This is a genomic window from Prosthecobacter gellanilyticus (assembly GCF_007992435.1).
GTDB classification, from domain to species: Bacteria; Verrucomicrobiota; Verrucomicrobiia; order Verrucomicrobiales; family Verrucomicrobiaceae; genus Prosthecobacter; species Prosthecobacter gellanilyticus.
This window is the reverse complement of record NZ_BKAG01000012.1, coordinates 57,672-173,014: the sequence shown is the minus strand read 5'-3', so window position 1 is coordinate 173,014 and position 115,343 is coordinate 57,672. Positions and strand designations below refer to the sequence as shown.

The 115,343-nt window shown below is 60.0% G+C and carries 82 protein-coding genes and 1 tRNA gene (2 of these 83 cut by a window edge); 42 read left to right on the top strand and 41 right to left on the bottom strand.

Annotated features, from left to right (window positions below):
- Nucleotides 1-372, bottom strand: the beginning of a protein-coding gene (locus BGE01nite_RS10735; RefSeq protein ID WP_146850444.1) for an MFS transporter. It extends 951 nt beyond the left edge of the window; only the first 372 of its 1,323 coding nucleotides appear in the window; the start codon lies at nt 370-372; the stop codon falls past the left edge of the window.
- Between the two features lie 262 nt (nt 373-634).
- On the opposite strand from BGE01nite_RS10735, the gene BGE01nite_RS10730 reads away from it, so the two are divergent.
- Nucleotides 635-2,575, top strand: a complete 1,941-nt coding sequence (locus tag BGE01nite_RS10730; protein WP_343203737.1) for a DNA gyrase/topoisomerase IV subunit A — start codon at nt 635-637, stop codon at nt 2,573-2,575.
- Between the two features lie 137 nt (nt 2,576-2,712).
- Here BGE01nite_RS10730 and BGE01nite_RS10725 read toward each other — a convergent pair whose 3' ends face one another.
- The 6 genes from BGE01nite_RS10725 to BGE01nite_RS10700 all read right to left on the bottom strand — a co-directional run bounded on the left by BGE01nite_RS10725 (nt 2,713) and on the right by BGE01nite_RS10700 (nt 9,693).
- On the bottom strand, nt 2,713-3,531 hold the full coding sequence (locus tag BGE01nite_RS10725; protein ID WP_146850443.1) for an amidohydrolase family protein: 819 nt from the start codon (nt 3,529-3,531) through the stop codon (nt 2,713-2,715).
- A complete protein-coding gene (locus BGE01nite_RS10720) occupies nt 3,528-4,313 on the bottom strand; it encodes an amidohydrolase family protein (RefSeq protein WP_146850442.1) in 786 nt (261 codons plus the stop codon). The genes BGE01nite_RS10725 and BGE01nite_RS10720 overlap by 4 nt, the downstream gene beginning before the upstream one ends.
- Before the next feature lie 6 nt (nt 4,314-4,319).
- Nucleotides 4,320-4,904, bottom strand: a complete 585-nt coding sequence (locus BGE01nite_RS10715) for a hypothetical protein (protein ID WP_146850441.1) — start codon at nt 4,902-4,904, stop codon at nt 4,320-4,322.
- A gap of 64 nt (nt 4,905-4,968) precedes the next feature.
- Nucleotides 4,969-7,788, bottom strand: coding sequence for an AAA family ATPase (locus tag BGE01nite_RS10710; protein WP_146850440.1), 2,820 nt, complete (start codon nt 7,786-7,788; stop codon nt 4,969-4,971).
- 6 nt (nt 7,789-7,794) lie between these two features.
- A complete protein-coding gene (locus BGE01nite_RS10705) occupies nt 7,795-8,478 on the bottom strand; it encodes a hypothetical protein (RefSeq protein WP_146850439.1) in 684 nt (227 codons plus the stop codon).
- A gap of 9 nt (nt 8,479-8,487) precedes the next feature.
- Nucleotides 8,488-9,693 carry an exonuclease SbcCD subunit D C-terminal domain-containing protein gene (locus tag BGE01nite_RS10700; RefSeq protein ID WP_146850438.1) on the bottom strand — a complete coding sequence of 402 codons (1,206 nt, stop codon included), beginning with the start codon at nt 9,691-9,693 and terminating at the stop codon, nt 8,488-8,490.
- 91 nt (nt 9,694-9,784) lie between these two features.
- On the opposite strand from BGE01nite_RS10700, the gene BGE01nite_RS10695 reads away from it, so the two are divergent.
- Together BGE01nite_RS10695 and BGE01nite_RS10690 are read left to right on the top strand one after the other, a co-directional pair.
- Nucleotides 9,785-11,578, top strand: coding sequence for a glycoside hydrolase family protein (locus BGE01nite_RS10695; protein ID WP_146850437.1), 1,794 nt, complete (start codon nt 9,785-9,787; stop codon nt 11,576-11,578).
- Nucleotides 11,579-11,659: 81 nt separating this feature from the next.
- Nucleotides 11,660-12,583: an alpha/beta hydrolase gene (locus BGE01nite_RS10690; protein ID WP_146850436.1), complete on the top strand. Its 924-nt coding sequence runs from the start codon at nt 11,660-11,662 to the stop codon at nt 12,581-12,583.
- On the opposite strand, the gene BGE01nite_RS10685 is transcribed toward BGE01nite_RS10690, so the two are convergent.
- The 3 genes from BGE01nite_RS10685 to cysK are packed head-to-tail and all read right to left on the bottom strand — an operon-like array spanning nt 12,584 to nt 15,682.
- Nucleotides 12,584-13,498 (bottom strand): DUF58 domain-containing protein, encoded by a 915-nt coding sequence (locus BGE01nite_RS10685; RefSeq protein ID WP_146850435.1) that lies wholly within the window; start codon nt 13,496-13,498, stop codon nt 12,584-12,586.
- 46 nt (nt 13,499-13,544) lie between these two features.
- Nucleotides 13,545-14,642 carry a tetratricopeptide repeat protein gene (locus BGE01nite_RS29280; RefSeq protein ID WP_176601358.1) on the bottom strand — a complete coding sequence of 366 codons (1,098 nt, stop codon included), beginning with the start codon at nt 14,640-14,642 and terminating at the stop codon, nt 13,545-13,547.
- Between the two features lie 56 nt (nt 14,643-14,698).
- Nucleotides 14,699-15,682, bottom strand: coding sequence for a cysteine synthase A (cysK, locus tag BGE01nite_RS10675; RefSeq protein ID WP_146850434.1), 984 nt, complete (start codon nt 15,680-15,682; stop codon nt 14,699-14,701).
- A gap of 215 nt (nt 15,683-15,897) precedes the next feature.
- Between cysK and BGE01nite_RS10670 the strand changes: the two genes are divergently transcribed.
- The 10 genes from BGE01nite_RS10670 to BGE01nite_RS10625 all read left to right on the top strand — a co-directional run bounded on the left by BGE01nite_RS10670 (nt 15,898) and on the right by BGE01nite_RS10625 (nt 25,317).
- Nucleotides 15,898-16,797: a hypothetical protein gene (locus tag BGE01nite_RS10670; RefSeq protein ID WP_146850433.1), complete on the top strand. Its 900-nt coding sequence runs from the start codon at nt 15,898-15,900 to the stop codon at nt 16,795-16,797.
- A gap of 48 nt (nt 16,798-16,845) precedes the next feature.
- On the top strand, nt 16,846-17,373 hold the full coding sequence (locus tag BGE01nite_RS10665; RefSeq protein ID WP_146850432.1) for a hypothetical protein: 528 nt from the start codon (nt 16,846-16,848) through the stop codon (nt 17,371-17,373).
- Nucleotides 17,374-17,436: 63 nt separating this feature from the next.
- Nucleotides 17,437-18,264, top strand: coding sequence for a polysaccharide lyase family protein (locus BGE01nite_RS10660; RefSeq protein ID WP_146850431.1), 828 nt, complete (start codon nt 17,437-17,439; stop codon nt 18,262-18,264).
- 48 nt (nt 18,265-18,312) lie between these two features.
- Entirely contained in the window at nt 18,313-19,065 is a 753-nt protein-coding gene (locus tag BGE01nite_RS10655; RefSeq protein ID WP_146850430.1) for a hypothetical protein, read from the top strand.
- Nucleotides 19,066-19,143: 78 nt separating this feature from the next.
- A complete protein-coding gene (locus BGE01nite_RS10650) occupies nt 19,144-19,875 on the top strand; it encodes an RNA polymerase sigma factor (protein ID WP_218032954.1) in 732 nt (243 codons plus the stop codon).
- A gap of 70 nt (nt 19,876-19,945) precedes the next feature.
- Nucleotides 19,946-21,409, top strand: a complete 1,464-nt coding sequence (locus BGE01nite_RS10645; RefSeq protein ID WP_146850429.1) for a protein adenylyltransferase SelO — start codon at nt 19,946-19,948, stop codon at nt 21,407-21,409.
- A gap of 113 nt (nt 21,410-21,522) precedes the next feature.
- The gene (locus BGE01nite_RS10640; protein ID WP_146850428.1) at nt 21,523-22,329 is read left to right on the top strand and encodes a serine/threonine-protein kinase; all 807 of its coding nucleotides are present in this window, start codon (nt 21,523-21,525) and stop codon (nt 22,327-22,329) included.
- Nucleotides 22,230-23,603 (top strand): hypothetical protein, encoded by a 1,374-nt coding sequence (locus BGE01nite_RS10635; protein WP_170266721.1) that lies wholly within the window; start codon nt 22,230-22,232, stop codon nt 23,601-23,603. Before BGE01nite_RS10640 ends, BGE01nite_RS10635 begins: the two co-directional genes overlap by 100 nt.
- Nucleotides 23,604-23,686: 83 nt before the next feature.
- Nucleotides 23,687-24,394: a DNA alkylation repair protein gene (locus BGE01nite_RS10630; RefSeq protein ID WP_146850426.1), complete on the top strand. Its 708-nt coding sequence runs from the start codon at nt 23,687-23,689 to the stop codon at nt 24,392-24,394.
- A 41-nt stretch (nt 24,395-24,435) separates the two neighbouring features.
- Complete coding sequence (locus tag BGE01nite_RS10625; RefSeq protein WP_146850425.1) at nt 24,436-25,317, top strand: alpha/beta hydrolase; 882 nt, start codon at nt 24,436-24,438, stop codon at nt 25,315-25,317.
- 37 nt (nt 25,318-25,354) lie between these two features.
- Here BGE01nite_RS10625 and BGE01nite_RS10620 read toward each other — a convergent pair whose 3' ends face one another.
- The gene (locus BGE01nite_RS10620; RefSeq protein WP_146850424.1) at nt 25,355-26,413 is read right to left on the bottom strand and encodes a hypothetical protein; all 1,059 of its coding nucleotides are present in this window, start codon (nt 26,411-26,413) and stop codon (nt 25,355-25,357) included.
- A gap of 147 nt (nt 26,414-26,560) precedes the next feature.
- Between BGE01nite_RS10620 and BGE01nite_RS10615 the strand changes: the two genes are divergently transcribed.
- Entirely contained in the window at nt 26,561-27,883 is a 1,323-nt protein-coding gene (locus BGE01nite_RS10615) for a Gfo/Idh/MocA family protein (RefSeq protein WP_146850423.1), read from the top strand.
- Between the two features lie 167 nt (nt 27,884-28,050).
- Here BGE01nite_RS10615 and BGE01nite_RS10610 read toward each other — a convergent pair whose 3' ends face one another.
- Nucleotides 28,051-28,581, bottom strand: coding sequence for a hypothetical protein (locus tag BGE01nite_RS10610; protein ID WP_146850422.1), 531 nt, complete (start codon nt 28,579-28,581; stop codon nt 28,051-28,053).
- Nucleotides 28,582-28,668: 87 nt separating this feature from the next.
- On the opposite strand from BGE01nite_RS10610, the gene BGE01nite_RS10605 reads away from it, so the two are divergent.
- Nucleotides 28,669-29,076: an MmcQ/YjbR family DNA-binding protein gene (locus tag BGE01nite_RS10605; protein ID WP_246145701.1), complete on the top strand. Its 408-nt coding sequence runs from the start codon at nt 28,669-28,671 to the stop codon at nt 29,074-29,076.
- A gap of 53 nt (nt 29,077-29,129) precedes the next feature.
- Nucleotides 29,130-31,082 carry a DNA polymerase III subunit gamma/tau gene (gene dnaX, locus BGE01nite_RS10600; RefSeq protein WP_146850421.1) on the top strand — a complete coding sequence of 651 codons (1,953 nt, stop codon included), beginning with the start codon at nt 29,130-29,132 and terminating at the stop codon, nt 31,080-31,082.
- 213 nt (nt 31,083-31,295) lie between these two features.
- On the opposite strand, the gene BGE01nite_RS10595 is transcribed toward dnaX, so the two are convergent.
- From BGE01nite_RS10595 to BGE01nite_RS10580, 4 genes are all read right to left on the bottom strand, one after another.
- The gene (locus tag BGE01nite_RS10595; RefSeq protein ID WP_146850420.1) at nt 31,296-33,353 is read right to left on the bottom strand and encodes a carboxypeptidase regulatory-like domain-containing protein; all 2,058 of its coding nucleotides are present in this window, start codon (nt 33,351-33,353) and stop codon (nt 31,296-31,298) included.
- On the bottom strand, nt 33,350-36,085 hold the full coding sequence (locus tag BGE01nite_RS10590; RefSeq protein WP_146850419.1) for a hypothetical protein: 2,736 nt from the start codon (nt 36,083-36,085) through the stop codon (nt 33,350-33,352). The genes BGE01nite_RS10595 and BGE01nite_RS10590 overlap by 4 nt, the downstream gene beginning before the upstream one ends.
- 155 nt (nt 36,086-36,240) lie before the next feature.
- Nucleotides 36,241-37,635 carry a DUF1501 domain-containing protein gene (locus BGE01nite_RS10585; protein WP_146850418.1) on the bottom strand — a complete coding sequence of 465 codons (1,395 nt, stop codon included), beginning with the start codon at nt 37,633-37,635 and terminating at the stop codon, nt 36,241-36,243.
- Nucleotides 37,636-37,689: 54 nt separating this feature from the next.
- Nucleotides 37,690-41,934, bottom strand: a complete 4,245-nt coding sequence (locus tag BGE01nite_RS10580) for a PVC-type heme-binding CxxCH protein (protein WP_146850417.1) — start codon at nt 41,932-41,934, stop codon at nt 37,690-37,692.
- Between the two features lie 163 nt (nt 41,935-42,097).
- Here BGE01nite_RS10580 and BGE01nite_RS10575 point away from each other — a divergent pair, with 163 nt between their 5' ends.
- Entirely contained in the window at nt 42,098-43,537 is a 1,440-nt protein-coding gene (locus BGE01nite_RS10575) for a DUF1501 domain-containing protein (RefSeq protein ID WP_146850416.1), read from the top strand.
- A 41-nt stretch (nt 43,538-43,578) separates the two neighbouring features.
- A complete protein-coding gene (locus tag BGE01nite_RS10570; RefSeq protein ID WP_146850415.1) occupies nt 43,579-44,829 on the top strand; it encodes a competence/damage-inducible protein A in 1,251 nt (416 codons plus the stop codon).
- A gap of 200 nt (nt 44,830-45,029) precedes the next feature.
- Here BGE01nite_RS10570 and ispG read toward each other — a convergent pair whose 3' ends face one another.
- Together ispG and sucC are read right to left on the bottom strand one after the other, a co-directional pair.
- Nucleotides 45,030-46,835: a (E)-4-hydroxy-3-methylbut-2-enyl-diphosphate synthase gene (gene ispG, locus BGE01nite_RS10565; protein ID WP_146850414.1), complete on the bottom strand. Its 1,806-nt coding sequence runs from the start codon at nt 46,833-46,835 to the stop codon at nt 45,030-45,032.
- Between the two features lie 725 nt (nt 46,836-47,560).
- Nucleotides 47,561-48,748, bottom strand: coding sequence for an ADP-forming succinate--CoA ligase subunit beta (gene sucC / locus BGE01nite_RS10560; protein ID WP_146850413.1), 1,188 nt, complete (start codon nt 48,746-48,748; stop codon nt 47,561-47,563).
- A 289-nt stretch (nt 48,749-49,037) separates the two neighbouring features.
- Here sucC and BGE01nite_RS10555 point away from each other — a divergent pair, with 289 nt between their 5' ends.
- From BGE01nite_RS10555 to BGE01nite_RS10540, 4 genes are all read left to right on the top strand, one after another.
- Complete coding sequence (locus BGE01nite_RS10555) at nt 49,038-49,529, top strand: hypothetical protein (protein WP_218032953.1); 492 nt, start codon at nt 49,038-49,040, stop codon at nt 49,527-49,529.
- A 103-nt stretch (nt 49,530-49,632) separates the two neighbouring features.
- Complete coding sequence (locus tag BGE01nite_RS10550; protein WP_146850412.1) at nt 49,633-50,586, top strand: D-2-hydroxyacid dehydrogenase; 954 nt, start codon at nt 49,633-49,635, stop codon at nt 50,584-50,586.
- A 132-nt stretch (nt 50,587-50,718) separates the two neighbouring features.
- Nucleotides 50,719-52,026, top strand: a complete 1,308-nt coding sequence (locus tag BGE01nite_RS10545) for a putative DNA modification/repair radical SAM protein (RefSeq protein ID WP_146850462.1) — start codon at nt 50,719-50,721, stop codon at nt 52,024-52,026.
- Between the two features lie 7 nt (nt 52,027-52,033).
- Complete coding sequence (locus tag BGE01nite_RS10540; protein ID WP_146850411.1) at nt 52,034-52,900, top strand: TIGR03915 family putative DNA repair protein; 867 nt, start codon at nt 52,034-52,036, stop codon at nt 52,898-52,900.
- 14 nt (nt 52,901-52,914) lie between these two features.
- Here BGE01nite_RS10540 and BGE01nite_RS10535 read toward each other — a convergent pair whose 3' ends face one another.
- The 5 genes from BGE01nite_RS10535 to BGE01nite_RS10515 form a co-directional block, all read right to left on the bottom strand.
- Nucleotides 52,915-53,757, bottom strand: a complete 843-nt coding sequence (locus BGE01nite_RS10535) for an acyl-CoA desaturase (RefSeq protein ID WP_146850410.1) — start codon at nt 53,755-53,757, stop codon at nt 52,915-52,917.
- A 119-nt stretch (nt 53,758-53,876) separates the two neighbouring features.
- Nucleotides 53,877-55,301: a DUF1501 domain-containing protein gene (locus tag BGE01nite_RS10530; protein ID WP_146850409.1), complete on the bottom strand. Its 1,425-nt coding sequence runs from the start codon at nt 55,299-55,301 to the stop codon at nt 53,877-53,879.
- Between the two features lie 91 nt (nt 55,302-55,392).
- Nucleotides 55,393-55,803, bottom strand: coding sequence for a GxxExxY protein (locus BGE01nite_RS10525; protein ID WP_146850408.1), 411 nt, complete (start codon nt 55,801-55,803; stop codon nt 55,393-55,395).
- 117 nt (nt 55,804-55,920) lie between these two features.
- The gene (locus BGE01nite_RS10520) at nt 55,921-58,836 is read right to left on the bottom strand and encodes a DUF1553 domain-containing protein (protein WP_218032951.1); all 2,916 of its coding nucleotides are present in this window, start codon (nt 58,834-58,836) and stop codon (nt 55,921-55,923) included.
- Between the two features lie 119 nt (nt 58,837-58,955).
- Nucleotides 58,956-60,899: an adenylate/guanylate cyclase domain-containing protein gene (locus BGE01nite_RS10515; protein WP_146850407.1), complete on the bottom strand. Its 1,944-nt coding sequence runs from the start codon at nt 60,897-60,899 to the stop codon at nt 58,956-58,958.
- 163 nt (nt 60,900-61,062) lie between these two features.
- On the opposite strand from BGE01nite_RS10515, the gene BGE01nite_RS10510 reads away from it, so the two are divergent.
- Nucleotides 61,063-62,799, top strand: coding sequence for an acyl carrier protein (locus tag BGE01nite_RS10510; RefSeq protein ID WP_146850406.1), 1,737 nt, complete (start codon nt 61,063-61,065; stop codon nt 62,797-62,799).
- Nucleotides 62,800-62,934: 135 nt separating this feature from the next.
- Here BGE01nite_RS10510 and BGE01nite_RS10505 read toward each other — a convergent pair whose 3' ends face one another.
- Nucleotides 62,935-63,900 carry a 3-keto-disaccharide hydrolase gene (locus BGE01nite_RS10505; protein ID WP_146850405.1) on the bottom strand — a complete coding sequence of 322 codons (966 nt, stop codon included), beginning with the start codon at nt 63,898-63,900 and terminating at the stop codon, nt 62,935-62,937.
- A 142-nt stretch (nt 63,901-64,042) separates the two neighbouring features.
- Here BGE01nite_RS10505 and BGE01nite_RS10500 point away from each other — a divergent pair, with 142 nt between their 5' ends.
- Entirely contained in the window at nt 64,043-65,095 is a 1,053-nt protein-coding gene (locus BGE01nite_RS10500) for a type IV pilus twitching motility protein PilT (protein ID WP_170266719.1), read from the top strand.
- Nucleotides 65,096-65,262: 167 nt separating this feature from the next.
- On the opposite strand, the gene BGE01nite_RS10495 is transcribed toward BGE01nite_RS10500, so the two are convergent.
- The 6 genes from BGE01nite_RS10495 to BGE01nite_RS10470 form a co-directional block, all read right to left on the bottom strand.
- Nucleotides 65,263-65,856, bottom strand: a complete 594-nt coding sequence (locus tag BGE01nite_RS10495) for a hypothetical protein (RefSeq protein ID WP_146850403.1) — start codon at nt 65,854-65,856, stop codon at nt 65,263-65,265.
- A gap of 99 nt (nt 65,857-65,955) precedes the next feature.
- Nucleotides 65,956-66,546 carry a sulfocyanin-like copper-binding protein gene (locus tag BGE01nite_RS10490; RefSeq protein WP_146850402.1) on the bottom strand — a complete coding sequence of 197 codons (591 nt, stop codon included), beginning with the start codon at nt 66,544-66,546 and terminating at the stop codon, nt 65,956-65,958.
- A gap of 275 nt (nt 66,547-66,821) precedes the next feature.
- The gene (gene rsgA, locus BGE01nite_RS10485) at nt 66,822-67,940 is read right to left on the bottom strand and encodes a ribosome small subunit-dependent GTPase A (RefSeq protein ID WP_146850401.1); all 1,119 of its coding nucleotides are present in this window, start codon (nt 67,938-67,940) and stop codon (nt 66,822-66,824) included.
- A 24-nt stretch (nt 67,941-67,964) separates the two neighbouring features.
- A complete protein-coding gene (locus BGE01nite_RS10480; protein ID WP_146850400.1) occupies nt 67,965-69,950 on the bottom strand; it encodes an amidophosphoribosyltransferase in 1,986 nt (661 codons plus the stop codon).
- A 150-nt stretch (nt 69,951-70,100) separates the two neighbouring features.
- A complete protein-coding gene (locus tag BGE01nite_RS10475) occupies nt 70,101-71,627 on the bottom strand; it encodes a hypothetical protein (RefSeq protein WP_218032950.1) in 1,527 nt (508 codons plus the stop codon).
- 79 nt (nt 71,628-71,706) lie between these two features.
- The gene (locus BGE01nite_RS10470; RefSeq protein WP_146850399.1) at nt 71,707-74,133 is read right to left on the bottom strand and encodes a DUF1549 domain-containing protein; all 2,427 of its coding nucleotides are present in this window, start codon (nt 74,131-74,133) and stop codon (nt 71,707-71,709) included.
- 91 nt (nt 74,134-74,224) lie between these two features.
- On the opposite strand from BGE01nite_RS10470, the gene BGE01nite_RS10465 reads away from it, so the two are divergent.
- Nucleotides 74,225-74,602: a RidA family protein gene (locus BGE01nite_RS10465; RefSeq protein WP_146850398.1), complete on the top strand. Its 378-nt coding sequence runs from the start codon at nt 74,225-74,227 to the stop codon at nt 74,600-74,602.
- A 128-nt stretch (nt 74,603-74,730) separates the two neighbouring features.
- Here BGE01nite_RS10465 and BGE01nite_RS10460 read toward each other — a convergent pair whose 3' ends face one another.
- The 4 genes from BGE01nite_RS10460 to BGE01nite_RS10445 form a co-directional block, all read right to left on the bottom strand.
- Nucleotides 74,731-76,005, bottom strand: coding sequence for a hypothetical protein (locus BGE01nite_RS10460; RefSeq protein ID WP_146850397.1), 1,275 nt, complete (start codon nt 76,003-76,005; stop codon nt 74,731-74,733).
- A 210-nt stretch (nt 76,006-76,215) separates the two neighbouring features.
- Nucleotides 76,216-79,287, bottom strand: a complete 3,072-nt coding sequence (locus BGE01nite_RS10455; RefSeq protein WP_146850396.1) for a PSD1 and planctomycete cytochrome C domain-containing protein — start codon at nt 79,285-79,287, stop codon at nt 76,216-76,218.
- 54 nt (nt 79,288-79,341) lie between these two features.
- Nucleotides 79,342-80,397: an NAD(P)H-dependent glycerol-3-phosphate dehydrogenase gene (locus BGE01nite_RS10450; protein WP_246145700.1), complete on the bottom strand. Its 1,056-nt coding sequence runs from the start codon at nt 80,395-80,397 to the stop codon at nt 79,342-79,344.
- Nucleotides 80,398-80,432: 35 nt separating this feature from the next.
- Nucleotides 80,433-81,917, bottom strand: a complete 1,485-nt coding sequence (locus BGE01nite_RS10445; RefSeq protein WP_146850395.1) for a LysM peptidoglycan-binding domain-containing protein — start codon at nt 81,915-81,917, stop codon at nt 80,433-80,435.
- A gap of 83 nt (nt 81,918-82,000) precedes the next feature.
- Between BGE01nite_RS10445 and BGE01nite_RS10440 the strand changes: the two genes are divergently transcribed.
- Nucleotides 82,001-82,774, top strand: a complete 774-nt coding sequence (locus tag BGE01nite_RS10440; RefSeq protein ID WP_146850394.1) for an N-acetylmuramoyl-L-alanine amidase family protein — start codon at nt 82,001-82,003, stop codon at nt 82,772-82,774.
- A 69-nt stretch (nt 82,775-82,843) separates the two neighbouring features.
- Nucleotides 82,844-84,025: a formate-dependent phosphoribosylglycinamide formyltransferase gene (gene purT, locus BGE01nite_RS10435; protein WP_146850393.1), complete on the top strand. Its 1,182-nt coding sequence runs from the start codon at nt 82,844-82,846 to the stop codon at nt 84,023-84,025.
- A gap of 388 nt (nt 84,026-84,413) precedes the next feature.
- Here purT and BGE01nite_RS10430 read toward each other — a convergent pair.
- The 4 genes from BGE01nite_RS10430 to BGE01nite_RS10415 form a co-directional block, all read right to left on the bottom strand.
- Nucleotides 84,414-84,488 (bottom strand) — tRNA-Gly (locus tag BGE01nite_RS10430).
- Between the two features lie 54 nt (nt 84,489-84,542).
- Entirely contained in the window at nt 84,543-85,562 is a 1,020-nt protein-coding gene (locus tag BGE01nite_RS10425) for a PhoH family protein (protein ID WP_146850392.1), read from the bottom strand.
- A 266-nt stretch (nt 85,563-85,828) separates the two neighbouring features.
- Nucleotides 85,829-86,932 (bottom strand): dihydrolipoyllysine-residue succinyltransferase, encoded by a 1,104-nt coding sequence (sucB, locus tag BGE01nite_RS10420; RefSeq protein WP_170266718.1) that lies wholly within the window; start codon nt 86,930-86,932, stop codon nt 85,829-85,831.
- 66 nt (nt 86,933-86,998) lie between these two features.
- Nucleotides 86,999-89,773 (bottom strand): 2-oxoglutarate dehydrogenase E1 component, encoded by a 2,775-nt coding sequence (locus tag BGE01nite_RS10415; RefSeq protein WP_146850390.1) that lies wholly within the window; start codon nt 89,771-89,773, stop codon nt 86,999-87,001.
- Between the two features lie 152 nt (nt 89,774-89,925).
- On the opposite strand from BGE01nite_RS10415, the gene BGE01nite_RS10410 reads away from it, so the two are divergent.
- Nucleotides 89,926-90,978 carry a hypothetical protein gene (locus tag BGE01nite_RS10410; protein WP_146850389.1) on the top strand — a complete coding sequence of 351 codons (1,053 nt, stop codon included), beginning with the start codon at nt 89,926-89,928 and terminating at the stop codon, nt 90,976-90,978.
- A 444-nt stretch (nt 90,979-91,422) separates the two neighbouring features.
- On the opposite strand, the gene BGE01nite_RS10405 is transcribed toward BGE01nite_RS10410, so the two are convergent.
- On the bottom strand, nt 91,423-91,998 hold the full coding sequence (locus BGE01nite_RS10405; protein WP_146850388.1) for a c-type cytochrome domain-containing protein: 576 nt from the start codon (nt 91,996-91,998) through the stop codon (nt 91,423-91,425).
- A gap of 183 nt (nt 91,999-92,181) precedes the next feature.
- Here BGE01nite_RS10405 and BGE01nite_RS10400 point away from each other — a divergent pair, with 183 nt between their 5' ends.
- From BGE01nite_RS10400 to BGE01nite_RS28955, 3 genes are all read left to right on the top strand, one after another.
- On the top strand, nt 92,182-93,072 hold the full coding sequence (locus BGE01nite_RS10400) for a tyrosine recombinase XerC (RefSeq protein ID WP_146850387.1): 891 nt from the start codon (nt 92,182-92,184) through the stop codon (nt 93,070-93,072).
- Nucleotides 93,073-93,171: 99 nt separating this feature from the next.
- The gene (locus BGE01nite_RS10395) at nt 93,172-93,579 is read left to right on the top strand and encodes a hypothetical protein (RefSeq protein ID WP_146850386.1); all 408 of its coding nucleotides are present in this window, start codon (nt 93,172-93,174) and stop codon (nt 93,577-93,579) included.
- 186 nt (nt 93,580-93,765) lie between these two features.
- Nucleotides 93,766-93,933, top strand: a complete 168-nt coding sequence (locus BGE01nite_RS28955; protein ID WP_170266717.1) for a hypothetical protein — start codon at nt 93,766-93,768, stop codon at nt 93,931-93,933.
- Between the two features lie 92 nt (nt 93,934-94,025).
- Here BGE01nite_RS28955 and BGE01nite_RS10390 read toward each other — a convergent pair whose 3' ends face one another.
- Entirely contained in the window at nt 94,026-94,829 is an 804-nt protein-coding gene (locus tag BGE01nite_RS10390; protein ID WP_170266716.1) for a c-type cytochrome, read from the bottom strand.
- Nucleotides 94,830-95,004: 175 nt separating this feature from the next.
- On the opposite strand from BGE01nite_RS10390, the gene BGE01nite_RS10385 reads away from it, so the two are divergent.
- The 6 genes from BGE01nite_RS10385 (at nt 95,005) to coaD (ending at nt 105,225) form a co-directional block, all read left to right on the top strand.
- Nucleotides 95,005-95,334: a hypothetical protein gene (locus BGE01nite_RS10385; protein ID WP_146850384.1), complete on the top strand. Its 330-nt coding sequence runs from the start codon at nt 95,005-95,007 to the stop codon at nt 95,332-95,334.
- Between the two features lie 73 nt (nt 95,335-95,407).
- Nucleotides 95,408-97,801, top strand: a complete 2,394-nt coding sequence (locus BGE01nite_RS10380; RefSeq protein ID WP_146850383.1) for a fused MFS/spermidine synthase — start codon at nt 95,408-95,410, stop codon at nt 97,799-97,801.
- A 49-nt stretch (nt 97,802-97,850) separates the two neighbouring features.
- Nucleotides 97,851-99,272 (top strand): DUF1501 domain-containing protein, encoded by a 1,422-nt coding sequence (locus tag BGE01nite_RS10375; protein WP_146850382.1) that lies wholly within the window; start codon nt 97,851-97,853, stop codon nt 99,270-99,272.
- 209 nt (nt 99,273-99,481) lie between these two features.
- Complete coding sequence (locus BGE01nite_RS10370; protein ID WP_146850381.1) at nt 99,482-102,031, top strand: DNA gyrase subunit B; 2,550 nt, start codon at nt 99,482-99,484, stop codon at nt 102,029-102,031.
- 108 nt (nt 102,032-102,139) lie between these two features.
- A complete protein-coding gene (gyrA, locus tag BGE01nite_RS10365; protein ID WP_246145699.1) occupies nt 102,140-104,719 on the top strand; it encodes a DNA gyrase subunit A in 2,580 nt (859 codons plus the stop codon).
- A 23-nt stretch (nt 104,720-104,742) separates the two neighbouring features.
- Nucleotides 104,743-105,225 (top strand): pantetheine-phosphate adenylyltransferase, encoded by a 483-nt coding sequence (gene coaD / locus BGE01nite_RS10360; RefSeq protein WP_146850379.1) that lies wholly within the window; start codon nt 104,743-104,745, stop codon nt 105,223-105,225.
- A gap of 124 nt (nt 105,226-105,349) precedes the next feature.
- On the opposite strand, the gene BGE01nite_RS10355 is transcribed toward coaD, so the two are convergent.
- Complete coding sequence (locus BGE01nite_RS10355; protein WP_146850378.1) at nt 105,350-107,629, bottom strand: WD40 repeat domain-containing protein; 2,280 nt, start codon at nt 107,627-107,629, stop codon at nt 105,350-105,352.
- A gap of 124 nt (nt 107,630-107,753) precedes the next feature.
- Here BGE01nite_RS10355 and BGE01nite_RS10350 point away from each other — a divergent pair, with 124 nt between their 5' ends.
- The 5 genes from BGE01nite_RS10350 to BGE01nite_RS10330 form a co-directional block, all read left to right on the top strand.
- Entirely contained in the window at nt 107,754-109,469 is a 1,716-nt protein-coding gene (locus BGE01nite_RS10350) for a DUF4407 domain-containing protein (RefSeq protein WP_146850377.1), read from the top strand.
- A 161-nt stretch (nt 109,470-109,630) separates the two neighbouring features.
- Nucleotides 109,631-110,989, top strand: coding sequence for a cytochrome-c peroxidase (locus BGE01nite_RS10345; RefSeq protein WP_146850376.1), 1,359 nt, complete (start codon nt 109,631-109,633; stop codon nt 110,987-110,989).
- Between the two features lie 170 nt (nt 110,990-111,159).
- Nucleotides 111,160-113,994, top strand: a complete 2,835-nt coding sequence (gene gcvP / locus BGE01nite_RS10340; RefSeq protein WP_146850375.1) for an aminomethyl-transferring glycine dehydrogenase — start codon at nt 111,160-111,162, stop codon at nt 113,992-113,994.
- Nucleotides 113,995-114,046: 52 nt separating this feature from the next.
- Nucleotides 114,047-114,493, top strand: coding sequence for an IS200/IS605 family transposase (tnpA, locus tag BGE01nite_RS10335; RefSeq protein ID WP_146850374.1), 447 nt, complete (start codon nt 114,047-114,049; stop codon nt 114,491-114,493).
- Between the two features lie 487 nt (nt 114,494-114,980).
- Nucleotides 114,981-115,343: the 5' end (the start) of an FdhF/YdeP family oxidoreductase gene (locus BGE01nite_RS10330; RefSeq protein ID WP_146850373.1), read on the top strand. Its footprint extends 1,923 nt past the window's final position; 363 of the gene's 2,286 nt are visible here — the first part of the coding sequence; it begins with the start codon at nt 114,981-114,983; its stop codon lies beyond the right edge, outside the window.

The window sequence follows — 115,343 nt, the reverse complement described above, 5'->3', positions numbered from 1 at the left end:
GCCGAGCAGCAGGCGCATCACATAAAAGACTGTGTCACTCCACGCATGCATCATCGCCGCCGAAATGACGCCCCAGGTCACCATGATGCGCGCCAGCCAGCGCCGGGCACCCACCCGGTGCAGGATGAGATTACTCGGCACCTCCAGCAGCGCATACCCCACGAAGAACAGCCCGGCTCCAAAAGCATAAGCAGCCGCGCTGAGCCCGGTGTCCGCCATCATGGCCACCTTGGCGAAGCCCACATTCACCCGGTCCAGAAAGGCGAGGACATAAAGCAGCAGCAGGAAGGGAACGAGCCGACGGGTGGCCTTCTTCAAGGCGGAGTCCAGCGAGGCAGCTGCCTCTGAGGTCGGGAGGGTGGGCTCTGGCATGGTGGGGCAGGGAGGAGGCCTATTTTCAGGAGCTGGTGAGGAGGAAAAAGGAAGTTCGGCTCTCTGCCCATCTTTTTCTGCCTGGGGGATGACTGTTCAGCGTGTCTCCGGGCTTGACGGGGCCGTGAGTAGTGCGCAATGGAACACTCCCCTTTTCTAGAAATCGACCGCCCCTGACCTGCCTGTGGCCAAAAAAGCATCCTCCAAGCCCCAAGAGACCTCCCCGATCCTCGCTGATAGCGCCCCTATCGTCGAGAAGCCGGTGGACGAGCATTACAGCAACTGGTTCCTCGAATACGCCAGTTATGTGATCCTGGAGCGTGCCGTGCCGCACATCTATGACGGCCTGAAGCCGGTGCAGCGCCGCATTCTCCACTCGATGGACGAGCTGGAAGACGGTCGCTACAACAAGGTGGCGAACGTGGTGGGCAACACGATGAAATATCACCCGCATGGTGATGCCAGCATCGGCGATGCGATGATCCAGATCGGCCAGAAGGACCTGCTGATCGACACCCAGGGGAACTGGGGCAACACGCTGACGGGTGATAACGCCGCAGCTCCGCGATACATCGAAGCCCGCCTCTCCAAGTTCGCGCTGGATGTGGTCTACTCACCAAAGGTCACGGAGTGGGCCGCCAGCTATGACGGGCGTAACAAAGAGCCTGTCACCCTGCCGGTGAAGTTCCCGCTGCTGCTCGCACAGGGCGTGGAAGGTATCGCCGTCGGTCTGAGCTGCCGTATCCTGCCGCATAACTTCATCGAGCTCTGTGATGCCAGCATCGCCGCGCTGCGTGGTGAGGACGTGAATCTGGCGCCTGACTTTGCCACGGGCGGCATCATGGATGCCACGGACTACAATGGCGGCCTGCGAGGCGGCCGCGTGCGTGTGCGCGCTAAGATCGAGCTGGGGGACAAAAAGAACACCCTGCGCGTCACTGAGATCCCCTTTGGCACCACCACGGGCAGCATTCAGGACAGCATCGTGGCCGCGAACGACAAGGGGAAGATCAAGATCTCCCGAGTCGATGACAACACGGCGGAGAATGCCGAGATCGTCATCCAGCTTCCAGTGGGAGTCGATGTGGATCAGACCATCCAGGCGCTCTATGCCTTCACCGATTGCGAGGTTTCCCTGGCACCGAATGCGGTGGTGATTCAGAACGACAAGCCGCGCTTTGTGAACGTCAACGACCTGCTGAAGGAGTGCGCCGAGCACACGAAGAACATCCTTCGCAGTGAACTGGAGATCCAGCTTGGTGAGCTGGAGGAGAAATGGCACTTCAGCAGCCTGGAAAAGATCTTCATCGAAAACCGCATCTACCGCCGCATCGAAGAATGCGAGACCTGGGAAGCCGTGATCGAGGCCATCTGGAAAGGCCTGAAGCCGCACCTGAGCCTGCTGAAGCGCGAGGTCACGAATGAGGATGTGGCCCGCCTCACCGAGATCAAGATCAAGCGCATCTCGAAGTTCAACAGCTTCGAGGCAGATGAGGTCATCAAGAGCCTGGAGGAGGATATTTCGGACGTTCAGAAGAACCTGAAGCAGCTCACGCGTTACACCATCCTGCATTACGAGCGCATCAAGAAAACCTATGGTCCGGGCCGCGAGCGCCGCACCGAGATCAGCAGCTTTGACCGCGTGGCCGCAGCGGAAGTGATCCTGGCGAATGAGACGCTCTATCTCGACGCGAAGGAAGGCTTTGCTGGCACGGGCCTGAAGAAAGAGGGCGAGCCTCTCTGCAAGTGTTCAAACCTGGATGATGTGATCTTCTTCACGCGTGACGGCACCGTGACGATCACCAAGGTCGCCGCGAAGTTCCACGTCGGGAAGAACCCCGAATACATCAACCTCTTCAAGAAGGACGAGGAGGCGGTTTACACGCTGATCTACCGCGATGGCAAGAACGGCCCGGTCATGGCGAAACGCTTCCGCATCGGTGGTTATACCCGTGACAAGCAGTATGTGCTCACGCGCGGAACCCCGGGCAGCATGGTGCTCTTCTTCTCCCGTCATGAGACGGAGGAGGCCAGCAATGCGCAGAACCTCCTCGTGCATCTGAAGCCAGCTCTTTATCTGCGCCAGACGCAGCTCAAATTCCCTGTCGCCGCACTGCCGATCAAAGGCCGCGACAGCCAGGGCAACATCGTCACGAAGCACTCCGTGGACCGCGTGGTCAATGAGCGGAAGGGCGCTGAGTAAAGTAAGTTAGGCTGCAAGCCTGCGAGGGGAGCGTGGACACTCTTGTCCACCTCTCTGCGGCTCTCTCCTGAAATGGAAGGCAAGCCGGGGAGAGCGATGGTGAAGCGGACAAGAGTGTCCGCACTCCCTTCGATCGCTCAGCCGAGCAAGGCCCTGGCATTGCCCAAGCGAATCCCGTTTTGCTGATCCTCTGTCAGCACAGACTCCTGCATCTTCAACGCGGCAGACTCCCAGTAAAAGAATGGCGCATGACTGCCGAAGCAGAGTTTATCGGCAGGCCAGCTGGTGAGTAGGTTTTCAACACCAGCAACCCCTTCGATCATGGCGATGTCGAGCCAGACATTCGTGCATCCGCGCAGCGCTGTCGTGATCATGCTGGCGTTCGCATTCAGCACCATCACGCGTGACTCCGGCACCTTCTTCATGGCCTCGGCCAGCGGCTTGAGATCCACAGGAGGAACCTGCATCAAGGGGGATTGGGTGCGCTGGTCTTCGAGTTGAGCCACGATCTGCACGCGCAGTTTGAGCTTGGTAGCCTCAGTCAAAAGCTGCGCGAAGACATCATCCGCCACTGTGTAGCCGTGATGATTCGGATAGAGCCGGATCATCGGCATGCGATGCTTCTCCGCGCAAAGGCGGAGGTCGGTCTGCCAGGCGGGAAGACGAGGATTCACGCTGCCAACAGCACTAAGACGAGAGGATGCAGCGCAGCGCTTCACCAGGCGTTCGTTCACGGCTCCCATGTCTCGATGCAGCAAGGCCTCAAAGGAACCTGCCCAGGCTTCGGTGATGTCACGCTTGGCGAGGAAGGCTTCATCGATCTCGGGCAGAGCGCGTGTGGGGTGCGGGCCGAGGTGGAGATTGCAGTCGACGAGTCCGGATGGCTTGTCAGCGGCGGTTAGCAAAGGCGCGGCGGAGACGGCGGCGGCTTGGGTGAGGAAGAGTCTTCGGTTCATGCCTGGATTCCTTTCGCTTTGAGGATGGGGAGCATCATGTTTCGCAGGTTGTCACAGAAGATCTTCTGCTTGTCGGCATCGCTGATCTGCGCGCCGTGGACCTTGGCCAGCTGGCTCGCGAAGCTGCGCCCGCCGCTGTCGCTGCCATAGATGATGCGATCCGCGCCAAGCTCACGCACAGCCATCTCGGTGATGCCCCAGGTCGGGTCACTGCCGGCAAGATCCGCGAACAAATTTTTCTGCTCACGGATGGCGCGGATGCCGAGCTCCCAGGTGCCGCCGGTATGGCCGCAGATGATAGGCACTTCCGGGAAACGCTTCGCGAGGGCCACGAGATCATCCGGTGTGGATTCGCCTGCATAATTGGCCGTGGTCTTGAACCAGGTGTGCTGGAAAATGACGGCCTTCAGCTCGGCGGCGCGCTTGATGATGGGATCGATCATCGGGTCGTTGCAGCGCTGAGCCACCCAGAGCTTTACGCCGACCATAGGGCCGTTCGTCACGCAGCGCTCCAGCTCGCTGAGACTGCGCTCCACATGCTTGGCGCTGAGATAGACGAAGCCAAAGGCGCGGTCCTTGTGCTTCTCCAAAGCACGCAAGACATCGTCATTCTGCTTCCCCAGATCATCGGCGGAGGGATCCTGCGCCCACTTCATGCCCATGTAGACACACAGGCGCTCGATGCCGACACGGTCAGCATACTTGATTAGACTGCCGAGCCGTTCCTCCGGGGTAAGTCCGGCTACTCCGCTGAGGTGGCAATGAAGATCCCAGATGCGCATGGCATCTTAACGCAGGCTCACACTGATGTCCGTCATGGAGACTTTGGCGGCACGCAGTTTTTTGTTCGTGCTGGGGATCTGTTTGTCACCGTTGAGTGAATCATCGACGTCGCCTTCAGGGGAGAAGCGGATGGACACCTTGCCCTCCAGCTTGCCGCCTTCAAAGTTGGCCCAGCCACCGTAGTCCCAACCGAAGCCATTCACTTGATAAGGCTTGCCGTTGACCTTCTCGAGTTCGGCGATGCCCATCTTCTTGGTGAGGCCGTTCACAAACTTCCAGCCCTTGCCGATGATGCGGACATCCCAGATCTCTTTCTCATCGCCTTCAGGATTGAAGATGATCTCGATCTCACGGTCGGTGCCGCCGAAGAGGCGCACGCCATCGATCTCCTCGCCCTCGGCACCTGGAATTTTGACGGACTTCACCTTGCCGCCGCCGAACATGGTTTTGAGGCCAAACAAGGTCATGCCTTTCTCAATGGGGCCGACACGCTCGCCAACGATGATGGTGCTGTCATCGAGAGGGATCTCGGCATTCAGTGCGGAAGAAAGGCCCAGGGCCAACAGGCAGAGGAAGGTGGAGCGGCGCATAGTGAATGTTTGAGTAGACCTTACGATGAGGGGCGTCGTCAAGATACAACACAAGGCGAGTGCATCACGCCGCCACCTCAATGCGGCTTCTGCCGCCTGAGCTGCGAATGACCCGCACCTGAGTGGTCAGGCGTTCTTTGAGCAGATCCACATGCGAGATCAGGCCGATGGTCTTGCCACGTGAGCGGAGGTTTTCCAAAGCACTCAGGGCGATCTCAAGTGTGCCCGAGTCCAGGGTGCCGAAGCCTTCATCAATGAAGAGAGAGTCGATGGGATAGCGTCGGCTGGCTAGTTCACTGAGGCCAAGCGCGAGTGCGAGACTGGCGAGGAAGCTCTCCCCACCAGAAAGGCTTTCCATGGGACGATCCGCGTTGGCTTGATAGAGATCGACAATGCGCAGGTCGAGATCGCTGCCTTCCGCGGCGGTGAGGCGATAGCGTTCCGCAAGCACACAGAGGTGCTCGTTGGCGAGGCGGATCAACTGCCTCAGTGTCAGCGACTGCGCGAAGCGGGAGAACTTGGCTCCATCGGCCGAGCCGATGAGCTCTTTAAGTCGTCCCCAGCGCAGGGCCTCGGCTTCTGCTGCTTGAAGCTCAGCGCCTCCTGCCTCGCGACGTTTGCGCGCGGCATCGTCACTGCGAATCTGCTGCTCCATGGAGCCAACTTCCGTTCGCTGGGTGGCAAATTCGTCGTTCAGGCGCTTCGCTTTGGCTTCGAGTTCCTGCAAGGCCTCCAGGCCCAGCACGGGCTGGCCTTCATAGGGCTGCTGGCGCAGCTCGAGCTGTTCTAGCTTGGCTTTGAGCCCTGCGATTTGTGTTTGGAGGGTGTTGAGCTGGGCTTCGGCTTCGCGTGACGCTTTCTCGGTGGACGAAACTTGGGCTTCGTGCTGCTGACGATCCTCCTGAAGCAGTTTGCCGCCTAACAGAGTGTTGAGTGAAGCCTTGAGCTCGTCAGATTTGGTCCGCAGAGAGACCCCTTCGGCCTTCAATTCTTCCAGACGCTTGGTCTTGGCGATCTCCTCCTGCTTGGCGAGCTGGATGTCGGATTCGATCCTCTGTCTCTCGCCCTGCTTCTGGGTGGCTTCCTGCTGTTTCTTGGCAAAGGCGGCTGCGCGGCTTTGAAGCGCTTCGACCTCTTGCTCGGCGTGGTCTGGTTGGTGCGGCGGCTTGCCGGTTCGTGAGTGGGGCAGTAGTCCGGCATGCGCTTGAGAGCGTGTGGTGTGCTCGGCTTCTTCCAATGCGGGAACATCTGGCACCACCATCTCGGCGAGAGCTTTGCGGATCTCCTCGGTGCGCTTCATTTGAGCGTTGCTCTCTGCTTCCAGCTTCACGAGATCACGCTCCGAGGCATGGAGTTCGCGCTGAGTCTGGTCGTGCTGTTTCTCCAGCGAGGTCAGCAGCTTTTTGGCGGTCTGCAGCTGGGATTCAAAGTCTGCTTTGGCCTCGGCAAAGGGATGCTCCGTGGCACCGCAAAGAGGGCAGGGGGCGCCTGGTTGCAGATCGTGACGATGCTCGTCAAAGCCCGCGACCAGCTCCGCCTGCCGTTTCACCTCACGCTGCGCTTCGAGAGCCTTGGCGAGCTTCTCCAGTTCATTGCGGGCCTGGGCGGTCTTGGCAGTCTGATCGGATACTTTTTTTGTTAGGCTTGTGGTCTGGGCTTCGGATTCGGTGAGACGCTGATTCAGAGCCGAGGCTTCGGTCTGGCGCTTTTGGCCTTCGGCGAGCTTTTCAAAGGCGGTGCGCCATTCACGCACCGAAGCGCGCAATTTGGGCAGGCTGTCTGCGAGGCCTTCATCGGCTGCGTTTTGTTTTAGCCATACTTCAAGAGCTTGAGTGAGGTCCGCATGTGCGCTGAGAGCCTTCTCTGCTGCCTCACGACGAGATGAGGCTTCCTTCTGATCCTTGAGCCAGGTTTGGTAGGTGGCTCGGCTGTCGTTGAGTTGCTTCTCAAGCTGGGTGCTTTGAGCGGCCATGCCGGCGGCTTGCTCCCAGATGGGTTCGCGCTGCTGACGTTGGATTTTCGCTTGCTCGGCGATGCCTTGGGCCTCCGTGACCTTCTTCGCGGCTTCGGTCTGGCGATGGGCAAGCTGCTCGCTGGATTCATTCAGCCTAACCATCTCAGCCACGATGGCAGCGTGTTCGCGACCTGCATGAAGTTCGCGGGTGCTGCTTTGGCTCTCCGCGTTCAGGCGCTCGGCAGAGGCGCGAGACTCGATGAGCTTGGACTCCAGTTGTGTGCGAGCTTCATCATCCAGGATGATCACAGCACCGAGGTCGGCCTTGAGGCGCATCGCGGCTTCGTCCTTGGCCTTGTAGGTTTCAAAGGCGAGCACGGAGAGATCGCTATAGATCTCCGTGCCGGTGATCTTCTCGAGCAACTCGGCGCGCTCGGTAGGCTTGGCCTTCAAGAAGGCGGCGAACTGTCCCTGAGCGAGCAGGACGGAGCGCATGAAACGCTGAGCATCGAGCCCGGTCTTCTCTTCAATGAGCCGGTCGATCTCGCCCGCTTTCTCGGCGAGAATGTCTCCGGTGTCGACTTTCGCCAAGCGACGCTCCACGGGCTGCAGTTTGCCATCGGCCTTGCCGCGAGCACGGCGCATGCGCCAGATGGCGCGGAGCTTTTCGCCATTGGCTTCAAAGTCCACCTCGGCAAAACACTCGGCGGTGTGGCGGCTCATCATCTCCTCCGCCTTGTCATTCCCATAACGCGCGGCGCGTCCATAGAGCGCCAGCGTGATGGCATCGAGCAACGTCGATTTTCCTGCGCCTGTCGGACCTGCGATCAAGAACACTCCCGCCGAGTTCAGCGGCTCCACATCAAACCGCACCTCATGCGTGCCGCTGAGGGAGTTGAGGTTTTGGAGGCGAACGGCGAGTAGGCGCATGATGGGTCAGTTTTCGTCGATGAAGATATAAGCACCTTCGCCTAACGGGTAGTATCGTTCAAACGGGTTGAATCGTTCAAAATCGTGGGCTTCGTCATTATCGTCGCCGCCGTGGCTCGGATAGCCTTTGGATGGAATCTCCTCATTTGTAATGAGGAGGCCATGGTGTCCTATAAGTCCGCCGCCCCACGTGAGTGAAATCGTCAGAGGCTCCTCAGGTCCTTGGATGGTATAAGACACGTGACCAGGAAATCCCCAGGCCGAAGCTGCAACTTCACTTGGAAGATCCTCTGCACCCGGACTTCTCGGTTCACGTCTTTGCGCATTTTCAGGGATCTCGGCAAAAGCCCGCACTCTCTGCTTCACATCGGCAATCAGTTTCGGGGAGAACAAGCTTTTCACATGGTCTCTCAATCCCATCTCATAGTAGCCATCGTCCACAAAATTGGGGAGACTGATCACAAGGAAGGATAGCCCCGCGAAGAGACATCTTTTTACCCGCACTAGTGAGCGGGAGTCCTTGGAGAAAGACTTGATCACATAATAGCCGAGGAAGAGCAGGTAGATCAATCCTCCGACGAGGGCTGAGGGAAGAATTCTCAGCGGAAAAAAGAATCTGCCGTCGACGTAGGCAAGCAACGCAGTTGCTGCGACCAGGACGAATAGAACTATAGTGGAAGCTTGTTTCATTCGGAGAGCCTAATGAGTGACTTCCACCTCTCTGATCGCCAGCAGCTCATCAAACACCGCGCTGAGTTCTTCATCCTCGATCTGCTTTTCTTTGAGGAGTTCGCGGAAGACGTCGCGGGGTTGGAGTTCGCTGAGGGTGGGGGTGATGGGCTGCCAGGGGGTGAGTTCGGTGGCGGGGAGGTCGGCGAGGACCTTTAAGACATCGAAGCGTCCGGAGACGGCTTCGCGGACTTGGCGGTCGAGGTCGGGTTCGGGGGCGTCGAGTTTGACGGTGACTTCGGCCCAGGCATCGGCGGGGACGCTCGCGAGATCGGCGGCGAGGGTTTCGCGGTTGGCTTTGACGCGGACGAGAGCGCGTGTGACGGGAATGGGAAGAAGGGTTACACCGCAGAGATTAGAAGACCGCAGAGATGAGGTTGGGGGCTGGGAGTCTGGTGACTTATCAATGAGGTCTTGAGTGTCGATGATGACGACGGACTTGGTGTCGGCGGCTTCGGAGAAGCTGAGGGCGATGGGGGAGCCGCTGTAGCGCACGGTTTCCTGACCGCCGACTTTCTGCGGACGATGCAGATGGCCTAACGCGGTATAATCAAAACCTGCGAAGACATCGGCCCCGACAGCACCGAGATTGCCGATGTGAATGTCGCGCTCGCTGTCCGTGGTGGTGGCACCAAGGGCGGTGAGATGACCCATGGCGATGATGGGGCGAGCCTTGGCGATTTCTCGGCAGGCGCTGAGCTGGGCGGTGTAGTGATCGTGGATGGCTGCGCGGATCTGCTCATGGACAGTGATGAGAGACTCACCACTGCCGGCTTGGCGGAGATCGCGTTCGCGAAGGAAGGGGACGGCGGCGACAACGGCTCCGCCGAGATCGACAATGTTGTTTCCAGCATGACCAAAGACATGGACCTCGAAGCGGCGGAGGAGTTCGCGTGGGGCGTTGAGATGCGAGGCGGAGTCGTGATTGCCGCCGGTGATCACGGCCTTCACGGTCTTGAGGTCGGCGAGGCGCTTGAGGAAATCAAAGTAGAGCGCGACGGCATCCAGCGGCGGATTGGCGGCATCAAAGACATCGCCACTGATGAGGAGGGCATCGATCTTCTCGGTCTGCAGCGTCTCGATGATCCAGTCGGTGAAGCGCTCATGCTCGGACAGGCGGTCACGCTCGACGAGTCGAGCGCCGAGGTGCCAGTCAGCGGTGTGGAGGATGCGCATGTGAGGTCACTGGAAGCGTGGGGCTTTCGTCTGGCAAGCGAAGACCGAATGGTAAAAGCAACACTCAGACGAATGGCGGCGTTTTGTGCGGATGAGATCAGCTCTTCTCCTGACCACCCTTTGCCTTCTCAGCGGCAGCCTTTTCGCTGAGGAGTATTTCTCGACGGACTCGCGCAAGCTTTCTCAAGCGGGCAAAGCTGTGGTGGTGACTGACCTTTCGAAGATGGAGCCAGCGTCAGCGCTGATCACGGGCAAGCGGCAGAAAGGGAAGTGGAAGATGATCCCTTTCACCACGGCGGAGATGAAGGGCACGGCACTCTCCATTTATGGCGCGACGAATCCTCCGGTGATCAAGCTGCCTTTGGCGGAGAAGGGTTGGCATGGCGTGTATGTGGGGCTGGCGACCACCTCAGGTGGATTCAACATCGGCGGCAATGGCATCAAGGCGAAGCTGAGTGATGAGCCGGTGTATCGCCGCATGGCGAACAATCTGGCGCTGATGGAGAATCGGCGCGGGGTGATCCAAGAATGCTTTGTGACGGTGGCGGAGTTGAAGGGGCAGTCGCTGGAGATCGCGCCCATGCGGGGCCTGCCTGCGACAGTGTGCTACGTGAAGCTGGTGCCCATGACAGAGGCCGAGGTGAAGCGTAGCCAGGAGAAATCGAAGCACCGCACCTCCATCGCCACCTTTGACGGGCACAGCTGGATTTGGCCGTTCAATCCGACGACAGCGGAGGAACTGGCGGAGGAGTTTCGCGGCTATGAAAACACAGACATCGGCAAGTGGTGGTTCCAGGTGACGGGCAGTGATCTCGTCTGCTATCCGAGCAAGGTCGGCACCTATGCAGGCGAGGGCACGGTGGACTTCCCCACGGGGGCGTATTCGATCTACACGAAGTCACTCGAGAACATGTTCAAGAAGGGGATCAATCCGCTGAAGGTGGCGCGTGATGCGGCGAAGGCGCAGGGCACAGAGTTTCATGTGATGCTGCGGCCCGCAGGCTGGGTGGGATCCATACCGTATGAGGAGACGTTTAACAGCAAGTTCTACTACGCGCATCCGGAGTGGCGCTGCTATGACAAGGACGGCACGCCCACCTTCTTCATGAGTTATGCGGTGCCGGAAGTGCGGAAGCAATTGATCGAGGTCTTCCGTGAGACGCTGGAACTGCAGCCTGAAGGCGTGGGCTTTGTCTTCAATCGCGGGATGCCGCTGATGCTGTGGGAGGATGCTTTCTGCGAGCGCTTCAAGAAGATGCACAACGTGGATGCAAAGACCGTGGATGATGAGGACCCACGCATCCATGCCACACGTGCGGCGATCATGACGGACTTCATGCTGGAGGTGCGCGCGCTGCTGGATGAGACGGCGAAGAAGCAGGGGCGCACGGAGCGGTATAAGATCTCGCTCGGCACCTTTGCCAAAGAGCCGGACAATGTGCGCTGGGGCCTGGATCTGCCGAACTGGATTCAGAAGGGGCTGGTGGATGACATCGCGACGACCTGGTTTGCGTATCACACCTCGTTCACGAAGACCCCGGGCCAGATCGACATGGACTACTATCGCCGCATCACCAAGGACACGAACACGAAGGTGTATCCCATGGTCATCGCCTGGAAGACGGACAAGCCGAAGGAGCTATGCCAGAAGGCCGCAGGGTATCTGCTGAAGGGTGATGCCGGTGTCTCCATCTGGGATCCGCAGGTGATGAAGGGCTGGCCGGGAGGTGAGCCGGGGAATGTCTTTGATGTGCTGGGTAAGCTGGGCAGCAAGGACGACCTGCTGCGCTGGGCGAAGACCGGCACGCCGACACCGCTGACGATTCCGCTGACACGACTGGATGAGAACTATTTCAGTCGCTGGTTCCCTAACACTGGGTTTTGATGCGCTGAATTTTAACCGCAGATAACGCAGAGGGGCGCAGATGTCCGGAACCCAAACCTAGATGTCCTGAACTCAAACTTTATGAAGCTGACACTCTTTTTGTTTTCCTGCATGGCGATGCTTTCTCATGCGGATCCGCTCGTGCAGAGTCTTTGGCCTTCGGCACCTCCGGGGCCGGCTTCGCAGGTGCAGGGAGAGGAGCGGGATCTCACGAAGCCGGAGGACAAGCTCATTGCCGGGAAACGGATCATCAAACTGGGGCATGTGAGCACGCCGCAGATGCATGTGTATCTGCCTGCGAAGGAGAAGGCGAATGGTGCGGCGGTGCTGGTATGTCCGGGTGGTGGTTTCACCATCCTGGCCTGGGATCTGGAAGGCACGGAGGTGGCGGAGTGGCTGAACTCGCTGGGGTATGCGGCCATCGTGGTGAAGTATCGTGTGCCGACCGGGATGCTGGGAGATGAGCTGGATGAGTCCGGCATTTCGCCACGTCGTTCGTTAGGCCCGTTGATGGATGCCCAGAGGGCGATGAGCCTGACGCGTGCTCACGCGAAGGAGTGGAACCTGGACTCGAAGCGCATTGGCATCATGGGGTTTTCCGCTGGCGGTGCCACAGCAGGTCTGACGACGGTGCATGGCGAGAAGCGTGCTTATCCGAAGGTGGATGCCACGGACGAGGTATCATGCCGGCCTGATTTCGCGATGCTCATCTATCCGGCAGGTTTTGCGGACAAGACGACCGGGGCCTTGCGTCCTCATATCAAGGTCAGCAAAGACACACCGCCGGTGTTCTTTGTGATGGCAGAGGATGATCATGTGGACTGTGACAACTGCACAGTGCTCTTCACCGCGCTGAAGCATGCGAAGGTGCCTGCGGAGCTGCACATCTACACGCATGGCGGTCACGGCTATGGGCTGCGGCCAATGGACCTGCCAGTGACACGCTGGTCAGCCCGTGCGGCGGAGTGGCTGCAGGCGATGAAGTTTGACCAAAAGGGGCCGTGATCAGGCCCCAGCAAGTGCGGAGCCGCGATTGAGCAGATCTAGGAAGCGCTGCTCAAAAGGTTCCTCGGCACCGCACTGCATGAAGTCGATGCGGTGCGCGGCGCACTCACGGGAAAGCTCGTCACAGAAGGCATCGAAGGTATCGGTGTAGCGCTGGACATCGCGTCGCGTGAGCCAGAAGCGGCGTCGCTCGCCGGTTTCGACTTCATCAAGCTCGACCTCGCCTTCGAGAGTGGGCACGCGCTCCTCGGGATGGAGGATCTGCAGGAAGTGGCATTCGCCAGGCCAGGCAGCGGCGCGTTTGATGGATTCAGCCGCGGTGGAGACATCGCGACCGAAGAAGTCCGAGATCACGAAGATGACGCCGTAGCGCTGGCGTGTGGGATGGAACTCAGCGAAGCTGCGCTGGAGATCCGTGAAGCCGCCAAACTTCAGGCGTGAGGCGGTCTGGATGATCTTCTCGATGTTTCCCTGGCCACGCAGTGGAGGCAGCTCCTGGCGTATGGTGTCACTCATCGAATAGAGGCTGACACGCTGCTGACCGGCGAGGCCGAGATAGGCGAGGGCCACGGCAAAGCGGAGCGCCTGGGTTCGCTTGGTGCTGTAGGGCTCGGCCATGGAGCCGCTGGTATCCACCAGGAGATGCAGATTCAGCTCCTGGGTCTCCTCGTAAAGCCGAACAAAGAGTTTGTCCAAACGCGCATAGAGGCGCCAGTCGATGGCGCGGTAGTCCTCACGCGGCGTGTAGTGCCGGTAGTCCTTGAACTCACGGGTGAAACCCGTGGAGGGCGTGGACTGCGAACCGCGGCGGCTCAGGGCGCGACGCTTTCTCAGCCGCAGCGCCAGGGAGCGGAGGCGATCGAGAAAAGCTGCATCGAACAGCTCTTCCCGGGCGATGGCGGAGGAGTCTGGCACGGCGTGTTAAGATGGGGTGAGGCCGGCCGTGGGAAGATCCGGCTGATTACGAGCCAGGGGGCTTGGCTGGGGCTTCTGGTGTGGCAGGAGCAGGTGCCGGAGCGGGCGATGGTGCAGCAGCCGGGGCTGGTGCTTGAGCAGGTGCGGGCGTCGGTGCCGGGGTAGCTGGAGCCGCTGGGGCTGGGGCTGGAGCTTCATCACCGGTCTTCATCTCGATCTTCGGTGCCGGTGCTGGCGTAGGTGCAGCTGGGGCAGGGGATGGTGCTGGAGCCGGGGTCACCTGGATGGAGGGAGCGGCTGCAGGCGGAGGCGTTGGCAGCTTCGGTGCGCCAGCAGGTTGCAGGTTGATGACCGGAGCATTGGCATCGCCAGCTGCGGAGGGCATGATGGTCGGGGCGAGCGCACCACCGTTACCGGAGTTCAGCTTGATCTGAGGAGCGCCGGGAACCGGTGCGGCAGGGGCTTCGACCTTGGGCTTCGGCGGGCCGTCGACTTCCTTGGTGGGAAGCTTGGCGGAGATCCACTCAAGGCGGGCTTCGCCTTCCGGAAGGAAGGGATTGTCAGCGCTGATGGCGGCAAACTTGGTGGGGAGACCTTCGTAGATCTTCTTGGCCTCGTCTTCCTTGCCCTCTGCCCAGGCGATGTCACCGAGACGGAGTTCAGCGAGGGCGGCGAGCTCGGTCTTGCCGAACTCGTTGACCACGCGCTCGAAGACAGGCTTGGCTTCACCACGCTTGTCCAGAGCTTCCAGTTTCGTGCCGAGGCCCAGGAGAGCCTGACCGAGGAGCGGATGGCTCGTCTGGGTTTTCACGAAATCCTGCAGCACTTCCACGGAGGTGCTCTTCTTGTTGTCTTCCCAGAGCAGCTCAGCCTTTCTCAGCATGGCATTGCCAGCCGCGGAGCTGCCTTTGTGATTGGCGATGACCAAATCAAGGTCTTCCACCGTCTTGGCCGAGGCAAAGGCCGCGCCAGCTTTCTCCGCCGCAGCATTGCTGAAGTGACGGGTGAGGCCGTAGACGAAGATGACCACAATCGCAGCCAGGAAGATAAAGAGCAGTTTTTTGAAGTTCTTATCGAGAAACTGCTCCCAGGCTGGGAGGGCAGGGGCGGCGGGGACTGGCTGAGTGGGGGCTCCGTGAGACATGAAACGAGGGATCTATCTAAAAAGAAGTTAGGCCGGGTTGATCGGGAATGAGGGAATCAAGCGCCCACCTTGGCGCGAGCCTCATCTGCGAGAGCGGTGGAGAGGTAACGCTCACCTGTGGAGCAGGCGATGGTGACGATGAGCTTGCCAGCGTTTTCCGGGCGCTGGGCCACGCGGATGGCGGCGACGACGTTGGCACCAGTGCTGATGCCGACGAGGAGACCTTCCTCTTTGGCGAGGCGGCGGGCCATGGCGAAGGCCTCATCATTGCCGACCTTGACGCACTCCACGATCTGGGCGTTTCCGGCAGCATCCTTAAGGTGAAGGTTCTTCGGCACGAAGCCAGCGCCCGTGCCCTGGATCTTGTGCGGGCCGGGCTGCACAGGTTCACCGGCGAGGGTCTGATTGATAACCGGGGAAGCCTCAGGCTCCACCGCGATGGCTTCGAAGCTTGGCTTGCGAGGCTTCAGCGCTTCGCAGACACCGGTGATGGTGCCGCCGGTGCCGACAGCGGCCACAAGGATGTCCACGGCGCCGTTGGTATCTTCCCAGATCTCCTCGGCCGTTGTTTTCGAATGGATGGCCGGGTTGGCGGGGTTTTCAAACTGCTGGGGCATCCAGGCGTTCGGGGTCTCCTTCAGGATCTCCTCGGCCTTGGCGATGGCGCCTTTCATGCCCTGGGCTCCAGGGGTGAGCACGAGATCGGCTCCCAGAAGGGCCAGCAGAGTGCGGCGCTCCACGCTCATGGTTTCAGGCATGGTCAGGATCAGTTTGTAGCCTTTGGCCGCGGCCACGAAAGCGAGGGCGATGCCGGTGTTGCCGCTGGTTGGCTCGACAATGACGGTATCCTTGGTCAGGATGCCACGCTTCTCGGCGTCTTCGATCATGGCCATGCCGATACGGTCCTTGACGCTGCCGAGGGGGTTGAAGAACTCACATTTCAGAGCGACGGTGGCATTCAGCCCGGCGGTGACCTTGTTCAGCTTCACCAGGGGAGTGCGGCCCACGGTTTCGACGATGTTGTTGTAGATCTGGCCCATGATAAGGAGGTGCGGAGAGGTTGAAAAAAACGGGGGGATTCAGCACGCGCAGGTGATGCGCAGCGCGGGAGAGCGAGGTTATAGGAGGAAGCCCGGGGGCTTGCAAAGGAAAAATCCGGAGGCTACGTGTGGTTCAGGCAGCTTTCCGAGGCTGGCTCCGCGCTTCGTTTGCATTCGCTGGAAATCTGCGCGATGCCGACGTAATATCACTCACCATGCACCTTCCCGGCATCTTTCGCGCCCGCACCCTCCATGCGGCCCTGATCGGCACCTTCATGACGATGGCCACCCTTGCGCAGACTCCTGCACCCGTGCCACCGCCGCCCCCAGTCCCACCCAAGCCGGGTGAGGAGGCTGGAAAGGCCAAGATCCCTGAGGACCTGCTCGGTGACGAGCATATCCGCGAGGAGTTCGGCGTGAACCAGTTCACCACACCCAGCATTCGCAAGCTTTTCGAGATGCTGGATGGTCTGGGCAAGCTCTCCTACGATGCGCTGAAGCGCCCGATCACTCGCAAGACGCCTTCGGATCGCGTGCTCGTCTCTCTCGGACTGGGCAGCCTCATCGCGGATGGCTTTCTCATCGTGCAGTGTGAGAAGGTGGAAGCGATGGAAGATGTGGGCCGCGCCCTCATCAAATATGCCAAAGTGCTGGGCACGGGCCAGCGCATGAATCGTCACACCCAAAGTCTCTTTGAGCACAGCATCGAGGGCAAGTGGGACCAGCTCCGCAGCGAGCTGGCTCTGACCCAGGCCGATGTGGAGGCTGAGATGGTGACTCTTCGTGACGTCGACATCGCTCATCTCGTGAGCCTTGGCGGCTGGGTGCGTGCCTTTGAGATCGCCACCCGCAGTGTGGCAGACAACTACGCGCCGGAAAAAACGCAGCGTCTCATCCGTCCGGACATTGCCGAATACTATGCTGCCAGCCTCAGCAATCTCAGCCCGGCGCTGCAGGCCAATGAATCTCTGAAGGCGATTCAGGCAGGTCTCAGCGATCTGGTGCCGCTCATGGGCGGCCCGGAGGCGAAGAGCCTCACGGAAGAGCAGACTCAAAAGCTGGCGGACAAAGCCGCCGCCCTGGCAAAAATCGTCACTGAGCCGATGAAGGGCTGAGCCAGCAGGCTGCCTTCCCACGTATCTCGAAGTTAAAGGTCAAAGTTCATGTCGAATCTCACCCCGGAACAACTCGCCCAGGTCGAACAATGGGCCGCCGATGGCGCCACCCTCAATGATGTGCAGTCACGCTTGAAGAGCGAGCTTGGCATCGCCCTCACTTATCTCGAAGCCCGTCTGCTCATGGTGGAGGTGGGTGTGCGCATCAAGGACAAGCCGCGCGAACAGCCGAAGCCTGAGGCTGCGGCGCCAGCTGCCCCTGAGGAGACTCCTGGTGGCGAGGTTCCAGCGGAAGGGCCTGAGGAGTATGGTGATGGCTATGATGTCATGCCTGAGGGGGAAGCGGAAGCAGGGCCCGGTGGCATGGTGACGCTCATAGCGGACCAGATCACCGCTCCAGGTGCGCTGATCTCCGGCAAGGTGACCTTCAGCGATGGCCAGACGGCCAACTGGTCTCTGGATCAATTCGGACGCCTGGCCCTTGGCGGTGCTCCGCAGGGCTATCAACCGCCGAAGGGTGACATCCCGCAGTTCCAGCAGCAGCTGGACATGATCATGCAGCGGGCCGGTTTCTAAGATGGTGCGCTGAAAGAAGGTTGGTGTTTCATCGTTGGTTAGGTTTGAATTGGGGATTTTCCGATGATCAAGCCTCTTCATGTCCTTTTCTTGCTGGCGAGCTGTCTTGTTTTACAGGCAGCCGAGGACTCATCCGCGCTCTTTCAGGAGAGCTTTAATGATGCTGCTGTGGCCAAGCGTGGCTGGTATGATGACAGCGCCATTCGCATTGTGCCGGAAGGCAAGTCGGGTTCGTGCATCGAGTATGAGTGGACGGGGCCGGATGCCCGGGTTTCCGGCTCATCGGCCATGAGGCATGGATTTGAGCCCACGGAAGAGATCTTCATCCGCTACTACCTGCGGCTTTCCAAGGGCTGGGGATGGAGCGGGCGGACCTACCACCCACATCTCACCCACTTCATGACCACGGAGAATGGGAAGTGGTGGGGACCTGCGGCGAGCCATCTGACGCTTTACATCGAGCCAGTGGGAGGTCGGCTGCGGCTCGCGGCGCAGGATATTCAAAACAAGGACGCTCCGCATGGTCTCACCCAGGGGCCGATCAAAGGCGGCTACAATGGAAAGTTCTATGACAGTGCGGATGCCGTCTTCACGGATGATGCCTGGCACTGCATTGAGGCGCAGTTTAGGCTCAACAGCCTGGATCTGAAGAGCGACAAGTCAAACGCGGACGGTGTCGTGCGCGGATGGTTTGACGGCAAACTGGTCATCGAGCATACAAACGTGATCCTGCGCTCCACAGACTTTCCTAACATGAAGTTTGACCAGTTCTTGATGGCGCCCTACTTCGGGCCCGGGCTGGTGCCGCATGCCCAGAAGCTGTGGATGGATGAAATGGTGGTCAGCACACGGCGAATCGGACCGCTTGCGGAAGAAAGAAAGGTTCGTTAGGCAGCGTGTACACTGGTGGTTCTGTTTCACTTCCACCCATGGCCGCTGATGAAACGCACTCTCCTGCTTCTGGCCTGGGCCGCCACCTGGGCTTCGGCGTATGAACTTCGTGGCGCGGAAACTGTCAACTGGCCGCAGTATCGGGGGGCAGACTCGGATGGGCTAGGGGAGGGAGCAACGCTACCGGAGACCTGGAGCGCGACGGAAAATGTGGTGTGGAAGGTCGCCGTGCCCGGCTGGGGTTGGTCATCGCCGATCGTGTGGGGGAAGAAGATTTTTGTGACCTCGGCCATCGGTGAAAAGGAACTGCCGACGCCCCATGTGGGTGGATATCCCGGCGGTCATGTCGGCACCGCTCTGCTTCATGTGCCACCCCTCAATAAGAAACCGCAGGAAATGCCATTGGATGAATGGATGGATGAGCAGGCTGGAAAAACGGCGGGAACCACACTCAATGAGGAGAACTGGCTGCTCTTCCGCACTCGCCAGCTTGATGACAATGACCGTGTCTGGGTCGAGAAAATTGAGAGAAAAGGGAACGAGTTCATCGTGACCATGCATGAGGCCATCTGGCAGGGAACTTACTTCAAGACCTTCACCTTTCATGAGGTCAGTGCCGTGAATTTGGGAAAACTACCCACGGGAGACTACAAGGTGACCTGGATCGTGACGCCGTTGACATTCAAGACGTTGGAGAAGCCGCGCGAAGCTATCAACAACCATCAAACGAACTGGCCGATCGACGATCAGCCGGGCAAAGGCCAGTCCGCCCAGATCAAGGCTGCCTTTGCGGTTCGTTGAGGGGAGGCATGGCGGGTTGAATTGACCGAAAGCTGACATTCGTTGACGACTCTCCCGTTCGTGGTGTTGAATGAGGCCATGAACGACTCCATCGCTCCCGGCGCGCGTGAGTTCCAGACCACACGTTGGAGTGTGGTGCTGGCCGCTCAGCATGCGGGAGACGGGGTGAAGGCGCATGAAGCCTTGTCGAACCTTTGCCGAGATTACTGGTATCCGCTGTATGCCTTTGTGAGACGGCACGGCCACGCGCCGCATGATGCGCAGGATCTCACGCAGGCGTTCTTCACCTCCCTTCTGGAAGCCGGGGCCACGGCCGCTGATCCAAGGCGCGGCCGGTTTCGTTCCTATCTGCTGGGTGCCTTGAAGCACTTTCTGACGAATGAGTTTCATCGGGCGAATGCGCTTAAACGCGGCGGCGGAGTGCCGGTGCTGGAATGGGATGCGCTGGGCGCGGAAACGCGCTACGAGCTCGAGCCCAGAGATCACTGTGATGCGGAGGCACTGTATGACCGGCGCTGGGCGATGGATGTGCTGGAGCGCGCCATGAAGCGTCTGCGCGGTGAATTCGCGGCGAAGAAGAATGAAGCAGCCTTTGATGTCCTCAAAGGCACCTTGAGCGGGGTCGAGCAGGCCAGGGAAGAATTGGCCCAACAGCTCGGCATGTCAGAGGGTGCTCTCAAGGTGGCCGTGTATCGCCTGCGGCAGCGCTACCGTGAAGTCGTGCGTGCGGAGATTGGCGAGACCGTGGATTCTCCCGCAGATGTGGATGATGAAATGCGACATCTGATTTCGGTGCTGCGTGCGATCTGAAAGAGGCGTATCCCTGGTGACCACGACTCTCTTGAGTCATGGTGCGTGCAGCGCCGATTCATTCCCCCCCATGTCCGCCCCCTCCATCTCTCCCTCATCTCCCGCCGGCTGGCGCTTTGATCACTCCTATGCGCGACTGCCGGAGGTGTTTCATGAGGCTGTGGAGCCCTCGTCGGTGCGTGAACCGAAAATGATCGTCTTCAATGATCGTCTGGCCGCTGAGCTGGGCCTGGATGCAGGACTGGCGAATCATCCTGCTCTTTTTGCCGGCAATGAAACGGCGCCGGGTGGGCGATGGCTGGCCCAGGCCTATGCAGGACATCAGTACGGGCACTTCACCATGCTGGGGGATGGTCGTGCGCTTTTGTTAGGCGAGCACCTCACGCCGAAAGACGAGCGTTTTGACATCCAGCTCAAAGGTCCTGGGCCGACGCCGTTTTCGCGTCGTGGTGATGGTCGCGCGGCTCTGGGACCGATGCTGCGGGAATACATCATCAGCGAGGCGATGCATGCGCTCGGCATTCCGACCACACGCAGCCTGGCCGTGGTGACGACGGGGGAGGTGGTGTATCGCGAAGGCACCATGCGTGGAGCCGTGCTGACACGTGTGGCTGCCAGCCATATCCGCGTGGGCACTTTTGAGTATGCCGCGGCACGTCATGAGAAAGAACCGCTGCGAGCTCTGGCCGATCACACGATGCAACGGCACTACCCGGAGATCGTAAATGCGGAGAGACCTTATGTGGCCTTTCTCGAGGCGGTGATCGAGCGGCAGGCGGCCTTGATCGCGCAGTGGCAGCGGGTGGGCTTCATCCATGGGGTGATGAACACGGACAACATGGCGATCTCCGGCGAAACGATCGACTATGGACCCTGTGCCTTCATGGATGCCTATGATCCAGCCACGGTGTTCAGCTCCATCGACCGCCACGGGCGCTATGCCTATGGCAGGCAGCCTTTCATCGCGCAGTGGAATCTGGCGCGGTTTGCGGAGGCTCTGCTGCCGCTGCTGCATGAGGATGAGAAAAAATCGGTGGAGATCGCGAATGAGGCCATCGAGAGCTTTGAGTCTCGCTTTAAGCGTCATTGGTTAGGTGTCATGAGGGGCAAGCTGGGGCTGCTGACGGAAGAGGATGATGACGGGGCACTTGTGCAATCCTTGCTTGATTGGATGCTGCAGGCGAAAGCCGACTTCACGAACACCTTCCGTGATCTGAGCCGGGCGACAGCAGCGGCCGAAATGCCTGCCGAGCCTGAGTTTCGTGACTGGCACCAGCGCTGGCAGGCCCGTCTGGGTCGTCAGCCACAGACGCGGCAGGAGGTGGTCGCCTCCATGCAGCGGCATAATCCCGCCTTCATTCCACGGAATCACAAGGTGGAGGAAGCTTTGGCGGCTGCCGCCGAAAATGATGAACTGGGGGAGATGGAGCGGCTTCTGAGAGTGCTGGCGCATCCTTACGATCATTCGAAGCCGCATCCGGGATATGACAAACCGTCAGGGGAAGGAGACTACCGGACGTTCTGCGGGACTTGAGCCTGGCGTGCATCGGAGGAGGCCAGAATTAGTGCTTTTCACTTTCCGCACTTTTTCTGTAACCTGAGGGTGCTGGTCTTTCAGGAACTCATGGAAACCCATCCCACCTCTCCATGACCACTCCGAACTCATGCCCGAAATGCGGCGTCTCACTCCCGGCCGATGCCCCGGAAGGCCTCTGTCCTGCCTGCCTCATATCAGGGGCTCTGGCATCGAATTTTGAAACCGTGAAGCTGGCTGCACCTCCATGGTCACTCGGAGATCAGGTGAAGTATTTCGGCAACTATGAACTGCTCGGGGAGGTGGCCAAGGGCGGCATGGGAGTCGTGTGGCGCGCCCGCCAGCAGGCACTGAACCGCACGGTGGCGGTGAAGATGATCCGTAGCGGCCTCTTTGCGGACAAGGACGAGGTGCAGCGGTTTCACGCAGAAGCCCAGGCCGTGGCGCAACTGAAGCACCCGAACATCGTGAACATCCACGAGATCGGCGAGCATGAAGGCCAGCACTATTACTCGATGGACTTTATCGAAGGCGGCACGCTAGCGCATCAATGCCACGGCAAGGCGATGAATGTGCGCGAGGCTGCGGAACTGCTGAGCACGGTCTGTGATGCGGTGCATTTCGCCCATCAGCGGGGCATCCTGCATCGGGATCTGAAACCGCAGAACATCATGGTGGATGCCGAAGGCAGGCCGCACGTGCTGGACTTCGGGCTCGCGAAGCGGATCGATGAAGATCAAAGCCTAACCATGACCGGTGCGGTGCTCGGCAGCCCAAGCTACATGGCACCAGAGCAGGCTGAGGGACGCAATGATCTCGCGTGGGGCCGCACACGGACGTCTATGCCCTGGGTGCCATCCTTTACCAGATGCTCACCGGACGGCCACCGTTTCTGGCACGCACGGCGGCGGAGACGATGATGCAGGTGGTGCAGCGCGAACCAGCGGCGCCCTCCCGGATCAATCCTGACCTGCCGCGTGATCTGGAGACCATCTGTCTGAAGTGTCTGGCGAAAGAACCCGCGCAGCGTTATGCCACGGCGCGGGAGTTGGGTGAAGAACTGCGGCGTTTCTTGAAGGGGGATCCCATCCGGGCACGCCCAGCCAGCTTTACCCGCAAATCAGCCAGTTGGCTGAGGCGTCATCCCGCCTGGCTGGCGGGTGCGGCGGCGCTGCTGGTCTTTGGCCTGCTGTGCACGATCTTCTGGCTCTACCAGGAGAACGCTTTTATGCGGGCGCAGCATCTGAACCCTGCGCTGAAGCGTGAGCCTGGACCGCTGTCCCTGGCTTTGCTGAATTGGTTTGGCATGGGATCCCTCATCGTCATGACAGTGGGCCTGTGGGTGAATGTGTGGTTCATGAGCCATGCGAGGCGCACCACGCTGCGTGCCATGTTTGACCAGTCCAGATTTGTGCCCGGATCGCCAGTGTCGGAGTATGTGCGGGTGATCATGGCTCTCGCGGGACTGGCCTGTCTTCTGTATGGATTGGTGACCATTGCAAAGGTCATCGAGGCCTACGCCTGGGAGGGCTTCGGTCCTCTGCCGAACCGGCCGCAGGCCATTCCTTCGGGCTACCTGCCAGTGGCGTTCTTCATTATATGGCTGGGCTTCTGGATGATCGCCACAGCCTGGCTGAACCGTGAGCGCGGTTTGCATGGAGCACCTGTGCGCAAACTCGATGAAGCGATGCAGACGGAGATTCGCGCAGCCGTGGCAGCGGGCGATGCTCCGGCCGCGATTCGGCTTTATCATCGCGCTGCGCCTGAGGCTGGGCTGCTGGAGGCGCGTGAGCATGTGAACCGCTGCATCAACGATCTGCGCATGAGTGATCAGGCCAAGTTCCAGGATCTCTACCAGAATCCACGTCGCGCTCTCACCTTGCGGCCGCGCGGCTTGTTCGGAGTGCTGGTGGTTGGCGTGGTGCTTTGGATCATCCTGAAACCTGCGGCACCGCTGCAGGCGGCCTGGTATCTGGCAGGTGGCGCCCTTTACTTTGCCGTGGCGCTGATCGCCGCGCACATGAAGGGCTTCCTGCCGAGGTTTCTGAGCTTCATTGGCTGCTCGATGGTCGTGTTCGCCGGAGGCAACTGGGTCTTTGAGAAGGATCTGCCCGGTCATATCTGGCTTCTCATGGCCGGCTTGCTGGCGGCGATGCTTTCCCTGCGACCCGGGCAGAAGCTCCCAACAAAGTGAGCTGATTTGTTGCAATAGATGTTAGATTTTTCCTCGACATGCAGGCCTCGCCTCATTGGAATGCACGGAGAACAGTGACTCTCATGACTCTTGAAGAAACCATGAATCTGCTGGCCTCGAAGGGCACGGAGCAGACGAAGAAGACCTATCGGCGGCATGGTGCGCCGGAGCCGTTCTTTGGCGTGAAGATTGGGGACATGAAACCCATCGTGAAGCTGATCAAAGGCGATCAGGAACTGGCGATGCAGCTCTATGAGACGGGCAACTCAGACGCGATGTACATGGCAGGCCTCGTCGCCGATGGCCGCAAGATGAAGCGTGCCCAACTCGAGCGCTGGGTGAAGAACTCTGTGTGGCACATGCATGCCAGCTTCACAGTGCCAAATGTGGCCGCCGAACATCCTGATGCCATCGAGCTGGCCTTGAAGTGGATTGATTCACCGAAGGAGCTTGTTGCGTCAGCAGGCTGGGGCACGCTTTCTGCCGTGATGTGCATGAGGCCAGACGAAGAGCTGCCCATCAAACAGATCCAGGCGCTGCTCACGCGTGTGGTGAAGACCCTCAAGACAACGCCTAACCATGTGCGCTGTGAGATGAACAATTTCGTGATCTGCTGCGGCACCTATGTGGCGCCGCTGGCGGACGAGGCCATGGAGGCGGCGAAGAAGATCGGCAAGGTCGACGTGGACATGGGAGACACCGCCTGCCAGGTACCGGACGCGGCTTCCTACATTTTGAAAAGCCGCCGTGGCCTGCCGGTGGCTCCGAAACGGAAGACGACGAAGTGTTGAAATGACCGGCTTCGCGCGGCGTTGCTTCTCGTTCCTCTGTCATGTCTCGTTTCCTTCTATTCTGCGCTTTTCTCGGGTTCGCCTCTTCATCATCCATCGGCCAGGAGCCTGCCACGAAGGCCAAGGCCCCTGATGCCATGGACAAGATGGCAGCGGAGCTGAAGCCCTCGCGAATCCTGGTCTACAAGAAGATCGCCGATCGTGAGTTGCAGATGCACGTGTTTGAGCCATCGGGCTTCAAAGCGGGAGACAAGCGGGCCTGCTACGTCATCATTCACGGAGGCGGCTGGACCGGTGGTGCACCGCCACGCATGTATCCCTTTGCCGCTCATTACGCGAAGCTGGGGATGGTGGGGATCAGCGTGCAGTATCGGCTGCATAGCGCGAAGACAGGCGTGAGCGTTTTTGACTGTGTGAAGGATGCGCGCTCGGCAGTGCGCTACATCAAATCACACGCCAGCGAACTCGGCATCGATCCCACCAGGATCATCGTCAGCGGTGGATCCGCAGGTGGACATCTGGCGGCAGCCACGGCCTTGTTCGACAAGGTGAATGAGGATGGAGATGATCTCTCCATCTCGGCCACACCAGCGGCCTTGGTGCTGTTGTTTCCGGTGATCGACACCTCCAAGGAAGGCTATGGGCAGGCAAAGATCGGCGAACGCTGGCAGGAGCTGTCTCCCGTGCACAACGTGCGTGCGGGACTGCCACCGACTTTGGTCTTTCACGGCACGGGTGACACGGTCACTCCCTTTGCCGGAGCGAAGGCCTTTGATGAGGCGATGCTGAAGGCGGGCAACCGCTGCGAACTGGACGTGAATGAGGGTGGCACGCACGGCTACCTCATGCGGGACAAGGCGCTCTATGACGACACGATGACCAAGACAGATGTGTTCTTGAAGTCGCTGGGGCTGCTGAAGTAATCTGCCTCGCGCTCGCGGCAATGCGGGATGCACGGGCCTATTTCGGCTTCGAGAAGATGACCCGAAAGTTGTCGTCCTGAAGTTTTAGCCGGCGGTAGTCGCAGTCGTAATCTTTGAAAAGCCGCAGCTTGCCCTGTTCCTCCTGAGGAATGTGAATCACGTGGCTGCCTTCGGCATCGAGCCACTCAATGATGTCCGGCCGGCCGTCCTTGCCACGGAGGACGGTGCCGCGCAGGCCATCAGGTAGTTTGACCTCATCGTCCCGCACCTCGACCTCGAAGTTGTTCCGTTTGATAAAAGCCGGGGGACGCTGGCCGATCATGTGCAGCACGGGAATCTGGCCGAGGCCGAACTTGTCTTGGCGCACTTTGCCCGTGAGCTCGAGGCTGACCATGTGAGCCACCAGGAGCTTGCGCCGGGCGTCACGCGCGAGGGGAGGCTGGCGGGAGTCGATCCAGCGATTAATGGCCGTGTGGCGGAGAGTGAAGGCTGACTGCGGGCTGAGGACATCGGGATAGAGACGATCGGCCTCGGCATCATACATTTTCCGGTCCTCAGGCTTGTCGGTGAAGACGTCATTGGCATTCCACAGATAGGGGTCCTGATAGTGCGAGAAGAAACGCTGGGTCTCCATCACCCGGTTATAGACGGCGGCAGCGGGAGCCCCCTGATTCACCACCGTGCCGTTTTCGGCGCGGACGGCATTATTCGCCACGCCAGGGAGACGCCCCAGGCTTTCCCTCTCCTCCTGGGCTGGCAGAGCTGTGCTCTGTCCGCGGTCAAAGGCCCGCTGGCGGGAGGAGTCTCTCTCATTCGAGGCCTTGTCAAAGACGTGCTCGGAATTGGGGCCGGGGATTTTAGCAGGCCGAAGGCTCCCTGCCTGAGGTGTTCTCCGGGCTTCCTCGGCGCGGCGCCGGGCTTCTTCACCGAGTTTGATTTCTTTCTCACGGGCCTTGTTTGCCTCTTCGCGAGCTCTGGCCGCCTGCTCAAAAGGGTTCTGACTCTGCTGCGCATAGAGAGCCTGGCTCATCCATAAGCTGGAAAGCAGCAGGGCAGGGAGGGTGAAGCGCGGCACGATGAGGTTATTTCTTATCACGTCGCGGCATCAGTCCGCAATGCAGATCTGGTGACACTATGGCGCATTAGCCTGCTGCTAATGAGGGCACTTGGGTATCATTTTTTGTCATCGCCTCAGCGAAAGGTTGCCTCCCGCCTCCACGATCACTCATACTCCTTTCACGCCATGTCCTCCATCTTGAATCGCCGCCAGTTCGTTCACAGCACCGCCATCCTGACCGCCGCCACCAGTCTGCGTGCCCAGCAAAAAGCGGACTCCAATGAAACCCTCCGCATCGGTCTGGTGGGCTGCGGTGGCCGTGGCACGGGCGCGGCGAACCAGGCCCTGGGCGCTGAATACAATGGCAAGATCGTGGCCATGGCGGATGTGGACATGAAGCAGATCGACGCGAGCATCGCCTCCCTCACGCAGAAGTTTCCGGATCGTGTGGATGTGAAGGCGGACAAGAAGTTCATCGGCCTGGATGCCTACAAGCAACTGATCGACAGCGGTGTGGACGTGGTGCTGCTGGCCAGCCCTCCAGGATTTCGCCCCATGCATCTGCAGGCAGCTGTGGAGGCTGGAAAGCACATCTTCTGCGAGAAGCCGATGGCGGTGGACAGCGTGGGCTATCATGTGGCCATGGCCGCGGTGAACAAGGCCAAGGAGAAGAAGCTGAATCTGGTGGCCGGTTTCTGCTGGCGCTACAGCACCTCACGCCTCGAGGCCTTCAAGCGTGCGCTGGGTGGCGACATCGGCAAGATCACAAGTGTGTATGCGACCTACCACACCGGCCCGGTGAAGCCGATGCCACCTGCAAGCGGCCGCCCTGAGGGCATGAGCGATGTGGAGTGGCAGGTGCGCAACTGGTATAACTTCTCCTGGCTCAGCGGCGACAGCCTCGTCGAGCAGGCCGTACACAGTGTCGATAAAATTTGTTGGGCCATGGGCGACAAGCCGCCGATGTCCTGCATCGGCACGGGCGGGCGTCAGATCAAGGCGGAGGACGGTAATATTTTCGACCATTTCCACGCCGCCTATGAGTGGGACAACGGCCTGATTTGCAACATGGCGAGCCGCCAGATCAAGGGCTGCCAGGGGCACAACCAGGACGTCATCCGCGGTGAAAAAGGCACGCTGGTCATCGGCAAGGGCGGGGTGCCGTTCATCGATGGTGAGAAGCGCTGGCGCTTCCGCGGCGATGAGAAGAACATGTATGACCTGGAGCACGAGGCTCTTTTCAATGCGATCCGCAAGGGCGAGGTGATCAATGATGGTGACCGCATGATGCTTTCCACCATGGTCGGCATCATGGGCCGTGAGGCGGCGTATACGGGCCAGCTCATCACCTGGGATCAGATGCTGGCCTGCACGCAGGACCTGGCACCGGACACGCTGAAGTGGGGTGACAGCTTCAAGCCGACGCCAATGCCGCAGCCTGGTGTGACGAAGTTTGAACTACCCGAGGAGAAGAAGGGTGGGAGTGAGCCAAAGAAGGAGAAGGCTTAAAGGAGGTATCGGAGGCTTCCAGCGTCCCTGCCGGGACGCTGGGTTTGATGCGGTGTTTACTGTGCACGCATCCGGTGGTTCCCGGCCGCTCCGCGACCTCCACCACCGGCTACAGGCCGTCGAGCCTCCGGCTCGCTAATGCCTAACCAATAATGCTAGCCTGGGCATTACGGAGCCTTTTTCTTCTTGTGGGTGATGGTGCCCTGGAGGGTGGTCTGGCCTTGGTCGCCGGTGAAGGTGACTTTGGAGGTGAGGGTGTCCTTGTCTTTGCCTTCATCAGCAAAGGTGTCTTCCACGGAGATGTTGGCAGAGCCATTGCCGGTGATGGCTTTGAGCGTGAGAGCGAGAGGCTCCTCGGTAAAGCTGCTCTCAAAACGCAAGGGCTGTCCATCGCCGCCGGTGAGGATGGCTTCAAAATTGTCCGTGGCAGCGCTGCGGGTGTAGGTCCAGGTGAACTTCTGGGTGTCGCCATTGATGGTACGGCTGCCTTCGATGGAGAAGGTGTCCTCGGCATCCACGCGACCGGTCCAGGTTTCTTTGACCGTGACGGGGTCATTGTTCTCGTTCTTCAGCTCACCCTCAGCCTCCCATTCGCCGATGAGGTGCTTGAAGAAGGGATGCTGGTTCAGATCGGCAGCCGAGGCTTGCGATGTGAGAAGCAGACTGGCAGTGAGGAGGGCGGAGAGTAGGCTCTTCATAGGATGTTGTGGATGAGGTTACCTGGATCTCCAGAGGAAAGACAAGCCGCAAGTGACACGGCAAAAGACGACCCGGGAAGGTTTGATGTGCCACGTTTTGACAGGAAGGCTCTCTGCTGCCTCTTTGGCGGCATGACGCTCGCTGACTTCTGCGCTTACTGCCTGTCCCTGCCACAGGTGGAGGAGACCACGCCCTTTGGCCCGGACGTGCTGGTTTACAAGGTGGGCGGGAAGCTGTTTGCGCTGACCTCGCCGGAGGATTTTCCTTCGACAGCGAATCTGAAATGTGACCCGGACCGGGCCATCGAGCTTAGGGATCGGTATGAGGAAGTGCAGCCGGGCTACCACATGAACAAGCGGCACTGGAACACGCTGACGCTGGAGGGACGGCTGCCCACGAAACTGATCAAGGAGCTGATCGATCACTCCTATGCGCTGGTGGTGGCGTCCCTGTCACGGAAGATGAGGGATGAACTGGGGCTGAAATCATCTTGAATGAACAGCAAAAATCCCCTCGCCACGCCATCACGAGGCGCTAGTCTGACCCTGTGAGTTACCAGGTTTTCGCCCGCAAATATCGTCCTAAAACATTCGCTGATGTGCTCGGTCAGGAGCATGTCGTCCGCACCTTGAGAAATGCCATCGCGCAGAACCGTCTGGCGCATGCTTATCTCTTCGTGGGGCCGCGTGGCACGGGCAAGACGTCCACGGCGCGTATCTTTGCCAAGGCGCTGAACTGCCCGAACGGGCCGAGCATCGAGTTTGATCCCGAGGATCCCATCTGCAAGGAGATCGCCGAGGGGAACAGCCTGGACGTGCTGGAGATCGACGGTGCCAGTAACAACGGCGTGGACCAGGTCCGCGACCTGCGAGAGAGCGTGAAATACGCGCCATCCCGCTGCCGGTATAAGATCTACTACATTGACGAGGTGCACATGCTCTCCACGGCGGCTTTCAACGCGCTGCTGAAGACCCTGGAGGAGCCACCTCCACATGTGAAGTTCATTTTTGCCACCACGGAGGCGAACAAGATCCTGCCCACGATCATCAGCCGCTGCCAGCGCTTTGACCTGCGCCGCATCCCGCTGAACATCATCGCCAAGCACCTGCTGCACATCGCCAATGAGGAAGGCGTGGACCTGGATGAGAAGGCGGCGTTTGCCATCGGCAAAGGTGCGGACGGCGGGATGCGTGATGCGCAGTCCATGCTGGACCAGCTGGTGGCCTTCTGCGGCAACAAGATCCGCGAGGAAGATGTGCTGGAGATTTTCGGGTTCACCTCCATGCAGACCGTGGTGGGCATGGTGCAGCATCTTTTGGAAAGTGACACCGTGGGCGCTCTGCAACTGGTGCATGACACCAGCGAGGCAGGCAAGGACCTGGGCAAGCTGCTGAGCGACTTGATTCAACATATTCGCACACTTTTGGTTAGTCAGGCCGACCCCGAGGCCGGGGCCGAGGACCTGGAACCGGAGATCGCCGACCGTGTGGCAGCACAGTGCCAGATGGCCACGACCGAGCAGCTTCTGCGCGTGGTGGATGGCCTGGCCGAGGTGGATGCGCGCATGCGCTGGGCCACGAACAAGCGTCTGCACCTGGAACTGGGCGTGATCCAGGCGGTGCAGCATCTGAATGAAGTGAGCCTGAGTGATGTGATCGAGGCTCTGGAGAGCGGCACCACGGGTGGTCTGCCGAAGGTGACACCGCGTGCCGCCCAGGTGACCTCCGCACGTGCAGCGACTCCTGCGGCTGAGCGTGTGAGTGTGGCTCCGGCAAGAGTGGCCGAGCCTGCGCCTGCAGCACCCCCTGTTCGTGAAATCACACCTCCGACCGCGCCCCTCCCAGTGTCGCGTGAGCCTGAGCGGGTGATCGAACCGGCACCTGCTCCCGTGGTCGTGAAGGAGTCTGTGGAAGCCCCTGCGCCTGTCGTCAAACCCACACCTGTGGAGGCCTCAGCGCCGCCCATCGTTTCAGCAGCCCCTGAACGGACTCCGCCGCCTCCAGCAGCGACGATGGATATCGATCTGGGACAGTTCTGGGCTGACTTCACCAACATCATCCAGGAGCGTCGTGCTCTGATCGTGGGCTGGCTGAGGATCGGCACGCTGCTTTCGATCTCTCATGGGGTGGTGAAGATCGGTTTTCCGATCACCGAAGGTCATGCTCGTGAGAGCCTGAACCGCGACAACCAGCGCAAGTTCCTCGAGGCTGTTGCCGCAGAGATGCTGGGCATGGCGGTGAAGTTTGAAATGGTGCCGGATGCCTCCTTGGCAGCACCGATGGCGAGTGAGATGGGATTTGATCTGCTGGACGTGCCAGAGCCCAAACCTGCGGCGGCTCCTGAAGCCAGGGTGGACGCTCCGAAGGCCGCGGGCAGCGCGGCACCTGCCACAGCATCCGCTCCTGAAGCGCCAGCGGCTCCTCCTGAGGAGTTTCAGAATGATCCGCTGATCAAGGCGGCCGTGGAGAAGTTCAAGCTCAAGCTGGCGGCGAGGGCGTAGGCTGGTTTTCGAGGCCAGCACGGACGTTGCAATCGCGGCAGCGTCCTGGAGTGCGCCGGTCCTCCGGCGCTTTCCGACGAAGCGAGTGATCTGCGAATCTCTGAAGGCAGATGAACCTCGACTGACCTTCGAAGCCAGCTTGCGATTTATTTCGTTAGGCCTTCGAGAGCGCCAGAGGACTGGCGCACTCCAGGACGCTTCGCGACTGCCATGTCAGCGTGCTGACTGGCGTGGCGAAGGAAAATCCTTTTCGATGATCTGAACAGGTTTTGATGCATCGTTGGTTGGGCCTGGCTTGTCCTTGCTGGCGCCACAGGTGAACTGGTCCAGGAGCTCTTGCCGGCGTTTGTCGAGCGGGAAGTCACGGTAGGTTTTCACGAGGCGGGCGCGTCGGTCGAGGGCGCTGATCTCCGGGGTGGTGGCCTTGTTGGGATCAAAGGGAGCCACGCGCTGCTGGTCGAGTACCTCGGACTCGCGGGCGAGATCATCGCGACGCTTCTTCTTGCCATCGAGCTCGGCCTCAGCCGCGCCACTGGTGCGCTGGGCTTTGTTTTGCAGGTTCACCATGCTGGTGGCCAGCTGGGCATCCTGCTGCTGGAGGCCGGCGATCTGGGCCTGGATCTGCTGCATCTCCATCTGCACTCGTGGATTGATCTGGGGCTGCGCCGGTTGCTGTGGTGGCTGCTGGGGATCAAAGGTCGGGTTGTTGCCACGCTGCGGGACGCCTCGCTGGGGCAGGCGCTGTTGTTGGTTAGGCGGGAACATGGGCCGGACGCCTTCTCCGCTCCCGCCGCCCTGGTTTATCATGAGGGAGAGCTGCTGAAGCCGTGCCTGAAGCTGACGCATCTGCACGGCGATGGCCTGGCGCTGCTGAGCGAAGCCTGCCAGCTGCACGCGCAACTGTTGATCGACCTGCGTCATGCCTTGCAGCCTTTGAATGTCGGCATCGAGAGCTTTAACCTCGCGCTCAATGGTGGCCTGCCGAGCCTCGATGCGGGAGACGTCTTCTTTGCGCCTTGTGTCGGCATCGGCGAGGACCTTGTTGCGCATGCCCTGGGCAGAGGTGTTGAGCCTGGCGAATTCGGCGAGCACCCGGTCGCGCTCCCTTTCGGCTTCCTGACGAAGTTCACCACGGAGAGCATCCAGGAGATCACGTTCCAAGGCAGCGGCTTCCGTGGTTCCGACATCGGGTTTCCACGGGCCAAGCATCATGCCGAGAGCGAGACCGAAGGACTGCGCCGTGTCCCTGGATGCAGGAGTGACGGCGCGATTGCCATAGTGAATCCTGGCGAGGCTCCTTGCCTCTTTGATGGCCAGGGAAGGCTGATGTTGCAGCAGGAGCATCCAGAGCCGGGTTTCGGCGGCACGATCCAGGATTACACCCTCAGGCCTCGCATTCACGGACTCGGCCAGACTTCCGAGCGCGCCTTCATAGCTGCCTGCGCCGATCTGGGAAAGGCCGCGCGCATAGCTGGCGGCACCATTGTCCTTGCCCGCGAGCTTGGTGATGGACTGGCTGGCGCGCGCAGCGGCGGTCTTGGCCGGTGCTGATGTGCCCCAGCCATCTCGCAGGAGCACCCGGACGAGGCTGTGGAGGACTTCGTCACAGGGTTGAAGCTCAAAGACGATCTGGTCTCGTGTGCCACAGGCGACCTTGAGGCTGCCGATGAAGGTCTGGGTCTCGGGCGCATCGATGGAGACTTCGTAGTCACCGACGGCGAGGTCTTTTAAAAGGAGGTCGCCCTTGTCATTGCTGACAAAAGGTTGGTTAGGTGGTGCGGTGATCTTTGGCGAGGTGGGACGCAGATGCATCCGGGCGCCCGCCACCTGCAGACGGACGGATTCATCGGGCTTGTCACCGGTGCGCACTCGTTTCACGACGAGCACGGGAACGTCGCAGCGCTCCCGTTTCGCCGGTGGCTTGGTGAGGATGAAGTCGTGGACGTATTCTAACGAATTTTGCGGCACCTTGAAGCCCCGGCGGGCATCCTCGGTCTTGAAGCCGGCGCTGGTCACGCGGTAGGCGTAGTCTGCAGGAGGCAGATCCTTGATTTGATAATAGCCTCCAGGTGAACTGGCCGTGACGGTGGCGACGACGGTATTGCCCTTGCCGCTGAGCAGTTCAATCTTGGCCCCAGGAAGCGGGCCGAGATTGTTGCCCTTTTCGTCCTGCCCGTAGACACGTCCGTGCACGGCCGGCAGGGGAGCGGCGATGGATGGCACCACGAATCCTAGAAGCAGGAGGTGGAGCAAAAGCAGGTGTGTTTTCATGGAGTGTTGTCAGGGACGAGTCGGACTCCGATCACACCCACCGCATCCGTGGCATCCGTGGTGGTGAGGCGTATTTTATAGGTGAGTGTGACATACATGGTGCCCGTGCCGGCCTGGGCGGTGTAGGCGGGGCCATTGAAAGCAAAGTCGGCCGCCACCCAGCCTGCAGGCGGACCTGCGACGAAGTCCGCGCCGTGAATGGGATCGACCGGGTAATTGGCAAAGTTTGCCGCGGTCATGCGGTCAAACCGAAGGGGCATGTCGATGAGCAGAAGGGGCGAGGCTTTGTTCGCTGGCAGCGGATTCACGGCCGTGTGGAGTCTGAAGAAGGGCTGCGCGCCGAAGGGGAAGGGCATGAGATTGCCAGCCATGTTTCGACGAGTCGGCCCGCTGCTAAGTTCCGCGCGTGCATCGATCTTCGCCGTGGTGAGCGGCGATGAACCACCGACGAAGCCAATGTGCGCCACGGCCCGCAAACCATTCGCTGCGGCGGGCATGGGGACGAGTCCCTCAAACCGAATGGTGATGACCTCGGCACCATCACCCGTGGGCCGGATAGCCGTGCTCCAGGAGGGCAGATGAATGGCGGCGGGGATGTTTTCGTGACTGGCAAAGAGCAGGCCGAAGTGGCTGCCGTGCTCGGCCACGAGGCTCCAGGCATTGCGGATGGCCAGAGGATCTGCCAGCGGCATGCCTTTCCATGGCAGCGGCAGGGCAGGCAGAGGTGGTGTGACCTGGAAGGAAGGTGCCGAAGCATTTCCAGGAGGGAAGGGTTTCAACACACCACCACGGCGTGTGCCGACGGCTGGCACCGTGGTGCCGGATGGGAAGAGTGGCAGCATGGAGCCGTTTGCCGCCGTGATGACATTGCCAAAACCATCCAGCGCCGTAACACGCGGCTGCACATAAAGATAGAGTGCCTCTGCGCCGGTGAGCATGGCGGCGATATTTGCCCGCACGATGGGAGGCGTGATGCGGCTGACGTGAGTATCCACTCCTGGTGGAATGGGGCCTGAAGGGGTGAGCGGAATGCTGGCCAGCGGGATGGAAAAGACGGGCACGGGCTTGTGCGGCAGCACGCCGAAGAGATCGATGCGCCAGGCAGCGATCAGGCCAGTGCCGCCGCTGACGGTCCAGTCCACAGTCACGGCATCGCCATCACGCACGATGGTGGTGGCGGGATCAATGCGCACGCCGCTGATCAGGGGCTCGACCGGAGGGGGAAGAGGAAAGAGCAGTGCGGCGAGCACATCTAGCAACGAGATGAAGCCGCCTCCCGGTGGTGGAGGGTAGCCATCTGGAATGAAGATGCGGACGGGTGGCCAGAGTGGCGGTGGAGGCTCGATGGTGACGGGAGGCAGCGGAGGCTCCGGCGGCAGAGGAGGAAGCTTCTCTGGCACACTAGCGGAAGGTGTGCCCGCGAGCCAGACAGAAAGTTCGTTAGCCGTGGGAGGCGTGCGGACGACCTCGCCATTCTCATCGAAATGTGCGGAAGGCGTGAGCCACACGGCGGCGAGCACCTTGGCGTCATCGCCGTTCTTGTCGCTATCATAGACGGGTTGCGCATCGGCCTCGATGGCCACGCGTTGAAGCTGGGCACGGTCCGGCACGCGCTGTGCTGCGGCTCCACTGCCGAGGATGCCGATGCCGGGCTGCATCAGGGACTCACGAGTCAGTGGATTAATGGCTAGCTCGAAACTGGCAAGCTCATAGGTCTGAGGTGCGCCATCGTCCTGAAGGGGACTCAGCTCCGAACTGAGCAGGAACTTTCTGGCTCCGGCGAGGAGGTAGATGGGATGCCGGGTTCCTGGCTGTGCTCCTGCGCCAGTTTGGAGCGTGACGTGGACGTTCTGAACGAGCGTGCCAGTGATGGGGGCAGGCTTGAAGGACGGGCTGGATTCCTCCCACCATGGAAAGGCGCCGGTGACTCGGCCACTGAGTGAGCGCACAAGTTCGCTCTCGGCTCTGAGCGCGGCTTTCTCCGAGTCACTCGGTGAGGACTTGGCCGCATGAGCCTCATACTCCGGAAGCAGCTTCATGAGCTTGTCACGACTGGTTGAGAGCTTCTCCTGAGGGCGTGAATCAACGAGGCCATTCGCAGCGAAGAGCTTGCCATTCACCTCGATGCGATAGCCTGCGAGGGTCCAGTCGGTGCGCCCCTGGCTAGCGAAGCCGATGCGCTGGAGATCTCCACACTTCAGGCCGGTCAAAAGCTGCTGGCTGGTGTGCAGGGTATCGAGTCCTGGGTCATCGGCCTTCACTGTGAACTCAAAGGAGGCCATCTGCCCCGGCTGGATGTCTGTGGCACTGGCTTCGAGCGAAGATTTATGTGGGAAGGCTGCGAAGGAGGCATCGCGCTCAGCGCCGCCGAGGGGATGCAAACGTAGCGGGAAGCCTAACCCGAGATGCACATCCACGGGTTCAGAGATCGGCTCGCCTTTTGTGCCTGCGCCGAGGGTGATCTTGATGGTCTCCACAGGTTCGTCCGCAGGCAGCACACCCATTTCAAAAGGCGTCTGTGGCAGACCTTGATGCACGATGGGCTGGGGCTGCTCATCAGCCGATGGCGGGACTGGCTCTGCCTCGGGTGAGGTGGGAGATGGAGCTGGGGTGGTCGTTGTGCCGCCTGGGGAAAGCGCACCTTTGAGCCGGGCCAGCAGGCCGGGATCGACCTGGGTCACATAGAGGGCTGCCGCGCCGATGAGTCCGCCAAAGACGAGACCAAGGATCATGCCACCCCAACGTGACGGCGGTCTGGGGGCTGGGGAAGCGGGAGGGCCATTGCTCATAACAGGGGAGAACTGAAATCAAACAGGCACCGTGCAGGCCCATTGCCTGCTCCAGCTGAGATCAGAATACGTGGCTGGGCCCGAATTGGGAATGCCGATTATGTCAGAATTCGTTGAGCCACTACGCCGCTGACGTTGGTCAGGCGGAAGTTTCTACCACCATAGTAGTAGGTGAGCTTGGTGTGATCCAGGCCCAGCAGATGCAGGACGGTGGCGTGCCAGTCGTGGATGTGCATGGGATCGACGACGGCCTTGTAACCGGTCTCGTCAGTCGCACCGTAGGTTAGGCCACCTTTGACACCGCCGCCAGCCATCCAGATGGAGTAGCCTTTGTGATTGTGGTCACGGCCATCGCCACTTTGGGCATAGGGCGTGCGGCCGAATTCGCCAGCCCAGACAACGAGGGTGTCCTTGAGCAGGCCACGGGCTTTGAGGTCGGTGAGCAGCGCGGCGATGGGCTGGTCCGTGGCTCCGCAAGCGGTGGAGAGCTGATCGCGCAGACGGTTGTGATGATCCCAGTTCACGGGCGAGGCGATCTCGATGAAGCGCACGCCAGCTTCGGCGAGACGTCGAGCGAGCAGACACTGACGGGCGAACTGGTCCTTGCCCTGGCCGATGCCGTAGAGCTTCAAAATGTGCTCAGGCTCACCACGCAGGTCGAGCACGTCAGGCACCTCTGTCTGCATGCGGAAGGCGAGCTCGAAGGACTCGATGGCACCCTCGATTTCCGGATGATGGCCGTCACGCTCCATCTTGCGCTCATTGAGGCCGCGGATGAGATCAAGCTGCGCGCGTTGGAGGTCACGCGGGATGTTCTTGTTCTCGATGTTCTTCATCGGCGGGCCGGGAGCCACGTCCTTCTTCAGCAGGGCTGCATAGAGATCCGGAAGCTGGCTACCGCCGATCTTCGTGCCCTGGCAGATGGCGGGCAGGAAGGCACTGCCGTAGTTCTGCGCGCCACCATTGTCGGCCGGCGGATTCAGCGTGATGAAGCCGGGGAGGTTCTCATTCTCCGTGCCGAGGCCGTAAAGAGTCCAGGCACCGATGGATGGCCTAACAAATTGAAAGCTGCCGGTGTGCATCTGGCCGAAGGCCTGCGCATGATTCGGCAGATCGGTGTTCATCGAATTGATGATGCACATGTCATCCGCATGTTTCGACAGATACGGGTAGAGCGTGGTCATCCACTGGCCAGACTGGCCGAACTGCTTCATCGGATGCACGGGGCCGAAGAGCTTGGCTCCGGATGAGTCGCGACCTAGCGAGGCTGGCTTGCCATCGCGTGCGGCGAGCTCGGGCTTGTGATCAAAGAGATCCACATGCGAGGGGCCGCCACGCATGGTGAGGAAGATCACGCGCTTCGCCCGGGCCGGGAAGTGCGGGGACTTGGCGGCGAGGCCACCTTTTCCCTGCGCCAGCGCGGTGAACGCCAGCCAACCGATGCCCGAAGACATGGTCGTGAGCATGTCACGACGTGAGAGAAAAGGATTCATAGGTCAGAATGCTTGTTGGTTAAAACGTCCATCCCCGGCGGGTTCTTTGCAAGGTCACTCGCGTTTCATGAGGAGGAACTTCAGGAGTTCGAGAGTCTTGCGCTCAGGCAGGGCCTCCAGCAAGCCGGGAGGCATGAGGGAGGCGGGGAGCTTCTGACGCTCCTTGAGGTCGGTTTTGGAGATGATGACGGACTCGGTGACGGTGCGCGCGGTGATGGCCGTGTCGGTTTCCTGCTCGATGACGCCGGAGATGACGGTTCCATCCTTTTTGGTTAGGATGTGGAGTTGGAAATTGTCGCCCACGACGGCATTCGGATCGATGATGTTCTCGAGGAAGTAGTCGAGGCCATTGCGCCAGGATCCGGCGAGGTCGGGGCCGAGCTTGCCCCCGACTCCGCCCATGGCGTGACAGACGGCGCAGACCTGCTTGTAAGTCTCCTCGCCCGACTTGGCATTGAAGGCCCACATGGGCGCAGCTTGATAAGCCTGCTTGATCTTGGCAATGCTGGCCTTCGCGGCTTCGCTGGATTCATTGACCTTGCCCCAGCTGGCATCGAGCAGCGTGTTGATCTCAGGATGGTTCAAGCTGCGCATTTGCCGGATCTGCAAGGCGCTGAGATGCTTCTTGTCAAAGGTGCCTGATTTGACGGATTCAAGGAGAGGCTTGGCGAGTTCGGGGCGGCTGGTGAGGGCACCGAGCGCGGTGCTTTGATTCGTGGTGTCGAGTTTGGGGAAGAGATTGAGAAGGGCCAATGCCGTCGCGGGATCGTTCGAGCGGGAGAGCAGGGGAATGACGGCGTTGGTGAACTCAGGCTGGTTCAGCAGCTTGACGAAGATGGGTGTGGCTTCGGCATCGCCGACACGTTTGAGCAGATCAAAAGCTGCACGGCGCTGGGAGATGGGCTTGGTGATGTCTGCCAAGATGGTGCGCGTTTGAGCGAGGACGGCTTTGTCACCGAAGAGAGCGGAGAGCTGGTCTTTAGTCGGAGATGCTGGAAGCGTGAGGGCGGACCATGCTTTGGGCATGGTGACCTTGGCCTCGTCCTTCAGGCCGAAGGCGAGGAGTTGGAGATCGAGCTCGGTTTTGATGGATGGCACGAAGGCTTCACGACCTGAGGCGGTGGTGCAGGCATACCAGCGGATGGAATCGGCGAGAGATGGAAGTGGTGTCTTGTCGGCGAGAGCAAGTCCGCGAGACCAGTCGTCGGCAACGACAGGACCGAGGCCGAACCAGATCATCTTGGGAAGGAAGCGGTCGTCTTTGTCCTCACCATGCATCGCGAGCGCTGAGGCGACCTCCCAGACCGTGTTTGAATCTAGGTTAGGCAACGCTGAGGCGAGGGCGAGACGGACGGTCGGGGACGGGTCTGACTTGGCGAGTTTTAGCAGGGTCTCGCGGCTGATCTTGGGTTGGCCGTGTTCTTCGGTGGCGAGCTGGATGGCCCAGGAGCGGACGATGTCGGAGCGATTTCCAATCAGGCTCGAGATCTGGAGTTTATCGAGAGCCGTGGCAGCGTGAAGCAGCCACATCAGCCGGAGTGTGAGCTCTGGTGAAATACCCGGCTGTGAGATCATGGTCACGCCATTGGCAACGGCATCAAAAGGTGCGGGTCTTTCTTGAATCAGCTTCCGAGACATCCGGGCATGCCAGTCGTTCTCGCTGCTCTGCTGCTTGAGAAGTTGCGCATCGCTCATCTTCCCCAGGTCCACCTTCGCGGGCTTGTAGGTTTCCTTCCAGGAGATGCGGTAGATGCGGCCGTTGCTACGGTCCCATTTCTCGTCCTCGGGGTTGTGGCAGTGCTGGGTGTCGGTCCAGTCGATGACGTAGACGGCACCGTCAGGGCCGGTTTGCAAATCGACGGGTATGTAGGTCTCGTCACTGCTGTAGAGGAGGTCGTAACCGGCGTGGAAGGTTTCATAACCGCTACCGGTGCGGACCATGTGCTGGTGATTGATCTGATGGCCGTGCAGGTTGTGGGTGAAGAGATGGTCGCGGTAGATGGCGGGCCAGTTGTCGCCATTGTAGATCAGGGTGCCGACATGGGAGTGGCCGCCATAGACGGCGGTGGTGCCGGGCTTGCCTGCGCCGCCTTCGCCACTGTCGTAACGAGCAGAGGCAGGAAGGTAGTTTTGCAGGTCGGGGGCGAAGGCTGGGGCGGTGGCGGAGATGAAGGGAGCGTATTTGCTGTTCGCCTGGTTCCAAAAGTGGCCGTTGCGGATGGCGTGGGTGGTGCCGCCTTTGCCGAAGAAGCTGCGGCAGTGGGTCATGAAGAGGTGGCCGTTGCTGTTGTAGTCGAGTCCCCACTGGTTGCTGCCGCCGTGACAGAAGACCTCAAAGGTGTGGCGCACGGGATGATAGCGCCAGACTCCGGCATTCAGCGTGACACGCTGTTCGTTAGGTGTGCCGGGCTTGCCGATGAGGGACTGGGTGAAGACGCCTTGGTTGCCATAGAGCCAGCCATCCGGGCCCCAGGTGAAGCTGTTGAGGGTCTCGTGGGTGTCCTGGTAGCCCCAGCCGTCGAGGAGAATGTAGGCGGTGAAGGGGAGGCCGGGGGCTTGCGTAGCGGGGCCATTCTTGGCCCCATCAGATGCAGACGGGCCAGGAATGGCCCGGGTACTGTTGAGCGGCAGCGGGCTGTCTCCATCCTTGGGGATAAAGAGCAGATGTGGAGCGGCACCGATCCAGACGCCGCCGAAACCGACCTCGATGCCGCTGACGAGATTCAGACCTTCGCAAAAGACTTTGTGGGTCTCGAAAGTGCCATCTCCATTGGCGTCTTCGAGGATGCTGATGCGGTCTTTACCCTGGCCTTCGGGCTGGCGGTTCGGGTAGCTGAAGGCTTCGGCGACCCAGAGGCGGCCGCGCTCGTCAAAGCAGAAGGCGATGGGCTGTTTGATCGTTGGTTCGGCGGCGATGAGATCGACCTGAAAGCCGTCCTGGAGCTTCATGGCGGCGGTGAGCTTTTGAGCCTGGTCGTTTTGGACTTCGGAAGGTTTTGCAGGATTCGGGAGCAGGTGCCAGAGCACGGGGCTTTCATCGCCGCGCTTGCTTCGGTCGCTGCTGATGCTCAGAGGGCCGGTGCTCGCGGCAAAGACTGGCTTTTGGTCGTGGAAGACGAAGTCGTCAAAGTTCACGTGGCCCCACCCGGCGGTGCTTTGATCGGTGATGCGGATGAAGATGCGCTTGCCGAGCACGGGGTGGAGATCCACGGCCACACGTTTCATGTCCTCCTTGTCTTCACCGCTGGCGCTGAAGAGGACCTTGTTGTCAGACTCGCTGATAATCTCGGTCTTCACACTGCGGCCTGCGCCGACGAGGAAGCTGGCCCAGGGGTGCGTGGCGGTGAAGGGAGATGAGGTGAGGACTCCTTTGCCCTTGTCTCCAAGACGCTCGTAACCGCCTAACCAATATTTACCTGCGTGGCGTGAGTTTCCACGTTTGCGGATGGCGACGGTGTCGCCCTCGATGGGTTGCTTGTCCCAGGCATCGCCCTCAGCTTTCCAACCTTCGAGAGTGCCTTTCTCGAAGCCGAGATTCAACTCGGCGGGCGGGGCGATGCTGTTCGCCGTTGTCGGTTCACGCTTCTCGATTGGCTGTTTAGCCAATGCCTCGCGTTTGGGCATGGCAGTCTTGCCAAGGTGGATGAGCTGGATGTGGCGGAACTGGACTTTGGCGGGGCCGGGGCCGCTGTGGAGCTGGAAGGCGAGCTTGCCACTCCACTCGGCGGCTTTGGCCTCGTGGTCGTCGAGCACGCTCATGAGGGTGCCGTTGACGCGGACCTCGATGTGCGAGGCGGTGGCGGTGATGCGATAGGTGTTCCAGTCACCGGGTTTGATGACGGATTCGAGGCTCTCGGGCTCGGCGAAGACATCGGTCCAGCGTCGGCCATCTGGGGCGATGTTGACACGTGCGCCGCGCTCGACCAGCAGGGCGCGACCGTGCTCATCGTAGATGCGGCCGAGCCAGACGGCACCTTGATCGAGGTCCGCCTGATAGCCGCTGGCGTGGCCTTTCTCATCACGCTGGCAGCGATACTGGATGCCGCTGTTGGCGCTGGGACCGCCGGTGATGCGGAACTCAGCGGTGAGGTCGAAGTCATGCAACTCGCCGTCCCAGAAGATCCATTCGTTGGTTTTGAGGGTTTGATTGGCCGGGATCTCGCCAGTGATAGCTCCGTCCTCGACGCGCCAGTGCTCGAGATTGCCGGACCAATGGTCGAGGGTTTTGCCATCGAAGATCAGAGCAGGCTCCGCCGCTTGGAGGGTGGCGGCGGTCAGCAACAAAAGCAGAGGCTTCATGGTGGTCAGGGACGGGTTGGGCTAGTGACTGCTAGCAAACATTACAAAGGAGTCCGTGTCCGAAAGTAACGGACATCTTTTGGGCGGTATCAGACGCGGGGTGAATGTTCTGGTCTTAAATGCGGACCAGCAAGAGTCTAAAGGGGGTGGCGTATTTATCGCCATGCCGCTCTATCATCCAGCGAGTCGTCGCGATGTGTTGCAGGCCGGAGCGATCAGTCTGCTCGGCCTGGGGATGAATCATCTCACGGGATTGCGGGCGCTGGCAGCGCCTGGAGCAGCAGTGGCGGAGCCGCGAGCGAAGTCGGTGATCTACATCTTTCTTTCCGGTGGGCTGGCGCAGCAGGAGAGTTTTGATCTGAAGCCGGATGCACCGATGGAGGTGCGCGGTGAGTTTAAACCGATCCGCACTCGCACGCCGGGCGTGCATATCTGCGAGCATCTGCCGCGGCTCGCGAAGCTTTCCAACAAGTGGTCGCTGGTGCGTTCGCTGACGCATGGGAACAGTGATCACTCACAGGGGCATCATGTGATGCTCACGGGGCGCACAGACATTCCGCTGGGCTTTGATCCTTCGAAGCCGAAGAAGTCTGATCATCCGAGCATTGCCGCGCTGGCCACGGCACTGCTGCCGAAGCGGAAGGATAATCTGCCGCCTGCGGTGGTGCTACCGGACAAGCTGGTGCATCGCACCGGGCGCACGCTGGCAGGGCAGTTTGCGGGCACGCTGGGGGCGCAGCATGATCCGTGGTTCTTGGAAATGTCCCCTTATCATCCGAAGCACTATGGGGCCTTCCCGCAGTATCTGTTTCATCATGAACGCGGCTTTGAGACGGATGATGCGCTGCAGTTCCGCGCGCCGCATTTGTCATTGCCGCAGGGGCTGTCGCTGGATCGTGTGATGGATCGTGTGTCGCTGAGGAACTCGCTGGAACAGCAGACGGAGAATCTCACGGAGCTGGCCGGTGACACGTCGTTTGATTCGTATCGGCAGGCGGCGGTTTCACTGCTGGGGAACAAGAAGGTGCATGAGTCCTTTAACCTCGACAAGGTGGATCCGAAGATGCTGGACCGCTATGGCAGGCACAGCTTTGGCTGGAGCCTGCTGATGGCGAAGCGACTGCTGGAGAGTGGTGTGCGCATGGTGCAGGTGAACCTGGGGAACAACGAGACCTGGGACACGCATCAGGCGGCATGGCCGAACCTGAAGAACTTTCTTTTGCCGCCGATGGATCAAGCGGTGAGTGCACTGATTGAGGATCTGGATGCGAGCGGGCAACTGGATGAGACGCTGATCGTGATGGGGAGTGAGTTTGGCCGCACGCCGAGGATCTCCTCCATCACCAAAACGGCGCTGCCGGGGCGTGATCACTGGGGGCATGTGCAGAGTGTGATGCTGGCGGGTGGCGGCATCCAGGGTGGACGAGTGATCGGAAGCAGTGACAAGATCGCTGGGTATCCGGCGAGTGATCCGCAGACGCCGGAGAATCTCTCGGCGACGATCTATGAGGCGCTGGGACTGCCGAGGGAGCTGATGTGGCATGACTTCACGGGGCGGCCGCAGCCAGTGTATCATGGGGCACCGATTCCGGGGCTGGTGTAAGCGGGAAACCGTGCCATGCTGGGGTTTCCAACGACTCCCCCATGCGCATCGAACTCGTTAACACTGGCGACGAACTCCTTCTCGGCGACACCATCAACACCAACGCGGCCTGGCTGGGCCAGCAGATCGCGGCGCTCGGGCTCATGGTGTCCCGGCATCTGGTGGTTTCTGATGGAGCGGTGATCAAGGATGCCATCGCCGAAGCGGCGGGGCGCTCGGATGTGGTGCTGGTGTCCGGTGGGCTTGGCCCAACCAATGATGATCTCACACGGGAGTCGCTGGCGGAGCTGCTGGGGCTGCCTTTGGAGCTGAATGAAGGCATCAAGACGCATCTCGAGGCCTATTTTGCCAAGCGGAACAAGGTCATGGTGTCCTCGAACCTGAAGCAGGCGATGGTGCCGCGAGGCGCGGTGGTGCTGGACAATCCTTTTGGCACGGCGCCGGGCTTGTATTTCCCGGCGGAGCTGAGTCACTCGCGTGGATGGGACACGCATTTCTTTTTGATGCCCGGTCCACCGCGTGAGCTGAAGCCGATGATGGAGACGCTGGTGGAGCCGAAGCTGCGCTCGCTGCTGCCGGATGGTGCGAGCCGGGCAATCCGTTACTTCAAAGTCACGGGACTCGGTGAGTCAGACATCGTGGAGCGTGTGGAGAAGAAGCTGGAGGCGGTGCCTGGGCTCATTTTGGGATATTGCATCCGCCAAGGCGATGTGGATGTGCGGCTTTCGGGACAGCCGGGGCCGGTCGAGGCTGGCACGGCGATCGTGAATGAGCATCTCAGTGATCACATCATCTCCACGGATCGTCGCTTGATGGAAGAAGTGGTGGTCCAGGAGCTGGCGAAGCGTGGTCAGTGGCTGGCCACGGCGGAGTCGTGCACGGGCGGATTTCTGGCGAACCGCATCACGGATGTGAGCGGAGCCTCACGCGTGTATGGGCATGGATTCATCACGTATGCGAACGAGGCGAAGACGAAGCATGTGGGAGTTCCCTCAGAGTTGTTGGAGCAGCATGGCGCGGTGAGTGAACCTGTGGCACGGGCGATGGCTGAGGGGGCTTTGAAGGCTTCGGGCGCGGATCATGCGCTGTCGCTCACAGGCATAGCCGGGCCGACGGGTGGTAGTGAGGACAAGCCGGTGGGCACGGTGTTCATCGGGCTGGCCTCGAAGGATGCGGAGACTCGGGTGATCAAGGCCTTCTTCCCGGGCATGCGGGACCGGTTCAAGCTGCTGGCGAGCCAGACGGCGCTGGATCTTTTGAGAAGGCGGTTGTTTGGGTTGAGACTGGGGTGAACGCTGCGGCAATGACGAATGACGAAGCTCGAATGACGAACTTTGTCTGCATGGGCGTGCCTTTGGGGGCGTGCGTGCGGCACCCTCTTGGCGGAGGGTGGGCGTGACATGGCGCACGAGCGGTGTCGCCGAGGCACGGTGGCCCGTGCCTCTCTGCCACCGCACTCCGGGACGCTTCGCGACTTCGACGCTGCTTTTCGTTAGGCGGCGATGGGGGCGTCGAACCAGCGGTTGTGCTCTTTGATGAGGTCGACGAGGCGCTGGACGGCTTCCTCCTCGGGGATGTTGAACTTCACGGCGGTCTTGCCGACGTAAAGATTGATCTTGTTAGGCGCGCCGCCGACGTAACCGAAGTCGGCATCGGCCATTTCGCCGGGACCATTGACGATGCAGCCCATGACAGCGATGCGGACGCCTTTGAGGTGGCCAGTGGCTTCGCGGATCTTTTGGGTGGTGTTCTGAAGATTGAAGAGCGTGCGGCCACAGCTCGGGCAGGCGACGTAGTCGGTCTTGAAGATGCGGACGCCGGCGGCCTGGAGGATATTGTAGCTGACGCGCAGGCTCTGGCCGGGGGCGGATTCGCCCTGGACGATCACGGCATCGCCGATGCCATCGCAGAGCAGGGAGCCGATGTTCGTGGCGCCACGGAGGAGATTGGCGAGGAAGTCGGACTCGCTAGAGGAGTCGATGTTGTTGCTGGCAACGGTGAAGGTGTCCTTGAGGAGGATGGGGTGACGACTATCCAACTTTGCGGCAAGCAGACGGTAGGCGTGGATGGGAAGCAGAGGGCAGCCATCAATAACTGTCACAAGCTTGGCTTCGACGGAAGTGTTGACGGTCTGGATGGCGGCATCATCACGAGGATCGAGGGAAACGACACCGGCGTCCTCGATGACGACCTCGGGTTTGTAGTCGCCGAGCTTGTCGATCTTATGTGCGAGAGCATTCCACTTGGCACGTGAGGTATAGACGGGCACGGTGGCGCCCTGGCCGACTTCAACGCCAGCGATCAGCAGCCTGTTCGTGGCGCGGCGGCTGTAGCTGAAGGGATCATAGCTGATGGGAGGTGCGTCTTTGACGAGGACATCTTTGTCCGAAGAGACCTGGCTCTGCACAGACGCGACGAGGGCGCGTGCGACGGGGATTTCGTGGATGGCATCTTCGGTGAGGGAGACGCGGATGGTATCGCCAATACCGTCGGCGAGCAGGGAACCGATGCCGATGGCACTCTTGATGCGGCCGTCTTCGCCATCGCCAGCTTCGGTGACGCCGAGATGGATCGGGTAGTTCCAATCGCTACCGAGGGCATTGAGATGCGAGACGAGCAGGCGATAGGCCTCGATCATCACCTTCGGGTTGCTGGCCTTCATCGAGAAGAGGAAGTTATGGAAGTCATTCGCTCGAGCGATGCGGGCGAACTCGAGGGCGCTCTCCACCATGCCGTGTGGGGTATCACCATGACGATTCATGATGCGATCACTCAAGGAGCCGTGGTTGGTGCCGATGCGCATGGCGCGGCCGAGACGTTTGCACTCATCGACGAGGGGCACGAATTGAGCCTCCATGTAGGCGACTTCCTCGGCGTATTCCTCGTCGGTGTATTCCTTGACGGCGAACTTCTTTTTGTCGGCGTAGTTGCCGGGGTTCACGCGGACTTTCTCCACCCATTTGACGGCCTCCATGGCGGCGTCGGGTTTGAAGTGGATGTCGGCGACGAGTGGCACATCACAACCGGCCGCGCGGATGCCATCGCGGATGTTCTGGAGGTTCTCGGCGATGACGCGGGTCTGGGCGGTGACTCGGACGATCTCGCAACCCACGCCTGCGAGCTCCAGGGCCTCTTTCACGCAGGAATCCGTATCGCGGGTATCGCTCGTGAGCATGGACTGCACACGGATGGGATTGTTTCCACCGATGCCGACGTTTCCGACCATGCAGACGCGGGTTTCACGGCGCTGGTAGTGGTAGAGGTCGGGGCAATAACGAAGGGCTTGGGTGGAAGTCATCGGAGGGATGGTATGAAAGCCGAACGGGGGCGGTGTGCAATGGGGAAGGTGGGGATGAGGGGAGATGGAGTTTTGGAGTTCTGGAGTGGTGGAGTTTTGGAGTGGTGGAGTTTTGGAGTGGTGGGGGACTGCACTAGGCAGGGAAGCGAAGGGCCGATATAACTTTGGAAATATGATGAAAATGCTTCTGGCCAGCTTCGTGGTGCTTCTCAGCGCCTGTACAACACATCAGGTTGGAAGGGATGACTTTATTGACCTACAGTGCAAAGTGGTCTCACTGAGGCCGAAGACAAAGCTTCGGGTAACTGGAACTCCAGTGCTCGACAGCTGGCGAACTCTTTCCGGGCTCAAAATGCATGCTGACGGCGAGAGTTTAGTTCTTGAGCCCGTCATGAAGATCTCCTTGAATGAGCCCGTTATGCCTCTGTGTCCTGATGGAATGCTGGCTCTTGAATTTTGGCTGCCAGATTCGACCCGACGTGTTGTCCTGGGGCCGAAGAGGACGGTGATTTTTGAGCGTCCAGAAAGACCGGCTCTACAACAAGATCCCCTGGTCGTCCCCAAACCGTCAGACCGGATAGGAGATCTTTTCCCCGTCACTTCAGGGCTACGGCGTGGTGACAACTTTCTCAGCGAATTGGATTGAGGAAGCGATTTGCAAAAGAAAAAGGGCCGGGAGATGATCCCGGCCCTTGAAGAAGGGTATGTTGACGAATCGTTGAGGCTTACGCCTTGCCCACGGCGGCGACGATCTTCGTAGCGGCGTCGGTGAGGCCGTCGGCGCTGGTGATGGCGAGGCCGCTGTCGGCCAGGGTCTTCTTGCCGGCTTCGACGTTGTTGCCTTCCAGGCGGACGACGAGCGGGATGTTCAGGGAGACTTCCTGCGCGGCGGCGATGATGCCGTTGGCGATGATGTTGCAGTCCATGATGCCACCAAAAATGTTCACCAGGATGCCCTTCACGTTGGGATCGCCGAGGATGATTTTGAAGGCGGCTGTGACCTGCTCCTTCGTGGCGCCACCGCCGACATCGAGGAAGTTGGCAGGCTCACCGCCGTGGAGCTTGATGATGTCCATGGTGCTCATGGCAAGGCCGGCACCATTGACGAGGCAGGCGATGTTGCCATCGAGACCGATGTAGTTCAGACCGAACTCGCTGGCGGCGACTTCGCGAGGATCCTCCTCGGAAGTGTCACGCATGGCGACGACGTCCTTCTGACGGTAGAGGGCGTTGTCGTCGAAGTTGAACTTGGCATCAAGGGCCACGACCTGGTTGTCGGTGGTAATGGCAAGCGGGTTGACCTCGACGAGGGAGCAGTCGCTCTTGAGATAAAGGTTCCAGAGAGCGGAGAAGAGCTTCACGGCCTGATTGGCGAGAGCGCCGGTGAGACCGAGCTCAGCAGCCACTTTGCGGGCCTGGTAGGCCTGGAGACCGATGGCAGGATTGACGAACTCCTTGATGATTTTTTCAGGGGTCTTCTCGGCGACTTCCTCGATATTCATGCCGCCTTCAGTGCTGGCGATGAGGGCGTGGCTGCTGCTGCCGCGATCAAAGAGGATGGCGAAGTAGTATTCCTTGGAGATGTCCACGGACTTCACGACGAGCACCTTGCTCACCAGTTTGCCTTCCGGGCCGGTCTGATGGGTCACGAGGGTCTGGCCGAGCATCTTGCCCGCGATTTCCTGGGCTTCAGCGGTGGTATTGATGACGTGCACGCCGCCTTTGAAGCCATTCTTGAAGGTGCCTTTGCCACGGCCGCCGGCGTGGATCTGGGCTTTCACCACGAGACCTGCACCGCCCAGCTCAGCGGCGATCTGGCCTGCTTCCTCGGCGGTGGAGGCGACCTTCCCTGGAGGGGTGGCGACGCCGAATTTGGTGAAGAGTTCTTTGGCCTGGTATTCGTGGATGTTCATGGGGGAGTGGGGAAAAGGCGCCAGGGAAGCGGTTTGAAGCAAGGGCCGTTCCCAAAGAGGCGCGAGCATAGAAGGGCAGGGCAGGTGGTCAAGCCGGGCAGGATGAATATTTGCTGCTGCAATCCCCCATTTTTTTAATCGGAGATCGTGGGGGCGCGCCGTGAGTGTTTTAACCGCAGATGACGCAGAGAGCTCAGATGGGGACTTTGAAGGTGCTTTTAGCCGGAAACTTGGGGGCGGATGAGGCGTTTGATTGAGCGGCTTTGTCTGTCAGAATGCCACACACTCTATGAGAACTACCTTTCTGCTTTTTGGTGCCTTGATGGTCCTTGGATCTGCCTCGCTGAGCGTGGGGCAGGAGGTGAAGAAGGAGGGAGTGGAAACCACTGGTGGTGCAGCGCAGGAGGCTCTGGAGGCGGAGTTCATCAAGACGATGACGAATGCGACGATGAGCGGGCGCTGGTCGGGCATCAAGGAAGGTGAGCTGACGCCGGAGAAGACGGACAGCTATGAGATCATCAGCGTGTCCAAGGTCAGTGGCGACAACTGGCTGATCAATGCGCGCATCCGCTATGGGAAGCTGGACCTGGTGGCGCCCATTCCGCTGCAGGTGAAGTGGGCGGGAGACACAGCGGTCATTTGTGTGACGGACATGCTGATTCCGGGCAGCGGGACTTACAGTGCGCGTGTGCTCATTTATAAGGGGACGTATGCCGGCACCTGGAGTGGTGGCGGACATGGCGGGCTGATGAGTGGATTGATAGCGCCGACGAAGAAGTGATGTGGTGGTGGTCACTCTGGTCCGGCGAATTAACCAGCGGTCAGTGCAAATCCAGCGTTGCCTGCGGGTGGCATCTCCGCATCGTCGGGGCTCACTTTTATTTATGAAGATCGTCCTGCTCGACGCCCACACTGCCAATCCTGGAGATGTCTCCTGGTCCGCCCTGGAAGCCATCGCCCCCTGTGAGATTTATCCACGCACGCCGCTGGCGGAGACGGTGGCACGCTGTGCGGATGCGGAGATCGTGATCACGAACAAGGCGCCGCTGACGCGCGAGATCATCGGAGCACTGCCGAAGCTGAAATACATCGGCGTGACGGCCACGGGCTATAACATCGTGGATGTGGCTGCCGCGAAGGAGCGCGGGATTGTGGTGGCGAATGTGCCTGGGTATGGATCGCCCGCGGTGGCGCAGCTGGTGTTCGCGCTCCTGCTGGAGCTGGCGAATCATGTGGGGCATCATGCGCGGACGGTGCGTGAGGGACGCTGGGCGGAGTGCCCAGACTTCTCCTACTGGGACTTTCCGGTGGTGGAGTTGCAGGGGCGTACGCTCGGCATTATTGGTTATGGCGATATCGGCAGCTCTGTGGCACGCATCGCGCTTGGTTTTGGCATGAAGGTGCTGGCCAGCAAGCGTGAGTGGAAGACGCCACCTCCTGAAGGTGTGACCCCGGCGAGCATTGATGAAGTCTTCGCGCAGAGTGATGCGATCTCGCTACACTGCCCGCTGACGGACGCGACAAAGCATCTGGTGAATGAGCGCACGCTGGGGCTGATGAAGTCCTCAGCTTTCCTGATCAACACGGGACGTGGTCCGTTGATCGATGAAGAGGTGCTGGCAAAGGCGCTGAATGAAGGTCGCATCGCCGGTGCAGGTCTGGACGTGCTGAGCGTGGAGCCGCCGAAGCCGGGGCATCCTCTATTCACGGCGAAGAACTGTCTCATCACTCCGCACATCGGCTGGGCCAGCCGTGAGGCGCGAGTGAGACTGATCGATGCCACGGCCTCCAATTTGCGGGCGTTCCTGGATGGGAAGCCGGTGAATGTGGTGGGGTGAAGCTGAGAGCCTAGAGTTAGATCGAAGAGTCTGAGCTACCAGGGCAAGTTGCCCTGGAGACTTTGAAATCGGTGCTGAACACTATCAGCGAATGTGACAAATGAACAGTAAGTGTTACTGTTCATTTGAATGATGGAGCTGAATCGCAAACTCGAGATCCTGGCCGATGCGGCGAAGTATGATGCTTCGTGCGCGAGCTCGGGGGCGGCGAAGAAGGACTCGCGAGGGAGCACGGGGGTGGGATCGACGGGCGGGATGGGGATCTGCCATAGCTTCACGCCCGATGGGAGGTGTGTTTCGCTGCTGAAGGTGCTGCTGACGAATGTCTGTCTCTATGACTGCCACTACTGCATCAACCGGCGGTCGAGCAATGTGCAGCGGGCGAGGTTCACGCCGGAGGAAGTGGTGAAGCTAACGCTGGATTTTTATAAGCGGAATTACATCGAGGGGCTGTTTCTGAGCAGCGGCATCGTGCGCAATGCGGACTTCACGATGGAGCAGGTGATCGAGGTGGCGAGGCAGCTGCGGGAGGTGCATCAGTTTCGCGGCTACATTCATCTGAAGACGATTCCGGAGGCTTCGCAGGAACTGATTGAGAAAGCGGGGTGGTACGCGGACCGGATCAGCATCAACATTGAGCTACCGACTCAGGCGGGCCTGGACAAGCTGGCGCCCGAGAAGAACCTGAAGAATACGACGCAGGCGATGGGTGGGATTCGTCGACGGATCGAGGAGACGGTGGCGGCGAAGAAAGAGGCGCAGCAGGTGCGGAATCGGCCACGGGCTGCAGCGCCAGTGTTTGCGACGGGGCAGAGCACGCAAATGTTGGTAGGCGCGGACAGCTCGGATGACGCGCTGGTGCTGACTCGGGCGGATGAGCTGTATCGCGACTATCGGCTGAGGCGTGTCTATTACAGCGGGTTCAGTCCGATCCCGGAACCGAGTGTGCTGCTGCCGATCAAGGCTCCGCCGCTGGTCCGGGAGCACAGGCTGTATCAGGCGGACTGGCTGCTGAGGTTTTATGGATTCAATGTGCGGGAGATCGTGCCGGTGGCGCATCCGCATTTGGATCTGGAGCTGGATCCGAAGCTGTCCTGGGCGCTGAGGAACCGGGACGTTTTTCCGGTGGATGTGAATCGTGCCTCGCGCGAGATGCTCTGGCGCATTCCAGGTCTGGGCACGATGAATGTGGCGCGTATTCTGGCAGCGCGCAGGCATGGCAGGCTGCATCTGGCGGATCTCCTGCGCATGGGGATCCGGCTGAAGAAAATCATGCCCTTCATCATCGCCGCGGATCATGTACCGAGGGCGAGTCTGCTGGAAGGCGATCAGCTCCGGCAGCGCTTTCTTCCGGCTCCCAAACAGATGGAGCTGAACTTTCACAACCCACCACCCGCGACGCCGGAGGATGCGCTGATGGCGCGCAGCGGGCAGCTTTAAAGCAATCATGGTTAGAGCGATCATCGAACCGAACTATGCGGCCTGGCGTGACAAGGCGCGGGAGATGCTGGGGGCGCATGTGCGGCCGCATGAGGTGGACTGGTGTGATGCGACGCAGACGGGGAGTCTGATGATGGAGGAGCCGGGCTTACCGCGGTTCGTTGATCCCAGCGAAGTGAAGGTTCCGGCGGAGTTTCTGAAGCTGGCGGCAGGAGTGTGTGCGCACACGGATGAGCGGAGATTTGCGATCTTGTATCGGCTGCTGTTTCGGATCACCCGAGGTGGCGAGAGGCATCTCATGGATCATCCGGCGGATGCTGATATGACCCTGTGCCGTGGCTGGACGAAGGCGGTAGGACGGGACGTCCACAAGATGCATGCCTTTGTGAGATTCCGGCTGGTGGGAGTGAATGAGGAGACGGGCAGGGAGCAGTTCGTGGCCTGGTATGAGCCGGAATTCCGGATTTTGCGCATGGCGAGCTCGTTCTTTGAGAAGCGGTTCGCGGGCATGGACTGGTCCATTTTGACACCGGATGAATGCGCGCATTGGGATGGGCATGCGCTGAGCTTTAGTCCTGGTGTATCACGGCTGAGTGTGCCGGATGCGGATGCGCATGATGATCTGTGGCGCACCTATTACCGGAGTATTTTCAATCCGGCACGGCTCAAGATCCAGGCCATGAAATCAGAGATGCCGATGAAGTTCTGGAAGAACCTGCCAGAGGCGAGGATCATCCCGGATCTGATCAGCGGAAGCTCTCTGCGGGTGGAGGAGATGCTGGAGGAGCCGGAGCGGCCGGTGAAGCCGATGCCGAACAATGAATACATCAAGGCCCTGCACGCGAGACGCCTGCAGGGCCCTGGAGAATCTTGAATGGAGAGGTGGGATCAGCCGAGGGAAGCGGTGGCTTCCTTGCCGGTCAGCACGCGCTGCGAAGGCTCTTTGATCTCGTGGACGATGCCCACGAATTTCAGCATGCGCAGCACATAATAAGTGGGGTCGATCTCCCACCAGAAGAAGCCCTGGCGTGCGCAGTGCGGGTAGTAGTGGTGATTGTTATGCCAGCCTTCGCCCAGAGTCAGAATGGCGAGGATGAAGGAGTTCTTGCTGGATTCGCCGGTCTCATAGCGGCGCTTGCCGAGCAAATGGCAGAAGGAATTGATCGCGAAGGTGGTGTGATACAGGATCACGGTGCTCACGCAGAAGCCCCAGAGCAGACCATTCCAGCCCGTGGTGAGATACAGGGTGAGGGCCAGGACGGCTGGCGGGATGAAATGGTATTTGTCGATGAAGACGAGCTCGGGGAACTTGGTGAGGTCCTTCACGCGCTTGGAGTCATACTCATTGTAGTCGGGGGCGAGGATCCAGCCAACGTGGGCCCAGTAGAAGCCCTGCTGCTTCACGGAGTGGATGTCGTCCTCCTGGTCGGAGTGCTGGTGATGGTGGCGATGATGAGCGGCCCACCAAAGCGCACCTTTTTGCGCGGCGGAGCCACCGAGCCAGGCCAGCACGAACTGGAACCAGCGGGAGGTTTTGAAGGAACGATGGGAGAAATAGCGATGGAAACCACCCGTGATCCCGAACTTGCGGACCAGGAAGAGGACAGCGCAAAGGATGACGCTGGTGAGTGTAGGGGTCACCAGGAACAGCGTGCAAATAGCAGCGATGTGAATGGTGAAAAAGAGCAGGGCTCCAGGGCTTGTATAGGCGGCGACGGCGGTTCTAGGCACGAGATGTCGAGTCTGGGTTGGGGCTGGGGGGAGTCGAGTTTATACTTATTTGCAGGAGAAAATCAACTCCTGGTTCTGGCGGTGGTTTGACACAATGTTGTCACCCGAACAGTTCTCGCTCACGCGACGATGCCTTTCACGAGGTGTCCGTGGACGTCCGTGAGACGGTATCGACGGCCCTGAAACTTGTAAGTCAGGCGCTCATGATCGATGCCCAGCAGGTGGAGAATGGTGGCGTGGAAGTCGTGAATATGCAGGCCGTCTTTGGCCACATTGTAGCCAAATTCGTCGGTTTCGCCGTAGACGCTGCCTGCTTTCACACCGCCGCCAGCCATCCAGGAGGTGAAACAGCGGGGGTGGTGGTCGCGGCCGAAGTTCTCTTGAATTTTACCCTGGCAGTAGTTCGTGCGGCCGAACTCGCCGCCCCAGACGACGAGGGTATCGTCCAGCAAACCGCGCTGCTTGAGGTCTGTCACCAGGGCAGCGGAGGCCTGGTCGGTCTCTTGGCAGAGTTTTGGGAGCGCGTTTGGGAGGCCGCTGTGGTGGTCCCAGTCCTGATGATAGAGCTGGATGAATCTCACGCCGCGCTCGGCCAGTCGGCGGGCCTGGAGGCAGTTGGCGGCGAAAGTGCCGGGGGTCTTTACATCGGGGCCATACATGTCCAGGACGTGCTGCGGTTCATCGCTGATATCGGTGGCTTCGGGGATGCTGCTTTGCATCCGGTAGGCCATCTCATAGTGGTCGATGCGGTTCTGGATCTCCACGTCAGGTGTGCCTGCAAACTGGTGTTCGTGCAGGTCCTTGAGGCGGTCGAGCATCAGGCGACGGCTGGCGGTGCTGATGCCATCGGGATTGCCGAGATAGAGCACGGGGTCCTTGGCCGCGCGGAAGAGCACGCCCTGGTGTTTGGTCGGTAAGAAGCCGCTACCCCAAAGATGTGAGCCGAGGGGCTGGCCGCCTTTACCTTTGGTGATGAGGACGGTGAAGGAGGGGAGGTTGGAGTTATCCGCACCGAGTCCGTAGCTGAGCCACGCCCCCATGCTGGGACGTCCAGCAATCTGGGAACCGGTCTGGAAGAAGGTCACGCCGGGGCCATGATTGATGCTCTCTGTGAACATGGAGCGGATGACGGTGATGTCATCTGCGATGCCGGCGGTGTGCGGGAGCAGCTCGGAGAACCATCCGCCAGCCTGGCCATGCTGAGTAAACTTGAAGGGGGAGCCCACCATCGGAATGGAAGACTGATTGCCCGACATGCCGGTGAGGCGCTGGGTGCCGCGGACGGAGTCGGGAAGCTGTTCTCCATGGCGTTGGTTCAGGAGCGGCTTGTGGTCATAGAGGTCGAGGTGAGACGGGCCTCCTGACATGAAGAGGTAGATGATGCGCTTGGCCTTCGGCTGCCAATGGGTGGAGCCGAGCGAGCCGAGATCAAGGGAGGGTGCTGCCGCTGCGCCTTGAGCCTGCTCTTTCATGAGCATCTCAGCCAAGGCCACACCACCGAGGCCCATGCCGAAGCGGTTAAGCACATCGCGACGGGTAATCATGGAAGCGGACTTTTTTAACCACTGATGTTCACTAATGGGCACTAATGGTTCAGACATGGCAGGGGACAGGGTTGGGTTGGAGGAACAAAATTTAGAGAGCGAATCGTCTCCACTCGACGGTCTTGAGGGGAGCTAGATTGATGAGGTAGCCGACACGTTTTCCGGTCAGGCGCATGTAGTTGAAGAGCTGCGATTCATGTTCGGGCAGCAGCTTGGAAACAGCTTTCAGTTCGACGATGATGCCATCATGGACATAGAGGTCAGGGACGTAGCGACGTTGAAGTTCGATCCCCTTGTAGAAAAGAGCGATCTCCTGCTTGGCGGTGAACGGGATGCCTCTAATACGAAGCTCCTTCTCCAGACTCTCCTGATATACTTCCTCCGCAAGGCCGCCGCCGACTTCGTTGTGTACTTCAAAAGCCGCAGCCATGAGCTCGTAGCCCTCTTTCTTGAAGAGATCTCCGTAGGCTTGGGTGATCTGACTCTTTTTGCTCAAGTTCATGGCAATCAAGACATAACTAACAATCTCCATCGGCCGAGGACGGCCTTATCAGGTTCAGCTGGCTCGGAACATAAGTGCTCATCAGTGTCTATTAGTGGTAAAAAGATCTGGTTATTCTCAGCGTTTCACCACGCAGGCGTCGTGGTTCAGCAGGGCTTGGGCGAGGATGGTGGCGGCGGCGGATTCGGGGAGCGGGATGGACTTGTCGTGCGGAGTGTTGCCGGGCTTCAAGAGTGCTTCAGCCTCGGTGGAGGTGGCTTTGAAATGGGTGAGCTGCTCTTGGTAGAGTTGAGTGCAGATCTCGCGCTCCCTGGCATCGGGCGGGCGGCTGAGGCAGCGCTGGAAACCCAGTTCGATCATTTTGGTTAGGTCGCCTCTCGTTTCGCGGTGCAGGGTCTCTCCGAGAACGCGGGCGGCTTCGACGTATTGGATGCCGTTGAGGAGAACCAAGGCTTGCAGCGGGGAGTCGGTGCGCTCGCGTCTTGAAATGCAGACGGCTCGGCGCGGTGCGTCAAAGGCGACCATCGCCGGAGGTGGGCTGGTGCGGCGCCAGTTGGAGTAAAGGCTGCGGCGATAGACGGTATCGCCTTTGCCGGGCTCCACAGGCTTGAAGGCCTCGGTCATTTCATAGGTATGGACGGGCGGACCGCCGAGGGTGAGTTTGAGCAGGCCTGCGGCGGCGAGGGCATTGTCACGGATCATCTCGGCGGGCAGGCGGAAGCGCGGACCACGCGCGAGCCACTGGTTGTCGGGATCGTCGGTCATGGTCCTGGCATCGGCGAGGCTTTGCTGGAGGTAGACACGGCTGGTGACGATATCGCGAATGAGGGCTTTCATGTCCCAACCGCTCTGGATGAACTTCACGGAGAGGTGGTCGATGAGCTCGGGGTAGAGCGGCTTCTCACCCTGGCTGCCGAAGTCCTCCGTGGTCTTCACAAGACCACGGCCAAACAAACTTTGCCACAAACGATTCACAGTCACTCGGGCGGTAAGAGGCTGCTCGGGGGCAGTGAGCCAGCGGGCGAAGCCGAGGCGGTTCTTCGGCGAATCCTTGGGGAAGGGGGAAAGCCATGCTGGGGTGACCGGGCCAGTCTCCTCGGCGCGTTTGTCATACTCGCCACGTGTGAGGATGTAGGCCTTTTTGGGCTCGGGCAGCTCGCGCATGACCATCATTTCCTTTTGGGCATCTTGGAGGGCGTAGAGTTCGGTTCGGGCTGCTTTCAGCTCATCGCTTGGAGGAGCGTGGCGGGAGACGTCGACATTAAAGATGCGGAGGTCATCGATCATGCCGCCTTTGAAGCCGCGATCGCGGAAGCGCTCGCCGAGGCTGATGTTATCACCACCACCACCGAGGATGGTCTTGGTGAGGGAGTCGCGGATGATGTCCACCTCGGCGAGTTTGCCATTCACGTAGAGATGCAGGCCGGAGGCGCGGCTGCTGCCATCATTCGTGATGGTGACTTGTGTCCATTCGTTGAGCTTGAGCGGTTCTTTGGCGCGGATGGAGATGGCATTTCCGGGCCAGAAATGGATGAGCGACCACTTCAATTTCCCTTCCTCGATCAGCAGTTCGTAACCACGGCTGGCGGCATCAGTCCAGGCTCGTGAGCGATGCAGGACGACGGCGCGATCTTTGACATCGGGTGTCTTCAACCACAGCGAAATGCTGAAGGGCTCCTCGCGCTTGAAATTGCCGAGCGGGGTGTCGACAGCGTCATCACCCGTGAACTGGAGGGCCTGGCCGACCTTGCCTGCGGCGAGCTTGTTCTCGCCTTTGAGTGTGGCGGATGCTTTGGCATCCTCAGCGTGCAGTACATCCGCGAGCTTGTTGTTCTTCAGTTCATCGAAGGTGAAATGCGCCACTTCACCTTGCTCGAGATCCGGAGCCTCGAGAGGCTTGCCAACGGCTTGTTGTTCCAAGGTGGCGACCTTCTGTTTCAAGCCGGTCATCTTGTCCTTAGTGACCGCATCCATGAGCATCATGGCCGGGGTCGGTGGTGAGGGTGTGAAGTAGGAGTAGAGGCCTGCTTCATCGATGTTTTGGAACATGGAGAAGAGGCCGTAGTACTCACTCTGCGCGATGGGATCAAACTTGTGATCATGACAGCGGGCGCATTCGAAAGTGAGGCCGAGGAAGGCGGTGGCCACCGTCTGCACACGATCGGCGACATACTCGACGCGATACTCCTCCTCCACGCTGCCACCTTCACTCTCCTGCTGATGCAGACGGTTGAAGGCGGTGGCGAGCACCTGCTCATCCGTGGGATTCGGCAGCATGTCACCGGCGAGCTGCCAGGTGATGAACTGGTCATAGGGGAGGTTGTCATTGAAGGCTTTCACCACCCAGTCACGCCAGGGCCAGACCTCGCGCTCACGATCGACCTGGAAGCCGTAGCTGTCGGCATAGCGGGCCATGTCCAGCCAGTCCAAAGCCATGCGCTCACCATAGTGCGGCGAGGCAAGAAGACGTGTGACGAGCTTGTCGATGGCAGCCTTGGAGTCCTTCGCGTGATCAGCGACGAAGCTTGTGACTTCCTCAGGTGTCGGTGGCAGGCCGGTAAGATCAAAGGAAAGCCTGCGCACCAGAGTCTCGGGCGTGGCTTCAGTCTGGAGTGTGAGTCCGCGTGACTGCAGGCCATCCGTCACGATTTTATCAATGGTTAGGCCTTTGAGGGCTTCAGGCTTCAGCGGGATGAAGGACCAGTGGGCCTCATACTCGGCGCCTTCGCTGATCCATCGCCTGAGTGTGGCGATCTCGGCAGGGGTGAGTTTGCCGAGCTTCGACTTAGGCGGGGGCATGGCCTCGTCCGAATCATCGGAGAGGATGCGCTCGAGGATCATGCTCTTGTCCGGCTGGCCGGGTGTGATGTGTCCATCTTTGACGGCGGCCTCGCGGACATCGAGCCGCAGATCAGCCTCGCGCTTCTTGCTGTCAGGGCCATGACAGTGAAAGCATTTGTCAGAAAGGATGGGGCGGATGTCCCGGTTAAATTGCAGCTTCCCAGCAGCCAAGGCCGTTCCGGAGAACGCCATGATCAGGGCTAGGAATGGGGCTGGAGATCGATGAAGCATCACCGTCAAAGTACGCGGAACTTGCATGCCCTATTCCGGCAAGTCTGTGTCTGATCGTGACACGCGGGGGGTAACCAACCTCAAGTGATCCGGTAGGGCTGCACGGCCTCGGAGAATCCTTTGAGCTGCATGACAGGCAGGGGATGGCTGGTGATGCTGCCATTGAGCACCTGGACGGTGGCTGGGTCGGCGATGATCTCCCCAGGCTGGGCGATGCTGCACAGACGTGAGGCCAGATTTACATAGTGGCCGAGTACCGTGTAGTTCAGGCGCCTGTCAGACCCCATGCAGCCGGCCACCACCATGCCCGTGGCGAGGCCAATGCCCGTTTCCATGGGATGCTTGGCGGAGGCATTGAGCTCACGACGACGCAACTGCATGGCCTGGGCGCACCTGACGGCGCGCACGGTGTCATCCTCAGTGTCCTCCGGCGCACCGAAAAGCACCATGATCAAGTCACCGACAAACTTGTCCACCGTGCCACCGTGAGCATAGGCCACGTCCGTCAGCGCGGTCATGTGCTCGTTCAGCAGCTCGATGACATCATGCGGCGGCATCTTTTCAGTGATGGCGGTGAAGCCGCGAATGTCACAGAAGAGCATGGTGACCTGCCGCAGTTCACCGCGCAGCGCGCCGGGGTTTTCGATGAGGCGATCTGCCACGGTCCGGTCAGCGACAGTGTGCAGCACGCTGCGGTATTTCTCCTGCAGCGCCAGTCCGGCGGCCATGTCATTGAAGGCATGGGCCACCTGGCCAAACTCATCTTTAGTGACGGGCACACGCACGTCATAATTTCCGCGTTCAATCTCCTGGGTGGCATCCACGAGCCTGCGCACCGGACCGGAAAGACCGCGTGAGGCGAGAGTGACCCAGAGCAGGGCAATGGCGAGTGCCAGGGTGCCCAGCGCGATGGCACTGCGGCGCAGATCCTTGATCTCACCATGCAGCGGTGCCAGCGAGTAGAAGTTCACCTGGGCCGCCTGGGGAAATGGGCTGCCTGGATTCAGCACTCGGTAGATCAGACGGTGCTGGACACCATCAATGGGCATGAGGATCTCACGATGATCCTTGTCCGAGCGCTTCATCGACTGCTCCACGGCCGCAGCCACGATCGGCTTCACATGGTCTGGCACGGTGCTGGAGACTAGTTTTCCCTCCACGTAGACCCCGCCCATGATCTCCCCAAATTCGCTGCGCCGGGTTTGCTCATAGAGCACGCGGTCCGCCAGCGCGGGCAACGGCAGGCCAAAGGCAAAGGCACCGAGAAACTGCTTCGTTTCCGGATCACGCACAGGCGTGACGAAGACCTCGCGCACCTGCTCGCCCCGGCGCTCGCCAGCCTCCACCAGAAGGTAACCGACTTGCTGGCCGTTGAGCACGTCCTCGAAGTTGCCCTTGCCCAGCCAGGGAATCCTGGTGGACTTGCGGCTCACCGCCTCGGTCTCCGTGGGACGAGGCGTGAGATTTCTTGGTCCTGGCCCCGGAGACCTTTTCGAATTCAACACAAAGTCGCCCTTGGCATTCACCAGTTCGATAAACGGCGATGTGCCGCCACCTCCAGGTCCATTTCCGGGCGGTCCTGGGCGCTGAAAAAGATCCCGACGCCTGCCGACGTCATCGGTGAGTGGGTTCTCGAGCCTCGGGCCTGATTGAGACCGGTGGTCTGCCCGCGCGTCCAACCGCACTGGCAGCATGGCAAACTCACTCTGCAGGCGCTCCTGGGCCAGGGACTCCAGCAGCGGGCGCAAGGCCCCTCCAGCGGCATAAAAATCACCGTCCTGCATGTCTTTGATTACCTCCTTGTTCTGGGCCATGCGGTCCAGAACGGTGGAGAGTGCCTCGAAACGCTTGTTCTTCGCCTGGGTCACAGCGCTGATCTGCGCCTCAAACTGCTCCTCAAAAAGCCGTTGGTAGGTGGCGCTGAACTTCCACTCTGAGAGCAGCAGAACACCGGTCGTCACCCCGGCCACGATCGGGAAGATCGATAGGATGAGTCTGGCTCTGAAGGTGGAAAGGCACTTCATGCTCTGTGGATGGTCTGAAATGTCCAACCCTGCGTCGAGGAGAAAGTTGGGAGGTTTTCATCAGGGAAACCCTGATTTTATCTGCCCCTGATTTGTCTCTCCATGATCGCCTGCTTGACCCTCCCTCAGGTGCCCCTACTATCGCGCGCTCCATTGCTCTCGAATGCCTGCTTCTGAAACTCTCGCCCAGCTCGAACTCCGCGTCCTAGATCTCGTCCGCAATGAGGTGCTTCAGACACCCCCGGGCTTCACTGTCGAGTCAGACCTTTTTGAAGCAGGACTGGACTCCATGGCGATCATGCAGCTCCTGCTGCTTCTGGAAGAGCATTTTGGCGTGGCCATCCCGGTGGGCAGTGTCTCCCGGGCGAACTTCAAGAATGCCCGGGCCATCGGGGCGCTGCTGGTGGCGCAGGGATATGAGGTGATCGCTAGCAGCGAGCCGGAGACGTCACCAGCACCAGCGGCTGAACCGACGAAGGTTGACGCCGCTCCTGCTCCAGTTTCCGTGCCAGCACCTGCGCCCCAGACATCCTCCTTTATTCCCCAGCAGAAGCTGAGCACGCTGCCACTGCGGGACTGTGACTTCTTCACGCATGCCTTTGACGAGATGCTGCGCAAAGCGGGGCAGGGTGGTCACATCGCCCATTCCTTCATTGAGCTGGACCGCATCCCGGATGTGAGCGCCTTGAAGAAGCTGCTGATCGAGCTGCCCGGACACTTCCCGTTTCCCATCTTCACCGCGCAGTTGAAGCAGCCCACCTTCTTCTCTCTGCCGCGCTGGGAGCCAGCGCGCTTCCCGCGTCCGATAGAGCTGCATCTCTGGTCGCAGACAGGATCTCCTGGCAAGCTCTATGATGATGGCGCGGTCGAGTTTCTGGACCTGCAGACCAAGCTGGATGACATCATCAACACCTCCCTGCCGCAGTATGACGATGGCTGGATGAACGTGCGCTTTGATCTTGTGGAGAAAGCGGACGGCGCCTGTGTCCTCGTCTTCTCATGGAGCCATCTGATCATGGACGGCATCGGCGCCGAGTTCTTCCTGGTCGAGCTCAACCGTCTCCTCGGCGGCGGTGGCGAGCCCGTGCCGGCTTTTGACCTCACGGACATCTATGATCAACGTGGCTGGGGTGACCGCTGGAAGACGGCGAAGGTCATGCCAACCTTCTTTGACTCGGTGATGGACAAGCCCTTTGAAGCGCTGGGTTCCGCGAAGCTTTCCGAAGGTCGTGCGCACTTCCAGGTCATCACGCTGACCGAAGCGCAGACGATGGAAGCCGCGAAGCGCAGCGCTGAGATTTCCGGCCCGCTTATCAACATGCCCTTTCATCTGGCCTGCGCCATGCGCGCGCATCAGGCCGTGTTCACGCATCGCGAGATCAAGCCGGAGTCCCTCATGTGCTGCGTGCCGATCCAGGTGCGCAAGAAGGGCACGCGCGGCCCGCTGTTTCAGAACCATCTCACGATGTTCTTCTGCAACCTGCTGGCCAAGGACCTGACCACGATCGAGGCGGCCTCGAACTCTCTGCACCAGCAGCACACGCGCTTCATCAAGGACAAGATCGGTGATGCCTTCCGTGACCTGATGTGGATGATGCGCCCCATGCCGCCGTGGCTGCACATGTTTTTCATCAACTTCCACATGAAGGGCAAGTTCAGCTCCTTCTACCATTCGAACACCGGTGTGTTCGCACCTGAGCTCACCCGCTTTGCCGGTGCCGCGGTGACGAATGCCTACCATGTGCCGAGCTTCTCTGATCCTCCAGGAACGGGCGTCTTCGCGAACGAGAAGAACGGCCGTCTGGTGCTGACGCTGTGCTGGCGCGAAGGCACCCTCAACGAGCAGGAGCGCCGCATCTTCATCGACCAGCTGATGGGAGATCTGGGAACGAAGGCGTGACTTGATGGATGCGCACCGAAGGTGGTGTTTAACTGCTTTTCGTTAGGCAAATAACCCGTGAATCAACGAAAAGGCCCGCCTCATTGCTGAAGCGGGCCTGATGCCAGTTTTAAAGAAGGGCGCGAACCGTGTGGTTCACTTCACGACGGGCGTGAGAACCATGTTGCGGTAGTCCACGTTGGTGTGGTCTCCCTGGAGGTAAATGGGGCCTGGCTTGAACTCATCGCTGGTCATGGCACCACCGGTGCAACCGAGCACGGGCTGGTTGTCGATGATGGTCTTGCCATTGAGGATGACGGTGAGGTGACGGTCGACGAGAGTGATATCAAGCGACTGCCATTCGCCGATGGCCTTCTCCGCGTTCACGCTGGGAGTGATGCGGCTGTAGAGCGCGCCCATGTGGTGGGAGTCCAGCGGCTTGCCGAAGCTCTCCATGACCTGCACTTCATAGATGCCGCGCAGGTAGATGCCGCTGTTGCTGTTCTCCTGGGTGCGGACCTCGGTCTTCAAATTGAAGTCCTCGAACTCAGCATCCGTGCGCAGGTTGCCGAAGTGCTTGTCCTTCTCCTTCACCACGCGGTTCTGCAGGATGCCATCGACCACGCTCCAGCCGTTGTCGGCTTCTTTCAGGAGGCGCCAGCCGGCGAGGTCCTTGCCGTTCAGAAGCGGGATCGGAGCGCCATACTTGACCTTGGAGAGATCAGGCTTCGCCGGGATGGCAGGGATGCGCTTGCCGGTGAATTCGGCTGGCTGGCCCATGGTCTTGCCTTCCGCGTTCTTCTTGGAGGTGCTGAGCTTCAGCGCATCGCCATCAGCTTTCGCGGTGATGGTTTCGGTGGTGACTTTGCCTTCTTTGTTCTTTTGCTCACGGGTGACGATGAGGGTGTCACCTTCGACCTTGGTGGAGGTGGTGGGGACCACGCTGCCGCCGCCCCAAAGAACGCTGGAGGAGAAGGCACCGTCTTTCTCCTCAACGCCCAGCCAGCCCGCGCCACCACCGGGGATGGTCAGAGCCCAGCGGCCGGTGAAAGCGGATTCAGCGCTGGCCACGGAGGCAAAGCTCAGGGCGAGGAGAAGGGATGTGGTGATGGGTCGGATCATAGTGGGGTTGATGACGGTGGAAAGGAACGCGCGTCTTGTCGATCTTTATCGGAGATCGAGTCACCTGAGATGTCAGTTCCGTAAGAATGTTCCAGGATTCACTCTCGACAAAGGACAGCCTGCCAGCTTTGATCCGCGCGCCATGCCCCTTTCTCTCGATGAAATTCTGAATGCAGCGGATGAACATAAGGCCAGTGATGTCTTCCTGATGGAAGGCGAACTGCCCCGCATGAAGATCAACGGCCAGCTCATGCTCTTTGGTGACGAGCCCATGCAGCTCAATCAGATGGTCGGTCTCTGGCAGGCCTGCGGCGTCTCGCCCGAAGGTGATAATGACAAGGACTCCGGCCTCGTGTCATCCAGCCACACACGCTACCGCGTGAATTTGCACAAGGCCATCGGCCGCCTGGGTGTGGTCATGCGCCGCATCCGCACGGATCTGCCGGTGCTGGGTAACTTGGGTGTGCCGGACTGGCTGCTCACCAAATGGGCCATGAAGACCCGCGGCCTCATCCTGATCACCGGCCCGACCGGCATGGGCAAGAGCACCACCATGGCAGGCTTGCTGCAGTGGATGAACGAGACCTGCGCGCGGCACATTGTGACGATCGAAGACCCGATCGAGTTCATGTATCCGAACAAGTCCAGCATGTTCACCCAGCGTGAGGTGGGACGCGATACATCGAGCTATGCACGCGGTGTGCGTGCCGCCATGCGCCAAGCTCCGGACGTGATCATGGTCGGTGAGATTCGCGATCTCGAAACTGCGCTGACGACGCTGCAGGCCAGTGAAACCGGTCACCTCGTGCTGGCCTCCATCCACAGTGACAGCGCGGTGGATGCCGTGGACCGTCTCGCCCATCTCTTCCCGCCAGAGCAGTCCGCGTTGGGCCTGCATCTGCTTTCCCAGCAACTCATCGGAGCTCTCTGCCAGAAGCTACTTCCACGAGTGGATGGAGCCATGCACCTCGTCGTGGAGCATCTCGAAAACGGTGGCGCGGTGAAGCAATGGATCGCCAAGCAGGACATCGAAAACATCCGCACCTACATGCAGCGCGGCAACGACCCAAACTGCTGCACCTTCCTGACCAACATTGTGCGTGCGTATGAAGCGGGCTACATCTCTGAAGCAGAGGCCATCAGCGCCTGTGGTAACGAGGTCGAGTTCAAGCGCGCGGCTCGAGGGATCTCTTGATGATTGTTGCAGGGTGACCGTGTTCCGCGATGCGGAACCGGTCGTCTCTGCGAAGCTTGCAAAACGTGGGATACGCGAACGTGAGTTCTTGGATCAATCGGACAAGGCTGGAGGTATCCACCTCATCGGGGACGAGAGGGCTCCGCCGCCCTCGTGCTACGGCGTGATTACGCTTTCAAATGATCCACAATGATTTGGGACCAAGTCTCGAGCTGGTCACGCATGGCGCGGAGCTCGCCGAGGGTAAAGAACTGCAGGTCCTGGATAGCGTCCTCATTTGACTTCACCTCATTGCTACTGAGCTCAAAACGATGCACCACACCGAGGTGCACGCTGCCGACCTCGCTGGAATCATCATTGATTAGGCCAATCACTTCCTGCGTGTGGGTGCCGCCAATGACGAGCTCCTCGGTGATCTCACGCTCGATGCTGTTAAAATACATGGACTCGCCGAGGCCGTCATGGCTCTGGTCCACGGGATTGATGTGCCCGCCGATGCCCACGCTGCGTTTGGACACGAGGCGCTTCTCACCGCTTTTGCCACCGCGGGTGTAGCAGAGGTAGCGGCCATCATGATGGAAGATGGAATAGGGGATCAGCTGCTTGTGCGTCGGGTCCAGCTCAGCCGCAGGGCGCTCCATGAAGAAATTCGCCCCCGGGGCCAGCATGGCGGTCAAGTATCGGTCCACCTCAGGCTGGAAGCCTTGAAAACTGCCGAGTTGGTCGAGGAGGGCGCGGGTGATGACGAGAACGTGTTCCATGAGAGAAAGAGGTGCGCGAGAGTGCGCGGCATGGGAGCCGGGTCAATCACGCAGCACATGAAGCCGGAGTTTTTCTGGGAGCAAAAGCCCTCGATGCGCTTACTTCACCTCTTTCGCCGGCTGGTCGCCCAGCTGCAGGGTCGGCACCTTGGCATCAGCGCTGACATTCAGGCTGATCCAATGTCCAGCCACGCCATGGGAAGGGAAGCCACAGGCCAGGGCATATTCACCGGCCTCGTCTGCCGTGAAGCTGAACTCAGACTTGCCCATGGTCTGACCCACAAGGTGTTTCGGGCTCGCACCGCCCTTGAACCAAGGCTCGGCGATCTGCAGCTTCTTCGTGTCCGGCTTGTCGATCACGATGGCGCTGTGCGGCACCGGGCTGGGATTGATGAAGGTCACATTCACCTTGGTGCCCACGGGGATGGTCAGGATGGCCTTGCCATGCGAGTAGCCATTGAAGTTCATGCCGTAATTCGCCGCATTGAAAGTGGCCACGAGAGTGACCTTCACACTGTTCGGCTCGGTGCCCGGACGCAGCAGGTCGTCCGCAGTGATGCCTTCGAAGAGCTCTTTCTTCAAACCGGGAATCTCCATGCTGTGATCATGGCCCGGGGGTGGCGCGGCAGGAGTCTGGGCCTGAAGGCTAGCAGCAGCAACGAGGAGAGAAAAGCAGAGCGGTCGGATCATGGTGTGGAGGTTGGAGAAAGGGAACGTGGAGGTCAACGCTGATTCGAGGGCTTACCTTCAGCCGGGCGGGAAAATGTATGGGGAGGGTCACGAAAGGTCACCTGAGCGAGGCCTTCAGTCCGCTGCAGGTTGATAACTCTCACAAGGCAGCCTCAGGTCGGTGAGTCATTCAAACCGAAGACGTGGGCACGAATAGCACCCATGAAGGTGGTGAGCCTTGTGTCTGCGGTCGCGATGCTGCGGACTAAAGTCCGCGCCCCTTGGGTCGTTTGGCCTTAGGCGCGTGGTTTGAGGTCGCTCTCGATGTCGATGCGGTCCTCCCGGTTCCGGGCCTTGATCTTGTGATCACGCTTGTGGATGCGCTCCACTGTCATCTGGCGCTTCTTCTGGCGCTTCTTGAGCTGGGCGATCTCATCCTCGAGCTTCAGGAAACCCTCGAGCCGTGCGGCATCGAGAGTGCCGTCCGCCAGGGCGGCACGCAACGCACAACCTGCGTCCTTGCCATGCTTGCAGTCATGATACTTGCACTGCGAGGCGAGGTCTTCGATGTCGGTAAACGACTCGCGTAGAATCGTTTCATTCGTCCACATCTGCACCTCCTTGATGCCTGGATTGTCCACCAGGATGCCGCCGCGCGGCAGGAGGATCAATTCACGTGCGGTGGTAGTATGCCGACCCTTGCCGGTGGTCTCATTGACGTCTCCGACCCACTGCCATTCATCGCCGACGATCTCATTCACCATGGCGGATTTGCCGACGCCACTGGAACCGATCAAGGCCACGGTCACGCCTTTCTTCATGTAACCGCGCAATACTTTGAGACCTTTGTTTTCCAGGACGCTGGTGATGTGGACCTCGCACTCAGGATTGAGCTCGCGGATCTCGGCGGCGGCCTGCTCGTTCTCGGCTTTCGTAAAAAGGTCCGCCTTGTTCAGCACCACCACCGCCTTGGCACCGCTGCGCTTGATAAGCGTGAAGTAGCGCTCCAGACGGCGCAGGCTGTAGTCTGGGCCTGGCTCGGTGATGACCATGACCACATCCGCATTCGCCACCAGCACCTGCTCCTCGCTGCTGTTCCCGGAAGCCTTGCGTGAAAAGCAGGTCTGACGCGGCAAGCGCGCGCGGATGATGGCCTCCGTGCCGGTCACATCCAGGGCGACCCAGTCTCCGACTGCTGGCAGATCAGCATCCGTCTCAGCATCGTGATAAACCTTGCCACCGAGGATGCAGTCCAGCTCATCGAAATCCTTCTCGTCAAAGACGAGACAGCCATAACTAATTTTGTTATCACGCAGCAGCCGTGCAGGCTTCCAGCCCTGTTTGGCATAGGGTTGGAAAGCATCCTCGAAATGACTGTTCCAGCCGAGGTCTTCGCGTGTAATTTTGCGAGGCATGGGATGGAACTTAGTGAGGGTGTATCAAAGCAGTGTGTCGTAGGACCGGCCTTCTTTCTTCTCGTAGAAGTTGATGAAGGCGCGATTCACGGTGCCAAAGCCGCCTGGGGTCGGGTAGTCGCCGCTGAAATACCAGTCACCGAAACTTGGGCCACCGGCGATGTCGAGCGCGGCATGCAGGCCTGGGATTGTCTGGAAAATAACCTCCACTTTGCCCTTCCAAGGTGTCTTCGCCGGCGAGACAAGCTGGGCGACCTTCGCGGAGATTTCCTCATCGGTGAAAGGCGCGTAGATGGCCTTCACGGCATTGCGCATTTCATGGCGAGGCTTCTTGAGCTCGGCGAGACAGGCTTCATGAGTTTCACGCAGCACGTGGCGCATGTTACGCTCTTTCAGCAGCTCCACAGCGGCCTGGAAGGCGATGAACTTGCCGAGCTCGGACATGTCGATGCCATAGCAGTCCGGATAACGGATCTGCGGGGCGGTGGAGAGCACCAGGATGCGCTTCGGATTCGTGCGCGCCAGGATGCGGAGCAGGGAAGTCTTCAGGGTGGTGCCACGGACGATGCTGTCATCAATGACGACGAGGTTGTCCTTCTCCGTGACCGAACCATAAGTGATATCATAGACGCTGGAGACCAGCTCATCGCGCCCGGCATCTGAGGCGATGAAGGTGCGCATTTTGATGTCCTTGTGCGCGATCTTTTCCGCACGCGGCCAGTTGCGCAGCACGAGGTCGTCGAGCTTCGCTTCATCGAGCTCGCCCTTCTTCAGCATCTCCATCAGCGCTTCCTTCACGGCCACGCGGCGGCTCTTGCGGAGCCCATCCAGGAAGCCGAAGTAGGCCGTCTCCGCCGTGTTTGGAATGAAGCTCAGCACCGTGTGCTCAAAGTCATTGTCGATGGCTTCGACCACCTGCTCCACCAGCTGCTCGCCGAGGCGCTTGCGCTGCTTGTAGATCTCCGAGTCATTGCCACGGGAGAAGTAGATGCGCTCAAAGGAGCAGGGCTTCGGCTCGCTCACCTCGGTAAATTTTTCCGTGGTGAAGGTGCCGCAGGATTTCATCACGGCCACATGCGCCGGGGGCAGTTCCTTGACGTCTTCTTCCGGCACTTCGAGCACAGACATCAGTGCCACGCGCTCAGAGGCGAAGGCGAGGATCTCGTCATTCTCATAGTACCAGCACGGACGGATGCCGTTCGGGTCACGCATCACAAAGAGGTCACCGCTGCCGATCACACCCACGATGGCATAACCGCCATCCCAGATCTGCGCGGACTTGCGGATCATCTCACCCACGTCCAGACGCGCGCTGATATGCTTCGGAATCTCCGTCCCTGGCATGCCGCTGTCGCGGAGTTCGTGATAGAGCTGGGTGTGCGCTTCATCGAGCTGGAAGCCGATCTCCTCCAGCACGCTCTGCGTGTCCGTGCCGAAGACCGGGTGCTGTCCGCGCTGCATCATGACGCGATTCAGCTCACCAGAGTTGGTTAGGTTGAAATTACCCATCACCATGAGGCTGCGTGTCGGCCAGGTGGTGCGGCGCAGGTAGGGGTGCAGGCAGGCTTTGCCTAGACCGCCGGAGGTGCCGTAGCGCAGGTGGCCGATATTAATCTCACCGGCGAGCTCGAACTCGCGCTTGATGGCCTCGGGATCTTCCTCAAAAGGCAGATGCTCCACACCGGTCTCATGGCGCTCCTCACGGCGCTGGCCATCGATCTTGCGGGCGATGCGCTTGTAGTCCTTGCGGATGCCGCTGAAGACCTCGCCCATCTGCTCCACGGACACGTCGAAGCGCTCGCGGAAGAGGTAGGGAGTGCCTGCTGGCATGTCCAGCTTACAACAGCCGATGCCAATGCCGTCCTGACCGCGGTTGCGCTGCTTCGCCATCAGGGCAGCCAGCAAATTGAAGCCATAGAGGGCGGTGCCATAGTGCTCCTGGTAGTAGGCCAGGGACTTTTTCAGTCGGACGACGGCAAGGCCGCACTCGTGTCGGATGGGATCACTCATTCAGGGGTGGAAGAGCGATTACCCTTGGCAGCGTTTACGGCGAGCGCAAGGGGGGAGCTTGGACCAAATTTGCGGCCTTTTTGGGCAGCAAAGCACGTCAAACGGACGGTCAAGGACAGAGATGAGATTTTCGCCACGCCTGAACTACGCTCACTCCAGCTCCGGAGGTACATTTCCATAGGTCCAGGGCTTGGCAAAAGGCGGTGCCTTCGGCGCTTCCGGGGCAGGGGCTGGCTTCATCTCCTTCGTCAGGGCGATCCCAGTATCCGCAAAAGTGCGCCCGGCGGTGATCACCAAGTTTGAGTAGGCTGTGAGCCTCGTCTCATAGCCGCCGCCATTCGGGCCAAAGGCCTCCTCCGTAGGAACATAGCCCACAATGCCGTTTGCCAGTTCCACCGGGAAGGTGAAGGCAAAGGGGCTGCCCTTTTTGATATCCAGTCCGAACTGGCAGAAATACTCCGCCGGATTGCTCACGAAGGCCGCCGGTCCCACCTGGATCACCTGCACCTCGGATTCGACCTCTGGCGTGACCTTGCAGAGGTGGTCCAGCATCAGGATCTCCTTGGCAAACATGTAGTTCGTCACATCCCCCACCGGCTTCCCGGCCTCCACGAGAGCCAGGCTGTCTTGCACCCGTTTCGGTGAAGGCTTCCTCCTTGGGATCATCATCGTCTTCTGGCGCACATCCAGCACAGCTTCCGTGGCCTTCGGCATCGAGAGCAGCACGCGCACTGCCTCCGCCCCCACACGACCACCCACGAAGCGCGACCACTCCTCAGGGGCGGGACGGCGGTTCGGGCTGAGGTTGTCCACCTGCGTCACATCACCACAGGCTCCCTGGAGAAAAACCACCGGTGCATGGCTGTCCAGCGCGCCCTGAATGGTCTTTTCCAGGTAGTGAATCCAGTTCGCCGAGATGCCGCCCGGGTTCGTGGTGGCATGACAGGCATAGTTCACGATGCTGCCCAGAAGCTTCCCATTCATGTCCCAGGCACCGATCACACCGACCTGTGGATCGATCGGGCCTGCATACTCCAGGATGTCCGGATTACCCGCGCCTGGGTGGCTCCAGCTCTGGCCGTTCTTCATGCGCAGACGACGATTAAAAGCCACCTTGTCCTCATGCCCAAAGCCATAGCCGATCTGCGCCGGTTGCTTGGTCAGCATCGCCGCTTTCACACCCGCCACGATCTCGCTCGTGAGCCGTGTGAGGAAGCCTGCATCCGCGCATGAGCTCTCTTCATAGGCCAGTCTCTTCACCAGATCCGAGGCTGCATCAAACTCGCCCGGCATGACCATGCCGACTGGTCCGGATGAGTGGGAATGCGAGGCACCGATCATCACGCAGTCACCCGGGATTTTGAAATCCTTCTCAATCTTTGCCCTCGCGTCCAGCGTCACTTTCCTGGGCACCACTAGAGTATCGAGTCCGATCAGCACGACCTTCTTCTTCCCATCATCAAACAGCGCCACACGCACCTTGCAGGCATCATGAAACGTCAGGTGGTAGCTCTTCCCATAGCCGCCTGGCTGCTCCATGCCGATGTCAGGCGTGATGTCCCGCTCCGCAAAGCCCGCCTGGATGCTGGAGGTTGGAGCCGGTGTCGCGGCTGGCTGGCAATGGGCACTGGCACCCATGATCGTGATTAGAAGGAGAGGCAGTAAAAGACGAGACATGCCTTCTACTACGGCTTCACATCACCTCTGACCAAGCCTCGAATGCACGAATGACATGCAGAAGTGACTTGTCGGCACGTCACCGCACGCGCTGAAACTCCGGCAGCATGATCACCGTCCAAAGCGTGTCCGCGATGCTTTGCTCTGTAAGCGTCTCGCCCAGCGCACCCGTGATCTCACTGAGTTCTGCCGCACTCGGCTCACGGCAAAGGGTGGTCTGGTAGAGCCAGCGAGTGAAAGTCGACAGATCCTTCCATTTCTTCTTCGCAAGCAGGTTCTGCGCTCCACGTGCCAGAGTGTCCGTGAGGATGGCTCCGTTTGAGAGATCGATGGCTTCCAGCGTGGTCAGATCATCAGGTCTCATCGACACAATCTGATCTCGGTTAGGCCGGCCCAGGGTGCGCATGAGGAAGTTGCTCTTCACCAGGCTCGCACGCACCGGGTCCTTGCTCGTCTGTCCCGCCTGTGCCAGCAGGGCAGGGACGCTGCGATTCAGCACGGCGGTCCACGCAGCCACAGGTTTGACCACGGTGGCTGGCTTCCAGCCCTCCTTCGGTTGCGCGCCGAGACGGCCTTCCTTGCCCTCATTGGCATTGGGATGATACTGCCAGCTCGGGTCCGTGACGATGCTAATCTGGCGGCCGTCCTCATAACGGATGTGGGATTCAAAATAGGCACCAGCGGCATTCGGCCCGCTGCCCGCGTTCTTGGCGATGATGGTGATGTTGTTCGCGCCCTCCACCAGTGAGGCGTGCAGAGGCACCGCCTCGAACTGCTTCCAGTTGTCCCCCGAACTAACTTTGCGTCCATTCACATAAAGAATGAAACTGTTGTCTGCCGTGACCACCGCACTGGCACCACTCACGGGCGCATCAAGCTTGAAGGTCTTGCGCAGCATTACCGTCTCTCCAGCCGGTGGATTGCCTTTGCTGGCGCTGTCTCCCCAGATCCATTGCGCGCTGAGCTGAATGTCCTTCGCGGCGGTGGGATCCGCTTTACCACGCATGATGGGCGCATCCATCTTCGCTGGAGCCGTGCCGGTGAGATGCCAGATCACATCCACAAACTGCTCTGCGGTCAGACGCCTGCTGCGGGGGCCTGCGTAAACATAGCCATGGTCATCCGCGCCTTTCTCCACCACCTCGGAACGGCTCTGATAAGCCTGGCTTCCAGCGATGTGGGCCAGGGTCTTCTTCAGATCATACTTGTTGTCGCTCAGATACGTCGCCAGATAGTCTAGCAGGTCAGCGCTCCACGGTTCCGTCTGCATCGCGTCCAGCGGATGCACAATCCCGCGTCCCATGAGCCGGTGCCAAAGGCGGTTCACTAGGGTGCGTGTGAACCTTCCGTTTTGAGGATGGGTCATCAGTCCGGCGAGCTGCTTCAGCCGCTCTGGCTGCGTCGCCTTGGCATCGATCTGGCCTAACTCTGGAAACAACCACGAGGCCTGCGCGATGCGCCCGGTCGGCTTGTCACAGCGCGCGATGTCCAGCGGCCGCGTGGAGTAGACCGCCGCCAGACCATAGGCCTCATCGAGCTTCCAGCGATCAATGAAGCTGTCATGGCAGGAAGCGCACTTCATGTTGATGCCGAGGAAGCTCTGCGAGACACTCTGCGCGAACTGGATTTCCACCGTCTGTCCTGCGCTGACGTCGCCACGCCATTTGATGCCATCGATGAATCCTCGGCTACCATCTGAAGGTGGTGAGATCAGCTCGCGCGCCATCGCATCCGCAGGCATGTTCGTCATCAGCGCATCATAGAGCCACTTGCTGATCTGCTTGCGTCCGCCCGTGATGAAGCCCGTGCCGCCATAGTCATTGCGCAGCAGATCGTTCCAAAACGTCAGCCAGTGCTCGGCATAGGCGATGTCATCTCCGAGCAATGTCTCAATGAACTTCTCACGCTTCTGCGACTTTGGCGAAGCATCCGCGAGGAACGCCTTCAGAGACTCCGTCTCTGGCAGCAAGCCTGTCAGATCCAAAGCCGCACGTCGTGCAAACGTCGCATCATCAATCTCATCTGGCTGCGCCTTCTGATGATCCTTCAGATACTTGTCCAGAATGCGATCAATGGGATGATCACGCCCCGCCACGGATGCCGCAGGCAGCTCCGGATGCCGTGGTGCCAAAGGTGGCTCATAGGAAGGCTTCTTGAAGGCAAATCCCTCTTCCCACGGCAGATCCTCCGCGATCCAATTTTTCAACAAAGCTACTTCTGCCGCGCTGAGCCGGTCTTCCTTCGGCGGCATCTGCTCATCTGAATCCGTTGAGAGGATCACCTCGATCATCCGGCTCTTGTCCACCTTGCCCTTCACAATCACCGGCCCGTTCTCACTGCCTTCCAGCAGATCCGTCCGAGTGTTAAAAGAAAAGCCGCCCTTCTTCTTGTCCCCCGCATGACACTCCGCGCAGTGCTTCTTCAAGATCGGCACGATCTCATGCGAGAAGTCCACCGCGCTAGAAGTGAGGGTGGTGAACAGGAGAAATAGGCTCGGGCGGATCATCGGCACCTCATAACGAGCGCGAAGCACTGGGTTCTTGCGTCGCGTGAGTCACTTGACCTTTTTGCCGTTCTTGACGAAAGCTTGCAGCCTCATGGAACTTATCAACAACGCTACCGATGTCCCGACGGCTGTCGGCCCGTATTCCCAGGCTGTGCGCAGCAATGGTTTTCTTTTCTGCTCCGGGCAGATCCCGATCAATCCTGCTTCTGGCAAGATCGAGGCCACGGATGTGGAAGGGCAGGCGCAGCAGGTGCTGGCAAACATTCAGGCTCTTCTCGCTTCCCAGGGGCTGGACTTCACTCGCGTGTCCAAGGCCACAGTCTTCCTCACCAGCATGGCAGACTTCCCGAAGGTGAACCCGATCTATGAAAAGGCCTTCAGCGGTCACAAGCCAGCCCGCTCCACCATCGCGGTTGCGGGACTGCCTCTGGGCGCTCTCATCGAGATCGAGGTGATCGCGGAGCTCTAAAAGCAATCCTGGTCACTCCACCACAGAGAGCACGGAGGAACACAGAGGTCTTGATCAAGGCTCGTCTGTGCCCTCCGCGTTATCTGCGGGTAAAAAAATCTGAGCCCTGACCACGCTTTGATCCGCTCTCACTTCGCCGCCGGTGGCTTCATGCGGAAGCCCTGCACGCGGCCATCGCCACGATAAAGATAGATCTTCTCCACGTCCTCCTGCTTCATCACCAGCCAGGGGGAGAGCAGATTACGGCCGTTCTTTGTGAAGACCAGGTTGTCCGCCAGATACACACAGGAGTGATAGGCGTCACCGGTCTGCTTGCTGAGGAAGAAAAGGATGTCGCCATACTTATACGGCGGCTCGATGGGCTCAAACTTCTCCAGCACGGCGCTCGTGGCGAGACGTGAGTCCAGCAGGTATTCATGCGGATCGTAGTTGAAGAAATTCAGGCTCGTCCAATGGCAGTCCGGGAGGATGCCGTGCTTGCCCATGTCCAGGCTCGGGTAGGTGTAGATCAGCTTGCGCACCAGCGCCGGCAGCATGTGGGAAAGCGGCAGCGCCTCCATGCCGTCCGTGTCGATGATCGACTGAAGCAGCGGCTCCACATCCTTGCGGCGCAGGCCGAGCCCCAGGGTCCAGTAGTTGACCAGTTCCTCAATGTTCGTGCCACGATCAGCCTCGATCTTAACCAGCAGACCGCGGGTGCGGGTCATGGCTTTGAAAATGGTGCGCGCCTCCGAGTCAGACTGCGCATAGCTCAGCAGCAGCCCGATGTCACTGAACGCTGTCGTCTCTCCACGCTTGTAGGAGAGCCTTTCGACCTTCTGAATGATCTCCGGGCGCAGCTTGCTGGTGCGATACCACTCTGGAACTGTCTGGCCGATGATGAGCACTGGATCGACATGAAACTCATTGGCGGGATACTTCGCCAGCTCCGTGTAGATCACCGCGCGGTTCACTGAGGGGATGGCTTCCAAGTCAGGGGGCTTGGGGAAGAGATACAGCATCCCATCTGCCACCACCATGGTCTTCGGATCCATGAGGTCTGTCACCATCGCCGCCGAAAGCCCTGCTCCCTGAAAGAAAGCCGGGAGGCTGTCTCGCAGCGCCTCCGGAAATGCCCAGCGCGGCTGTGTGTTGGGCAGGGGAAAGCTATCGATCAAGCTCTTGGGAGCCTCCAGGTAGATGTAGGTGCAGCGCAGGTTTCCCCACGGACCTGGATTGGAATAGAAAATATTGGGATTCGTGCTGATCTTCGGCCCTGTCTGCACCGCCGGGGGGGCTGTAACGGCAGGGGCCTGCGTGACCAAAAACTGCTGCAGGTCCTCAATACTGGAAATCTGAGCTGTTAGCGAAGAAGCACCACCGAGGCAGAGGAAAGCTAGAGTGCGAAAAAGGGGGGGCCGCATGAACGATAGATTGGGGGGCGTATACGCGATGACTGTAGCGGATCACACTACATTTTGGAATGCATTTTGCATGTATTCATTCATTTTTTCATTCATTAGGGTCTAACCCCCTGGCCACCAACGGGATAGTTGTAACATCACTGCAAGATTACCTAGTCCAGCAAAGCGCCAAGGCGGTCCCAGCATGAGACAGCCGTCCTATGAGATCGTTTAATACCGTGTGATCGTTTCATGCAGATTCAGCACCACGCGGCAAACACTCGCCCAGGCGGCGAGCTCAGTATCGGCGTGAGCAGCGGGCGGCTGAAGACCTGTTTTCAGAAGCTTGGCAGCCTCCTCCGGTGTTGTTTTGAAAGTCTCCCTCTGGCTCGCGAGAAAGGTCAGCAGGCTGTCTTTTTCTTGAGGTTTCGGCAAACGTGCGAGCGCACGCAGATAAAGGGCATTGATCCTGGTGTCATCGTTGCCTTCAGCCGGCAGGCTGGCGGCCAAAGAGCGGGCCGCCTCCACAAAGGTCGGATCGTTCAGAAGGGTCAGAGCCTGCTGCGGTGTGTTTGAGACATTTCTGGAGCAGGTGCACTCATCGCGGTTCGGTGCATCAAAGTTCGCCAGCATGGGATGCAGGAAGGTGCGCTGCCAGTGCATGTACACGCCGCGGCGCCACTGGCCTGCATCCGCATCCGCCACATAGTCACGACTCGGGAACTGCAGGTTTTCGTAGTAGTTTGCGGGCTGGTAGGGCTTGGCGCTTGGGCCGCCGATGTCATCCAGATTCAAGATGCCCGCGATGGAGAGCGCATTGTCCCGAACAAACTCCGCGTCAAGACGACGCGGGTTTTGAAATGCCAGCAGCCGGTTGTTCGGATCCACCTCCTTCAATTCAGGCCGCGTTTTGCTGTCCTGGAGATAGGTGTGGCTTGTGACGATGAGCTTCATCATGTGCTGCACATCCCACCCTGAGTCACGAAACTCACAGGCCAGCCAGTCCAGCAGCTCTGGATGGCTTGGTGTTTCGCCTTGTGCGCCCAGATCATCTGTGGCGGCTGAGAGCCCCACGCCAAAGAACTGCTTCCAAAGCCGGTTCATGAAAGCACGGGCCGTCAGCGGATTCTCTGGCGAGCACAGCCAGCGCGCGAGATCGATGCGCGAACTTCGCGGACCTGCCTCCACCGCATGCAGAAACCCTGGAGGCGCTGGATCACAGATCTCGCCAGTCTCATCCATCCAGTTGCCACGTGGGAGTCGGCGGATCGGCATGGGGTCCTTCACCGCCACCGTGACCTGTGTCCAGGTCTTGCCGCCATTGCATTGCATGAACTCGCTGTAGAGCCTCCGCCACTCGGCATACTCAGAACTCTCATAACCTACCTGCGCCAGCCAGGCCTGCGGATTGGCATCAAAAGGCTGCAGAGGTTGCAGCGGTGCCACTCCAGCCACGCGGATGCGCACGCTGCCGAGCATGTGGTTAGGCACACGGACGATGAAGACGTCATCCTCACCCAGCACCGGTGCCTTCTCGATCAGCCAGACACTGCTGTGTGCCTTGTGCGCATCTGCAGCCCGTGTCTTCCAGCCCGACACCGTACCGATCCGTTCCTCGGTGCTGCTGTAAATGGGTTCCTTCAGGTCGGCATCCGCCTGTAGAAGGGTGAAGCTGGTTTCATTCTTCACGCCTGCTTTCTTCAGTGAGAAGGTCGGCTTGAAGTTCATCGCGGTCTCACCACCTCCGCGCACGATGCTGTCCTGATGCTCAGGTGTTGGCAAGAGCTCGATCTTCACCGCTGCGATGCGCTGGCCCTTGGAGCGAAAGCTGAAGCTCGTGCTTTGCATGCCTTTCGGGCCAAAGAAAACCTGCCCGCCGCTGCCCAAGCGGAATTCCGCTGGCGGCAACGCGGCCTTGGGCTCCTTGTCTTTGCCTTTGGTCTTCTTCGCCTGGTCCTTCGCAGGAGGCGGCTCCACGGACTTGGATTCCACCTCTGCCAGGAGTGGCAGCCAGGGATCTTCCTGGTTCTTGTGCAGAGCCACCATGCTAGCCGCGCGCCAGTCTTCATAGGCCTGGCGCTTCGCGGGATCCCTCAGCACGCCTTCGGCAATCGCCAACATCTGCGTGGCGACGCGTGTCTGCTTCTTTTCCAGATAAGGACTGTCCACCAGGATCTCGGGCGGGAAGGGGTGATCATTGGTGAAGCCCTTCAGTTCCTCGGACTCACCGGCACGATAGCTCGAGTAAACGCCGAACTGCTTGATGTCCGCGAAGTAGGCGGACATGGCGTAGAAGTCATGTGCCGTGAAGGGATCGAACTTGTGGTCATGGCACTCGCAACAGCCCAGCGTGGCCCCCAGCCAGGCACCTCCCACCGTGCGCACACGGTCCGCCTGATACTTCATGAGATACTCCTTGGCCTGCGCACCACCCTCACGGGTCATCATGTTCAGGCGGTTGAATCCTGAGGCGATGCGCTGCTCCGTGGTCGCCTCGGGCAAAAGATCACCTGCGAGCTGCTCCAGCGTGAATTGATCAAATCGTTTGTTCGCGTTGAAGGCATTGATCACGTAGTCGCGATACGGGTAGATGCGCTGGTTCTGGTCGCCGTGAAAGCCCACCGTGTCCGAGAAGCGCGCGACATCCAGCCACCACGCCGCCCAGCGCTCACCGAAGTGCGGTGACTTCATCAGTCGTGCGGTCTGCGCCTGGATGCCCGTGGAGGAAGGATCCTTGAGAAAGGCATCCACCTCACTCACGGAGGGCGGCAGGCCTACCAGATCCAGCGAAAGCCGCCGGATGATCGCTCGTGGATCTGCCTGGGGAGCTGGGGTGATCTTCTTCTCACTGAGTTCCGCCTGGATGAACGCATCGATGGGATTCACTCCAGCCTTCCCTGGCACCGAAGGCCTAACCAACGGCGTATACGCCCAGTGCGGCTCATATTCAGCGCCCTGCTTGATCCATTCCACCAGCGTCTGCTTCTGCGCATCCGTCAGCGTCTTCTTGGACTCTGGTGGTGGCATGATGTCATCCTCATCATGGGTCTGAATGCGCTCGATGATCGAGCTCGCTTCCGGCTTGCCGGGCTGGATGGCCTTCGCTGTGATCGCATCCGCGCGGATGTCCAGCCGCAGGTCAGCCTCGCGGTGGTTCTTGTCCGGTCCATGGCAGTGAAAGCAGTTGTCGCTCAGGATGGGGCGGATGTCCCGGTTGTAGCGCAGTTTGCCCGGCACCGGTGCTGTGGCTGCGGCATGGACGGAGGCGGTGAGAGCCAGAAAGAGGACAGGCGTGAGGCGCATGAGACGGTGCGAAGGTGGCACAGGAAGAGTACCGTGCGCTGCAGCCCCGGTTTATCAGCGGGTCTGGTCAGTTTCAGACCTTGGATCCCGGGAGAGCAGGTCGCGCATGGCCTCGCGGGCCGGTTTTCCCTCATGCAGGATGGCATAAATCTCCGCCAGCAGAGGCGCGCGCACGTCCCGGGCCTGGGCTGCTTCATAGAGGCTGGCGGTGTTTGGCACCCCCTCAGCCACCATGCGTGTGCTGGCGATGATGTCCGCCAACGACATGCCCTCACCCAGCAGCTTGCCCACGCGATGATTGCGGCTGTGTTCCGAGTAGCAGGTGGCGATCAGGTCTCCCACGCCAGCGAGGCCATAGCAGGTCTCCGGCCTGCCACCCATCACGGCGATCATGCGCACCATCTCCGCCAGCGCACGTGTCACCAGCGCGGCGATGGCGTTGTCCCCCAGCTTCAAACCGAGCGCGATGCCAGCAGCGATGGCGTAAGGGTTCTTCATCGCTCCGGCCCACTCGACTCCGGCCACATCATCACTCGTGTAGCTGCGGAACCAGGGCAGTGTAAAGCATGACTGAACGGCCCGGGCGGTCTCCTCATCCGCACATGCCACCACGGCGGCGGTGGCCAGCCTTTGGGCCACTTCCTCCGCATGATTCGGACCCGTCAGCACTGCATGCTGCGGCCCTGGCAAGGACTCCGCCAAAATCTCCGACATGCGTTTGCCGGATCGCAACTCGATGCCCTTGGCGCAGGAAACAACGACCTTTGCCGAAGCTTGCAAACCCGTGGCCGCAATCGCTGCGGCGGTGTCACGAATACCTTTGGACGGCACCACCAGCAGCAGCATGTCCGCAGGCTTCAAACTGGCCAGGTCACTGGTGATTGTGATGCCTTCCGGCAGATGCTGGGATGGCAGATAGCGTGAGTTTCTCCGCGTCTGCCGGATCTCACTCATCAGCGCTTCATCACGGCCCCAGAACTGCACCTGCAGACCGCGCTCATGCAGGGTGGATGCCAGACCTGTGCCCCAGCTGCCCGCGCCGAAGACGATGGCGCTTTGATAGGAGGGTGGCTGGGTGGTGGGCATGCTGCCTTTTGTGCCGGGGAGCATGGCAGGCGTCAAGCGCGGTGATGGTCGTGCCACGATCAATTCACCGACACTGCACCCACCGTGGGAACATAAATCTCGTCACCTTCTTTGATGGCCTTGTCAGCGCTCTGTTTGTTGATGGCGCGAATGTTCGCCGCGCTGGTGCCAAAGAGATTCGCCACGGTTTCGATGGTATCGCCACGCTGCGCACGGTAAGCCACAATGCCGCGCTGCATTTCCGGCTCGGCAGCAGGAGCCGCACTGGCAGGCCTGGTGATCGGTGGCAGCGCCGCGGATGCAGGAGGCGGTGTGGGAGCAGGTTTCACGGGAGCTTTCATCTCCGGCTCGCTGTCAGCTTCCACGAGGCGAAGGTTCGGCAGCGGCGTGGCGTCTTCCTGGGCCATGGGCGCAGGCTGGCTGATCGTGCGCGTCGTCTTCTTGCCAGGAATGATGAGCTTCTGCCCCTCCACGATCTTGTTCGCGTTCTTGATGCCGTTTGCCGCCATCAGCTTGGAAACCGGCACCCCATGCTTGGTGGCAATGCGCCCCAGCATCTCACCCTTCTTGACGATATGCGTGACATTGCTAGTGACCACCGAAGAGGTGGAACGAGTGCTCACCTGCCGCGGTGCGCTCATCGGCATGCGGCGGGGATTGGGAATGGTCAGGCGTTCGCCATTTCGCAGGTCGCTGGCATAGGCAGTCGGATTTGCCCTCGCGATGGAGTCTTCCGTGACTCCATACTGGCGAGAAATGGAGGCCATGTTTTCCTCGCCCGAGACCACATGGATCGCCGTGGTGTTCGCGGGCTTTGCGGACCAAGTCTGGCCATCGGGGATGAGCAGCGTCTCGCCGATGTCGAGGGTGTCATCAGACAGGCGGTTCAGCGAGCGCAGCTCACCCACGCTGGTGCTGTAGCGCGAAGCCACGCTGAAAAGGGTGTCACCAGGGCGGACGATGTGTGTTTTGCCGGAGGGCACGATATCAGCCACGCCACCGCCTTCGATGCTTGGTGGCAGCAGTCCGACATCACGCTCCAGACGTCCCAGACGGAGATCCTGGCGATGTCCATTGCTCTCAAGTTTACCCACACGCGATTCCAGGGAAGGTGCTGCCGTGGTCTTGGGCTTGGCTGTGATGCCTGTCTTGCCACCGGTGGCTGGACGATAGTTGCTCTTCGGTGCGGCGACTGTGGCTTTGGAAGTGCTCTTGGACTTCGTTGGGGACTTGCCAGGCGTCTGATAATGCATCGGGGCAGGGGCCACGGGCGCGCCCTGGGGGCCACGCATCGTCGGCGGGCGATACCCAGACATGTTATAACCCTGAGGCGGCTGACCCGGAGGAGGTGTGGGCGGCGTCGGAGCCACCGGCCTCTGCATTTGCATCTGATAGGCTGATGGCTGCACGACACCCGGAGCATAATAACCATTCAGGCCCGCTCCGGCAGGAGGGGCTGGCTGCGCGGAGGCAATACTTGCGCCCGCAGAGCCGACGAGGAGAGCGAAACGTGCTAGCGAAGTTGCAGAAGTGGGAGCCTTCATGCTATTAGTTTACTAGTCCGAATAATTCAGACCAAGGAAAATTTTAAAAATCTGAACAAAATTTCAAAAAAGTCGCTTCCGTGATGTCCCCCCATCGGCCCTTCCAGCTCTTCCTGAGGTGCTTCGGCTCTTCCCTGGCGCTGGCGGTTGCCTTTGGAGCCTTGGGCTGGCTGGCCCTGCAGATCGAAGCACTTCCTGAGGTCTCGCTGCCAAGTTGGGACGCTGATGCGGCTCCGCTGGTCGTCGTCGATGCTGGCCATGGTGGACATGACGGCGGCGCGGTTGCCAATGGTGTGACCGAGAAAGATCTCAGTCTGAATCTGGCCCGCCAGCTAAAGGCTCACCTGGAGAAGGCTGGGGTTCGAGTCCGCATGACGCGAGAAAAGGACCGTTTCCTGGAACTCGACGAGCGCTGTCAGATTGCCGCTGAGGCGAAGGCGGATGCTTTCGTGAGCGTGCACCTCAATACCAATCCAGCCAGCGAGATCCACGGTATCGAGACCTATTACGCCAGTTCAAATTCCCTCATGGCCCGCCCGATGAAGGCACAAGCTGTCTCCAAGCGTCGTCCGACTGGCGAGGCTCTCGCGCAGACCATCCAGCGTCAGGTCTGCACCAGCACGAAGGCCGAGGATCGTGGCATCAAGGACAGCCAGTTGATCGTCGTCATGCGCACTCCATGCCCAGCAGCTCTAGTGGAGTGCGGATTCCTCACCCATGCGGAGGAATCCAAGAGGCTGCAGCAGAAGGCCTATCAGGCCAAACTCACCCGTGGCATCTCTGATGGACTCGTGGAGTTTTTGAAAAGCAATGTCCAGCTCCCCGGCAAATCGCCAGCCAGGGTTGTTGCCCAATAACGCATCAGGTCTCTCAGATGATGCCGAGACCCGTTTGACGTCCCCTTGCCGCACGCTAGAGCAATGGGCATGGCACGCATCGGCACCCCACTTTCCTCCACCGCTACCAAAGTCATGCTCCTCGGCTCCGGCGAGCTGGGAAAAGAAGTCGTCATTGAGCTGCAGCGCCTCGGTTGCGAAGTCATCGCGGTCGATCGCTACGCGAACGCCCCGGCCATGCAGGTCGCTCACCGCAGCCACGTCATCACCATGCTGGATGGCGAGGCCCTGCGCCGCATCATCGAGGTCGAAAAGCCGAACTTCATCGTCCCTGAGATCGAGGCCATCGCCACCGAGACTCTGATCGAACTCGAAGCTGAAGGCTACACCGTCGTGCCCACCGCACGTGCCGCCCAGCTCACCATGAACCGCGAAGGCATCCGCCGTCTGGCCGCCGAGGAACTTGGCTTGAAGACCTCGCCGTATGTCTTCGCCAGCAGCGAGGAAGAGTTCCGTGCCGGCATCGCCAAGATCGGCATGCCCTGTGTGGTGAAGCCCATCATGTCCTCCAGCGGCAAGGGCCAGAGTGTGGTGAGGACGGAAGCCGACATCGCCTACTCCTGGCAGTATGCCCAGGAAGGTGGTCGCGCCGGGAAGGGGAAGGTCATCATCGAAGGCTTCGTCGAGTTCGACTACGAGATCACCATGCTCACCGTGCGTCACGTGGGTGGCACCAGCTTCTGCGCGCCAGTCGGCCACACGCAGATCAAAGGGGACTACCGCGAGTCCTGGCAGCCGCATCCGATGTCCCACGAGGCTCTCGAAGCAGCTCAACACATGGCCGGCGCCATCACCGAGGCCCTCGGCGGCCGCGGCCTCTTCGGCGTCGAGATGTTCATCAAAGGCGACGAGGTCATCTTCAGCGAAGTCTCGCCACGTCCGCACGATACCGGCCTGGTCACCCTGATCTCCCAGGACCTCAGCGAGTTCGCCCTGCACGTGCGTGCCATCCTCGGGCTGCCAATCCCGAACATCCATCAGCACGGCCCCAGCGCCAGCTGCGCCGTCCTCGTGGAGGGTGAATCCAGCAACGTCCAGTTCGGAGCTCTCGACCAGGTGCTCTCCGAGCCCGACACCCAGGTCCGCCTTTTCGGCAAACCCACCGTCAGCGGCCAGCGCCGCATGGCCGTGACCCTGGCCCGCTCCGGCGATATCGAGACCGCCCGCTCCAAGGCTCACTGGGCTGCCCAGGCCATGGAGATCCGTCTCTAATCATCTCCTCCATTCCCCCAACCAAAAGCTCGGCAGCATCCCCTCAAGGTGCTGCCGAACTAGTTTTGGTATACGAAGTCGCGGAGCGTCCCGAAGTGCGGTAGCAGAGAGGCAAGGGTGCCCTTGCCTTGGCGGCATCGCGCTTGTGCGCACAGACAAACCTTTTCTGAAAACGGCTCTCTCTGCGGACAGGAGACAATGCCTGGACATGTCATTTGGTTAGGCGGTTCCCATTCCACCCTTTAATGCCGTCTCCTCATTGTTTCCCTGGGCAGATGTCCCTTTGGCCAACCCCGCAATGATACTGAAATGATCTTGTGAGGCATCTGGTCATGCAAAACCTTTGAGGGTTTTAGGTCCTTCAGAAAAGGCTCACCGTCTTGGACGGTGGAGCGGGTGACGCGATTCGAACGCGCGACATCTTCCTTGGCAAGGAAGTGCTCTACCACTGAGCTACACCCGCTTTTCTGTTGGGCCGTTATTATGTAACAGGGTCGGACTCCTGCAAGTGCAAAGTTCACTTTTGTTGTTCTTTTTCTTCACTCGTTGCTGGCTTGAAAGCACGCGCAGCCCTGGCCTTGTCTTCGTCCGCACGATGACGGTCATAGGCCTCAATGATGCGCTGCACCACAGGCAGACGGACGATGTCCTTGCTGAGGAAGTTCACGAAGCGCACACCCGGCACATCCTGGAGATATTCCACCGCTTCACGCAGGCCTGATTTCACATGACGGCGCAGGTCCACCTGGCTCGGGTCACCTGTGATCACGCAGCGCGCACCTTCACCCAGACGCGTCAGAAACATCAGCATCTGCTCCGTCGTCGTGTTCTGCGCTTCATCCAAAATGATGAAGGCATTCTTCAGCGTGCGACCGCGCATGTAGGCCAGGGGAGCGATCTCGATGGCACCTTTCTCGATGAGGCGTTCCGCTTCATCAGGCTCCAGCATGTCATAGAGCGCATCGTAAAGCGGACGCAGATAGGGAAAGATCTTTTCCTTCAAATCACCGGGCAGGAAACCGAGCGCCTCACCGGCCTCCACCGCGGGGCGTGTGAGCACCAGGCGCTGCACCTGTTTCTCACGCAGCAAGTGCAGGCCTTGCGCCATGGCGAGGTAGGTCTTGCCAGTGCCCGCAGGACCGACACCGAAGACGACTTCATTGTCACGCATGGCCTGCACATAGCCCATCTGTCCGCGTGTCTTTGCGAGCACCGGCGGCTTCTTGGTGGAGGTCGTCAGCTTGAGCGCGTGAATGGCTTCCGCAGGCTTGTCACCATGCTCCGCCAGCACGCTTTCGCTCACGAGCCGAATCATCGCTGGCGTGATGTCACCACCACTGCGGCGCACCTTCTCGAGCTGCGTGAAAACCTCGCGTGCAGACGTTACAGCCTCTTCGCTGCCTTCCATCTTCACCCAGCTTTCGCGTGAGGTAATTTGCGCACCGGTGGTCTCCGCGATGACGCGCAGTCCGCTGAAATCGTGGCCGAGCAGCTTCTGCAGAAACTGCGGTGTTTCGTATGAAATGGTTTCTGTCATGGTGAGAGCGAGAAAGTCAGGTGGATGAGTTCTACAGGCACAAGGATGCGCGGTCGTGTTAGAAAACACCAGCCAATCCTCAGTCCGTCAGGACGGTCTATATCCTCAATACGTCATGCAATAGTTCCCAGCGTCCAAATACGCGGGGACTTCTCATAACGGACGACTCCAATGGGCATTAGAGCCGCGTCCAAAAAAAACCGCAGACGCACATCAGTGCTGTCTGCGGTCTGAATTCAGTGGCTCATCACCACCAGTAGGTTCAATCAAGCACCCACCAGCATGCGGGCCGGGTTCTCGATGCAATCCTTGATGCGGATGAGGAAGGTCACTGCTTCCTTGCCATCGACCACGCGGTGGTCATAGCTCAGAGCGAGGTACATCATCGGACGGGCGACGATCTGGCCATCCACCACCACGGCGCGCTGCTGGATGCTGTGCATGCCCAGGATGGCGCTCTGCGGAGGATTGATGATGGGAGTGCTCAGCAGGCTGCCATACACACCACCATTGGAGATGGTGAACACACCGCCGGTGAGGTCAGAGAGCTCGATCTTGCCGTCCTTGGCCTTGGCCGCGTAGGCGAGAATGTCTTTCTCAATGTCCGCAAAGCTCTTCTGATCCGCGTCACGGATCACAGGCACGATCAAACCGCGCTCGGTGCCGACAGCGACGCCGATGTCATAGAAGTGCTGCTGCACGATCTCTTCACCTTCGACGCGCACATTGATCTGCGGGATAGCCTTCAAAGCTTCCACCACAGCCTTCACGAAGAAGGACATGAAGCCGAGCTTCACACCGTGAGTCTTCACGAAGCTGTCCTGGAGCTTGGAGCGCATGGCCATGATGCCCGTCATGTCACACTCATTGAAAGTGGTGAGGATGGCGGCGTTCTGCTGGGCGCTGACAAGCTGCTCGGCGATCTTCCGGCGCAGCGGCGTCATCTTCTTGCGGGTGATGCGGCCTTCAGGAGCCGGAGCTGCTTTGGGAGCAGGCTTTGGTGCTGGCGCAGCAGCCGGTGCAGGCTTCGGCGCTTCAGCCGCTGGAGCTGGAGCAGCGGCTGGTTTCGGAGCTTCGGCAGCCACAGGTGCGGGAGCCGCCGGGGCAGGTGCCGCTGCGGGTGCGGCAGCAGCGGCACCTTCCGTGACTTGGCCGACGACGGCACCGATGGTGACATCATCACCTTCATTGGACGCGATGCTTGCCAGCACACCGTTGAACTCGGAGGTGACTTCAGCGGCGACCTTGTCGGTCTCCAGCGTCAGCAGCACGTCGCCAACTTTGACGGCGTCGCCAACTTTGAAGTGCCACTTGGAGATTTGACCTCCGGCGACGGATTCGCCGAGTGCGGGGATTTTGATGTCAGCCATGATCGTGGGGAAGAAAAAGAGCTAGAAAAAGAGATGAACGAGGGACGCAGGATTAACAAGAATTGATCAAACGCTGAAGGCGCTCTCCACCAGGTTCTCCTGCTCGAGCACGTGGATGGCCTTGGAACCAGCGGCAGGGCTGGAGGAGCGCTCACGTCCGGCGTAACGAAGTTTGTGGTTGGAAAGCTCCTCAAGGCGCGGGCGGATGTAGTAGAAGGCGCCCATGTTGCGCGGCTCCTCCTGGCACCAGATCCATTTCTTCTGCGCACGTGGATACTTGGCCACGATGCCCTTCAGCATCTCGTAGTTCAGCGGGTAGAGCTGCTCCACGCGAATGATCGCGGCGTTCTTGATTTTGTTCTTCTCGCGGAAGTCCAGCAGGTCATAGTACACCTTGCCGGAGCAGAAGATGAGACGTGTGACGCGCTCGGGGCTGATGGTGAGATTCTCGTCATCCAGCACCTCACGGAAGTGGGTGTTCTCAGCCAGCTCATCGAGCTTCGAGACGCAGCGCGGATGGCGCAGCAGGCTCTTCGGCGTCATGACCACCAGCGGCTTGCGGGTGCTGCGCTTCACCTGGCGGCGCAGCGCGTGGAAATACTGGGCGGGGGTGGTGAAGTTACACACCTGCATGTTGCCACCGGCGCAGAGCTGCAGGAAGCGCTCCATGCGCGCGCTGCTGTGCTCAGGGCCCTGGCCTTCATAACCGTGCGGCAGAAGCAGTGTCACATGGCTCGGACGCTGCCACTTGCTCTCTGCGGAGGCAATGAACTGGTCGATGATCACCTGCGCGCCGTTCACGAAGTCACCGAACTGCGCTTCCCAGCAGATCAGAAGGTTCGCGGCGAGCAGCGAGTAACCGTAGTCGAAGCCGAGCACCGCAGCTTCAGACAGCAGCGAGTTGTAGACGCAGAACTTGGCCTGGCCTTCCTCAAGGTTGTTCAGCGGGATGTGGCGTGCGCGGGTCTGTGTGTCATAGAACACGCTGTGACGATGGCTGAACGTGCCACGACGCACATCCTGGCCGGAGAGACGGACACCATTGCCTTCGGTAAGCAGGGAACCGAACGCGAGAGACTCAGCCGTGGCCCAGTCAATGCCTTCGCCGCTTTCGATGGCCTTGCCACGAGCAGCGAGGAAGCGCTTGGCGATGGTCGGGTGAAGATTGAAGCCTTCTGGAGCTTCCAGAAGCTTCTTGCCGATCTTGGTGAGCTGCTCACGAGCCACGCCGGTGTCGATGACATTGTAGTCATACGCAGCCTGTGGCTGCGCCGTGGAGCCTTCGAAAGGATTGCCACCTGCGCCATCCTTCTTGGCCAGATCGGTGACACCCGCTTCCAGTTCGTCCTCGAGTTCTTTCTGCAAAGCGTTGGCACCTTCTTCGTCGAGCACACCAGTCTGCAGGAGTTGCTGACGGAACAGCGCGGCCGTGGAGGGCAGGGAGCCGATGGTGCGCGCCATGTTCGGCTGCGTGAATGCGGGCTCGTCCGTCTCGTTGTGGCCGTAGCGGCGGTAACAAACGATGTCGATGAACACGTCACGGGCGAACTTCATGCGGAAGTCCAGCGCCAGGCGTGCGGCAGCCGCCACTTCCAGCGGACGGTCACCATTCACATGAATCACCGGAGCATCGATCAGCTTGGCGACGTCTGTGCAATAATTGGTTGAGCGGGCATCCGCAGGCAGCGTCGTGAAACCGATCTGGTTGTTCACCACCACATGGATGGTGCCGCCGGTGTGATAACCCGGAAGCTGGGAGAGGTTCAGCACCTCCGCCACGATGCCCTGGCCGGCCACGGCAGCATCACCGTGAAGGAGGATCGGGATCACCTGCTTGCGCTCGATGGTGTCGCCGAGGAAACGCTGGCGCGCACGCGCCATGCCTTCCACCACGGGATCCACCGCTTCCAGATGGCTCGGGTTCGGGGCCAGGGAGATGGCCACCTTGCTGCCACTGCGGGTGTCACGGATCGTTTCGAAACCGAGGTGATACTTCACATCGCCATCACCGCCCACGGTGTCTGGCACATAGTTCTCACTGAATTCATAGAAGAGCATCTCCAGCGGCTTGCGGAGGAAGTTCGCCAGCACGCTCAGACGACCACGGTGGGCCATGCCCATCACGATTTCCTTGCCGCCATGGGCAGGCATGCCTTCCAGGATGGTTTCCAGCGCCACCAGCATGGACTCGCCACCTTCCACGGAGAAGCGCTTCTGGCCCACGAAACGCTTGTGCAGGAAGCGCTCAAAGGTCTCGGCCTCCAGCAGCCAGCGCAAGGCATCCACCTGGGAATCCTTGGACGGCGCCGGTTCAAAGGTGCGGTTCTCGATGCGCTCTAGCAGCCAGTTACGCACTTCCGGATTGTGGATGTGCATGAACTCAAAGCCGCTGGTGCTGCAGTAGACAGTCTTCAGCTCACCCAGGAAATCCTTCAGCTTCATGGCCTGACCGCCGCGGAACATTTGCGTCTGCACCTCGCGGTCCAGGTCAGCCTCGGAGAAGCCGAGCGCCTCCATGGTCAGCTCTGGAGCCACGGGACCATTGGGGCTCAGCGGGTCCAGATGCGAGGCACGGTGACCGAGGGAGCGGAAGGTGAGCAGCGCATTCGTCACGCGCATGCGGAAATTCAGCATCGACTCCGAGAGTGTGGCATCACCAGCAGCGGCTGAGGAACCTGCGCCCGGGGCTGCTTTACGACGCGCCAGTTCGGCCATGCCCAGCTCGAATCCTTCAAAGAAGGAGGCCCATCCGGCATCAACGGAGGCGGGGTCTTTGCTCCAGTCAGAATATTTGGCGTCGAGAAGGTCTTGGTTCGCGCGGAACGGCAGCGTGGCACTCATGGGTGGTCTTGGGGGAGGCCAGAATTGCGTTCTTTCGATAGAGATGCAACTAGGGAAAGGATTGTTTTCTGATGAATGCGATGAATGCCGTCGATGAGCGGAACTTGCTCGCATGAGCAGAAAGCGCCAGAGATGGTCTTACCCTCCCACTCATGAAAGTCCTCCCCGTCTGTTTTGCGTTCGCCATCATGGCTTGGGCCGCCCTTGCCGCCCCGCCTCAGGGCAGTTGGATCGCGCCTGATGCCACTGGCAAGCCGTGGTTTCATGAACCCACGGGCCTAACCTTCCCGACCATGCTCGGAACGCACCGGCTGGCGGGTGAGTTCCGCTACGAGCAGGGCGGGGGACGCTTCATCCGCTATGAGAGCCTGGATGAGCGGTCCAGGGCGGACATCTTCTTCTTTCCCATCCCCTCTAAAAACCTCACGATGGAGGAGAAGCAGCGCCTGATTCTCCAGGAGATGGACAACGTGGTGAAGGACCTCGATGCCATGACCAAGGAGGGTCGTTACCGGAAGCTCAAGATCGGCGAGATCGGGGTGGGCGGCATCGAACTCTGGGACAAAGAAGCCATCCCCATGGCGGCCCGAATCTGTGAAATGACCCGCGTGGCCAAAAGCGACCTCGGTGTCGAGGAAGAGGTGCCGCTCAAGCAGTGGACCGGCATCATCCTTCTGGACAGCTACGTCATCACCATCCGCCAGATGCGTCCCGTCACTCCTGCGGACAATGGGGAGGCTGGGTTTCAAGCCTTCGCTCAAATGGTCGCCAAGATCATCAAGGACCCGCCCCTCCGCAAAGGTGTCATCGGCCTGATCGACCGCTACCTCGCGGACCCGTTCTCCGACGACAGCGTGCATGCCACCGCGGCCGTGCTCGCCTATTTGAAGACCACCACCGATCTGCCCATCAACATTCCCGAGTATCCGATCCAGGGCTGGCTTGAACATTGTAAAAAGGTCGCCCCAGGCACTGAGGAGCAATTGCTCAGCGCCTTCATGCTCGGCTCCGCCAAGGTCGCCTTCGCGGGTGGGGATGCCGCCGCCTGTCTCAACGCCGGCGCCACCCAGTTCGCCAAAGTCTACCGCCAGCTCCTCGCCAAACATCCTGAGATCACCCTCCCGCAGATCGATGCCTTCCTTGCCGCCGCTACCGAAAGCAAAGGCGGCGAATGGTTGCTGCGCTACTCAAGTTCCGGGAAGTGACGCTCCGATGGGGCACCCGCGCCCCTCACAATCCAATCTGGACCAGGTTGGATTAGCTTGGATCGGCTCGGCTGCTCTTCCCAAATCCCGTGTGAAAAACCTACCTGGATCAGGTCGGATTTACCCGGATCGCCTCTCGTAGCGGCTTGAGTAAGCCCGCCGTCCCTGAACCCATCTCCCCCCCCCCCAGCACCTTGATTCACCTGGATCAAGCCGGATCGGTCTGAAACAACGGTCAACCATCGTCAACAATCGTAAACGGCTCTCTTCCACCCCGATCAGGTCGGATCCACTCGGATCGTCCCTGACTGGCGTGCATCGAGCCACCAACCATCGTTGAACCTTTGGCCCGCGAGTGTCTGCACTCACAGCCCATCTCCTTCAAAAACCAAATCTTCCTACCCTCAATCTTTCTACCAAAAATCAAAGCCTCCGAGCCCCTTCTCACTGAGCCGAATCCTTCGCCTGCTGCTGGCTCGCCGCATCCAGCTTGCTCAGAGGATACGCCATCTCCTGGGCATTCGCCGGCATCTTCAGGATCACATTTTCACCTTCCAGGCGGAGGAATCCCGCCTTGATCTTCTTCCCTTCAAAATTCGTCCAGGTCATGATGGGGGGCAACCCCGGCTTTGCCAGGCCCCTCTTGGCCGTCGGCACCATCTTCGGCCCCTTGCCATCCAGAGAGGCGCCTTCCACGATCCACTGCCGCAGCTTCTCAATCTGGTCGGCGGGCAGATTCTCATCCGGCGGCATGTGCGCATCGTGGTTCGGATTTGAAATCACCTCCAGGAAATGGCTTTCACCGGGGTCGCCGGGAACGATCGCACCCTTGGGGCTGATGTCCTTTTGCAGTGTCTCCAGGTCATCAAAGACGTAGCCCGCCTTCTTCTTCCCGGTCTTGTTGCTGTGGCACTCATAGCAGTTCTTCTCCAGAATCGGCACAATGTCCTTCTTAAAGTCAGCCGCAGCGGCTGGCAGAGCAGAAATCAGGAGAAGGGGCAGGAGGGAACGGCAATTCATGCGTGTGAGTGGGGGAGACAATGCACCCAAACAAACGCCGTGAAACTCGAAACCTTAGGCCGAAGTATGCCCATCGTCCCAACCTCGCTCCCGCATTCGTCATTGATGCTTCGGATTTCGTCATTCCGTCTAGCAGCTCCTTGACCCTAGCACCTCCCAACCACACCTCTAGATCAACCGTCCATGCTCACCCAGATCGAAAGCTTCATCCTGCACCTCGCCACAGAGCGCGGGTTGTCGGTGAACTATCAGCTTCTGGTGCGGCGGGTGCTGGAAGGTCTCGCCTCATGGCTAAAAGAGCATCGGGAAGTCGAAGACACGGCTGCCGTGACCACAGCCATGCTCACGGACTATCTGGCACGGCGGAAAAAGGAAGGTCTTGCCGCCTCAAGCGCACGGGTGGAGCTTGTTGCCGTGAAGATCTTCTTCCGCTGGCTGGCGGCTCGTGGTAAGCGGGTGGGAGATCCGGCCGAGCCCATCCTCCCGCCGCGAGTGGAGAAGCATCTGCCCGGCACCCTGAATGAGGAAACCGCCCGGCAACTGGTGGAAAGCATCACGGGCAACAGCGCCTTGGATCGTCGGGACCGCGCCATCCTGGAGCTCTTCTATGCCAGCGGTCTGCGGCTCTCGGAGCTCGTCCATGCCCGCCTGGAAAACCTGAGCCTGGAGGAAGGGTGGATCCGTGTGGTGGGGAAGGGGAACAAAACCCGCCTCTGCCCCGTCGGCGGAGCGGCCAGGGACGCCCTGCAGGCCTACCTGGATCTGGCTCGACCGGAGCTGGTCGGCCCAAAATCTCAAAGTCACATCTTCCTTTCCATCCGCGGGACTGACCTCACCCCGGCACGGGTCCGGCAGGTGGTGGAGGAGCGGGCTACAGCTTCCGGGCTCAGCGTCCACGTGTATCCGCACCTGCTGCGGCACTCCTTCGCCACGCACCTGCTGAACAACGGCGCTGATCTGCGCGTGATCCAGGAAATGCTCGGTCATGCGGACATCTCCACGACCCAGATCTACACCCATGTAGACCAGAAGCGCCTGAAGCAGGTGCACCGGAATTTCCATCCCCGGGCCTGAAAGCACCCAGGCTGGCACTTTTCCGGAATAAAAGCTGCTCCGCTAGAGTCTCATAAATCGAACGTTTGAGTCTCTAGCAGCACAATACGTTAGTCCACCATGCCCGCCTCAGCCCTCCAGATCATGCTCGCCCTGCTCATGGCAGTGCCGCTGCATTTCTGTTGCTGGATGGGCCTCATGAAGCCAGCCGGGGGCGAGGAAGCCTGCATGTCCTGCCACCAGTTCCTGACGCCGGAAGAGCGTTCGGAGCTTCCCGCCGTACCTCCAGCCAAAGACCGCCACTGCGAATGCTGCGACGGTACGCTCCAGCGCGACCAGACACCGGTCGCCCTCAGCGCCCCGAAGGCGCTGCTGCATGTGCTGCCGATGATTCCCTGGGCAGAGGTCTCCTATGTGCTTCTGCCTGTTCTGGCACCGGTTTCCCAGAGGCACATCCTAGCGGATGAACGACCGCCGCCCGATCCCAAGGTGCCGTTGTATCAGCGTCACTGCGCGCTGCTCATCTGAAGCCATCGGGCTTTCACCGGCGACGATGAATCCATCGTGCCTGTGAGCACCCATGGTCGGGTGTGCCAAGCCCCGGCGTGAGACCCACGCACCGCCCTTTTGCGGGATGACCATGCCTGCATGCGTCAAGGACGACTTATCTCAGATTCAGATATTCAAACTCAAAGTCTAACATTCTTTAATACCATGAAAACGATTCTCACCACCCTCGCCATCGCAGCCCTCTCAACCGGCCTCTTCGCCGGTGAAGCCTGCAAGAAATGCTGCTCCGACAAAGGCAAGACCTGCGCCGAATGCTGCAAGGATGCTGGCAAAACCTGTGGCAAGGACTGCTGCAAAGAAAAGGAGAAGTAATCACGGCTAATCATCCGTGATCTCAAGCCGCCGTCATTCGCACCCCGGATGACGGCGGTTTCATTTGGGGGCAGTGTCACGCTTTGAGGCGTTCACGGCTTGGCGTCCGCCTTCGTGTTCGTGCTCTCACGCGGCGGTGCATTCCCCAGGGTCGGCCCGTCCGGCAGCTTCAGCGTGGAGAGATACGCGATGATATCCCACCTCTGTTCAGGCTTCAAAACAGTCTCAAAACTCACCATCGGCGTGCCATTCATCCCCGTGGCCAGCACCCGATAAACATCCTCCGGCCGATCCCCGCATCGCAGATGTGGCTGGCGCAGATCAGACGGACGCGAAGCCTGCCCCCAGATGTCCTTCAACGTAGAAGCCACAGGCCCTTTGCCATCCGCTTCAGCACCATGACAAGCCAGGCAGTTCAACTGGTAGAGCGCCTTTCCCGAGGCTGCGTGCACGGCCATTTCTTTATCATCCTCAAACCACTCTGGCTTTGCTGGAAGCACCATCGGCTCCGCAAAATTCTCCGGCTTGCGCCAGCGGCGTGAGAAAGTCTTCACATACTCCATCACCAGCGTGATGTCCCGGTCACCGAGCTTGGAGAAAGCACCCATCGCCGTGCCGGTGAGACCATGCTTGATCGTAAAGCGCAAATCATCATCCGTGGGCAGACGGCCAAAAGGCGTGGTGCGGAACTTGAACATGCCTTCGCGGAAGGAGCGCGGCTGCGGCACCAACGTCCCCGCCATCTCCCCCTTGCCATCACCACGCACGCCGTGACAGAGCATGCAGTTCCGCTCAAAGATGAACTTCGCCTCCATGTACCCGTTCAGATCCAGTTCCGCGGCGATGGCGCCACAGGCGGTGATGAACAGCAGGAGAACAGAAACAGAAAGACGCATTCGGTGGGCAGCACGCAGGCACACTGTATAACGCATCCGCCTCATCTCGCGAGTCCGCGAATGTTGCGCTCATTGAGGCCAGGATTGCATTCCCATCCGCCTTTGGCCGGAGGTCGGCTTTACCGAGTTGCCTGGCCATGAGTGTGGCTCATGGTGGCATCGTTCTCTTCGCCTCATGAAACCCTTCACTGAAACTCAGGAAAAGCTTCTGCTCGGCCTCGCTCTCTTTGGCTTCATCGTGCCCAACGGCATCTTCATCTACTATGCGCTGGCCGCTCCGGCCGTCATGATGGCGGCCCTGGCCAATGAAGTGTCACTCGTGTTCATCCTGGAGGCCTTCTTTCTCATGTTCCTGTTTGCCTGGCTGCTCCATCGCCGTGGCATCCGCTCTCCGGGCTGGCTGGCCTTCATCATCATGTCCTTGATCGGCAGTCTGGCCTTCAGCGTTCCAGCCTGTCTCTATTTAGTCAGCCGAAAGGCCCGCCGCGCAGCCCCCGCGCCCTGACCTCGGCGTAACAGGGTAAAAAAGACATCGCCATGGTGGAAGGTGGTGGGCTAGGCTGCGTTTCAGCCCACACATGCATTTGCTTTTCTCCCTGCTGAGCCTGCTCAGCGCCTTCCTTCTGTTTCAGGTCCAGCCGGTCATCAGCAAATTCATCCTGCCATGGTTTGGCGGCAGTCCTGGCGTGTGGACCACCTGCATGCTCTTCTTCCAGATCGTGCTCTTCGGCGGCTATGCCTATGCTCATGCGCTGACACGGCTGCGCCCGAAGGCGCAGTGGATCGTCCATTCGGTGCTGCTTCTAGTCGCACTCATCTTCCTCCCCATTGCTCCTGGCGACTTCTGGAAGCCTGCGGGCAATGAAGAACCTGCGGGGCGCATCCTGCTGCTCCTTCTAGGCACGGTGGGCCTCCCATACTTTGTGCTCTCCAGCACCAGTCCGCTGACTCAGGTCTGGTTCACGCGAGCCATGCCCGGCAAGTCGCCATGGCGGCTCTACGCCCTGTCAAACCTTGGCTCTCTGGCCGCGCTCCTGACCTATCCCTTTCTCATCGAGCCCAGTTGGGATGTCACCCAGCAGACCTGGGTTTGGTCTGGCGGCTTCGTGCTGTTTGCCGGCCTCTCCCTCTGGCTCGCCAAAAAAAGCGTGAGCCTGGCTCCGGTAACATCCGCTCCCGAGGCAGTCGTGGCCAGCGGTCCCGAAGGCTTGCTTGTGCCTCCAGCTGAACCGGAAGTTATCGAGCAACCTGCCACACCTCGCTGGTGGCAGCGTCTGCTTTGGGTGCTCCTTCCAGCCGCCGCCAGCGCGCTGCTGCTGGCCACGAGCAACCACGTCTCTCAAGACGTCGCCGTGGTGCCCTTCATGTGGGTGATACCGCTGAGCCTGTATCTTCTGACCTTCATCATCTGCTTTGAGCACGAGCGCTGGTATGGCAGCTGGTTCTGGGCGCTGCTGGCTCTGGGCATTCTCTTTGTCACAGCCGTCGGCAAGAAGCTCGATGTCACCGCCGAGCCGATGCCTAACTATCTTTTCTCTCTCGGCTGGGCCTTCGCCGCGGTCTTCGCCGCCTGCATGGTCTGTCATGGCGAGCTCGCCCGCTTGAAACCCCGCACCTCCCATCTCACTGAGTTCTACCTCCTCATGTCCCTTGGCGGTGCTCTCGGTGGCTTGCTCGTGAGCTTGGTCGCTCCGCAGGTCTTCGTTACCTATCTGGAGTGGCCGCTCGGACTCATCGTCTGCTTCGTGGTGGCTTGGTGTGCCTGGGCCGCCTGGGTCTGGCGCAGCAGCTTCCGGAGATTGGCCATCACTGTGGGCGCATTGGCACTCGCCGCTGGCATCGTGCATTGGAGAGCGAAAGCATACGTCCAGCCGCTCACCGATCAGCAGCACTGGAGATCTGTCCTCGCCGAGATCCTGGCCAGTTTGGACAAAGCTTTCTACAAATGGCTCAAGGCCCTGCCTTCAGTCACCCAGAACCAGATCATCTCTCTGGAAGACCCGAAGGAGTGGGCGCTCTACGCCTGTGTGACGGTCGCAGCCCTGGTCCTCGCCGTTCTGATTTATCGCCAGCCACGGCGCGCCGCGAACTACCTCGTCATCGTGGCCTCTTTCGGGCTCGCGGCCAGCGGAGTTTACTCTCTTCAAGACCAGACTCTCACCGTCGACAAGCGCCTCGAGCGCGTGCGCAATTTCTACGGCGCCTTGAATGTGGACGAGGAGTGGTCCGACGTGCTGGACAGCCAGTCCCGCACGCTGACCCATGGAGGCATCATCCACGGCAAGCAGAGCACGACCACGGCGCTGCGGGAGCAGCCGGTGACCTACTACGGGCATGAGAGCGGCATCGGCAAGGCGCTGGACACGCTGGTCAACCGCCCGGATGCCCGCGTGGGCATCGTCGGCATGGGGGCCGGCACCACGGCCTGCTATGCGCAGGCAGGGCAGGTCTGGCGCTTCTATGAGATCAATCCGGAGATCCCTCGCCTCGCCACCAAATACTTCACCTACCTCGCGGATGGTGAGAAGCGCGGCGCGAAGATCGATACCGTCCTCGGCGATGCCCGCCTTATGCTGGAGCGTGAACCCGACCAGAAGTTTGACGTGCTGCTGCTGGATGCCTTCAGCGGCGATGCCATCCCCATGCACCTGTTGACGCAGGAAGCCTTTGCCATCTACAAGCGGCACATGAAGCCGGATGGCATCATCGCAGTGCATGTGACCAACAGCTATCTGGCGCTGGCTCCCGTGGTGAACAAGCTCGCCGACAATATCGGCTGGAAGACCACCCGCGTGATCACCGAGGTGGAGGAGGAACGTGACCTGGACTCCACGGACTACGTGATGGTAACGGTGAACGAGCCGTTTCTCCAGGCGAACAAGCCACACGAGCCCGAGGCCAAGGAACCCGACGACGTCCCCCTCTGGACCGACCGCCGCCACGACCTCTTCCAGATTCTCATGGTGGAGTGAGGCGAAGTGATGGAAAGCCCCTCCAGCCGACGATTGTCCTGTGCAAGCCATGTCCCATCCCGCCTACGATTCCGCGGCGCATGCACTGAGTGTCCGCCGCCGCACCTTTCTCACCCAGTCCGCCTTTGGCCTGGGTGGCATGGCTTTGGCTTCGCTCATGGATCAGGCCCAGGCGGGGCAGCCTGGAGCCATGGGGAAACCGCACCTGCCGGTGAAGGCGAAGCGTGTCATCTTCCTCTGCATGGCGGGCGGTCCGTCTCACCTGGAGACTTTTGACTGGAAGCCGAAGCTCAAGGAACTGGACGGCAAAGCCTTTCCGGAATCCTTCACCAAAGGCCAGCAGCTCGCCCAGCTTCAAGGCGCCGAGCTCAAGGCACGCGGAGCCTTCTGCGAGTTCAAGAAGTGGGGCCAGAGCGGCCAGGAGATTTCCGAAGTCTTCCCGCACATCGGCTCCATGGCCGATGACCTCTGCATCATCCGCTCCATGCAGACAGAGCAGATCAATCATGACACGGCGCACGCCTTCATGAACACCGGCAGCATCATCAAAGGCCGCCCCAGCATGGGCTCCTGGCTGCTTTACGGCCTCGGCTCGGACACTAGTGATCTGCCAGGCTTCGTGGTGCTCACCTCCGCTGGCAAGACCGGCCAGCAGCCGGTTTCCGCACGTCAGTGGTCGGCCGGCGTGCTGCCCAGCAAGTATCAGGGCATCCTGTTCCAATCCAAAGGCCAGCCCGTGCACTACCTCGGCAGCCCGGACGGCGTCTGCCAGAGCATGCAGCGTCAGGTCGTGGAGGAAATCCAGCGCCTGAATGGCATGCTCGCCCAGGAAAAGCTCGATCCCGAGATCCAGACGCGCATCGCCCAATACGAAATGGCCTTCCAGATGCAGTCCAGTGTGCCGGACCTCATCGACATGAAGAGCGAGCCGAAGCATGTCCTGGAGTCTTACGGAATCAAAGAGCCGGGCGATGGCAGCTTCGCCTCCAACTGCCTCCTCGCCCGTCGTCTCGCCGAGCGCGGCACGCGCATGATCCAGCTCTACCACCGCGCCTGGGATCACCACGGCGGTATTGTGGAAGGCATCAAAGCCGCCGCTCAGGACGTCGACAAAGCCACGGCAGCCCTTATCAAAGACCTCAAGCAGCGTGGCATGCTGGATGACACCCTCATTCTTTGGGGCGGCGAATTTGGCCGCACGCCGATGGGGCAGGGGACTGGCCGCGATCACCACATCCTGGCCTTTAATGTCTTCATGGCAGGCGGCGGGGTGAAGCCCGGCTTCAGCTACGGAGCCACGGACGAGCTCGGTTACCGCGCTGTGGAAGACGTGGTGCACGTCCACGATCTCCACGCCACCATGCTCCATCTTTTGGGCATCGACCACAAGCGCCTCACGGTCAAATTCCAGGGCCTGGATGTCCGCCTCACGGGCGTGGCCGGAAACCTGGTCAAAAAGGTGCTGGCCTGAGGCCGCTGAGGCCCACTTTTGGCCCCCTTTCCAGGGAGGTTTGTGCATACCGGAAAATTCGGTTCCGGGAGGGGGTGAAAAAACGCTGTTCAAACGCATAAAACCCTTTGCACCGGGGGGCATCTTGCTAGTCTGAAAACCAGCCCATCGAGCACGTTTCTGGAGTGGTGTTTTGGACAGACTCAGGCGATGGCAACCCGACATCCTCTATGCCAGACGAAAATCTTGATTCTATCGGATCAAACTCAACCGCCGTTGCTGCTGACCAAGCCTACGGCGCCTCGCAAATCCAGCACCTGGAAGGCCTGAAGGCTGTCCGTCTCCGCCCGGGGATGTACATCGGCGATCCCGATGAGCGCGGCCTGCACCACTGCGTGTTTGAAGTCGTCGACAACTCGATCGATGAGCACCTCGCCGGTCATTGCAAAAACGTCTGGATCGCCATTCACAGTGACGGCTCGCTCAGCGTCGAGGATGATGGCCGCGGTATTCCCGTGGAAATGCATCCCAAAGGCATGCCGACGGTCGAGCTCGTGCTCACCAACCTGCACGCTGGTGGTAAGTTCGGCGATGGCGCTTATGAGTTCTCCGGCGGTCTTCATGGCGTCGGCGCGAAGTGCGTGAACGCCCTTTCGGATTGGTTCAAGTGCGAGGTCTATCGCGATGGCAAAGTGCACGCCATCGGCTTTGAGCGCGGCATCACCACCGAGCCCCTGACGGTGCTCGGTGAACTGGACGATCCGAAGCGCACCGGCACGAAGATCAGCTTCTATCCAGACGCCACGATCTTCACCATCACTACCACTTTCGTTTTCGAGCGCCTGCTGACCCGCCTTCGTGAACTGGCTTTCCTGAACCCAGGCATCCGCATCACCTTGGTGGATGAGCGCGGTGAAACGCCAAGGCAGGAAGTGCTCTTCTACCAGGAAGGCGTGAAGCAGTTCGTCCGCGAACTCGGCGCTGACAAAGACAAGATCCATCCAGAGCCGATCGCTCTCGCTGGTCGTCGTGAGGTGGTCATTGATGACAAGAACAAGTTCATCCTCGTGGACTGCGTGCTGCAGTGGAACAAGGGCCTCAATGAGCAAACTCTCTGCTTTGCCAACGCCATCCCGAATCCGGACGGTGGCACGCATTACAGCGGCCTGAAAGCCGCCCTCACCCGTGCGGTGAAGGCCTACATCACGAACAACCCGAAGAGTTTTAAAGACAAGCTGCCGGACATCGAGAGCGATGACTGCCGCGAAGGTCTGATCTGCGTCCTGAGCGTGAAGCTGCCAAACCCGCGCTTCAACTCCCAGACGAAGGTGAAGCTGGTGAATGGCGAGGTCGAAGGTGTGGTCAGCTCCATCGTCTATGAGGGCCTCATGCGCTTCCTCGATGAGACGCCGGACACGGCTGTGACGGTGATCAACAACATCATCATCGCTGCCCGGTCACGCGAGGCCGCCCGCAAGGCCCGTGAAGCCATCCGTAAGGACGCCATGAGCAGCGGTGGTCTGCCTGGCAAGCTGGCTGACTGCTCCGAGCGCGATCCGTCGAAGACTGAGCTGTTTATTGTCGAGGGTGACTCCGCCGGTGGTTCCGCCAAGATGGGCCGCAATCGTCACAATCAGGCCATCCTTCCTCTTCGTGGTAAGCTTATCAATACCGAGAAAGCCCGCCTGGAGAAGGTGCTCCAGAACAAGGAAGTGCAGACCATGATCACTGCCATCGGCACCGGCATCGGTGGCGACAGCGAGGTCGAAGGCTCCTTCAACATCGAGAAGCTCCGTTACCACAAAATCGTCATCATGACCGATGCCGACGTCGATGGCTCTCACATCCGCACTCTGCTCCTGACCTTCTTCTACCGTCAGATGCCTGAGCTCGTGAAAGGCGGCCACATCTATGTCGCCCAGCCACCACTGTATCAGGTCACACGTAAAAAGCGTGAGGAGTATGTGCAGGATGACAACCAGATGGAAGCCATGCTCCTTGAGATGGGCTCCGGCGAGATCAGCCTGCGTAACATTGCCGATGGCAGCAAGGTCGCTGACGATAAGCTCAAGGCCATTCTCGAGCAGCTGGTGCCTGTAGCCAAGTTCGCAGACATCATCCGCCGTCATGGTGGTGACTTCGAGGCCTATCTCCAGGCTCGCGATGAAGCCTCAGGAACACTTCCACACTACCTCGTAACCATCCGCGAGGGCAATGAAGTGGCCATCAAGTATTTCCTCGGCAATGAGCAGCTCGCTGCCTTCGCCCGCGAGAACAATGACCTGCATCTTTTCGGCAAACCCGAAGCCGATGAGGCGAATGGAACGACGGCACCGAAAGCCCACCGCCGTGCCCGTTTGATCGAAATTCACGAAGCCAACGGCATGAAGCGCCGCTTCAAGCAACTCGATGAACTCGGCCTGCATGTAGACCACTTCAGCAGCCAGGACAAACCACTCTTCGAGGTCATCGAAGGTGAGGGCGACCACGCCAAGGTTCACCCCGTCTTCAGCATCCCCGGCATCCTTGATAAAGTCATGGAGATCGGCAAACGCGGCATGGAGATCAAGCGATTCAAAGGTCTGGGCGAAATGAACGCCAAGCAGCTTTTCGAAACCACCATGGACCCGATCAAGCGCACACTCCTCCAGGTGAAGCTCGACGAGAGCAACGCTCAAGAGGCCGAGCGCATGTTCACCATCCTCATGGGCGACGTCGTCGAACCCCGCAAACACTTCATCGAAGAGAACGCCCTGAACGTGCGCAACCTCGACGTCTGATCCCTCCTCACTTTCGCCAAGCACTTTCGACTTACGTCCATGCAAGATTCCAATACCCGGCCCATTTCCGTAGCCGACGAGGTCAAGAATTCCTTTCTTGATTACTCCATGTCCGTCATCATCTCTCGCGCGCTGCCGGACGTGCGAGATGGTCTGAAACCCTCTCAGCGCCGCATTCTGTATGCGATGCATGAGCTGGGCCTCTATCCGCCGAAGAAGCAGATGAAGTGCGCGAAGATCTGCGGTGACACTTCCGGTAACTATCATCCGCATGGTGAAGCTGTCATTTACCCCACGCTCGTCCACATGGGCCAGCCATGGGCAATGCGTGAGACACTGATCGATCCCCAGGGAAACTTCGGTTCGGTGGAAGGTGACCCTCCGGCGGCCATGCGATACACGGAAGCCCGCATGACGCCACTCGGCGGCACGCTGATGTCCGACATGGAAAAGGACACGGTCGACTTCGTGCCTAACTATGACGAGCGTCTCACGGAACCCACCGTTTTCCCGGCTGCTTTCCCAAACCTGCTCGTTAATGGCGGCACCGGTATCGCCGTCGGTATGGCCACGAACATGCCACCTCATAACCTGGGCGAGATCGTCGACGGTGTCTGCGCGCAGATTGACAATCCAGCCATCACGGTCACTGAGCTGAGCCAGTTCATCAAAGGTCCGGACTTCCCCACGGGATGCGTCATTCACGGACTGGATGGCATTCGCGAATACATGGCCACCGGTCACGGCAGCGTGCGTGTTCGCGGTCAGGCAGAGATCGTGGACAACAATGGTCGCGAGCAGATCATCATCACGGAGATCCCTTATAACGTGAACCGCGCGGAGTTGGTGAAGCGCATTGCCGAACTCGCGAACGAAAAGGTCATCTCAGACATCGTCGCCGTGCGCGATGAGTCCGATGAGAACACCCGTGTGGTGGTCGATCTGAAGCGCGATGCCCGCCCGCAGGTGGTGCTGAACAACCTCTACAAGTTCACCGCGCTCGAGAGCAGCTTCAGCATTCACATGCTGGCCATTGATGGTGGCCGCCCGCGCGTGCTGAGCATCAAGGACGCCATTGGTTGTTACATAGAGCACCGCCGCGAGGTCATCATCCGCCGCACACGCTTCCTGCTCAGCAAAGCCGAGCAGCAGGCTGAAAAGCTGGAGGCTTACCTCCTCGCGCTTGGCCATCTCGATGACTTCATCAAGATCATCCGTGACAGCCGCAACCGCGACGAAGCACGCATCGGCCTGAAGGCTTACCAGTTCAGCACCGAGACCGCCATGCGCCTCGGCATCCTGATCCGCAATCAACCGAGCATCCAGGGTGACCGCTATGTCTTCACCGACACGCAGGTGGACCAGATCCTGGAACTCCGCCTCTATCAGCTCACCGGCATGGAGCGTGACAAGATCAAGGCGGACTATGATGAGCTTCTCGCCACGATCACGGACCTCATGGACATTCTGGCCCACGAGCACCGCGTGCTGACAATCATCAAGGACGAGCTCCGCGCCATCAAGCTCAAGCACGGCAACGGCCGTCTGACCCGCATCGATGCCAGCGGCGGTGGCATTGAGACCATCGACCTCATCCCGAATGACGCGAACATCGTCACCCTCACGCACCTCGGCTATGTGAAGCGCACACTTACTAATGAGTACCGCCTGCAGGCCCGTGGTGGCAAGGGCTTGAAGGGCATGGAGACCCGTGAAGCCGTGAGCAAGGAAGACAAGAACGACTTCGTGGAGACGCTCTTCAGCGCCAACATGCACGACTTCCTGCTCTTCTTCACGAACACCGGCCGTGTCTATGTGGAGCGTGTGTATCAGCTCCCTGAAGCACCGCGCACCGGCAAGGGCCGCAGCATCAAAAACGTGCTCAACCTGGGCCCTGAAGAGAAGATCAACAGCGTCCTGCGTCTGGAAGCCCAAGGAGTGGAAGACGACGCCATGTGGAGCCCCGAGAAATTCGTGCTCTTCGCGACCAAGGACGGCACCGTGAAGAAGACCTCGCTGGATGCCTTCAAGAACTACCGCAAGGCCGGCATGAACGCGATCAACATCGAGGAAGGCAACGACCTCGTGGATGTCGTGCTCACCGATGGCAAGAGCGAGATCTGCTTCGCCACTCGCGACGGCATGTGCCTCCGCTGTGAGGAGACAGACATCCGCGCCATGGGCCGTGGAGCTGCTGGTGTGCGTGGCATCCGTCTGGATGAAGGTGACTTCCTTGTCGCCCTCACCGCTGTGGTTCCGGGCACTCAGTTGCTCGTCGTTTCGGAGAAGGGCCTCGGCAAACGCACTCCATTTGAGGAGTACCGTCTCATCAACCGCGGTGGCAAAGGCGTGAAGACCATCGACATCACCGAGAAGACCGGCAAGGTCGTCGCGGCCATGGCCGTGCACAATGATGACGAGCTCATGCTCATCACCAGCAAAGGTCAGAACGTCCGCATCCGCGTCGGTGGCGACAAAGGCATCCGCGAAACCGGTCGTGTGGCCCAGGGCGTGAAGCTCATGGACCTTAAGAAGGACGAGACCATTCAGGATGTCGCCACGGTGATCGCTGAAGAGGAAGACGCCACAGAGACCGAGGCTGGTGAAACAGCCGAAGCCGCTGAAACTGGCGAATCCACGACCGAGTCACCACCGGAAGCTCCCGGCGAAACCTCCACCGAGGCCTAACAAAAATCATCCCACCTTTCGCCATGCGACGAGCCATTTATCCAGGTAGCTTTGACCCCATCACGAACGGCCATCTCGATGTCCTTCAGCGTGCGGCCGGCATCTTTGATGAGTTGATCGTCGCCGTGGCGAAGGACAATGCGAAGCAAAGTTTGTTCAGCGTGGAGGAGCGTGTGGAGATGCTCAGCCTCGCCACCGAGCATCTGCCAAACCTTCGCGTGCTGCCTTTCGAGGGCCTGCTGGTCGACTTCGCCCGCAAACAAAAGGCGATCGCGCTGGTGCGCGGCCTGCGTGCGGTGAGCGACTTCGAGTTCGAGTTCCAGCTCGCCCTCATGAACCGCAAACTGGAGCCGAACCTCGAAACCCTCTTCCTCATGCCCCGCGAAGAGCTGACCTACATCAGCAGCCGTCTTGTGAAGGAAATCTCTCGCCTCGGTGGCAACGTCAACCAGTTCGTCCCGCCACACGTGGTCACGGCGCTGAAAAAGAAGCAGGGGAAGAGGTGAGGTTCGGGTTATCGTGAAATGCCTAACAAGGCGCAGACGGCACAGAATACGCCAAGGTGGTAAAACCCCGGTGGCTTCCCGCTAAACACAACTCACATCACTGGCATTGTATCTTGGGAGGCCCTCATTTTCCGTCCAGGCAGGCTTTCAGCACAGCTTCGAGTGCCTCCTCACTCCACACGGCGGCCAGCTCAGCGGCAGATAGCGGTCGGGTGGTATCGAGGTCGGTCCACCTCAGATAGGCTTTGGCTGCTTCGGGTCCATAGTATTTCCCTGAAGCCATCTCCCAGAGTGTTACACCCTTGGCGAGAAAATGGAGCCGCAGCAAGGGCTGCCCCGTGGCGAGATCCACGAGAATGGGCCGGGCTCCATGGCCGCACAGCCATAGGTGCTTCTGGCTAGGCCCGAAGCCCACTGGCATGAGGCCTGTTTCGTCGGTAAAGCGCTTCCACGATCCGATCTGGTATTTCACCCGCCCTTCCGCATCCACCACAATGCCCGTGAAAGGTGACTTAAGGATCTGCCAACTGACTGCCAGACTTGGAGCGGACGAGTGCGTGAACCCATCCGTGTAGGTGCCGCTGGGAAGGGTGAACTTGTTCTCCGGACCCGCCGAACCAACTGCATAACTCCACCAGTGGCGCTCGCTATCAATCCACCCGATATGCCCTCCATCAGCGGATACCAACAATGCCTGTGGCATGCAGCGGGGCAGCGTAAACTCAGCGACGGCCTGCCAATCGGGCGCCCTCCTGAGCACCAACTTTTTTTCGTCCTGATCTTGGTGCAGCACCCATTGTGCATCCGGCGAAGCCATCCACCCCGTCCCAATGAACAGCGGGAAACTATGGATCGCTGCCTTTTTTCCATGACTGAACGAATGGACCGTCATCTCACTATTCGAGCGCAGCCAGAGTGAATCACCAATGCACTGAACATCAAAGACTGAAGACTCCCACTGAACCTCGAGAGGCTTCACGGTGCCATATTCGTAACGCTGCCAGCCGGTTTGTGTCGATAGGATGAAAGAGTCTGTCGAGGATGAATGCCTCGGCTGTGGCGAAGCTACGTCGGAGGCAGTCTTCCATTCCAGCGGATGATGGCAATCGACGATGCTCCAGTCTCCCTCAGGGGTCTTGATTGCCAGCATCCCGCCTGCGGAAGACAATGCGATAGATTCTCTGACATCCACGACCCTGTCACCAAGATGTTTGGTGCCAAACTTTCGGACAAGTTTTCCAGTGCGGGCATTGATGAGTTGAATGCCATTGCTGCTCGGCACAGCGAGAGTGCCGCTGTCTGCCGACCATGCCACACCTTCTTCGAACACCTTTCCCTGGAGGTCGGCGGCGGCTATGGACTTGCCGTTTGGATCATACACAGCCCATCGGCCAAGGGTGCCCCCCAACCAACGGCTGCCATCTGGCGATGGCAAGTACGTCCGTCCACGCAGGGATTCGACTACTTGGAAACCCTTCTCTGGCTCATCGGCATTGGCCAGCAGCGCCCCCGAAGAAGTGGCGAGACTGATCCAAGAGGCCTGCGACGTGCTATGGGAATAATAGAATGGATTAGGCTGTTGGGGAGCAAACCTTGCCGACTCCAGGAGGTCCTTGTCCAGAATGTATGTCGTGCGACCGCTCATGCACACAGCAGTCCGGCCCTGGCTGATGGAGTGGACACTGGCGCAAATGCTGTTGCTGGGTGCCTGCCATTGGGCGACGACTTTTCCCTCAGGCCACTGTATACGGGCCACCCGGCCAGCGTAGCCCTCCCGGTCAGCGAAGGCCAACGTAACGCTGGAGGACGTGAGGCCGGTGAGCTCCGTGGCGACCCCATCGGATGACCAAGCCACCTTTCGGGTTCTGCGATTGGTGATGATTGCCTTCCCATTCTCGATGGTTCCGATCCACTCGCCATCAGATGAAGCTACCAAATGTTTTGCCAATGGAACACCCGATGAAGGCAAAGTATGAAGCAGGTTACCTGTAGCCGTTTCCCAGACGCGCACTTCCCCCAGATCGCTTATTGAGATCAGGATCTGGTCATTGCGTGCCCAAGCCACCAGAGACGGATCTAGCCCCAGGGCCATCTCCACGGCAATCTCGGCAGGACTGGCGGCCGGCAGGAAAAACAGACATAGGCCCAGCCACAAAGACCAAAAACTTGACGGTCTGGCTTGCTTTCTTGGGTGAGATTCACGGCGGATCGTCATACCTTTGATCGCATGCTGGGCAGGCCACATGCCCGACTTGGCCGCAGCCTCAAGTTCAGGACTGTGTTTCAGCGCGACGGTGGATAATGCCGACAGAGCAGGGAGGGGAACGGTGGCAATGACTCGAGTTGAAAAAGAATGGAGGAATGCCGGAAGGTTCATGTGCAGCGCGGAAAGACTGGGCAGCAAGAGGGAAAGACTGCCAATTGTTTTTTGGGTGCATTACGCGGTTCACGGCGGTTGACACCTGAACAGAATCCCACACTCTCTCGTCTGAGGTTTCCACCCTCGCCCCCCCCCAAACGCCCTCATTATGAGCACCCTCGACCGTCTTGAACGCGTCTTCTTCTGGCTCGCCGGAGCCAGTTCCGATAACCTCGACGCCTGCCCGGCCTGGGAACGACGCAAGTACGTGGCCTTCGGTGCCACCGTCCTCGTTCCTTCCACCTTCGCCACCATCGCCTGCGCCTATGCCCTGTCCACGTTGACGGATAATTGGTTCGTCATCGGCGCCGTGTCCCTGGTCTGGGCCTTCATCATTCTCACGGTGGACCGCGCCCTGCTGGCCACCTACCGGGCCTACCAAAACATCTTCCGGAAGATGTCCCAGTTCGCCCTGCGTATCGTGGTCGCTGGCCTGATGGGCATCACCATCTCCCACCCGCTGACCCTGTTGCTTTTCCGGGACACCGTCACCTCCGTGATCGAAAAGGAGCGTGATGCCGAGATCGATGTCGCCCGCAAGGAAGCTGTGGCTCAAAAGGCAATCGTGGAAGCCCGCGTGAAGACCCTGGAAACTGAGATCGCCACGCAGCGCGAGGCTTGGAATGCCAGCTTCAATGCCAAGTTTCTCGATGAAAACGGCAAGCCCATGGAGAAGCCGCTGACGGACAACGAGAAGAAAGCCAAGGCTGAGCGCGAAGCCAAGATCGCCGAAGCCGTGAGCCCCGGAAAGCTCCGTCTTGAAACGCTCGACAAGGAGATGGCGAAGATGAGCGCCGACTACCAGAAGATCGCCGCCGAATTGAATCAGTGGCAGACTGACTTCGAGCGTGAAGTGAACGGCCAGCGCAGCGGCATTGTCGGCCTCGGCCCTCGTGCCAAGAGCATCCAGGAAGACCAGCTTGCCTGGCGCCGCGCCGAGTCCGCCCGCCTCAGTGGCGTGCTGGACACGATGACCAAAACCCGCGTGGCTGTCGTGGCTGAGATCAAGGCCGCCGAAGACGGCGTGAATGCCGCGCTCGATGCCAAGGCCGCGGATGAAGCCGCCAAGCTTAAAGCCGAGCAGACCCGCATTGAAGCCCTGCGCCAGCAGGTGCAGCAGCAGCAGGCTGATCAGTTCGTCGGCCAGCAGAACTCCATCCGTGAAACCTTGAAGGCGCAGATCGATGCCCAGCTTCTGCAGCTTAAAGGCCTTCACGATGAGATCACCCGCCTAGCCAATGATGAGGAAACACGCATCGCCGGCATCCGCGCCGAGCCTCGCCGTGACATCCTCGCCCAGACCAAGGCCCTGCATCATCTCTTTGAGAACGATGCTGAAGGAGGCCACTTCGCCTACATCGCTTACATCGTCCTCTCCTTGCTCTTCATGCTGGTGGACACCATCCCGCTGGTCGTGAAGTTCTTCTCGAAGCCCGGCCCGTATGACTGCCTGCTCGACTGCGAGGAAGTGAAGTTCTCCCGTGAGCGTCTGGCCTTCCTCAAAGGCTTTGACCGCTACATGAAGCAGCTTGTGGACAGCCCCTTCCTGCACATCACGCAGAACCGTCCGCTGGAGCGCGCCTTGATCGAAGGCGTGGACCGCAGCCGTGCGGCCAAAGCCTTCCTCGAGCACCTCATGGAGCTCGAGCAGACCTTCCAGGAAAAGCTACGCCTCGACCGAGAACGCCAGGCTACCCAAGGAGTCGGCGCTCAGGCGGAGATGCTGGAGGAAATGGCCGCCAAGTTCTATGGCGACATGCGCGAGCGCATGGAGTCCTTCTTCCGCGACGACGGCCGCCGCACCCCGGTCACAGCCAGGGCTTGAAGTCCTCTTTGTTAAGCCCGTGTAAAGTTTTGCGTAGCCGGACAGGCCTTCCTGTCCGGCTAATTGCGTTTTATACCCTTTTTTGTTAAGCCGGGGTAAAGTGTCTGGTCGTGTGAAGCGCTGCGGAGAAAATAGCATCGTCAAACAACCTTCCCAGTGCCATGAACTCCCGCCTTTGCACCCTCAGCCTGCTGCTGTTCACCTCCCTCAGCGCCACCGCCCAGGATGGCGTGGTAGACCTGACCAACCTCGCGAACTACGCCGCTCAAACCCGCCCGGGTTACATCGTGCGGGACAACACCCCAGGCGGTGCCGGTGCCAACCCCATCACCAATCTGGGAGCCACTTTGGGCAGGGTGCTGTTTTATGACAAACGCCTCTCGCGCAACAGCACCATCTCCTGCTCATCCTGCCATCAGCAGGCTGCGGCTTTCGGAGATACTGCCACGGCCAGCACAGGCGTGGCAGGCACCACCGGCCGCCATTCCATGCGCCTGGTGAACAGCCGCTTCGCCCAGGAGGTGCGCTTCTTCTGGGATGAGCGCGCCACCTCGCTGGAAAACCAGACCACCCGCCCCATTCAGGATCACACGGAAATGGGCTTCAGCGGCACCTCGGGAGATCCAGCTTTCACTGATCTCGTCACGCGGCTCACCGCCATCGAGGAATATCGCGTCCTCTTTGCCGCAGTGTTTGGAAACTCCACCATCACCGAAACCCGCGTTCAGCGCGCACTGGCCCAGTTCGTTCGCAGCATCCAGTCCTTCGATTCCAAATATGATGCCGGCCGCGCCCTCAATGCCGACAATCAGAACTTCGCGAATTTCACAGCTGCGGAGAACCGGGGCAAACAGCTCTTCCTCGCCCCTCCAGGCGGCGGCGGTGCGGGCTGCGCTGGCTGCCATCGCCCCCCGGAGTTTGATATCGACCCCAACAGTCTGAACAACGGTGTCACCACCGGTTTCAGCGGAACGGACCTCACCAACACACGCTCGCCCAGTCTGCGTGATCTCCTGAACCCTGTGGGTGGCTCCAACGGGGCATTGATGCATGATGCCAGCCTGGCCACGCTCGGAGCGGTGATCAATCACTACAACACCATCCCCGCTGACAACACGAACCTGGATCCACGCCTCCGCCGCCCGGGAGGTAACGTGCAGAACCTGAATCTTACCACCCAGGAGAGGAACGACCTCGTGGCTTTCCTCCGCACCCTCACGGGCAGCACCATCTACACGGATGCGAAGTGGTCCAGCCCCTTCAATGCCAGCGGCCAGATCAGCCTTATCGTGCTGCCTACAGTCGCCACGGACGTGCAGGCCACTAGCACAGGCGCTGCCACGGTGGTCTCGAAAGGTGTCCCTGGTCTTCCCTACGCCGTGCAGGCCTCCACGAATCTCAGCACCTGGACCACCATGACCACCATCACGGCCCCGGCGAACGGCGTGCTGCAGCATGCTATCACCACCACCGGAGGAGCCGTCTTTTACCGCTTCACCTACACCCCTCCGACATCATAAAACATGGGTTGGAGAAGTGTCAGGGCAGGGAATTCATCCGCAAAGGCCGTCTTCGGGCGGCCTTTGCCTTTTCCTAAGGTGGCGGGCTGAAAAACGGCCAATAGTACACTGCGACCGTTTCCCACACTTGCCGGGGGGCAAAAGCTCGTTTTCATCCGCCCCTCTCTCTCATGCCCACAGCTCCCGCCTTCGCCCCACGTCACCTCGGACCCTCGGCCTCGGAACAGGCCGCCATGCTGGAAACTCTCGGCGTGAAAAGCCTGGATGCGCTCATCGACCAGGTCGTGCCCGAGGCCATCCGTCAGCGGAGTGAGCTGAACCTGCCAACAGCACTGACCGAAGAGCAGGCCCTGCGCCGCCTCCGTCAGATCATGGACCGCAACAAGGTCATGCGCAGCTTCATCGGCATGGGCTATCACGACACCTTCACGCCGCCGGTCATCCAGCGAAACATCCTGGAGAACCCAGGCTGGTACACCGCCTATACCCCTTATCAGCCCGAGATCAGCCAGGGCCGCCTCGAGGCCCTGCTAAACTTCCAGACCATGATCTGTGATCTCACCGGCCTGGACGTGGCAAACGCCAGCCTCCTGGATGAAGGCAGCGCCTGTGCCGAGGCCCTCACACTGGCTCATGCCCAGGTCAGCGGCAGCACCCGTGTCTTTGTTTCTGATCACTGCCATCCGCAAACCATCGCCGTGGTGAAAACACGCCTGCAGGCTCTCGGCGTACAGGTTGTGGTCGGTGACACGCTGGAGTGGAAAAAGGATGGTGGCACAGTTGGTTATGCCGCTGTGCTCGTGCAGTATCCGGACACGCTCGGTGTCATTCACGATTACAGCGAGCTTGCCACCGAGGTGCATGAAGCAGGCGCCCTCCTAGTCGTCGCGGCAGATCTTCTGGCTCTCACTCTGCTGAAAGCTCCCGGCGAGTTCGGTGCGGACATCTGCGTGGGCAATAGCCAGCGCTTCGGCGTGCCTCTCGGCTTTGGTGGACCTCATGCTGCCTTCATGGCCGTGAAGGATCCCCTCAAGCGCCGCATCCCTGGCCGCCTCATCGGTGTTTCCAAGGATGCTGAAGGCCGCCCCGCCTATCGCCTCTCCCTGCAGACTCGCGAGCAGCACATCCGCCGTGAAAAGGCCACCAGCAATATCTGCACCGCCCAGGTGCTTTTGGCCGTCATGGCCAGCATGTATGCCGTCTACCATGGTCCGGAAGGCTTGAAAAAGATCGCCCTGCGCGTGCATGGAGCCGCCGTCTGGCTGGCTGCCGAACTCATGGCTGCGGAACTCGATGTCGCCGCCGACGACTTCTTCGACACTCTCACCGTGCGTGTGCACAAGGCGGATGAGGTCCTTCGCTCCGCGCTGTTGTTCGGCATCAATCTCCGGAAGATCGATGACACCCACATCAGCATCGCCCTGGACGAGCGTGTCACGAGTGAAGAATTGGTTAGTCTCGCCGCCGCCCTTGGCATCAAGACGCCACGCCAGGCCCCGGACCTCGATGCGGATGTCGATCCGCATTTCTCCGCGCTCTATCAGCGTGAGTCCTCCTTCCTGACGCACCCCGTCTTCAATCGCTATCATTCCGAGACGGAGATGATGCGCTACCTGCATCGCCTGGAGGCACGTGATATCGCCCTGAACCGCAGCATGATCCCGCTCGGCTCCTGCACCATGAAGCTCAACGCCGCGGCCGAGATGATGCCGCTGAGCTGGCCCGAGGTGAACGCCATCCATCCCTTCGCTCCAGCGAACCAGACGGAGGGCTATCGCGCCATGTTTGCCGAGCTTGAGGAATGGCTCGCGGAGTCCACCGGCTTTGATGCCGTGTCTCTCCAGCCCAATGCGGGTTCCCAAGGCGAGTATGCCGGTCTCCTGGCCATCAAACGCTTCCACGAAGCTCATGGACAAGGGCATCGAGATGTCTGTCTCATCCCCACCAGCGCGCACGGCACCAACCCGGCCAGCGCTGTCATGTGCGCCTTCAAAGTGGTGCCCGTGGCCTGTGATGATCAGGGAAATATCTCGCTCGAAGACCTGAAGGCCAAGTTTGAGGCCAATACCGGCAAGGTCGCCGCCCTCATGGTGACCTACCCGAGCACGCACGGCGTGTTTGAAGAAACCATCATCGAGATCTGCCGCCTCACGCATGAGCACGGCGGTCAGGTCTACATGGACGGCGCAAACATGAATGCGCAGGTGGGCCTCACCTCACCAGGCCGCATCGGCGCGGATGTCTGCCACCTGAACCTGCATAAGACTTTCTGCATCCCTCATGGCGGTGGCGGCCCGGGTGTCGGTCCCATTGCTGTCGCCGCGCATCTACGCCCACACCTTCCAGGTCACATCACCTGGACAGACAAGGCCGAGGGCGCCGTCTGTTCCGCCCCCTGGGGCAGCGCCAGCATCTGCACCATCTCCTGGATGTATGTGGCCATGATGGGCACCCAGCTCACCGATGCCACGAAGCTCGCCATCCTGAACGCGAACTACATCGCCAGGAAGCTGGCCCCGCATTTCCCCACGCTCTACAAAGGCGGCAACGGCTATGTCGCACATGAGTGCATTCTCGACTTCCGCCATTTCAGCAAGGTCACCGTCGAAGACGTGGCGAAGCGTCTGATGGACTTCGGCTACCACGCCCCCACCATGAGCTGGCCGGTCGCTGGCACCCTCATGGTCGAGCCCACCGAGAGCGAGAGCAAGGCCGAGATCGACCGCTTCTGCGAGGCCATGATCTGCATCCGCGGCGAGATTGCCGGCATTGAGGAAGGCCGCTTCCACGCCACAGACAATACCATGAAGCGCGCTCCGCACACTGCCGAGTTCGTGACGAAGTCTGACTGGCCGCACGCCTACACCCGCGAGGCCGCCGCCTACCCGCTCGCCTGGGTGAAGGAGTCCAAATACTGGCCCCCCGTCGCCCGCGTCGACAACGTCCACGGCGACCGCCACCTCATCTGCTCCTGCCCGACCGTGGAGGAAGCGGCGGCAAGCTAGTTATGTCGTCAGGCACCTGAGAGAATCAAATGTTAGGCGGATTGCTTTCATCATGCCATCCACCCACACATCGCTGCACTATCACTTGGTCTTCAGCACCAAGAGTCGTGAACCTTGGTTGAACCCGGAGGCCGCCAATCGCTTGCACCACTACTTGGGCGGCGTTCTTCGCGGGTTGGGCGCGCATTCACATGCGGTAGGTGGAGTGACCGATCATGTGCATGTGGCCGTTGGCCTGAAAGCCACTCACCGCCTTGCCGATGTCATGCGAGAACTGAAAAGCGAATCATCCCTCTGGATGCACTCCGAGATGAAGCTTTCCGGATTTGCGTGGCAGGACGGCTATGGTGCCCTCACCTTCGGCGCCCAGGATCTGGAAGAAGTCCGCAGCTATGTGCTTCACCAGCCGGAGCATCATCGCGTCCGCACCTTCCAGGAGGAGTATGTCGAGATGCTAAAACGCGGCATGGTCGAATACGATGACCGTTACCTCTGGTGAATGGTGAAGAGGCGAAACCTCGCCATCAGGCTCACCTCACACGACACGCCACCTTATTCGATGCAGTGTGACAGAAGTCCTCATGCCACTGGAGAGGTAGATCCGCACCGGGATGTCGGAATGGCACATGCCCCCGGCAGGGGGCAAAGCTGGTAGCCAGGGGTGGAGCGAGGAACGAGCGGAACCCCTGGACCCCGACGATACACCCGCAATTTTCTGGCCCGCGCCCTGGAAGGGCGCGAGAAAGGAACGGACGCCACGGTGCCTCCGAATGGACAGAGGGCTTCCGAACTTCTCGCGCCCTTCCAGGGCGCGCCAATCTTGTGGTTCGCACCTCCATCGTTCCAGGGGTTCCGCTGCGCTTCACCCCTGGCTACCAGCTTTCGAGCCTCCAGCTCGCATACCGGCCTGACGGGCAATTCCTCCACCGTTGCCCGGACTCCAACAGTTGACGGCATTCGTAACTTCCACGACATCCCGTCCCCCCATGTCATCCCCCAAAGACATCTCTCCGCAGCCGCCCTCGAAGTTCACTGGCATCCAGGTCGGCAAGACCAAGACCAGCGCTGCTGGCGTGCCTGCGGTCACGAACTCGCTGAAGCACATCTACGGCAGTGCCGGCCTGCTTCGTGGCACGGAGGCCATGCTGAAGCTAAACCAGTGGGAAGGTTTCGACTGCCCAAGCTGCGCCTGGCCGGATCCAGATGATCACCGCAGCGCCTTTGAGTTCTGCGAAAACGGCGCCAAGGCCATCGCTTCCGAAACCACGAAGAAACGTGTCACCCCGGAGTTTTTCGAAGAATACAGCGTCGCCGAGCTCGCGGGCTGGAGCGACTATGAGATGGACCAG

Bases quoted from the DNA above. Each gene is read 5' to 3' on its own strand.
- BGE01nite_RS10570 (WP_146850415.1), top strand. From the start codon at position 43,579: ATGCGCATCGAACTCGTTAACACTGGCGACGAACTCCTTCTCGGCGAC.
- BGE01nite_RS10475 (WP_218032950.1), bottom strand. From the start codon at position 71,627: ATGTCTCGTCTTTTACTGCCTCTCCTTCTAATCACGATCATGGGTGCC.
- BGE01nite_RS10665 (WP_146850432.1), top strand. From the start codon at position 16,846: ATGTCGAATCTCACCCCGGAACAACTCGCCCAGGTCGAACAATGGGCC.
- BGE01nite_RS10500 (WP_170266719.1), top strand. From the start codon at position 64,043: ATGCCCCTTTCTCTCGATGAAATTCTGAATGCAGCGGATGAACATAAG.
- BGE01nite_RS10690 (WP_146850436.1), top strand. From the start codon at position 11,660: ATGAAGCTGACACTCTTTTTGTTTTCCTGCATGGCGATGCTTTCTCAT.
- sucC (WP_146850413.1), bottom strand. From the start codon at position 48,748: ATGAACATCCACGAATACCAGGCCAAAGAACTCTTCACCAAATTCGGC.
- BGE01nite_RS10465 (WP_146850398.1), top strand. From the start codon at position 74,225: ATGGAACTTATCAACAACGCTACCGATGTCCCGACGGCTGTCGGCCCG.
- BGE01nite_RS10545 (WP_146850462.1), top strand. From the start codon at position 50,719: ATGGAGCTGAATCGCAAACTCGAGATCCTGGCCGATGCGGCGAAGTAT.
- BGE01nite_RS10455 (WP_146850396.1), bottom strand. From the start codon at position 79,287: ATGCGCCTCACGCCTGTCCTCTTTCTGGCTCTCACCGCCTCCGTCCAT.
- BGE01nite_RS10415 (WP_146850390.1), bottom strand. From the start codon at position 89,773: ATGAGTGCCACGCTGCCGTTCCGCGCGAACCAAGACCTTCTCGACGCC.
- BGE01nite_RS10550 (WP_146850412.1), top strand. From the start codon at position 49,633: ATGAAGATCGTCCTGCTCGACGCCCACACTGCCAATCCTGGAGATGTC.
- BGE01nite_RS10525 (WP_146850408.1), bottom strand. From the start codon at position 55,803: ATGAACTTGAGCAAAAAGAGTCAGATCACCCAAGCCTACGGAGATCTC.
- BGE01nite_RS10495 (WP_146850403.1), bottom strand. From the start codon at position 65,856: ATGGAACACGTTCTCGTCATCACCCGCGCCCTCCTCGACCAACTCGGC.
- BGE01nite_RS10350 (WP_146850377.1), top strand. From the start codon at position 107,754: ATGAGCACCCTCGACCGTCTTGAACGCGTCTTCTTCTGGCTCGCCGGA.
- BGE01nite_RS10670 (WP_146850433.1), top strand. From the start codon at position 15,898: ATGCACCTTCCCGGCATCTTTCGCGCCCGCACCCTCCATGCGGCCCTG.
- BGE01nite_RS10385 (WP_146850384.1), top strand. From the start codon at position 95,005: ATGAAACCCTTCACTGAAACTCAGGAAAAGCTTCTGCTCGGCCTCGCT.
- BGE01nite_RS10660 (WP_146850431.1), top strand. From the start codon at position 17,437: ATGATCAAGCCTCTTCATGTCCTTTTCTTGCTGGCGAGCTGTCTTGTT.
- BGE01nite_RS10425 (WP_146850392.1), bottom strand. From the start codon at position 85,562: ATGACAGAAACCATTTCATACGAAACACCGCAGTTTCTGCAGAAGCTG.
- BGE01nite_RS10510 (WP_146850406.1), top strand. From the start codon at position 61,063: ATGCCTGCTTCTGAAACTCTCGCCCAGCTCGAACTCCGCGTCCTAGAT.
- BGE01nite_RS10715 (WP_146850441.1), bottom strand. From the start codon at position 4,904: ATGCGCCGCTCCACCTTCCTCTGCCTGTTGGCCCTGGGCCTTTCTTCC.
- BGE01nite_RS10390 (WP_170266716.1), bottom strand. From the start codon at position 94,829: ATGCGTCTTTCTGTTTCTGTTCTCCTGCTGTTCATCACCGCCTGTGGC.
- tnpA (WP_146850374.1), top strand. From the start codon at position 114,047: ATGCCATCCACCCACACATCGCTGCACTATCACTTGGTCTTCAGCACC.
- BGE01nite_RS10380 (WP_146850383.1), top strand. From the start codon at position 95,408: ATGCATTTGCTTTTCTCCCTGCTGAGCCTGCTCAGCGCCTTCCTTCTG.
- BGE01nite_RS10580 (WP_146850417.1), bottom strand. From the start codon at position 41,934: ATGAAGCCTCTGCTTTTGTTGCTGACCGCCGCCACCCTCCAAGCGGCG.
- BGE01nite_RS10625 (WP_146850425.1), top strand. From the start codon at position 24,436: ATGTCTCGTTTCCTTCTATTCTGCGCTTTTCTCGGGTTCGCCTCTTCA.
- BGE01nite_RS10645 (WP_146850429.1), top strand. From the start codon at position 19,946: ATGTCCGCCCCCTCCATCTCTCCCTCATCTCCCGCCGGCTGGCGCTTT.
- BGE01nite_RS10595 (WP_146850420.1), bottom strand. From the start codon at position 33,353: ATGAAAACACACCTGCTTTTGCTCCACCTCCTGCTTCTAGGATTCGTG.
- BGE01nite_RS10440 (WP_146850394.1), top strand. From the start codon at position 82,001: ATGTCCCCCCATCGGCCCTTCCAGCTCTTCCTGAGGTGCTTCGGCTCT.
- gyrA (WP_246145699.1), top strand. From the start codon at position 102,140: ATGTCCGTCATCATCTCTCGCGCGCTGCCGGACGTGCGAGATGGTCTG.
- BGE01nite_RS10460 (WP_146850397.1), bottom strand. From the start codon at position 76,005: ATGCGGCCCCCCCTTTTTCGCACTCTAGCTTTCCTCTGCCTCGGTGGT.
- BGE01nite_RS10710 (WP_146850440.1), bottom strand. From the start codon at position 7,788: ATGCGCCTACTCGCCGTTCGCCTCCAAAACCTCAACTCCCTCAGCGGC.
- BGE01nite_RS10555 (WP_218032953.1), top strand. From the start codon at position 49,038: ATGAGAACTACCTTTCTGCTTTTTGGTGCCTTGATGGTCCTTGGATCT.
- BGE01nite_RS10470 (WP_146850399.1), bottom strand. From the start codon at position 74,133: ATGATCCGCCCGAGCCTATTTCTCCTGTTCACCACCCTCACTTCTAGC.
- BGE01nite_RS10520 (WP_218032951.1), bottom strand. From the start codon at position 58,836: ATGGCGTTCTCCGGAACGGCCTTGGCTGCTGGGAAGCTGCAATTTAAC.
- BGE01nite_RS10630 (WP_146850426.1), top strand. From the start codon at position 23,687: ATGACTCTTGAAGAAACCATGAATCTGCTGGCCTCGAAGGGCACGGAG.
- rsgA (WP_146850401.1), bottom strand. From the start codon at position 67,940: ATGCCTCGCAAAATTACACGCGAAGACCTCGGCTGGAACAGTCATTTC.
- BGE01nite_RS10515 (WP_146850407.1), bottom strand. From the start codon at position 60,899: ATGAAGTGCCTTTCCACCTTCAGAGCCAGACTCATCCTATCGATCTTC.
- BGE01nite_RS10345 (WP_146850376.1), top strand. From the start codon at position 109,631: ATGAACTCCCGCCTTTGCACCCTCAGCCTGCTGCTGTTCACCTCCCTC.
- BGE01nite_RS10700 (WP_146850438.1), bottom strand. From the start codon at position 9,693: ATGCGCATCCTCCACACCGCTGACTGGCACCTCGGCGCTCGACTCGTC.
- BGE01nite_RS28955 (WP_170266717.1), top strand. From the start codon at position 93,766: ATGAAAACGATTCTCACCACCCTCGCCATCGCAGCCCTCTCAACCGGC.
- coaD (WP_146850379.1), top strand. From the start codon at position 104,743: ATGCGACGAGCCATTTATCCAGGTAGCTTTGACCCCATCACGAACGGC.
- BGE01nite_RS10720 (WP_146850442.1), bottom strand. From the start codon at position 4,313: ATGCGCATCTGGGATCTTCATTGCCACCTCAGCGGAGTAGCCGGACTT.
- BGE01nite_RS10610 (WP_146850422.1), bottom strand. From the start codon at position 28,581: ATGAAGAGCCTACTCTCCGCCCTCCTCACTGCCAGTCTGCTTCTCACA.
- BGE01nite_RS10705 (WP_146850439.1), bottom strand. From the start codon at position 8,478: ATGAAACAAGCTTCCACTATAGTTCTATTCGTCCTGGTCGCAGCAACT.
- BGE01nite_RS10590 (WP_146850419.1), bottom strand. From the start codon at position 36,085: ATGATCCTTGGTCTCGTCTTTGGCGGACTCATCGGCGCGGCAGCCCTC.
- BGE01nite_RS10530 (WP_146850409.1), bottom strand. From the start codon at position 55,301: ATGATTACCCGTCGCGATGTGCTTAACCGCTTCGGCATGGGCCTCGGT.
- BGE01nite_RS10370 (WP_146850381.1), top strand. From the start codon at position 99,482: ATGCCAGACGAAAATCTTGATTCTATCGGATCAAACTCAACCGCCGTT.
- BGE01nite_RS10395 (WP_146850386.1), top strand. From the start codon at position 93,172: ATGCCCGCCTCAGCCCTCCAGATCATGCTCGCCCTGCTCATGGCAGTG.
- ispG (WP_146850414.1), bottom strand. From the start codon at position 46,835: ATGACTTCCACCCAAGCCCTTCGTTATTGCCCCGACCTCTACCACTAC.
- BGE01nite_RS29280 (WP_176601358.1), bottom strand. From the start codon at position 14,642: ATGTCTCACGGAGCCCCCACTCAGCCAGTCCCCGCCGCCCCTGCCCTC.
- BGE01nite_RS10480 (WP_146850400.1), bottom strand. From the start codon at position 69,950: ATGAGTGATCCCATCCGACACGAGTGCGGCCTTGCCGTCGTCCGACTG.
- BGE01nite_RS10650 (WP_218032954.1), top strand. From the start codon at position 19,144: ATGAACGACTCCATCGCTCCCGGCGCGCGTGAGTTCCAGACCACACGT.
- sucB (WP_170266718.1), bottom strand. From the start codon at position 86,932: ATGGCTGACATCAAAATCCCCGCACTCGGCGAATCCGTCGCCGGAGGT.
- BGE01nite_RS10695 (WP_146850437.1), top strand. From the start codon at position 9,785: ATGAGATCAGCTCTTCTCCTGACCACCCTTTGCCTTCTCAGCGGCAGC.
- BGE01nite_RS10450 (WP_246145700.1), bottom strand. From the start codon at position 80,397: ATGCTCCCCGGCACAAAAGGCAGCATGCCCACCACCCAGCCACCCTCC.
- BGE01nite_RS10505 (WP_146850405.1), bottom strand. From the start codon at position 63,900: ATGATCCGACCCATCACCACATCCCTTCTCCTCGCCCTGAGCTTTGCC.
- gcvP (WP_146850375.1), top strand. From the start codon at position 111,160: ATGCCCACAGCTCCCGCCTTCGCCCCACGTCACCTCGGACCCTCGGCC.
- BGE01nite_RS10655 (WP_146850430.1), top strand. From the start codon at position 18,313: ATGAAACGCACTCTCCTGCTTCTGGCCTGGGCCGCCACCTGGGCTTCG.
- BGE01nite_RS10400 (WP_146850387.1), top strand. From the start codon at position 92,182: ATGCTCACCCAGATCGAAAGCTTCATCCTGCACCTCGCCACAGAGCGC.
- BGE01nite_RS10375 (WP_146850382.1), top strand. From the start codon at position 97,851: ATGTCCCATCCCGCCTACGATTCCGCGGCGCATGCACTGAGTGTCCGC.
- BGE01nite_RS10405 (WP_146850388.1), bottom strand. From the start codon at position 91,998: ATGAATTGCCGTTCCCTCCTGCCCCTTCTCCTGATTTCTGCTCTGCCA.
- BGE01nite_RS10725 (WP_146850443.1), bottom strand. From the start codon at position 3,531: ATGAACCGAAGACTCTTCCTCACCCAAGCCGCCGCCGTCTCCGCCGCG.
- purT (WP_146850393.1), top strand. From the start codon at position 82,844: ATGGCACGCATCGGCACCCCACTTTCCTCCACCGCTACCAAAGTCATG.
- BGE01nite_RS10410 (WP_146850389.1), top strand. From the start codon at position 89,926: ATGAAAGTCCTCCCCGTCTGTTTTGCGTTCGCCATCATGGCTTGGGCC.
- BGE01nite_RS10575 (WP_146850416.1), top strand. From the start codon at position 42,098: ATGCCGCTCTATCATCCAGCGAGTCGTCGCGATGTGTTGCAGGCCGGA.
- BGE01nite_RS10615 (WP_146850423.1), top strand. From the start codon at position 26,561: ATGTCCTCCATCTTGAATCGCCGCCAGTTCGTTCACAGCACCGCCATC.
- BGE01nite_RS10640 (WP_146850428.1), top strand. From the start codon at position 21,523: ATGACCACTCCGAACTCATGCCCGAAATGCGGCGTCTCACTCCCGGCC.
- BGE01nite_RS10490 (WP_146850402.1), bottom strand. From the start codon at position 66,546: ATGATCCGACCGCTCTGCTTTTCTCTCCTCGTTGCTGCTGCTAGCCTT.
- BGE01nite_RS10540 (WP_146850411.1), top strand. From the start codon at position 52,034: ATGGTTAGAGCGATCATCGAACCGAACTATGCGGCCTGGCGTGACAAG.
- BGE01nite_RS10445 (WP_146850395.1), bottom strand. From the start codon at position 81,917: ATGAAGGCTCCCACTTCTGCAACTTCGCTAGCACGTTTCGCTCTCCTC.
- BGE01nite_RS10585 (WP_146850418.1), bottom strand. From the start codon at position 37,635: ATGAATCCTTTTCTCTCACGTCGTGACATGCTCACGACCATGTCTTCG.
- cysK (WP_146850434.1), bottom strand. From the start codon at position 15,682: ATGGGCCAGATCTACAACAACATCGTCGAAACCGTGGGCCGCACTCCC.